The organism is Pseudomonas sp. FW305-3-2-15-E-TSA4 (assembly GCF_058787295.1).
Map to the genome: position 1 here is coordinate 111,747 of NZ_JBYSZP010000001.1, position 115,343 is coordinate 227,089.

General features: G+C 60.7%; 103 protein-coding genes (2 of these 103 cut by a window edge). 55 read left to right on the forward strand and 48 right to left on the reverse strand.

The window, feature by feature from the left end; genetic code table 11:
- On the reverse strand, positions 1 to 745 hold the 5' portion of the coding sequence (locus AC3WMV_RS00555) for a helix-turn-helix domain-containing protein (protein ID WP_103369612.1). Its footprint begins 131 nt before the window's first position; 745 of the gene's 876 nt are visible here — the first part of the coding sequence; the start codon lies at positions 743 to 745; the stop codon falls past the left edge of the window.
- A 254-nt stretch (positions 746 to 999) separates the two neighbouring features.
- On the opposite strand from AC3WMV_RS00555, the gene AC3WMV_RS00560 reads away from it, so the two are divergent.
- On the forward strand, positions 1,000 to 1,902 hold the full coding sequence (locus AC3WMV_RS00560; protein WP_027610905.1) for a DMT family transporter: 903 nt from the start codon (positions 1,000 to 1,002) through the stop codon (positions 1,900 to 1,902).
- 19 nt (positions 1,903 to 1,921) lie between these two features.
- Here the strand turns inward: AC3WMV_RS00560 and AC3WMV_RS00565 are convergent, their stop codons facing one another.
- The 4 genes from AC3WMV_RS00565 to AC3WMV_RS00580 form a co-directional block, all read right to left on the reverse strand.
- The gene (locus AC3WMV_RS00565; protein WP_103369613.1) at positions 1,922 to 2,431 is read right to left on the reverse strand and encodes a DUF2165 family protein; all 510 of its coding nucleotides are present in this window, start codon (positions 2,429 to 2,431) and stop codon (positions 1,922 to 1,924) included.
- A 148-nt stretch (positions 2,432 to 2,579) separates the two neighbouring features.
- A complete protein-coding gene (locus tag AC3WMV_RS00570) occupies positions 2,580 to 3,554 on the reverse strand; it encodes a 2-hydroxyacid dehydrogenase (RefSeq protein ID WP_103369614.1) in 975 nt (324 codons plus the stop codon).
- Between the two features lie 624 nt (positions 3,555 to 4,178).
- A complete protein-coding gene (locus tag AC3WMV_RS00575; RefSeq protein ID WP_103369103.1) occupies positions 4,179 to 4,553 on the reverse strand; it encodes a DUF6124 family protein in 375 nt (124 codons plus the stop codon).
- 382 nt (positions 4,554 to 4,935) lie between these two features.
- Positions 4,936 to 5,904: a LysR family transcriptional regulator gene (locus AC3WMV_RS00580; protein ID WP_027610909.1), complete on the reverse strand. Its 969-nt coding sequence runs from the start codon at positions 5,902 to 5,904 to the stop codon at positions 4,936 to 4,938.
- A 283-nt stretch (positions 5,905 to 6,187) separates the two neighbouring features.
- Between AC3WMV_RS00580 and AC3WMV_RS00585 the strand changes: the two genes are divergently transcribed.
- From AC3WMV_RS00585 to AC3WMV_RS00600, 4 genes are all read left to right on the forward strand, one after another.
- Positions 6,188 to 7,687: an efflux transporter outer membrane subunit gene (locus AC3WMV_RS00585; RefSeq protein WP_103369102.1), complete on the forward strand. Its 1,500-nt coding sequence runs from the start codon at positions 6,188 to 6,190 to the stop codon at positions 7,685 to 7,687.
- 236 nt (positions 7,688 to 7,923) lie between these two features.
- Positions 7,924 to 10,116 carry an FUSC family protein gene (locus AC3WMV_RS00590; RefSeq protein ID WP_103369101.1) on the forward strand — a complete coding sequence of 731 codons (2,193 nt, stop codon included), beginning with the start codon at positions 7,924 to 7,926 and terminating at the stop codon, positions 10,114 to 10,116.
- Positions 10,106 to 10,306 carry a DUF1656 domain-containing protein gene (locus tag AC3WMV_RS00595; RefSeq protein WP_003221811.1) on the forward strand — a complete coding sequence of 67 codons (201 nt, stop codon included), beginning with the start codon at positions 10,106 to 10,108 and terminating at the stop codon, positions 10,304 to 10,306. Before AC3WMV_RS00590 ends, AC3WMV_RS00595 begins: the two co-directional genes overlap by 11 nt.
- A 10-nt stretch (positions 10,307 to 10,316) precedes the next feature.
- Positions 10,317 to 11,183 carry an efflux RND transporter periplasmic adaptor subunit gene (locus AC3WMV_RS00600; RefSeq protein WP_096795164.1) on the forward strand — a complete coding sequence of 289 codons (867 nt, stop codon included), beginning with the start codon at positions 10,317 to 10,319 and terminating at the stop codon, positions 11,181 to 11,183.
- Positions 11,184 to 11,312: 129 nt separating this feature from the next.
- Here AC3WMV_RS00600 and AC3WMV_RS00605 read toward each other — a convergent pair whose 3' ends face one another.
- On the reverse strand, positions 11,313 to 11,711 hold the full coding sequence (locus tag AC3WMV_RS00605) for a DUF4440 domain-containing protein (RefSeq protein ID WP_103369100.1): 399 nt from the start codon (positions 11,709 to 11,711) through the stop codon (positions 11,313 to 11,315).
- A complete protein-coding gene (locus AC3WMV_RS00610) occupies positions 11,708 to 13,078 on the reverse strand; it encodes an MFS transporter (RefSeq protein ID WP_103369099.1) in 1,371 nt (456 codons plus the stop codon). The genes AC3WMV_RS00605 and AC3WMV_RS00610 overlap by 4 nt, the downstream gene beginning before the upstream one ends.
- Positions 13,079 to 13,187: 109 nt before the next feature.
- Here AC3WMV_RS00610 and AC3WMV_RS00615 point away from each other — a divergent pair, with 109 nt between their 5' ends.
- Positions 13,188 to 14,069, forward strand: a complete 882-nt coding sequence (locus AC3WMV_RS00615; protein ID WP_103369098.1) for a LysR family transcriptional regulator — start codon at positions 13,188 to 13,190, stop codon at positions 14,067 to 14,069.
- Between the two features lie 41 nt (positions 14,070 to 14,110).
- Here AC3WMV_RS00615 and AC3WMV_RS00620 read toward each other — a convergent pair whose 3' ends face one another.
- Positions 14,111 to 14,935: an SDR family oxidoreductase gene (locus tag AC3WMV_RS00620; protein WP_103369097.1), complete on the reverse strand. Its 825-nt coding sequence runs from the start codon at positions 14,933 to 14,935 to the stop codon at positions 14,111 to 14,113.
- 36 nt (positions 14,936 to 14,971) lie between these two features.
- The gene (locus tag AC3WMV_RS00625) at positions 14,972 to 15,436 is read right to left on the reverse strand and encodes a multidrug transporter (protein WP_098967290.1); all 465 of its coding nucleotides are present in this window, start codon (positions 15,434 to 15,436) and stop codon (positions 14,972 to 14,974) included.
- Between the two features lie 178 nt (positions 15,437 to 15,614).
- Between AC3WMV_RS00625 and AC3WMV_RS00630 the strand changes: the two genes are divergently transcribed.
- Complete coding sequence (locus AC3WMV_RS00630) at positions 15,615 to 18,467, forward strand: RHS repeat domain-containing protein (RefSeq protein ID WP_103369096.1); 2,853 nt, start codon at positions 15,615 to 15,617, stop codon at positions 18,465 to 18,467.
- A gap of 74 nt (positions 18,468 to 18,541) precedes the next feature.
- Here the strand turns inward: AC3WMV_RS00630 and AC3WMV_RS00635 are convergent, their stop codons facing one another.
- The 13 genes from AC3WMV_RS00635 to yaaA form a co-directional block, all read right to left on the reverse strand.
- Entirely contained in the window at positions 18,542 to 19,993 is a 1,452-nt protein-coding gene (locus tag AC3WMV_RS00635; protein WP_103369095.1) for a mannose-1-phosphate guanylyltransferase/mannose-6-phosphate isomerase, read from the reverse strand.
- A 155-nt stretch (positions 19,994 to 20,148) separates the two neighbouring features.
- Positions 20,149 to 20,805: an alginate O-acetyltransferase AlgF gene (locus tag AC3WMV_RS00640; RefSeq protein ID WP_007969549.1), complete on the reverse strand. Its 657-nt coding sequence runs from the start codon at positions 20,803 to 20,805 to the stop codon at positions 20,149 to 20,151.
- A 15-nt stretch (positions 20,806 to 20,820) separates the two neighbouring features.
- A complete protein-coding gene (locus tag AC3WMV_RS00645) occupies positions 20,821 to 21,993 on the reverse strand; it encodes an alginate O-acetyltransferase (RefSeq protein ID WP_103369094.1) in 1,173 nt (390 codons plus the stop codon).
- A gap of 10 nt (positions 21,994 to 22,003) precedes the next feature.
- Positions 22,004 to 23,569 carry an MBOAT family O-acyltransferase gene (locus AC3WMV_RS00650; RefSeq protein ID WP_027610921.1) on the reverse strand — a complete coding sequence of 522 codons (1,566 nt, stop codon included), beginning with the start codon at positions 23,567 to 23,569 and terminating at the stop codon, positions 22,004 to 22,006.
- A 321-nt stretch (positions 23,570 to 23,890) separates the two neighbouring features.
- Positions 23,891 to 25,003, reverse strand: coding sequence for a mannuronate-specific alginate lyase (locus AC3WMV_RS00655; RefSeq protein WP_103369093.1), 1,113 nt, complete (start codon positions 25,001 to 25,003; stop codon positions 23,891 to 23,893).
- Positions 25,004 to 25,011: 8 nt separating this feature from the next.
- A complete protein-coding gene (locus AC3WMV_RS00660) occupies positions 25,012 to 26,472 on the reverse strand; it encodes an alginate O-acetyltransferase (RefSeq protein WP_103369092.1) in 1,461 nt (486 codons plus the stop codon).
- A gap of 10 nt (positions 26,473 to 26,482) precedes the next feature.
- On the reverse strand, positions 26,483 to 28,054 hold the full coding sequence (gene algG / locus AC3WMV_RS00665) for a mannuronan 5-epimerase AlgG (protein ID WP_103369104.1): 1,572 nt from the start codon (positions 28,052 to 28,054) through the stop codon (positions 26,483 to 26,485).
- A gap of 26 nt (positions 28,055 to 28,080) precedes the next feature.
- Entirely contained in the window at positions 28,081 to 29,562 is a 1,482-nt protein-coding gene (locus AC3WMV_RS00670) for an alginate export family protein (protein ID WP_103369091.1), read from the reverse strand.
- Positions 29,559 to 31,061 carry an alginate biosynthesis TPR repeat lipoprotein AlgK gene (gene algK / locus AC3WMV_RS00675; protein WP_178085265.1) on the reverse strand — a complete coding sequence of 501 codons (1,503 nt, stop codon included), beginning with the start codon at positions 31,059 to 31,061 and terminating at the stop codon, positions 29,559 to 29,561. Before algK ends, AC3WMV_RS00670 begins: the two co-directional genes overlap by 4 nt.
- Before the next feature lie 15 nt (positions 31,062 to 31,076).
- Positions 31,077 to 32,246 (reverse strand): alginate biosynthesis protein Alg44, encoded by a 1,170-nt coding sequence (locus AC3WMV_RS00680; RefSeq protein ID WP_103369089.1) that lies wholly within the window; start codon positions 32,244 to 32,246, stop codon positions 31,077 to 31,079.
- A gap of 35 nt (positions 32,247 to 32,281) precedes the next feature.
- Complete coding sequence (gene alg8, locus AC3WMV_RS00685; RefSeq protein ID WP_219738132.1) at positions 32,282 to 33,763, reverse strand: glycosyltransferase family 2 protein; 1,482 nt, start codon at positions 33,761 to 33,763, stop codon at positions 32,282 to 32,284.
- A gap of 106 nt (positions 33,764 to 33,869) precedes the next feature.
- Positions 33,870 to 35,186 (reverse strand): nucleotide sugar dehydrogenase, encoded by a 1,317-nt coding sequence (locus AC3WMV_RS00690; RefSeq protein WP_047601441.1) that lies wholly within the window; start codon positions 35,184 to 35,186, stop codon positions 33,870 to 33,872.
- An 811-nt stretch (positions 35,187 to 35,997) separates the two neighbouring features.
- Positions 35,998 to 36,777 (reverse strand): peroxide stress protein YaaA, encoded by a 780-nt coding sequence (yaaA, locus tag AC3WMV_RS00695; RefSeq protein WP_103369088.1) that lies wholly within the window; start codon positions 36,775 to 36,777, stop codon positions 35,998 to 36,000.
- Positions 36,778 to 37,150: 373 nt separating this feature from the next.
- Between yaaA and AC3WMV_RS00700 the strand changes: the two genes are divergently transcribed.
- The 6 genes from AC3WMV_RS00700 (at position 37,151) to AC3WMV_RS00725 (ending at position 42,384) form a co-directional block, all read left to right on the forward strand.
- Positions 37,151 to 38,227, forward strand: a complete 1,077-nt coding sequence (locus AC3WMV_RS00700; protein ID WP_409077742.1) for a polysaccharide deacetylase family protein — start codon at positions 37,151 to 37,153, stop codon at positions 38,225 to 38,227.
- Between the two features lie 337 nt (positions 38,228 to 38,564).
- On the forward strand, positions 38,565 to 39,959 hold the full coding sequence (locus AC3WMV_RS00705) for a PhoH family protein (protein ID WP_027610931.1): 1,395 nt from the start codon (positions 38,565 to 38,567) through the stop codon (positions 39,957 to 39,959).
- 238 nt (positions 39,960 to 40,197) lie between these two features.
- Positions 40,198 to 40,671, forward strand: a complete 474-nt coding sequence (moaC, locus tag AC3WMV_RS00710) for a cyclic pyranopterin monophosphate synthase MoaC (protein WP_095138249.1) — start codon at positions 40,198 to 40,200, stop codon at positions 40,669 to 40,671.
- A complete protein-coding gene (gene moaD, locus AC3WMV_RS00715) occupies positions 40,668 to 40,910 on the forward strand; it encodes a molybdopterin converting factor subunit 1 (protein WP_096795177.1) in 243 nt (80 codons plus the stop codon). The genes moaC and moaD overlap by 4 nt, the downstream gene beginning before the upstream one ends.
- Before the next feature lie 3 nt (positions 40,911 to 40,913).
- Entirely contained in the window at positions 40,914 to 41,366 is a 453-nt protein-coding gene (moaE, locus tag AC3WMV_RS00720; RefSeq protein ID WP_103369086.1) for a molybdopterin synthase catalytic subunit MoaE, read from the forward strand.
- A 241-nt stretch (positions 41,367 to 41,607) separates the two neighbouring features.
- Entirely contained in the window at positions 41,608 to 42,384 is a 777-nt protein-coding gene (locus tag AC3WMV_RS00725; RefSeq protein ID WP_103369085.1) for an ABC transporter substrate-binding protein, read from the forward strand.
- Positions 42,385 to 42,489: 105 nt separating this feature from the next.
- On the opposite strand, the gene AC3WMV_RS00730 is transcribed toward AC3WMV_RS00725, so the two are convergent.
- From AC3WMV_RS00730 to AC3WMV_RS00750, 5 genes are all read right to left on the reverse strand, one after another.
- Positions 42,490 to 43,116 (reverse strand): helix-turn-helix transcriptional regulator, encoded by a 627-nt coding sequence (locus AC3WMV_RS00730; protein WP_103369084.1) that lies wholly within the window; start codon positions 43,114 to 43,116, stop codon positions 42,490 to 42,492.
- A 92-nt stretch (positions 43,117 to 43,208) separates the two neighbouring features.
- Entirely contained in the window at positions 43,209 to 44,336 is a 1,128-nt protein-coding gene (locus AC3WMV_RS00735) for an NAD(P)/FAD-dependent oxidoreductase (protein ID WP_103369083.1), read from the reverse strand.
- Between the two features lie 152 nt (positions 44,337 to 44,488).
- Entirely contained in the window at positions 44,489 to 45,433 is a 945-nt protein-coding gene (locus AC3WMV_RS00740) for an ornithine cyclodeaminase family protein (RefSeq protein ID WP_103369082.1), read from the reverse strand.
- Positions 45,434 to 45,570: 137 nt separating this feature from the next.
- Positions 45,571 to 47,043, reverse strand: coding sequence for an ATP-dependent RNA helicase RhlB (gene rhlB, locus AC3WMV_RS00745; RefSeq protein ID WP_103369081.1), 1,473 nt, complete (start codon positions 47,041 to 47,043; stop codon positions 45,571 to 45,573).
- A 96-nt stretch (positions 47,044 to 47,139) separates the two neighbouring features.
- The gene (locus tag AC3WMV_RS00750; RefSeq protein WP_103369080.1) at positions 47,140 to 47,796 is read right to left on the reverse strand and encodes an alpha/beta hydrolase; all 657 of its coding nucleotides are present in this window, start codon (positions 47,794 to 47,796) and stop codon (positions 47,140 to 47,142) included.
- Positions 47,797 to 48,264: 468 nt separating this feature from the next.
- Here AC3WMV_RS00750 and AC3WMV_RS00755 point away from each other — a divergent pair, with 468 nt between their 5' ends.
- The 9 genes from AC3WMV_RS00755 to AC3WMV_RS00795 all read left to right on the forward strand — a co-directional run bounded on the left by AC3WMV_RS00755 (position 48,265) and on the right by AC3WMV_RS00795 (position 56,537).
- Complete coding sequence (locus AC3WMV_RS00755) at positions 48,265 to 49,296, forward strand: amino acid ABC transporter substrate-binding protein (protein ID WP_007965188.1); 1,032 nt, start codon at positions 48,265 to 48,267, stop codon at positions 49,294 to 49,296.
- A gap of 65 nt (positions 49,297 to 49,361) precedes the next feature.
- A complete protein-coding gene (locus AC3WMV_RS00760; protein WP_027610940.1) occupies positions 49,362 to 50,543 on the forward strand; it encodes an amino acid ABC transporter permease in 1,182 nt (393 codons plus the stop codon).
- Positions 50,544 to 50,553: 10 nt separating this feature from the next.
- Positions 50,554 to 51,651, forward strand: coding sequence for an amino acid ABC transporter permease (locus tag AC3WMV_RS00765; RefSeq protein ID WP_007965184.1), 1,098 nt, complete (start codon positions 50,554 to 50,556; stop codon positions 51,649 to 51,651).
- Between the two features lie 13 nt (positions 51,652 to 51,664).
- Positions 51,665 to 52,429 carry an amino acid ABC transporter ATP-binding protein gene (locus AC3WMV_RS00770; RefSeq protein WP_003221897.1) on the forward strand — a complete coding sequence of 255 codons (765 nt, stop codon included), beginning with the start codon at positions 51,665 to 51,667 and terminating at the stop codon, positions 52,427 to 52,429.
- 136 nt (positions 52,430 to 52,565) lie between these two features.
- Positions 52,566 to 53,225, forward strand: a complete 660-nt coding sequence (locus tag AC3WMV_RS00775; RefSeq protein WP_047601498.1) for a FadR/GntR family transcriptional regulator — start codon at positions 52,566 to 52,568, stop codon at positions 53,223 to 53,225.
- Entirely contained in the window at positions 53,215 to 54,501 is a 1,287-nt protein-coding gene (locus tag AC3WMV_RS00780; RefSeq protein ID WP_103369079.1) for a CynX/NimT family MFS transporter, read from the forward strand. Before AC3WMV_RS00775 ends, AC3WMV_RS00780 begins: the two co-directional genes overlap by 11 nt.
- Before the next feature lie 203 nt (positions 54,502 to 54,704).
- Positions 54,705 to 55,175, forward strand: coding sequence for a nuclear transport factor 2 family protein (locus AC3WMV_RS00785; protein ID WP_027610944.1), 471 nt, complete (start codon positions 54,705 to 54,707; stop codon positions 55,173 to 55,175).
- Positions 55,176 to 55,214: 39 nt separating this feature from the next.
- Positions 55,215 to 55,517 (forward strand): GIY-YIG nuclease family protein, encoded by a 303-nt coding sequence (locus AC3WMV_RS00790; protein WP_097086337.1) that lies wholly within the window; start codon positions 55,215 to 55,217, stop codon positions 55,515 to 55,517.
- 84 nt (positions 55,518 to 55,601) lie between these two features.
- Entirely contained in the window at positions 55,602 to 56,537 is a 936-nt protein-coding gene (locus AC3WMV_RS00795) for a glutathione S-transferase family protein (protein WP_103369078.1), read from the forward strand.
- 117 nt (positions 56,538 to 56,654) lie between these two features.
- Here the strand turns inward: AC3WMV_RS00795 and AC3WMV_RS00800 are convergent, their stop codons facing one another.
- Positions 56,655 to 57,005, reverse strand: a complete 351-nt coding sequence (locus AC3WMV_RS00800) for a glutaredoxin family protein (RefSeq protein ID WP_103369077.1) — start codon at positions 57,003 to 57,005, stop codon at positions 56,655 to 56,657.
- Positions 57,005 to 58,009, reverse strand: a complete 1,005-nt coding sequence (gene yejK / locus AC3WMV_RS00805; protein WP_027610948.1) for a nucleoid-associated protein YejK — start codon at positions 58,007 to 58,009, stop codon at positions 57,005 to 57,007. Before yejK ends, AC3WMV_RS00800 begins: the two co-directional genes overlap by 1 nt.
- A gap of 395 nt (positions 58,010 to 58,404) precedes the next feature.
- Between yejK and AC3WMV_RS00810 the strand changes: the two genes are divergently transcribed.
- Complete coding sequence (locus AC3WMV_RS00810; RefSeq protein WP_003221909.1) at positions 58,405 to 58,686, forward strand: HU family DNA-binding protein; 282 nt, start codon at positions 58,405 to 58,407, stop codon at positions 58,684 to 58,686.
- A 191-nt stretch (positions 58,687 to 58,877) separates the two neighbouring features.
- On the opposite strand, the gene rlmF is transcribed toward AC3WMV_RS00810, so the two are convergent.
- The 5 genes from rlmF to AC3WMV_RS00835 form a co-directional block, all read right to left on the reverse strand.
- The gene (gene rlmF, locus AC3WMV_RS00815) at positions 58,878 to 59,897 is read right to left on the reverse strand and encodes a 23S rRNA (adenine(1618)-N(6))-methyltransferase RlmF (protein ID WP_096795189.1); all 1,020 of its coding nucleotides are present in this window, start codon (positions 59,895 to 59,897) and stop codon (positions 58,878 to 58,880) included.
- 233 nt (positions 59,898 to 60,130) lie between these two features.
- Positions 60,131 to 62,977, reverse strand: coding sequence for a valine--tRNA ligase (locus AC3WMV_RS00820; protein WP_103369076.1), 2,847 nt, complete (start codon positions 62,975 to 62,977; stop codon positions 60,131 to 60,133).
- A gap of 249 nt (positions 62,978 to 63,226) precedes the next feature.
- Positions 63,227 to 63,628 (reverse strand): DNA polymerase III subunit chi, encoded by a 402-nt coding sequence (locus AC3WMV_RS00825; protein ID WP_103369730.1) that lies wholly within the window; start codon positions 63,626 to 63,628, stop codon positions 63,227 to 63,229.
- 8 nt (positions 63,629 to 63,636) lie between these two features.
- Entirely contained in the window at positions 63,637 to 64,065 is a 429-nt protein-coding gene (locus AC3WMV_RS00830; protein ID WP_103369731.1) for a DNA polymerase III subunit chi, read from the reverse strand.
- 60 nt (positions 64,066 to 64,125) lie between these two features.
- Positions 64,126 to 65,616: a leucyl aminopeptidase gene (locus AC3WMV_RS00835; protein ID WP_027610952.1), complete on the reverse strand. Its 1,491-nt coding sequence runs from the start codon at positions 65,614 to 65,616 to the stop codon at positions 64,126 to 64,128.
- 308 nt (positions 65,617 to 65,924) lie between these two features.
- On the opposite strand from AC3WMV_RS00835, the gene lptF reads away from it, so the two are divergent.
- From lptF to pdxJ, 8 genes are all read left to right on the forward strand, one after another.
- Complete coding sequence (gene lptF / locus AC3WMV_RS00840) at positions 65,925 to 67,046, forward strand: LPS export ABC transporter permease LptF (protein WP_103369732.1); 1,122 nt, start codon at positions 65,925 to 65,927, stop codon at positions 67,044 to 67,046.
- On the forward strand, positions 67,039 to 68,100 hold the full coding sequence (gene lptG, locus AC3WMV_RS00845) for an LPS export ABC transporter permease LptG (RefSeq protein WP_103369733.1): 1,062 nt from the start codon (positions 67,039 to 67,041) through the stop codon (positions 68,098 to 68,100). The genes lptF and lptG overlap by 8 nt, the downstream gene beginning before the upstream one ends.
- Before the next feature lie 172 nt (positions 68,101 to 68,272).
- Complete coding sequence (lepA, locus tag AC3WMV_RS00850; RefSeq protein ID WP_003221926.1) at positions 68,273 to 70,069, forward strand: translation elongation factor 4; 1,797 nt, start codon at positions 68,273 to 68,275, stop codon at positions 70,067 to 70,069.
- A gap of 9 nt (positions 70,070 to 70,078) precedes the next feature.
- Complete coding sequence (lepB, locus tag AC3WMV_RS00855) at positions 70,079 to 70,933, forward strand: signal peptidase I (RefSeq protein WP_025112167.1); 855 nt, start codon at positions 70,079 to 70,081, stop codon at positions 70,931 to 70,933.
- A gap of 183 nt (positions 70,934 to 71,116) precedes the next feature.
- Positions 71,117 to 71,806 carry a ribonuclease III gene (gene rnc, locus AC3WMV_RS00860; RefSeq protein ID WP_024011703.1) on the forward strand — a complete coding sequence of 230 codons (690 nt, stop codon included), beginning with the start codon at positions 71,117 to 71,119 and terminating at the stop codon, positions 71,804 to 71,806.
- Positions 71,799 to 72,701 (forward strand): GTPase Era, encoded by a 903-nt coding sequence (gene era / locus AC3WMV_RS00865; protein ID WP_003221935.1) that lies wholly within the window; start codon positions 71,799 to 71,801, stop codon positions 72,699 to 72,701. The genes rnc and era overlap by 8 nt, the downstream gene beginning before the upstream one ends.
- Positions 72,702 to 72,869: 168 nt before the next feature.
- Positions 72,870 to 73,559, forward strand: a complete 690-nt coding sequence (gene recO, locus AC3WMV_RS00870) for a DNA repair protein RecO (RefSeq protein ID WP_097086352.1) — start codon at positions 72,870 to 72,872, stop codon at positions 73,557 to 73,559.
- A gap of 39 nt (positions 73,560 to 73,598) precedes the next feature.
- A complete protein-coding gene (gene pdxJ / locus AC3WMV_RS00875) occupies positions 73,599 to 74,342 on the forward strand; it encodes a pyridoxine 5'-phosphate synthase (RefSeq protein WP_085654695.1) in 744 nt (247 codons plus the stop codon).
- Between the two features lie 125 nt (positions 74,343 to 74,467).
- On the opposite strand, the gene mltF is transcribed toward pdxJ, so the two are convergent.
- A complete protein-coding gene (gene mltF, locus AC3WMV_RS00880; RefSeq protein ID WP_097086355.1) occupies positions 74,468 to 75,928 on the reverse strand; it encodes a membrane-bound lytic murein transglycosylase MltF in 1,461 nt (486 codons plus the stop codon).
- Positions 75,929 to 76,213: 285 nt separating this feature from the next.
- Here mltF and purL point away from each other — a divergent pair, with 285 nt between their 5' ends.
- The 5 genes from purL (at position 76,214) to AC3WMV_RS00905 (ending at position 83,222) form a co-directional block, all read left to right on the forward strand.
- A complete protein-coding gene (gene purL / locus AC3WMV_RS00885) occupies positions 76,214 to 80,110 on the forward strand; it encodes a phosphoribosylformylglycinamidine synthase (protein ID WP_103369734.1) in 3,897 nt (1,298 codons plus the stop codon).
- Between the two features lie 5 nt (positions 80,111 to 80,115).
- Entirely contained in the window at positions 80,116 to 80,427 is a 312-nt protein-coding gene (locus AC3WMV_RS00890) for a YqfO family protein (RefSeq protein ID WP_103369735.1), read from the forward strand.
- 1,091 nt (positions 80,428 to 81,518) lie between these two features.
- The gene (locus AC3WMV_RS00895; protein ID WP_492561382.1) at positions 81,519 to 81,881 is read left to right on the forward strand and encodes a DUF6124 family protein; all 363 of its coding nucleotides are present in this window, start codon (positions 81,519 to 81,521) and stop codon (positions 81,879 to 81,881) included.
- 272 nt (positions 81,882 to 82,153) lie between these two features.
- A complete protein-coding gene (locus AC3WMV_RS00900) occupies positions 82,154 to 82,792 on the forward strand; it encodes a DUF6036 family nucleotidyltransferase (protein WP_178085279.1) in 639 nt (212 codons plus the stop codon).
- Positions 82,776 to 83,222 (forward strand): hypothetical protein, encoded by a 447-nt coding sequence (locus AC3WMV_RS00905; RefSeq protein ID WP_007967820.1) that lies wholly within the window; start codon positions 82,776 to 82,778, stop codon positions 83,220 to 83,222. Before AC3WMV_RS00900 ends, AC3WMV_RS00905 begins: the two co-directional genes overlap by 17 nt.
- Positions 83,223 to 83,276: 54 nt before the next feature.
- Here AC3WMV_RS00905 and nagE read toward each other — a convergent pair whose 3' ends face one another.
- The 7 genes from nagE to AC3WMV_RS00940 form a co-directional block, all read right to left on the reverse strand.
- Positions 83,277 to 84,992: an N-acetylglucosamine-specific PTS transporter subunit IIBC gene (gene nagE, locus AC3WMV_RS00910; RefSeq protein ID WP_103369808.1), complete on the reverse strand. Its 1,716-nt coding sequence runs from the start codon at positions 84,990 to 84,992 to the stop codon at positions 83,277 to 83,279.
- 35 nt (positions 84,993 to 85,027) lie between these two features.
- Complete coding sequence (ptsP, locus tag AC3WMV_RS00915; protein WP_103369809.1) at positions 85,028 to 87,541, reverse strand: phosphoenolpyruvate--protein phosphotransferase; 2,514 nt, start codon at positions 87,539 to 87,541, stop codon at positions 85,028 to 85,030.
- Between the two features lie 34 nt (positions 87,542 to 87,575).
- Positions 87,576 to 88,598, reverse strand: a complete 1,023-nt coding sequence (locus AC3WMV_RS00920; protein ID WP_103369810.1) for an SIS domain-containing protein — start codon at positions 88,596 to 88,598, stop codon at positions 87,576 to 87,578.
- A complete protein-coding gene (nagA, locus tag AC3WMV_RS00925) occupies positions 88,579 to 89,685 on the reverse strand; it encodes an N-acetylglucosamine-6-phosphate deacetylase (RefSeq protein ID WP_095138282.1) in 1,107 nt (368 codons plus the stop codon). Before nagA ends, AC3WMV_RS00920 begins: the two co-directional genes overlap by 20 nt.
- Before the next feature lie 30 nt (positions 89,686 to 89,715).
- Positions 89,716 to 90,447 (reverse strand): GntR family transcriptional regulator, encoded by a 732-nt coding sequence (locus AC3WMV_RS00930; RefSeq protein WP_027610964.1) that lies wholly within the window; start codon positions 90,445 to 90,447, stop codon positions 89,716 to 89,718.
- Between the two features lie 283 nt (positions 90,448 to 90,730).
- The gene (locus tag AC3WMV_RS00935; RefSeq protein ID WP_027610965.1) at positions 90,731 to 91,246 is read right to left on the reverse strand and encodes a L,D-transpeptidase family protein; all 516 of its coding nucleotides are present in this window, start codon (positions 91,244 to 91,246) and stop codon (positions 90,731 to 90,733) included.
- 49 nt (positions 91,247 to 91,295) lie between these two features.
- Positions 91,296 to 91,847 carry an NUDIX hydrolase gene (locus AC3WMV_RS00940; RefSeq protein WP_027610966.1) on the reverse strand — a complete coding sequence of 184 codons (552 nt, stop codon included), beginning with the start codon at positions 91,845 to 91,847 and terminating at the stop codon, positions 91,296 to 91,298.
- Between the two features lie 146 nt (positions 91,848 to 91,993).
- Here AC3WMV_RS00940 and AC3WMV_RS00945 point away from each other — a divergent pair, with 146 nt between their 5' ends.
- The 5 genes from AC3WMV_RS00945 to purT all read left to right on the forward strand — a co-directional run bounded on the left by AC3WMV_RS00945 (position 91,994) and on the right by purT (position 95,296).
- Positions 91,994 to 92,593 (forward strand): CoA pyrophosphatase, encoded by a 600-nt coding sequence (locus tag AC3WMV_RS00945; RefSeq protein WP_003221960.1) that lies wholly within the window; start codon positions 91,994 to 91,996, stop codon positions 92,591 to 92,593.
- Positions 92,594 to 92,655: 62 nt separating this feature from the next.
- Positions 92,656 to 93,180, forward strand: coding sequence for a gamma carbonic anhydrase family protein (locus AC3WMV_RS00950; RefSeq protein ID WP_042606912.1), 525 nt, complete (start codon positions 92,656 to 92,658; stop codon positions 93,178 to 93,180).
- The gene (locus AC3WMV_RS00955; RefSeq protein WP_081730186.1) at positions 93,177 to 93,392 is read left to right on the forward strand and encodes a DUF1289 domain-containing protein; all 216 of its coding nucleotides are present in this window, start codon (positions 93,177 to 93,179) and stop codon (positions 93,390 to 93,392) included. The genes AC3WMV_RS00950 and AC3WMV_RS00955 overlap by 4 nt, the downstream gene beginning before the upstream one ends.
- A gap of 155 nt (positions 93,393 to 93,547) precedes the next feature.
- Positions 93,548 to 94,015 (forward strand): VUT family protein, encoded by a 468-nt coding sequence (locus AC3WMV_RS00960; RefSeq protein WP_096795203.1) that lies wholly within the window; start codon positions 93,548 to 93,550, stop codon positions 94,013 to 94,015.
- A 99-nt stretch (positions 94,016 to 94,114) separates the two neighbouring features.
- Positions 94,115 to 95,296 carry a formate-dependent phosphoribosylglycinamide formyltransferase gene (gene purT / locus AC3WMV_RS00965; protein WP_097086368.1) on the forward strand — a complete coding sequence of 394 codons (1,182 nt, stop codon included), beginning with the start codon at positions 94,115 to 94,117 and terminating at the stop codon, positions 95,294 to 95,296.
- Positions 95,297 to 95,413: 117 nt separating this feature from the next.
- On the opposite strand, the gene AC3WMV_RS00970 is transcribed toward purT, so the two are convergent.
- The 3 genes from AC3WMV_RS00970 to AC3WMV_RS00980 all read right to left on the reverse strand — a co-directional run bounded on the left by AC3WMV_RS00970 (position 95,414) and on the right by AC3WMV_RS00980 (position 99,100).
- The gene (locus AC3WMV_RS00970; protein WP_103368458.1) at positions 95,414 to 96,730 is read right to left on the reverse strand and encodes an MFS transporter; all 1,317 of its coding nucleotides are present in this window, start codon (positions 96,728 to 96,730) and stop codon (positions 95,414 to 95,416) included.
- A gap of 303 nt (positions 96,731 to 97,033) precedes the next feature.
- A complete protein-coding gene (locus AC3WMV_RS00975; RefSeq protein WP_103368457.1) occupies positions 97,034 to 98,275 on the reverse strand; it encodes a CNNM domain-containing protein in 1,242 nt (413 codons plus the stop codon).
- Between the two features lie 12 nt (positions 98,276 to 98,287).
- Positions 98,288 to 99,100 (reverse strand): cytochrome C assembly family protein, encoded by an 813-nt coding sequence (locus AC3WMV_RS00980; RefSeq protein ID WP_027610969.1) that lies wholly within the window; start codon positions 99,098 to 99,100, stop codon positions 98,288 to 98,290.
- 195 nt (positions 99,101 to 99,295) lie between these two features.
- Here AC3WMV_RS00980 and ffh point away from each other — a divergent pair, with 195 nt between their 5' ends.
- The 6 genes from ffh to AC3WMV_RS01010 all read left to right on the forward strand — a co-directional run bounded on the left by ffh (position 99,296) and on the right by AC3WMV_RS01010 (position 103,384).
- Positions 99,296 to 100,672 carry a signal recognition particle protein gene (ffh, locus tag AC3WMV_RS00985; RefSeq protein ID WP_007967791.1) on the forward strand — a complete coding sequence of 459 codons (1,377 nt, stop codon included), beginning with the start codon at positions 99,296 to 99,298 and terminating at the stop codon, positions 100,670 to 100,672.
- Between the two features lie 261 nt (positions 100,673 to 100,933).
- Positions 100,934 to 101,185 (forward strand): 30S ribosomal protein S16, encoded by a 252-nt coding sequence (gene rpsP / locus AC3WMV_RS00990; RefSeq protein WP_003185073.1) that lies wholly within the window; start codon positions 100,934 to 100,936, stop codon positions 101,183 to 101,185.
- Between the two features lie 5 nt (positions 101,186 to 101,190).
- Positions 101,191 to 101,727, forward strand: coding sequence for a ribosome maturation factor RimM (rimM, locus tag AC3WMV_RS00995; protein WP_047292745.1), 537 nt, complete (start codon positions 101,191 to 101,193; stop codon positions 101,725 to 101,727).
- A 3-nt stretch (positions 101,728 to 101,730) separates the two neighbouring features.
- The gene (gene trmD, locus AC3WMV_RS01000) at positions 101,731 to 102,483 is read left to right on the forward strand and encodes a tRNA (guanosine(37)-N1)-methyltransferase TrmD (protein WP_003221981.1); all 753 of its coding nucleotides are present in this window, start codon (positions 101,731 to 101,733) and stop codon (positions 102,481 to 102,483) included.
- A gap of 45 nt (positions 102,484 to 102,528) precedes the next feature.
- Positions 102,529 to 102,879, forward strand: coding sequence for a 50S ribosomal protein L19 (rplS, locus tag AC3WMV_RS01005; RefSeq protein WP_003175895.1), 351 nt, complete (start codon positions 102,529 to 102,531; stop codon positions 102,877 to 102,879).
- 91 nt (positions 102,880 to 102,970) lie between these two features.
- Positions 102,971 to 103,384: an acyl-CoA thioesterase gene (locus tag AC3WMV_RS01010; RefSeq protein ID WP_103368456.1), complete on the forward strand. Its 414-nt coding sequence runs from the start codon at positions 102,971 to 102,973 to the stop codon at positions 103,382 to 103,384.
- 107 nt (positions 103,385 to 103,491) lie between these two features.
- On the opposite strand, the gene AC3WMV_RS01015 is transcribed toward AC3WMV_RS01010, so the two are convergent.
- Positions 103,492 to 105,300: a cation:proton antiporter gene (locus AC3WMV_RS01015; RefSeq protein WP_103368455.1), complete on the reverse strand. Its 1,809-nt coding sequence runs from the start codon at positions 105,298 to 105,300 to the stop codon at positions 103,492 to 103,494.
- A gap of 108 nt (positions 105,301 to 105,408) precedes the next feature.
- On the opposite strand from AC3WMV_RS01015, the gene xerD reads away from it, so the two are divergent.
- From xerD to AC3WMV_RS01050, 7 genes are all read left to right on the forward strand, one after another.
- Entirely contained in the window at positions 105,409 to 106,305 is an 897-nt protein-coding gene (gene xerD, locus AC3WMV_RS01020) for a site-specific tyrosine recombinase XerD (RefSeq protein WP_007967784.1), read from the forward strand.
- Positions 106,306 to 106,558: 253 nt separating this feature from the next.
- Positions 106,559 to 107,290 (forward strand): bifunctional protein-disulfide isomerase/oxidoreductase DsbC, encoded by a 732-nt coding sequence (dsbC, locus tag AC3WMV_RS01025; RefSeq protein ID WP_007967782.1) that lies wholly within the window; start codon positions 106,559 to 106,561, stop codon positions 107,288 to 107,290.
- 131 nt (positions 107,291 to 107,421) lie between these two features.
- Complete coding sequence (locus tag AC3WMV_RS01030) at positions 107,422 to 108,726, forward strand: homoserine dehydrogenase (protein ID WP_007908972.1); 1,305 nt, start codon at positions 107,422 to 107,424, stop codon at positions 108,724 to 108,726.
- 66 nt (positions 108,727 to 108,792) lie between these two features.
- Positions 108,793 to 110,202, forward strand: coding sequence for a threonine synthase (gene thrC, locus AC3WMV_RS01035; protein WP_027610971.1), 1,410 nt, complete (start codon positions 108,793 to 108,795; stop codon positions 110,200 to 110,202).
- A gap of 119 nt (positions 110,203 to 110,321) precedes the next feature.
- The gene (locus AC3WMV_RS01040) at positions 110,322 to 111,686 is read left to right on the forward strand and encodes a transporter substrate-binding domain-containing protein (protein ID WP_103368453.1); all 1,365 of its coding nucleotides are present in this window, start codon (positions 110,322 to 110,324) and stop codon (positions 111,684 to 111,686) included.
- A gap of 116 nt (positions 111,687 to 111,802) precedes the next feature.
- A complete protein-coding gene (locus tag AC3WMV_RS01045) occupies positions 111,803 to 112,210 on the forward strand; it encodes a response regulator (protein ID WP_103368452.1) in 408 nt (135 codons plus the stop codon).
- A gap of 162 nt (positions 112,211 to 112,372) precedes the next feature.
- Positions 112,373 to 112,654 (forward strand): DUF3509 domain-containing protein, encoded by a 282-nt coding sequence (locus tag AC3WMV_RS01050; protein WP_027610974.1) that lies wholly within the window; start codon positions 112,373 to 112,375, stop codon positions 112,652 to 112,654.
- Positions 112,655 to 112,828: 174 nt separating this feature from the next.
- On the opposite strand, the gene AC3WMV_RS01055 is transcribed toward AC3WMV_RS01050, so the two are convergent.
- Complete coding sequence (locus AC3WMV_RS01055) at positions 112,829 to 113,788, reverse strand: TIGR02285 family protein (RefSeq protein WP_027610975.1); 960 nt, start codon at positions 113,786 to 113,788, stop codon at positions 112,829 to 112,831.
- Positions 113,736 to 114,935, reverse strand: a complete 1,200-nt coding sequence (locus AC3WMV_RS01060; protein ID WP_027610976.1) for a CaiB/BaiF CoA transferase family protein — start codon at positions 114,933 to 114,935, stop codon at positions 113,736 to 113,738. Before AC3WMV_RS01060 ends, AC3WMV_RS01055 begins: the two co-directional genes overlap by 53 nt.
- A gap of 146 nt (positions 114,936 to 115,081) precedes the next feature.
- On the opposite strand from AC3WMV_RS01060, the gene AC3WMV_RS01065 reads away from it, so the two are divergent.
- On the forward strand, positions 115,082 to 115,343 hold the 5' end (the start) of the coding sequence (locus AC3WMV_RS01065) for a YaeQ family protein (RefSeq protein ID WP_003222001.1). 281 nt of this gene lie beyond the right edge of the window; only the first 262 of its 543 coding nucleotides appear in the window; its start codon is at positions 115,082 to 115,084; its stop codon lies off the right edge, out of view.

A 115,343-nucleotide genomic window follows, 5' to 3' on the forward strand; every position in this document is an offset into this window, starting at 1 on the left:
GCAACAATTCCCGTGCCCGGTTCAAGCGCCGCGCCAGCACGTACTGATGCGGCGGCAGGCCGAAGCTCACGCGAAACATCCGCGAAAAGTGATATTCCGACAGCGCACACAATCCGGCCAGTTGCCCGAGGCTGATCGGCTCGGCCAACTGATTGTCGATGAACTCGACCAGTTGCCGCCGCTGATGGGGCGCCAGTCCGCCCTTGAGGCGCACACCCTGCCGGGCGCCGACCTGGCTGAGCAGGGTATGGCTGATCAATTCATGCGCAATGCTGCTGGTCAGCAGGCGTTCGGCCGGTTCGTCCCAATTCAGTGTCAGTAACTGACGAAAGCGTCGGGCCTGCTGCGGATCTTCCAGAAAGGTCTGCTCGCGCAACTGCATCTCTCGCGGCTCGCGATCCAGCAGCGTGACGCAACCCAGGGCAAATTGTTCGGCGCTGAAATACAGATGAGCGAGACGCAGATCGCCGTTGATCACCCAGCCCGATTGGTGATCGGCGGGCAGGATGCACAACTTGTCCGGTCCGCCCTTGCGCCCCGGTTGGCCACGGCGAAAGGTGCCCGTGCCCCCGGCGATGTAGCAGGAAAGCGTGTGGTGGCTCGGCGTTTCGTATTCCTGGGCATCGTGGTGGTTGGTCCACAGGGCCGCAGACAAGCCGTCACCGAGATCGGCGCTGTGCAACAGGCGTGCATTCGGCGAGCGGTTGAGGGCTTGGAAGACTTGCAGGGTATCGATAGCGGCCATATTCGGTTCTCTCCAACGCCTTGCATCCTACTCCGTAGCTTTCGCGCTGCCAGCCTGTCGAGCGACAAAAGCGCAAGAATCTGCAAGCGCCCCGATCGTTGCTGTCGCACCCTGAACCTCCATACAACACAACCCTGTGGCGAGGGCGCTTGCTCCCGCCGGGCTGCGCAGCGGACCCATCAGTGAGTGCTGCGCACTCAAGCGCGAGCAAGCTCGCTTGCCACAGAGTGCCCGGTGTTCTCAGGAGTTTCGTCATGAACCTTTCGCTGTATCTGCTGACCGTGCTGATCTGGGGCACCACCTGGATTGCCCTGAAATGGCAACTGGGCGTGGTGGCGATTCCGGTGTCGATCGTTTATCGCTTCGGTCTCGCCGCGCTGGTGCTGTTCGTGCTGTTGCTGCTCAGTCGGCGGCTGCAACCGATGAATCGGCGCGGACATCTGATCTGTGTGGCGCAGGGGCTGTGCCTGTTCTGCGTCAACTTCATGTGCTTTCTGACCGCCAGCCAGTGGATTCCCAGCGGGCTGGTGGCGGTGGTGTTTTCCACGGCCACTTTGTGGAATGCGCTCAATGCACGCGTATTCTTCGGTCAGCGCATCGCGCGCAATGTTTTGATGGGCGGGGCGCTCGGCCTGTTCGGTCTGGGAATGCTGTTCTGGCCGGAACTGGCCGGCCATCACGCCAGCCCCGAAACGTTGCTTGGTCTTGGCCTGGCGCTGTGTGGCACCTTGTGTTTTTCGGCGGGCAATATGTTGTCGAGTCTGCAGCAGAAGGCAGGCTTGAAACCCTTGACCACCAATGCCTGGGGCATGGCCTACGGGGCGGCGATGTTGTCGGTGTGGTGTCTGGTCAATGGCATTGCGTTCGACATGGAGTGGTCGCCACGTTACGTCGGGGCGTTACTGTATCTGGTGATCCCCGGTTCGGTGATCGGCTTCACCGCGTACCTGACGCTGGTCGGACGTATGGGGCCGGAGCGTGCGGCGTATTGCACCGTGCTGTTCCCGGTGGTGGCACTGAACGTGTCAGCGTTTGCTGAAGGTTATCAGTGGACGGCACCGGCGTTGCTCGGGCTGGTGTTGGTGATGCTGGGTAATGTCTTGGTGTTTCGTAAGCCGAAAACGCTGGTGGCGCCGGTGCAGGGGAAGTTGGTATGAAACAAACGATCACTGAACATCAGCGCTCGACTTTCAAGGTGATGTAAATCATCACCGGAAATATGAAGTCAATGATATGCCGGGCCCAGTCCTTGGCATTCCATGATTGTGAGGTGTCCATGTCAAACCATTCCACACCCACGGTTTGCAGGCACACGTAATAAATGAAAATTGCCGTCAGTATGCCCATGATCGAGAACTTTTTTGCCTCGTGGAATACCTCTGCAGGCGCATTGATGTGCCGATAGAGTTGATAGGTGCCTATCAGGCATAACGTCGTATACGTTACTTCCAGCGTGATGATGAACCAGTAGATCCGGTGATGAATCATCGGTGAATCGATGGCTCGGTACTTTATGGACTCATTGGCGGTGGTAGTGTCCATGCTCAGGATATGAGCCACGTACGTGTAGTTCGAATCATAGTCGGTAAAGTTGTGAATCATCACCAATACACCAAAGAAGCTGATGTAAGCCATCAATATAACTTTGCTGTAGCGAATAACTTTATCGGTTGTCAGGTTGTTCACGGGATTAGCTCTCCATAGCAGTGGTCGATCATTCGATTGCCAGGCAGAGCTTATAATGCTGTTGTTAAGTTGGCTTTGTTGTTCAATTTCAAGTTGTGTAGGGCGGCAACTAACGGGCAAGTGCGGTTCTGCACTTGCCCGTCATTTTTTATCCGCGCCAGACTTGCGGATTGACCAGGTCCTGCGGGCGTTCGCCGAGCAGCGCGCTGCGCAGATTGGCCAGTGCACGATTGGCCATGGCTTCGCGCGTTTCATTCGTGGCGGAGCCGATGTGCGGCAATGTCACAGCATTTTTCAACTGGAACAGCGGCGACTCGGCCAGCGGTTCTTTCTCGTAGACGTCCAGTCCTGCGCCACGGATGCGATTGTTTTGCAGGGCTTCGATCAGCGCCGGCTCGTCGACCACCGGGCCACGGGAGATGTTGACCAGAATCGCCCCCGGCTTCATCAACGCCAATTCGCGATGGCTGATCAGGTGGCGGGTCTTGTCGCTGAGCGGCACCACCAGGCAGACGAATTCGGCTTCGGCCAGCAGTTGGTCAAGGCTGCGGAATTGCGCGCCGAGTTGCTGTTCCAGTTCGGTCTTGCGGCTGTTGCCGCTGTAGATAATCGGCATGTTGAAGCCGAAATGGCCACGGCGGGCGACGGCGGCGCCGATATTGCCCATGCCGACGATGCCCAGGGTTTTGCCGTGGACGTCACAGCCGAACAACGGTGCGCCGACGCTGGCCTGCCATTGGCCGGCCTTGGTCCAGGCGTCGAGTTCGGCGACGCGGCGGGCGCTGCTCATGATCAGGGCGAAGGCGAGGTCGGCGGTGCTTTCGGTGAGTACGTCGGGGGTGTTGGTGAGCATGATCCCGCGTTCATTGAAGTAGTCGAGGTCGTAGTTGTCGTAGCCGACGGAGACGCTGGAGACTACTTCGAGTTTTGTGGCGGTTTCGAGTTGGGCTTTGCCGAGTTTGCGGCCGACGCCGATCAGGCCGTGGGCGTGGGGGAGGGCTTCGTTGAATTGGGCGTTGATGTCGCCGTTCTTCGGGTTGGGGACGATGACGTCGAACTCTTGCTGCAGGCGTTCGATCATGGGTGGGGTGATGCGGCTGAAGGCCAGGACTGTTTTTTTCATCGCTATGGGCTCGGCTTCTGGGCTTTATTGCCAAGCAAGCTAACATTTCTGTTTTGGGTTGTCTTGGCGGCCTCTGGGCCGACCATGCTTTGGGTTGATGGGGGACATATCCGTTGCTTCGGGTGCTGCTGCTGGCGGTTTCGCTCTTACAGCGACTCCCTTTGGCAAACGCCCCAAAGGAAGCAAAGGTCTTGGCCCCTGCGTTCGGCCCTCGCTTAGGCTCGGGTTCCTTCGTTGCGGGGTTCATCCGGGGGCATCGCCTCCGGTTTGCTTCGCTGCACCTCCTCTCGATGTATGCGGCTTCGCCGCATGGCGCTGCGCGCCTACCCCCGGATAAACCCCTCCACTCAGCCTGCCGATGGGGCCGGCACGGCAAGATCAAGAGCTTTCGGCGAGCTGACACTCGGCCATTGAGTGGTGAAGAGCATGCGGTCTGTCTGGACTGCTTTGCTTTTCCGTAGGAGTGAGCTTGCTCGCGAAGGCGGCCTACGAGCCGACCAGTCTCCAACTGAACACACCCATTTCAACTGTGGGAGCGAGCCTGCTCGCGAAAGCGGTGTGTCAGGCACCAAAAATATTGAATGGGCTGACGCTTTCGCGAGCAGGCTCGCTCCCACAGGGGGATTAGTTGTGTGTTGGAGACTGCGAGATTTCGTGGTTATCCAGCACCCGATTCACCGCCAGCTCGGCCAGCATGATGATTTGCTGGATCGCCAGTATCGTCTTTCGCTGCGGGCTTTCGACATAGGCCGCAATGTCGCTGGTCATGATGCTTGCCGAGGCCAGTGATTCGCAGGCGTGAACCAGCAGGCTTTCGTTGTCCATGTCGGGGACGACCTGGAACATGCTGCTGGGTTTGTGGAATCTCACAGCGGCGGCGGAAGGTTTCAGGTAATGGTCGAGTGCACGCTCGGCGGCGTCGTGGAGCTTTTTTGAATCGAGGGATTCGTAGGGGGAGGTGCTTTCGGCTTGGGGCGGATTGGGTGTGGGTTTGATCATGGTGGAACTCCATTCGGGATGTGGAGTTCGCCACGTACTGCGACCAAGCAATAGGGTGGCGAACCGTACGCAGGTTGGTCGACCAGGGAATGGAAACCCGGCAGGGCCAAGGCCCTCCCACGCACAGCTCGCCATTAAGCAAGCTTAAAAAGTGCGCCATTCTAAACCCGGACGACCAAGTCCGGTCGTTGATTCGTCAACGACCCCCTGAGCCTATCCACCCCACTTCCGAGCCACAACCGTCAAAACCTGTCGGAAAACTCCCTTCAAATCACCGCTTTTGTAGGAGCTGCCGTAGGCTGCGATCTTTTGATTTTTAAACATCAAGGGCAAAAGATCGCAGCCTGCGGCAGCTCCTACAGTGAACACCGTGTGTTGAAAATCAGTTGGCGACGCGGGCTCCGGCGAGGCTCCCACTCAACTCATACGCCGCCAGTTCCGCCTGATGCGCCGCCAATATCTCCGGCAGTGACCCGCGCAAATACTCGACCCAAGTCTTGATCTTCGCATCCAGGTATTGCCGCGACGGGTAGATCGCGTACAGGTTGAGTTCCTGCGAGCGGTAGTTGGGCATCATCCGCACCAGCGTGCCGTTGCGCAGGCCTTCGATGGCGGCGTAGACCGGCAGGACGCCGACGCCCATGCCGCTGATGATCGCGGCTTTCATCGCGTCGGCGGAGTTCACCAGGAACGGCGAGCTGTTGATGGTGACCATTTCCTGGCCGTCCGGGCCGTTGAAGGCCCACTTTTCCAGGGGGATCACCGGGCTGACGAGGCGCAGGCAGGCGTGGTTCAGCAGGTCTGCGGGCTTTTGTGCGCAGCCGTTGGCTTTCACGTAGGCCGGGGAGGCGCAGACGATGCTGTAGGTGATGCCCAGGCGTTGCGAGACGAAGCCCGAGTCCGGCAGTTCGCTGGCGAGCACGATGGACACGTCGTAGCCCTCGTCGAGCAGGTCCGGCACGCGGTTGGCCATGGTCAGGTCGAAGGTCACGTCCGGGTGGGTCTTGCGGTAGCGGGCGATGGCGTCGATCACGAAGTGCTGGCCGATGCCGGTCATGGTGTGCACTTTCAACTGGCCGGCGGGGCGGGCGTGGGCCTGGCTGGCCTCGGCTTCGGCTTCTTCGACATAGGCCAGGATCTGTTCGCAGCGCAGCAGGTAGCGCTTGCCGGCCTCGGTCAGGGCGATGCGCCGGGTCGTGCGATTGAGCAGGCGGGTTTGCAGGTGGGCTTCCAGGTTGGAGACCGCGCGCGAGACGTTGGCCGTGGTGGTGTCGAGTTGCACGGCGGCGGCGGTGAAGCTGCCGGCTTCGGCCACACAACTGAAGGCGCGCATGTTTTGCAATGTGTCCATGGGGTGCTCTCAAGGGAGATGGCAAATTGTGACACGAAGTTTCAGGGGCTGAGACCCCCGACCAACGGATTATCTCGTTAACGGTAACAAAGATTCACAGGAATCCCAGCTTATCGCCACCAAGGCGCCCACCTAGAATTGCGCCGCTCCCTGTAGGAGCTGCCGCAGGCTGCGATCTTTTGATTTTGTTTTAAGGGAATCAAGATCAAAAGATCGGAGCCTTCGGCAGCTCCTACAGAAGGGAACACGCCCCGCCTTACCCCTCTTTCAGGAATTCGCAGCTGTGCCGCGTCGCATCATCAGAGCGCTTTTGCCGCTCAGTGTTCTGGCTTTTACCCTGGGTCTCAGCGGCTGCATCTCAACGCAAGGAATTGCCCCGCATAGCACGGCATTGGAAGCCGACGCACTGGCCACTGACGACGCCATCGCCCACGCCGCCCGTGACGCACACTGGCCCACCGCACAGTGGTGGCAAGCCTACGGCGACCCGCAACTCAATCACTGGATCGACCTCGCCGTGCAGGGCAGCCCGAGCATGGCCATGGCCGCTGCACGAGTGCGTCAGGCCAAGGCGCTGGCCGGTGTCGCCGAGGCCGCCGAGTCGTTGCAGATCAATGGCGAGTCGACGCTCAAGCGCCACAACTGGCCGACCGACCAGTTCTACGGCCCGGGCGAGCTGGCCAACACCACCACCTGGGACAACAACGCCGCGCTGGGTTTCAGCTACGCCCTCGACCTCTGGGGCCGGGAAAGCAATGCCAGCGAACGTACGGTGGATCTGGCGCACATGAGCGCCGCCGAAGCGCGGCTGGCGCAGCTGGAATTGCAGAACAACATCGTGCGCGCCTACATCGAGCTGTCGCTGCATTACGCCCAGCGCGACATCGTCGCCGCGACCCTCAAGCAGCAACAGCAGATTCTCGATCTGGCGCAGAAGCGTCTGGACGGCGGCATCGGCACGCACTTTGAAGTCAGTCAGGCGGAAACGCCGTTGCCGGAGACCCATCGGCAACTGGATGCGCTGGACGAAGAAATCGCCCTGAGCCGTAACCAGATCGCCGCGCTGGCGGGCAAAGGCCCGGGCGCCGGGGCGCAGTTGCAGCGGCCGACGCTGGCCCTGGGTGCTGCGTTGAAACTGCCATCGGCATTGCCCGCCGAGTTGCTCGGTCAGCGCCCGGACGTGGTCGCCAGTCGCTGGCAAGTGGCGGCGCAGGCACGCGGCATCGATGTCGCGCATGCCGGGTTTTATCCCAACGTCGATCTGGTCGGCAGCCTCGGCTACATGGCTACCGGCGGTGGGGCGCTGGAGTTTTTGACTGGCAAGAAACTCAACTACAACGTCGGCCCGGCGATCTCCTTGCCGATCTTCGACGGTGGGCGTTTGCGCAGCGAATTGGGCGAAGCGTCCGCCGGGTATGACATTGCCGTGGCGCATTACAACCAGACGCTGGTCAATGCGCTGAAGAACATTTCCGACCAGTTGATCCGCCGCGAGTCGATGGACAAGCAGCAAGCCTTCGCCGCCGAGTCGGTGGCTACTGCGCAGAAGACCTACGACATCGCGATGATCGCTTATCAGCGTGGCCTCACCGATTACCTCAACGTGCTCAATGCGCAGACCCTGCTGTTCAAGCAGCAGCAAGTGCAGCAGCAGGTGCAGGCGGCGCGCTTGAGTGCGCATGCCGAGTTGGTGACGGCGCTGGGTGGCGGCCTCGGGGCTGGCAATGATGTGCCCACAGCCGAGCAAACCCAGGCCCCGAAAACCCCGACCCTTTTGCGGTGAATACACGATCTCTTTGGCAATTTAATACCTGTGGTGAGGGGATTTATCCCCGATGGGCTGCGAAGCAGACCCAAGACGAGCGTGTGCAATCTGACTGTGAGAACTCAATTGCCTTGTTTAGGGTTGCTGTGCAACCCGTCGGGGATAAATCCCCTCACCACAGAGTTTGTGTTCACCACAAAAATTGATGTTTGCCACAGATAACTCTTCAGTCCTCAATCATTGAGCAAGACCAAATGACTCCCTTGCCCGCACCTCTACGCTGGCTCTACTCCCTGGAATGGCGCCGGGGTTTGTTTGACTGGGCGCGCAGCGATGGCGTGACCTGGGTCTACATCTTCAAGGTATTGCTCGCCGCGTTCCTCACGCTGTGGCTGGCGATGCGCCTGGAGTTGCCGCAACCGCGCACGGCGATGATCACCGTGTTCATCGTCATGCAGCCGCAGAGCGGCCAGGTGTTCGCCAAGAGTTTCTATCGTTTCCTTGGCACCCTGGCCGGGTCAGCGATGATGGTCACGCTGATCGCGCTGTTCGCGCAAAACACTGAGTTGTTCCTCGGTTCGCTGGCGATTTGGGTCGGCATCTGCTCGGCCGGTGCGGCGCGTTGCCGTAACTTCCGCGCCTACGGTTTTGTCCTCGCCGGCTACACCGCCGCGATGGTCGGCCTGCCGGCGCTGGCGCATCCGGACGGTGCGTTCATGGCCGCCGTCTGGCGGGTGCTGGAGATCTCGCTGGGGATTCTTTGCTCGACAGTGGTCAGCGCCGCAATCCTGCCGCAAACCGCCAGCGCAGCAATGCGCAACGCCTTGTATCAGCGCTTCGGCGTGTTCGCGTTGTTCGTCACCGATGGCCTGCGCGGACGCAGCAAAGCCGACGCCTTCGAGACCAACAACGTGCGTTTCATCGCCGAAGCCGTGGGGCTGGAAGGGTTGCGCAGCGTCACCGTATTCGAAGACCCGCACATGCGTCGGCGCAACGGTCGCCTCAGCCGTTTGAACAGCGAGTTCATGGGCATTACCACGCGCTTCAACGCGCTGCATCAGTTGCTCGAACGCTTGCGTGTGAATGACGAAGAACACGTGGTGGCCGCGATCAGGCCGGGCCTGCAGGATCTGGCGGAAGTACTCGACGGCTTCAGTGGCCGCGCCTTGACCAGCCCGGACGCGGCACGTTTGGCGACGGCATTGGCCACGTACAAGGAAGGCCTGCCGACGCGCGTGCGAACCTTGCGCGGCATTTTCCAGGAAACCGGTCCGAGTGAAGCCGAACAACTGGATTTCCACACTGCATACGAGCTGCTCTATCGCTTCGTCGATGACTTGCACAGTTATGCACAGACCCACGCCTCGCTGGCCGATCACCGCCACGAACGCGAGCGCTGGGACGAACCGTTCACCCCGCAAACCAACTGGTGGGCCGCTGCGGCTTCGGGGATTCGCGCCTCGTTCATCCTGATTGTGCTCGGTAGTTACTGGGTCGCCACCGCGTGGCCGAGCGGCGCGACCATGACCCTGATTGCTGCCGCGACCGTGGGCCTGTCTGCCGCCACGCCCAACCCCAAACGCATGGCTTTTCAAATGGCCTGCGGGACTTTTCTCGGGGCGCTGATCGGCTTCGTCGAGATGTTTTTCATCTTCCCGTGGATCGACGGATTTCCGCTGCTGTGTGTGATGCTCGCGCCAGTCATCGTGCTCGGCTCGTTCCTCGCTTCGCGGCCGAAATATGCCGGGATCGGCCTGGGTCTGTTGATCTTCTTCAGCACCGGTTCGGTGCCGGACAACCTGACCATTTACAACCCTTACACCTTCATCAACGACTACATCGCCATGGTCATGGGCATGCTGGTCTGCGCTGCTGCTGGCGCAATCATTCTGCCGCCCAACAGCCGCTGGTTGTGGAAGCGCCTGGAGCAGGATCTGCGTGGCCAGGTGGTGTACGCGATCAGCGGCAAACTCAAGGGCCTGGCGTCGAGTTTCGAGAGTCGTACCCGTGACCTGCTGCACCAGGCTTATGGCCTGGCGGCAGGTCAGCCGACGGTGCAGAAGAACCTGCTGCGCTGGATGTTCGTGGTACTCGAAGTCGGCCACGCGATCATCGAATTGCGCAAGGAACAGGCGATCCTCCCGGTGCATCCGGCGTATGCCGAATCGCAGCCGTGGCGTCAGGCGATCCGCGTCATGGGCCGGGCGCTGGTGCGACTGTTTCTGCAACCGAACCCGAGCAATCTGGAGCGCGCACTGGTGGCGGTCGATCACGCGATCAGTCGGGTCGCCGCGACCGACGAGCCGTTTGCGCCGCACTTCGACACGTCCGCGTTACGCCGGGTGAAGAGCTATCTGCACTTCATCCGCACCTCGTTGCTCGACCCGCAATCACCACTCGCTGCCTATGCCGTCGCCAAGCCCGAAGGACTTGCCCATGCCTCGTGAAATCGCCTTCCACGGCGTGTACATGCCGACCATGACCCTGATGTTTTTTGTCGCTGCGGCGCTGGCCTGGGCCTTGGACCGGTTCCTCTCGGGGTTCGACCTGTACCGCTTTTTCTGGCACCCGGCGCTTTTGCGTCTGAGTCTGTTTACCTGTCTGTTCGGCGCCATGGCGCTGACTGTCTACCGTTGAGAACGTTCTGATGAAAAAGTTTTTCAGCCTGCTTGCGACCCTGCTGGTGCTGGCCCTGGCACTGTGGATCGGCCGGACCCTGTGGGAGCACTACATGAACACCCCGTGGACCCGCGACGGCCGAGTGCGGGCGGACATCATCAACGTCGCGGCCGACGTCACCGGGGAAGTGGTCGACGTGCCGGTGCGCGACAACCAATTGGTGAAGAAGGGCGATTTGCTGATGCAGATCGATCCCGAGCACTACCGCATCGCGGTCAAGCAGGCGCAGTCGCTGGTCGCTTCGCGCAAGTCGACCTGGGAGATGCGCAAGGTCAACGCGCATCGCCGTGCCGACCTCGACAACCTGGTGATCTCCAAGGAAAACCGCGACGACGCCAGCAACATCGCCGACGCCGCGCTCGCCGATTACCAACACGCACAAGCGCAACTGGAAGCCGCCGAACTCAACCTCAAACGCACTGAAGTGCGCGCGGCGGTGGACGGCTACGTGACCAACCTCAACGTGCATCGCGGTGACTACGCGCGCATCGGCGAAGCGAAAATGGCCGTGGTCGACATGAACTCGTTCTGGGTCTACGGCTTCTTCGAAGAGACCAAACTGCCGCACGTGCGCGTAGGCGACAAGGCCGACATGCAACTGATGAGCGGCGAAGTGTTGAAGGGCCACGTGGAGAGCATTTCCCGCGGCATCTACGACCGCGACAACCCGGAAAGCCGCGAGTTGATCGCCGATGTGAACCCGACGTTCAACTGGGTGCGTCTGGCGCAGCGGGTGCCGGTGCGCATTCACATCGACGAAGTGCCGGAGGGTGTGTTGTTGGCGGCGGGGATAACTTGCACGGTGGTGGTGAAGCAAGAGCCTGTGGATAACTGACAGACCACGCCGACTGAATCGCGAGCAGGCTCACTCCTACACTGGATCTCTGCCACACCGAAGATCCCTTGTAGGAGTGAGCCTGCTCGCGATAAGGACAACCCGGTCTTTCAGACCAAAACCGAGTAATCATTCAGCGCAGAACGTCTCCTGCAAATGCCGCCACAGCACCCGCCCGGCCTCGGTCTTTTCAAACACCACCGTCGACCGGCGATCGGTGCGCAACCCGCTCGCATCGCTCTGCTGCTCGCGATAACTCAGCGTCGCGCCATGCGCATGCAGCGCAATCCCGCGCAACTCACTGAGCTCGATCCTGAACCCGGGCTTCTTCCCGCCCGCCGCGTGAAACAGCGCATGCAAGGCTTCGATATCCAGCGCCCGGCCCAGCGGCGTGACCATGGAAAAATCCGCCGAGAACCGGCTCAGCAAGCGCTCCATTTCGGCTGAATCCTGCTCCACGGCAAACCAGCGTTCGATCACCAGGTGGGCCTGGATCACTTCATCAAAATATTCGTTGTAGTCAGTCATGTGGATTTTTCCTGAAGGGAAGGTGGGCTCAGCAGGGCGAGCACTGTGGAGGCGTCGAAACGCAGCACGGCGACCATTGGCAGCAGTGTGAGCAAGGCCGCCGCGACAAAGCAGTATTTGAATCCGTGGCCGCCCAGTGCGCCCAACAGCGAACTGAGCAGCGCGGCGCCAAGACAGAAACCGAGCTGGCGATTGATGTTCCACAGAGCGCTGGAGTGACCCATTTTTTCCGGCGCGATGCCGACAAACGCCAGGCTCTGCGCGGTGACGCTGCACAGGCTGCCGCCCAGTCCCATCAAGGCATAGGCAATGATCAGCGGCGCGGGGGCGGGCTGTTCGATGCGCATCAGCAGGACAATCCCCAGGCACTGCAAAAGCATCCCGGCGATCAGCAACGGTTTGGGGCCGATGCGGTTGAAACTGCGTTTGCCGAGCATGATCGCCATACCCGATGCGGCCGCCCAGGACAGCATCAGCGCACCGGTCTGCGCTGCACCGAAACCGAGGTCGTGCAGGTACAACACGGCAATCATGTTGGTGCCGGTAAACACCCCGGGCACAAACAGGTAGATCAGCATTGCCAAACGCAGTGACGGACTCTTTAGCAGTTGCAGGTCGAGCACCGCGTCGGGTTTGTGCCAGCCATCACGCAGGTACAGCCATAAGGTCAGGACGCCGAGCAGCAGAACTCCGCCGGCGAGGTGTCGGGTAGCGGCGGCGCTCGCCAGGCTCACGGCAATCAACAACAGTGTCAGGGCTGCCACCGCCAGCAGCAGGCCGCGCAGATCCAGTGTCGGGCGTTCCGTGCCGGGTTGATCCGCTTGCAACCACAGCAGACCCAGGCCGAAAGCGAGCAGCGCCAGCGGCATGTTCAGGTAGAAAATCCAGCGCCACGACAACGCCTCGACGATCAGGCCGCCCGCCGCTGGCGACAGGGCTGGCACCATCAGCGCGACCATCAGCACCACGCCGGTCAGGTGCGCGCGTTGTGTCGATGGATACTGCCGATAAGCCAAGGCCTGACCGATCGGCAGCAACAACCCGCCACCGAGGCCTTGCAGCAGGCGCCAGACAATCAGGCTTTCAATCGACCCGGCCTGGGCCACCAGACCGGAAGCGATACCGAACAGCAGCAACGAGCCCAGAATCAGCCGCCGTTCGCCCAGCCGCGCCGCCAGCCACACGCTCAGCGGAATGATCAGTGTCAGCCCGAGCATGTAGGCGTTGGTGATCCACGCCAATTGCGTCACCGAGGCCTGTAATTCCCGGGCGATGTCCGGGTAGGCGATGCTCGCGGCGAACATGTTCAGCAGGTCGAGGGCGAACCCGAATAGATACACCAGCGCAACTTTCGAGCGATAGGCCATGGCAGCTTCCCTGTAATGAGACGTGCAGGGTAGGGCGCTTCGGACGTTAGGAAAACGCTGGTTTGCCTGCTAGTTTGTCAAAATAATTTTGACAGGGAGCGCGCTGGATATGGTCAGCCTGGACCGTTTTGACACTTTCAAAGCCGTGGTCGAGGCCGGGTCGTTGACGGCGGCTGCTGAGACGCTGGGCCAGACCCGCGCGGTGGTGAGCTTCAATCTCAAGCGACTGGAAGAAGAACTGGGCGTCACCTTGCTCACGCGCAACACCCGGCAACTGGCCCTGACCGATGCCGGCGAGCGCTTCTATCGGCGCTGCCTGCGCACCCTCGACGAAGCGCGACTGGCTATCGAGGAGGCGCGCTCCGAGCATTCGCAACTCAAGGGCACGTTGCGCATCACCACCACCGTGGAGTTTGCCCTGGCCCAAGTGGTGCCGGCGCTGGAGGTGTTTCGCAAGCAACAGCCGCAACTGAACATTCACTTGTCGACATCCTCGGCCCACGCCGATCTGATCTCCGAACGCTTCGATATGGCGATTCGTCTGGGGCGCATGCACGACTCCAATCTGCGCGCGGTGCAGTTGTCGAGGTTCGAAGTGTTTGCGGTGGCGGCGCCGCAACTGGTCGAGCGCTTCGCGCCGGTTGCCACGCTGGCGACGCTGGAGTCGATGCCGACGCTGGGCCATGGCCGAGTTCCGGAAATGACCGTGACCGACCCGGCCGGCAGCGAGCATGTCTACCAGCCAAAACCGGGGACCACCGCCATCGTCGCCGACAACTCGGCGACGCTCAGGGCGTTTGCGCTGACCGGCCAAGGCGTGGCGATTTTGCCGCAGTGGCTGATTCAGGAGGATCTGCAGGCGGGGAGATTGGTGCGGTTGCTGGCCGATTACCGGTTTGCTCAGCAGGGGGTGTATGCGCTGTACCCGGATACCCGGCATTTGCCGCTGAAGGTGCGGGCGTTCATTGATTTCATGAAGGGCTGGGGCTGAAGATCTCGGTTGACTGTGCCCGCGATGGGGTCAACTCGGTCTCAGAGCTGGCCGCGCAACCCGAACCGCTTCATCAACGTCGACTCCAGCAACCCTTTGGGCAATAACGTCGCCAGCAACGGCAACGCGCGGCTGCCATTACCAATGCGGATCAAGCGTGGCGGCGTGCTCTGCTGCACAGCCTTGAGCAACTCAGCCGCAAACTCACTGGCCGGGGTCGGCTTGTCCTGCGAGGCCTTGGCCCGCGCACGAATCCCCTCACGCAACGGAAACCACGGTGATTGCTCGTTGATCAGTTGCTCCGCTTCATGCCCGGCATTCTTGGCGAAGCTCGACTGAATCGCTCCCGGCTGCACCTCCATCACGCGGATACCGAACGGCGCCAGCTCCATGCGCAGCGCATCGCTCAGCGCATGCACCGCGGCTTTCGAGGCGCAGTAGGCGCCGGCGAACGGCGTGACCAGAACCCCTGAGACACTGCCGATATTCACCACCAGCCCCTTGGCCCGGCGCAGTACCGGGAACAGCGCACGAGTCACCCCGACAATCGAGAACACATTGGTTTCGAACTGGCGCTGCATGGCCGGCACGCCGCCGTCGAGCAGCGGCCCCATCGCGCCATAACCGGCGTTGTTGATCAGCACGTCGAGGCCGCCGTGTTGCTGGTTGATGCGCTCAGCGAGTTGTTCCAGCGCCACGCCGTCATTGACGTCCAGTGCGATTGCGCTGAACCCGGCAGCGGCGAGGGCCGCGACGTCTTCAGCCTTGCGCGCGCTGGCCCAGACCTCATAACCGGCGGCTTTGAACGTGTCAGCGAGGGCGCGGCCAATGCCGCTGGAGCAACCGGTAATCAACGCAACGGGCATGGCGCATTCCTTGTGCAAAAAATGGGAGGAGGGGGATCAGTCGGAGAAACTGCCCTGCAAGCGCTCGGCACGAAACTCCAGGGTTTGTGGGCGATAACCGGGGCGCAGCGGTGGCATCGGCAGGCAGTCTTCCCAGTCGCCGCCGGCCTGCAGTTCGCCGGGGCCGCGATAGCGCGGGGCGGTGTATTGGTTGTCGGCCAGATTGACCGTGTCGCCCGGCGCGTAAGCTGCGATGCGCCAGCGCAGTTCAGTCAGCGGCACGTCGTTGCCGTTTTTCATTTTCAATTGCAGCGGCCGATCCGCCGGGCATTGCTCCGGTGCATAGCTGATGCGCATCTCAAGGCGCGCCAGTTGCTTGAGCTCGCGGTTGTCCAGCCACACCACCCACATGGCCACCAGGCCCAGACCGACAGCCGCGGCCACGGAGACCGGCACAGCCTTGGCGGGATAGCGCAGCAGCAGAATCAACCAGGTGATGATCAGCAGGATGCCGATGAACATGAGGGAAGGCTCCTTGGTTCGTGAGTACCATCCTACCGGAGGGCCGGCGCAATGGACATTCGCGCGTATTCCGAATGTACCGTCAGTCGGTACTGTAATTTCTGACAGTTGAAAATCGCAAAGCGCGGATGCTCTGATGCCCTGAAGCATGGATAACGCTAGTGCCGGGAGCAAGCTGATGAACAAACATGGCAAAACACCGACGCTTTCAGTAAGCGACCCGCGGGGACTGCAGGTTCGGACGGTTGGTTATTGGCGTGCCGACGACCTTTGCCCAGCTCAAACCCGCGTCAATCGCACGGTACGTGACGCTGCCGGAAGGGTTGTGGAACAGTGGGATCCGCGCCTGTGGGCACTGCAAACGACCGAGCCGCTGACGCCAGCGAATCTGCGCACCCTTTATTCGTTGATCGGGCAAACGCTGCGCTCCGACAGCGTCGATGCCGGTACGCAGCTGGCGTTGTACGGGCTGGGTGCCGAGACGCTGTACGACTGGGACAGTCGAGAAACCTGGCGCGAGGTGCAACACGACCCGTTGCTGCGTCCGATTGCCGTGTTCGAAGAGGGCGCATCCGAGCCTAGGCGGTGCGTCGAACGTCTCAATTACGGTCAGCCCGGCGCGGGTGATCCCTCCCGGAATCAGCTGGGCCAGTTGATTCGGCACGATGATCCGGCGGGTAGTGTGTGCTCGCAAAGCTTTGCAATCAGTGGGCAATGCATTGAAAGCACGCGGCACTTCACCCTCGACCCCAGCGTCCCCGATTGGCCGCAAAACGTTGATGACCGCCAGCGCTTGCTGGAGCCTGGTGACGGTGCAACGACCCGCTGGCGCTTCGGGCCGCTGGGGCAGGTACTCGAACAAGTCGATGCACGTGATAATCGACAGGACCGCGAGTTGACGCTGGACGGTCAGTTGCGTGCCTGCCATCTGCAATTGCGGCACCAGACCAAAGCGCAAACGCTGGTGAGCGACATTCGTTACAACGCTGATGGGCAAGTCACTCAGGAACTGGCGGGCAATGGTGTGCTGACGACGCTGACCTATCAGCCCGAGGACGGTCTTCTGCTAACCCGCCATGCGAGGAAAGCCGGGGGCGAGGTATTGCAACATCTGATCTACGACTATGACCCGATGGGCAACTTGCTGAGCATCGAGGACAAGGCACTGCCGATCCGGTATTTCGCCAACCAGCGTATCGATCCTGTCAGTCGTTTCGACTACGACAGCTTCTACCAGTTGCATGTGGCCACCGGTTGGGAAGCAGGTGCTGCTACTCAAGGTCCGGCGTCCATCGGACGTGACGATCCGGCAGCAGTGAGCAATTATCGACAGACCTTCGACTACGATGAATCCGGCAATCTGCTGCTGCTGACGCATGTTGGCGCGCGCAATGGCCGCGAGCTCAAAGCTGCGCGATCAAGTAATCGCTGTTTGCCTTACCGTAATGGCGTGCCACCGACGGAAGAGGAGATTGCCGCGGCGTTCGATCCCCGTGGCAATTTGCGAGCGCTGTACGCGGGGAGTTCATTGACGTGGAATCTGCGTAATCAGCTGCAATCGGTCACGCCGGTCGAACGTGCCAGCGGCCCCAATGACCGTGAACACTATTGCTACGACGGTGCCGGTCAACGTGTGCGCAAGATTCGCTCGTTACAGACGAATGCCCGCGGCGTCACGGCCCAGGTGCGCTATTTGCCTGGGCTGGAGCTACGTACCGACACGGCCACCGGTGAACAACTGCAAGTGATTTTCGTCGAGGGCCACATCAGCCGTGTACACGTGCTGCACTGGGAAAGTGCTCCGCCCACCGGTTCCAATGACCATTATCGGTACACGCTGACGGATCATCTCGGATCGACCTGCCTGGAACTGGGCGAGGATGCCCGGCTCATCAGTCAAGAAACTTTCTTCCCGTTCGGTGAAACGGCGTGGAGCAAGGACACCGAGGCCAGTTACAAAACCCTGCGTTATTCGGGCAAGGAGCGCGATGCCACAGGTCTCTATTATTATGGCTATCGCTATTACATGCCGTGGTTGCAGCGCTGGTTGAATCCTGACCCGAAAGGCTTTATCGACGGGCCGAACCTGTATCAGATGGTGGGTAACTCGCCCATGAACCATGTCGACACTGATGGGGGCGGGAAGACCGCCACATCTGAGTTGGCTGACAGTGTGCAAAAGCAGCAGGCATTAATGAGCACGATGACCTCGGCGGCAGCGGACGTCAGAAACTCATTGCTCAACCACACTCAGGCGCGACACCGGTTTCAGGCCCTGGTCAGGCGCGTCGGAACGCAACTGGCCAGCAGTATGTTCAGCGCAGGCGCTCAAGCCGCAGGTGGCACGATTGGCACTGCAATGGGCACCGTGTTCGGACCGGTAGCCGGTTCGCTTGGGGGCAAGATTGGCACGAAGGTCGCCGATAAGTTGGCGGGTGCAGCCATCGACAAGGTGGTGGACACCTATCAGTTGAACCGACCTATCCATTTCAAGGGCAGCGAATTGAATCCCAAGGCTCTGGTTGAAAGCGTCGAGCCGAAAAAGAAGCTGAGTCTTGCCACAGTGAAACTGCAATTGGCAGCGCATGATCCGCGCACAGCCGACGGTCGATCACGCTTGACCCAAATGGCGCGCGCCAAGGTCGAGGGCAAAGTGATCGAGGCAGTCTCTGAAAAACTGGGACCAGAAACTCGGGGGCTGTTCCAGACGGGGCGGGAATTCATCCATGCAGCGCAGGGACTGAATGCTGAGGCGTTAAGCAACACTTATGAACATCTTTCGGCAAACATCGACATGGTCGAGTTCAGGACGCAGGCCATCCTTACCGAGCTGGCAACCACCGGCAGCGCGGATCCGGAGCTTTTCGAAGCGGTCTCCGACTTGTCGATGCAAACGTCCAGTACGCTGCAGAGCCTGCGGCGGACCCAGGACTTTATCGGACTGCTCGCACCGGCTCCCTACGCGGGAAGGCAGCAATCGCTGGGGGGACATTCCCGGCCGAGGCTGACTCGACAACATTCGTTGAGTTGAAAAAAAGCCCCCGCCCAACCCACTGCGGATAGGGGACGCAGCGGGCTGGACGGGGGCTTCTCATTGCCGGGTGATCACTGCGCGATGGTTTTCACCGACACGCCACGTTCGATCGGGGTGGAGCGGCCGTAGATATCTTCGAAGCGCTCGATATCGTCTTCACCGAGATAGCTGCCCGATTGCACTTCGATGATTTCCAGCGGGATCTTGCCCGGGTTGCGCAGGCGGTGCACCGAGGCGATCGGGATGTAGGTCGACTGGTTTTCGCAGAGCAGGAACACGTTGTCATCGCAGGTCACTTCGGCGGTGCCGCTGACCACGATCCAGTGCTCGGCGCGGTGGTGGTGCATCTGCAGCGACAGGCACGCGCCCGGCTTCACCGAGATGTGCTTGACCTGGAAGCGGCCGCCCATGTCCACCGAGTCGTAGGAACCCCACGGACGGTAGACCTCGCAGTGGTTCTGGGTTTCGCTGCGGCCCTGCTCGTTGAGGGTGTTGACCATCTGCTTGACGCCCTGAACCTTGTCCTTGTGGGCGATCATCATCGCGTCCTTGGTTTCGACCACGACGATGTTTTCCAGGCCGATCACCGACACCAGTTTGCCGTTGCCGTGGATCATGCAGTTCTTGCTGTCCTGGATCACTACGTCGCCCTTGCTGACGTTGCCGTTGGCGTCCTTCTCGTTGACTTCCCACAGCGACGACCAGCAACCGACATCGCTCCAGCCAGCGGACAGCGGCACCACGCAGGCGCGTTGGGTTTTTTCCATCACCGAGTAGTCGATGGAGTTGTCCGGGCAGCAGGCGAAGGTGGCTTCATCCAGGGTGACAGTGTCGGCGTCCTGCTGGCTGCGCTCGAGGGTCAGCAGGCAGGTGTCGTAGATGTCCGGATCGTGCTTTTTCAGCTCTTCGAGGAAGCGGCTGGCGCGGAACAGGAACATGCCGCTGTTCCAGTAGTAGCCGCCGGATTCGACGTATTCGGTGGCGCGCTTGACGTCGGGTTTTTCGACGAAGTGCGAGACGCGGCTGACGCCTTCCGGCAGCAGCGAATCGCCGGTGGACTTGATGTAGCCGTAACCGGTTTCCGGTTTGGTCGCCGGCACGCCGAACAGCACCATTTCGCCGTTTTCAGCGGCGACGGTGGCCAGGGCGAGGGCGCGTTGCAGGGCTTTCTGGTCTTCCAGCACGTGGTCGGCCGGCAGCACCAGCATCAGTTCGTCACGGCCTTCGTTGACCAGCATCATCGCGGTCAGCGCTACCGCTGGCGCAGTGTTGCGGCCGAACGGCTCCATGAGGATGCGCTGGCATTCAAGGTTACGGGTGGCCAACTGCTCGTTGACGATGAAGCGGTGATCCTTGTTGCAGACCACGATCGGCGTGTCCATGCCTTCGAACACCAGGCGCTCCAGAGTTTGCTGGAACAGCGTGTGTTCACCGGTCAGGGCCAGGAATTGTTTAGGGAATTGCTTACGCGAAAGCGGCCAAAGACGTGAACCGCTACCACCTGACAAGATCACCGGAATCATATTGTTTACTCCATAAAAATCGATTGGTTAGAGGCCCTGTGGGAGCGAGCCTGCTCGCGAAAGCGGTACATCAGTCGACATTGATGTTGGATGTCGGACCGTATTCGCGAGCAGGCTCGCTCCCACAGGGTTACTGCGTCAGTTCATGAAATTGGTTAGCGAGTCGACACCGGGCGTTTCACCCAGACTGGCGACAGGCTGCTGCCGGAACCGGTGACGTACAGCACCGCTGCTTCACCGCGCTCAAGGGCGACCGGTTTCACGTCGCCGACTTTCTTGTCGCCTTCGTACAGCGCCAGGCTGACTTTCACCGGGTTGATTTCACGTTCGCCACGGCCCTTGGCCGCCACGTTCGGCACCACGTCGGTCTTGCCGTCGGCGGTCTTCAGGGTCAGCGGCTTGTCGCTGAGGTTCTGCACGCGCACCAGGGATTTCTGCTTGTTCTTGAACGGTGGTTCTTCGATCAGTTGCGGCGCGCCGGACGCGTTGTTGACCAGGGTGTAGTAGTGGTCACCGGCGAGTTTGACCGGCAGGGTCTGGCTGCCGACCTTGGCGCTGTAGTCACCGCCCGGCATGAAGCTGAAGTCGCTGCTGGCCAGTGGCGCAACGTCGCTCAGGTTGGTGCTGCCGACGGTGGCGCTGACTTCGGCGTTGCTGGCGTTGTAGACGCGCACGAAGGTCGAGCCTTTCGGCGCGGTCGGGCCGTACAGCGCGGCGTCGCCACCGGCAAAGGCCTGGACCGACAGCACGCTGAGGCCTGCAACCAGTGCGAAGCGTTTGGCGAGACGACGAGGAGTAGTTGTGAAAGTCATGGTGTTACCTCTCTTTCAGTTTTGCGCCCGATCGGGCGTCTCGGATTTAGTGTTGATGGCTACGTTTTGTTGGCGAGCACCGGCTTGTTTGAGCTCTGCGACCCACTGTGGGTCGGCGTCGCCGATTTCGTTGTTCACAGGCAGATATCGTTCAGGAAACTCCCAGATCAGCACCTGTGGCGGGCTGTTCTTGAAGTCATCGCTTTTCAGGTAGCTGAGCATCGGCAGGATCGGGCCGTGGCCGTCTTCGGCGTAATTGACCACGTCACTGTGCAGCGCTTGTTTCAGCGCACCGACGAAGTTCCAGTTGGGGTTGGCGCTGTAGCTGGTACCGATCAGCGCGACCGGTACTTCGCTGCTGGCGAACAGCGCGTCGTCACCGGCAGGCTGCTCGGCGGCAACGGTGTTGCGCTTTTGCAGCGGCTCTTGTGCCGGCATCAGGTTTTCAAACAGCGGATCCAGTGGCAGGAACAGACGCAGGTCGCCCTTGTGCGTGACCTTCTCCGCTGGCGTGGTGACAAAGCGCTGTGGCTCGCCGCTGAGCGGGAACTTGTCGGCGATGGTTTTCGCCAGGGTGTTGGCGGCGATTTCAGCGCCTTCCGGGGTCCAGTGGGTGTCGGTGCGCAAGAACACTTGCTGACCGTTCTGCTTGGCCTGTTGCAGCGGGCCGAGCAGGTCCGGGGCGAGGATCTTGTCTGCGGCGACACGGGCGTGGAAGTCCTGATAGAGGTTGGCGTGGATGCTCGCCGGTTTCACTTCACCCAGGTGTTCCGGGTACAGACGCACCTTGGCCGGCACGATGGCCATCACCAGTTTCACGCCTTTCTCTTTCAGGGTCTGGCGCACGCCTTCGACCAGCGCGTAGTTGCCTTGCAGGTTCAGTTCTTCGTTGACGATCGGGTTGAATTCCTCGTCGCTGTATAGCCACTGATCGCGACCGAGCACTACGCCTGGACGACCTTCGTTGAACAGTTTGAAATCCAGCGCCGCCCAGAGGTTGGTGCCCAGACGCTTGATCGGAAACTGATCGTCGTAGTGGGTTTCCACGGCTTTGGTCCAGCGACCGTTAAGCACGGTCGCATCGGCGTTGGTGCTGAAGCCGAAGAAGCTGCGCACCGACCACAGACCGAGCACCAGCAGGGTCACCAGAAACAGCGCGATGTAGAAGATGCGTAATGAGCGGGTCATGTCAGATCCCTCAGAACTGGAAGTAAAGGAACGGCGAGAAGCTTTGCGCCGAGAGTTTGAGAATCGAGGCGATGAACAGCAGCAGGATCAGCCCGCGCATCACGTAACGTGACCAGTCCGCCGTCCAGTAGGCCGGTTGCACCTGCGCCTCGACGCCGACGGTGTAGCCAGGCTCGTGGATGCTCGCCGGGTTTTCGCCAGGCGCGGCTTTGATCATGCCCGGGGTCGCGGTGGCAGGGCCGTTGGCCTCGACGTTGACTTCAGGTTTGCTCTTCACCGGAGGCTGGTTGGTGTACAGATCACGCAGGCCGAAGAACGCCAGGGTTGCGTACGCCACCACCAGGGTCGCCACTTGCAGACCGGTGAGGCTGGCGCGGTTGAGTTCCGACAGCGACCAGTCGCTGAAGCTGAACATCGCGCCGTACATGCGCCCGGCGACGTGCAGGTTTTCGGCACGGAAGATCACCCAGCCCATCACCACCAGCAGGAAGGTCAGCGCCCAGCGGATCGGGTTCAGGCTGCGCGGCGAGGTGTTGATGCCGAGCATTTTTTCGATCGCCAGCCACATGCCGTGCCAGGCGCCCCAGACGATGTAAGTGATGTTCGCGCCGTGCCACAGACCACCGAGGAGCATGGTCAGGAACAGGTTGCGATAGGTCATCAGCGTGCCTTTACGGTTACCGCCGAGGGTGATGTACAGGTAGTCACGCAGCCAGGTCGACAGGCTGATGTGCCAGCGGCGCCAGAACTCGGTGATCGACTGGCTGATGTACGGCTGCTTGAAGTTTTCCATGAAGCGGAAACCCATCATCAGGCCCAGACCAATGGCCATGTCGCTGTAGCCGGAGAAGTCGAAATACAGCTGCGCGGTGTACGCCAGCGCACCAAGCCAGGCATCCCCGGTGGTCGGGTTTTGCAGGGCGAAGCAGTGGTCCGCCACCACCGCGAGGGTGTCGGCGATGAAGACCTTCTTGATGAAACCCTGCATGAACCGCGTGCAGCCCTCGGAGAACTTGTCGAGGGTGTGGGTGCGGTTGTTGAACTGGTCGGCGAGGTCGCGAAAACGCAGGACCGGGCCGGCAATCAGGTGCGGGAAGATCGCCACGAACGCCGCGAAGTCGATCAGGTTGCGGGTGGCCGGGGTGTCGCCGCGATACACGTCGATGATGTAGCTGATCGACTCGAAGATGTAGAACGAGATACCGATCGGCAGCAGCACGTGGGTCAGGATGAACGGCTCCAGACCGAACGAGGTCATGATCGCGTTGATGCTGTCCACGCCGAAGTTGGCGTATTTGAAGTAGCCGAGGATGCACAGGTCGACCGCCACGCCGAGCAGCAGCCAGCGCTGTGCCGGTTTGCTGCGCACGCCGGCGGCACCGACTTTCAGGCCGATCCAGTAGTTCCACAGGGTGACGCCGGCGAACAATGCCAGGAAGTCCACCCGCCACCACGCGTAGAACACGTAGCTGGCGATCAGCAGCAACAGGTTGCGATAGCGTTGCCCGCTCAAGTAGTACAAGCCGAGAAAGATCGGCAAGAACAGAAACAGGAACACGTTGGATGAAAATACCATCCCGATCTCTCCATGTTTGAACCAACAGTCAAGGGCCAAAGCCCCCCCAACCCCCCGTGCTATTGGAGGGGTGATGCGTGTTTCTTTCAGGGTTGCGGAGGGACTTGAAATCTCTCCCTCACCCCCCGCCCTCTCCCGGAGGGAGAGGGAGCCTGATCTCTGGCGCTGCCAATATCGAGATCGACTCGGTATTTCTGTGCAGCCTGATCTCGATTGTTTTTCAACACCTGAGATCGACTCGATGTATCAGGTCGGCGGATTTCTCAAAAACACCTCGGTCAGTCCCCTCTCCCTCCGGGAGAGGGTTAGGGTGAGGGGCTTTTAGCCCTTCTCGTGAGAGGGGTCGTAGACCTTGGTCAGGTCGCCACCCAAGCGGAAGGTCTTGAACGGCTGCATGCCGTGCTTTTTCTCGATCACATCCGCCGGGCAGGTGTAGAGGGTGCAGAACGGTTCGAGCCAGGCGAATTTCATGTCCTCTTTCAGGTCGGTCATGTCCTGTTTTTTGCCGTTCTTTTCCTCGAACGCATCCGGGTCTTTCACCCCGGCCAGCACCCGGTCACCCAGACGCTTGAGCGCGCTGTTGTTTTCCTGACGCAGATCGACACCGTTGACCTGGGCGAAACTGGCGATCATCGCCAGTGGCGGCAGGGCGTAGTTGTGATAGGCGAGGGCGCGTTGCTGGCGCTTCAGTTCGTTAGGCAGGAAGCCGTCGGCATCGACTTGATTGACCCCGACCTTGTATTCCTTCACTGCCCAATCAAACAGGTCGCGACGGTTGGTGGCGACGGCGGTAGCCATCACCGACCACGCGGCCCAGTACGAGTGGTTGTTGGTTTTTTCCAGCGGCAGGTTGTCCCAGTCGCTGACCACCTGATCGGCCATCTTGCTGAACCACGCCTCGATCTGCTGCGCTTCTTGCTGATGCGTGGCCAGCGGATGCGAGTCGGAGAACTTCAGGCGAATGTACGACGAGGCCATGCTGCCCAGCGCCCATTTGCGCATCGACTTGCCGGTGTGGTTGAAGTCTTTCGACATCAGCGCATCGGCCTTGGCCCACGCGGTCAGCCAGTTCAGCGTGCAGTCGAGCTGCTCCGGACGACCGTCGCGCATGAACTGCATCACCCGTTTGGCGGTGCCGCGCTCCAGGGTGGTGATGTCCTTGGTGGTGTCGCGGAAGGCTTTTTCCGACTGCACGTTCAGCGTCGCGCGAGCCTTGTCCGAGCCTTCGTACTTACTGCGAAATTGCAGCGGCCCGGTGTACGGCGCCGGCATCGCGTCGCAGCCTTCGCTCTTGTCGCCGCTCTTGAATTTATCCACAGGCGCGAAATAGCCCTGCGGCGGACGCAGTGGTGCGGCGGCCTGAGTGGCCCCGGCGAACATCGCCAGGGTCAGCAGGGATGGCGCAAGCAAGTGTTTGATCGTTCGATTTCGCATAGCAGACCTCATTGCCCGAGCTGAGCGGTTTGTGACCCAGCGCCCGGGAATACGTTGCGTTTGCAGATTTTCGCTTCGACTTTTTGCGGCGCGGTACCCGCTTCCGGGCCTTGGACTTCGACTGCCAGCAGATTTTGCGAGGCCCAGTCTTCGTCCGTGCGCAACTCAAAGGCGAAACGACCGTCGGTGTCGGAGGTTTCCGGTTTCTCGATCTTGATGTCCTCGTGGCGACCGTTCATGTACCAGAGGGTGGCTTGCAGGGTTTTCACCGAGGTGTCGGCGAAGCGGATGTCGACCTGATGACTGCTGTTCTGCAGGTTCAGGTTCTTGCTGTTGACCAGCAGTTCCTGTTTGCCGCCAGGCTTGAGCGTTGTACTGGCGGACATTTGTGCGTCTTTGCCTTCGCAGCCGTTGTCGAGCAGCGACATCATCTGGCGGTAGATGGTCTCCTGATCGAGGCGGTACAGCGGCGAGAATTCCCAGATCAGAATCTTCGGCGGGGTCTTCTGGAATTCGTCGCTACCCAGGTACTGCAGCATCGAACCTTCGAGACCACCGCCGGGGAAGGCGACGTTGAGAATGTCGGCGCCAATGGCTTCTTCGAGGAAGCCGGCGAAGTTGTAGTTCTTGCCGCTGTGCGAGGTGCCCACGAGGGTGATTTGCGGGTTGCCGGAATCACCGAACAGGTCGCCGTCACCGGCCTCGCCTTTCGGCTCGGTGGTGAACTGGTCCATGTACTGGATCGCGTAACTGGTGCCGCACAGTTGCCCGGCCATGTTGTGCAGGGTGCCGGTCTTGCCCATGCGCCCGGTGCGCTTGGTTTCGAATTCACGCTTGGGAATGTCGGCGAAGGCCGGGATCTGCTTGACCTTCTCGGCGACGATTTTCGCTGTGCGCTGGGCACCGTATGGGGTCCAGTGCTGGTCGCCGCGGAAGTAGAAATCGTGGGCGGGCAGGGTGTCCGGCAGCGATTCGTTGGTCAGCGGCGACAGGTCCGGTACCACGTAACCCATCTGCGCGAAACGGCCGAGCATGGTCTTGTAGTTGCCCAGCGCTTTCTCGTAATCGAACGCGGCTTTTTCCTGCGGATTGAGCTTGTTGCGGTTCACCAGGCCACGGGTCGGCTGATAGACGATCACCAGTTCGACGCCTTTGGCCTTGAACGCATCGTGCAGCTGTTGCAGGCGTTTGTAGCCGGCCGGAGTGGTGTTGAACTCGGTGCGCAAATCTTCCTGGGTACGGAACAGCCAGTCGCCCTGCGCCTGCACCAGGGTGGTGAAGTTCTGCTGGTAGCGCGTGGTGTAGTTCTTCGCGTCATGGGCGGCCGGGCACAGGTTGCAGCACGGTTCGGCGCTGAATTTTGGCGGGGTGGCGCCCGCCGTGTCATCGGCGCGGGCAGCATTGCTGGCCGCCAGAATGCCCACGGTCAGGGCCGACAGGCTGAGTAATTTGATCAAGTGTGGGTGCATAAAATTATCCTCAGTCCTGCAATTCGGTCTGGCGTTCGACAGGGTCGATCAGCACGGCTTTCTGCTGGCGCACCAGCAGGTCGAGAATTTCATCCTGGCGCTCGCCAAGGATGCCGTTGAAGCTGATGCCGCTGGATTTGGTCGGCGCCAGCATCGATACGCGATACAGCTCGACGCTCAACGGCGAGTCGATGGCCATCGGGCCGCTGCCGTTGGCCGCCAGTTCACCGCCGACCACGATCAGCGACACCTGGGCGTCGAACGGGTCGAGCTTGATGTCACGGTCGGTGTCGGTCAGGTCCTTGATGTGGCCGTAGACGCCGGTCAGCCCGTTGGCCATGGCGACGTTTTCGTAGAGGCGGATGTTCACGCTGTTACGAATGCGGATGCCGTGGCGCTTGTTGCTGATGACCTTGTTGCCCCACAGCAGGTTGTCGGCGGACTCGTAGAGGGTGATGCCGTCGGTGTGGTTCTTGTAGATCTCGTTGTAGGCAATGATGTTGTTGACGCTGTTACGGTCGATCACCAGGCCCGAGAGGTGGTTGTCGTAGCTCTTGTTGTTGAAGATGAAGCTGTCGTTCACTTCACGGGAAATGATGATGCCGTGCTTCTTCTTCGTACCGTGGACGGTGTTCTCGGCAATGATCAGACCGTGGGAACGGTCGTGCGGGTCGATGCCGTAGACGATGTTGTCCTTGTAAGTGTTGCCCTTGACCACGAAGTCGCGGGTCTCGTAGCAGTAGAAGCCGTACCACATGTCGGAGAACTCGGAGCCGACGATCCAGCCGGTCGGCTCGGGACGCTTGAGCACCTTGGCCATGTTCGGCGTGTACTGGGAAATACTCACCCCGTACGACTTACTGTTGGCGTAGCCGAAACTGGCCATCTTGCTGTTGACGATGTAGGTCTCGGTGCCGCCCCAGGCCAGCAGGAACGGACGGAATTCCTTCGGCGAACGGAAGGTCGCCGGGCCGTTGTCCTTCTCGCGCCAGCCGGTGACTTTGGTGTCACGCACGAACAGCTGACCGTCGTTGACCAGGAACGAACCGGCCTCTTGCGACAGGCGCAACTCCTGGGTCTGACCGTCGATTTCGAGGATGCCTTTACGGCCGACCACAATCGGCAGCTTCGCCAGGTACACGCCCGGCGCGGTTTCGCTGAAGTACTGCTTGGGCAGCTTCTGCGCCAGATCCTTGAGGTTCAGGTAACCGTCGTCGACGAAGATCGCCTGCGGGATGCCGTGCTGACGCACCACCCACTCGGCCATCTTGTTGTCGCCGCCGATGAAGTCCTTCAGCGCGTCTTCCTGCATCATCCGGCGCACGCTGATCTTGCCCGGTTTGCTGCGATTGATCTTCGCGGCAGCGGCTTCGGCGGTGAAGCCGGAGAGGTCGGGCAGTTTCGGCTTGGCCAGTTCCAGCGCCTCGGTCGGCGCGCTGCTGACGGTGTAGGTCTTGGCTTGTTGCAGCTCTTTGGCGGTGGTCACAGGCTTGGCCGGTTCCACCGTGGCGAACGCGCCAGCGGAGGCCAGCAGCATGGCGCCGGCCAACAGGCTGAGCGAGCCTTTCCTTGCATGGTGCATGTCGGGCACTCCCTTGGCGGTTTGCATCAGAAGCGCCAGATCACGTCGATGAACGCGCGGTGCATGTACGAATCGACCTGGCTGCCATAGGCATCACCCGGCTTGAACACGCCGCCACGGAAACGCACCAGCGCCGACGGTTCGTCGATCGACTGGCTCAACGCCGCCGGCAACAGGCCTTGCTTGAAGTACTTGGTCACCACCAGATCCATTTCCTGGCCCAGGTCCTTGTTGCCATCCTGCAGCGGCAGCGAGGTGCTGGAGAGGATCGCGCCAGTGACGTCGTCGGTGTTGTTTTCCACGGCGTTGATGCCGTTGCTGCCCACCGGCTTATTGCCGTCCACGCGCCAGAACTTGTGGTAGATCAGGCTGGCGTCGTACTGGTCGTTGAGCATCCACGAACCGAACAGGGTGGCAGTCTGCATGTTGTTCATTTCGCCACGGAACGCTTCGCCGAAACGGTGCACGCGCGAGCGGGTACCGGTGTAGTTGGAGCGGTTGCTTTCCAGACCGTTCTGCTGGTAATCGGCGCTGGCGCGAGCGTAGGCCGCACCGACCTGCCACTGCGGATCGAGGCGCAGGCGCACGCCCAGGTCGGTGGCCCAGCCGTTGATGTCATCACTGCGCTTGGCTTGGGCCGGACGGCTGCCATCGGCGTTCAGCGGGTTGACCGAATCGAGGTCGCCGCTCATGCCAGTGATGCTGCCCCAGTAGTTGACGGTGTTGGTGTTGCGCCAGTTGTAGGCGTCGCTGTCGGCGGTCAGACCGAGCCAGCTGATGTCGCCGTTCTGGGTTTTGTCGAGGGTGTCGCGGGGCACGCCCGGTTCGGCGTAATCGAGCTTGCCGTTGTCGTGGGTGTGATGACCGCGAATGCCGACCCAGTTACCCGGGGTCCACTGATAGGCGGCATCGGCGTAGGCGTGCAGGCGATCCTTGTCTTTCGGCGCGAGCTCTTTGAGGTCAGTGCGGTATTCGCTGAAGCGTTCGGCGACACCGACGTTGGCGCGCAACAGGGTGGTGTCGAAGGTCCAGTTCAGCGCTTCGATGTTGGTGTCGCGCCATTGGCCGTCGTCATTGCGCAGGCGCTGGCGACCGAGCTTGAGCATCTCGCCGGGGTACGGCGTCAGGCCGCTGTAGCCGACCCAGAACTCGCGCATCGCCAGATAGTTTTTCTTGGTTTTGCGGTCGCTGTTGTCGGTGGTTTGCTCACCGTCGGACTGCTGCAGGGTGTCGGTCTCGATGATGTCGGTCGAGGTCACAGCCTGACCCATGGCGTAGGCACTCCACGCGCCGCTTTCGCCGTAGACCCACGGACGCAGGTCGAGGCCCACACCGTTGACGTCACCGCCGCTGGCGGTGCCGAGGTCGCGGTCGTCTTCGGACTGGCCGGTGATTTTTACTTCCAGACCGAAGTTCTTGGTTTCAGTGATCGCGGCCAGTGTCGGGCAAGACCAGATCAGCGCGAACGTGAGGCCAATGCCGGCCTTCACAAAGGGATTCAACTTCATAGGGATTCCTCGCCGTCTTCTTCTTGCAGGGCGTGCAGTTGCAGCGTGTTCTGGTTCAGGGCGCCACGGCTGGCCTGTTCCTGTTGCAGCAGGCGCTGGGCTTCGGCCAGACGCTCGGGCGGCAATTGCGCGGCCAGGGTGGTCGCCAGTTCATCGGCTTGCGGGGTGTTCTGCGCCTTGGCCAATTGGCTGAATACGTAGGCGTTGAGCGGGTCGGGCTTGGTGCCCTTGCCTTGGGAAAACAGTTGGGCAATGGCGAAATCGGCGCTGTTCTGGCCGTTGCGCGCGGCGGTCAGCAGGTGGTCGAGAGCCTTCTGCGGATAGACCTTGCCCAGGTAACCACGGCGATAGATCTGGCCGAGGTAGTAGTCGGCGGCGACTTCGCGGCCGACGGCTTTCTGGAAGTGTTCTTCGGCGACTTTCACGTCGGCCGGCACCAGTTTGCCTTCGTAGTAGAGCTTGCCCAGCAACAGTTCGGCGCGCGGCTGGTCGGCGGCGCGGCCGTTGTCCAGGTACTTCATCATCTGATCGACGTCGCCCAGTTCCGGGAAGTCGTAGAGCAGCTGGGCGAGGGTCACCCACGATGCCGGGTAGCCCGGGGCGATCGGTTCGAGCAGCGACTGCGCGGTCTTCTCGTCGGTCTTGCCGAGGGTCGAATCAGCCAGCACGCGGGCCACCGAATCGACGCGCTGCGCGCTGACCGTGCCACGGCTGTAACCGGCCTGCATCTGCTTGAGCAGCTCGGCCTGTTGCTCCGGCTGGGCCCGTTTCTGATAGACCGTGGCCAGTTCGACGTAACAGATGTCGGTGGTGTTGAGCGCGGCCTTGCAGATCTTTTCCACGTCATCCAGATGCTGGTCGTAAGTGCCTTGGGTGCGATACAGCAGCACCTGCGCCAGACCGGCTTCGGGGTAGCCGGATTTGCGCCACTGATCGATCTGCTGCTGCGCGTTGATGTTCGGGAAGCTGTGCGGGAATTGCAGGTACAGCATCGCCAGCGGGATCAACGTGTTGCCTTCGCCATTGGCGGCGGCTTTTTTCAGCAGGCTTTCGGCTTCGTGGTGCTCGGCTTCGGTTGACCCGGGCTTGGCTACCAGCAGGCGACCGAGACGGGCCTGGGCCCGTGGCGAAACATCGGCGGCGGCGCGGTAGGTCGCTTCGGCCTGTTTGATCTGCTCGGGGTCGCGGCTGTCGACCTGGATATCGGCGAGGCCGACTTGCGCCTCGCTGTAACCCAGATCCGCCAATGCGCGGTAGTTCTGCGCGGCGGTGGCAGTGTCGCCACGCTTGAGCGCTTCGTTGGCCAGGCGTTGGTCGGGCAGGCCGGCGCAACCGGCGAGACTTACCGCCAATGCCAGCGAGCACACCATCAAACCCATGTGGGAGCGAGCCTGCTCGCGAAGCAGTCGACTCGGTACTTCAGACAAACCGCGCTGATCCTTTCGCGAGCAGGCTCGCTCCCACAGGTTCGGCGGTGTGTTCAAGATAGGAGTAGTCACAGGCATGTCCTCGACTTAAAGACCGGCAGCCATGGCTTTGTCGATCAGCCAGTTCAGGTTCGGACCACGATCGCTGTTCACTTCCACCGGGCGCCCGGCGAAGCTGCTGTCCAGTGGTTCGTCCGGCTGGATCTGCACGCGGATGTCGGAGGACAGGTCGGCGCTTTTCAGGCTGGTGCTGCTGACGATCTTGCCGGTGCGGGTCTGGTCTTCGCCGGCGATCTGGAAGCTCACTCGCGTACCCGGACGCACGTCGCCGAACTGGCGATAGGAGAAGCGTGCATCGACGGTGGCCTGGGTGTTGCGCGGCACCAGGGTGAAGATCACGTCGCCCTTGCTCGCGTACTGACCGTCAGCCACCAGTTGCTGGGCCACGGTGCAATCGCAAGGCGAGGTGAGGGTGCCGGTCATCTGCTTGCCGAACAGTTCTTCAACCTTGGCCGGTTGCAACTGGTCTTCGTCCAGATGGCCCTTGAGCACGTCGAGCATGCTGGTGCTGAAGGTCGCCAGCGGCGCGCCTTTGGCGGCGACGCCGTCGGACTTGACCAGGCTCTGCACCGTGCCGTCACGCGGCATGGTGATGTTCATCCCCGGCACGCTGACCAGACCTGCTTGCGCATGGCTGACGAAGTACATGCCGTACACCGACTTGAAGACGAAACCGAACGCGACGAGACCGATGGCGAAAATGCCGGCGCTGAAAGTCACGGCTTTCAGACGCCCGAACGGGGTCATGCCGCTGCCGCCGTCCTTGACCTTGCGCGCCTTGGTGAAGTTGTCGCGCTGCAGGGTCGCCAGCACTTCACCCATGCTGACGATGTCGCCGGCCAGGTGCGAAGTGATCAGGTGGCGCAGGGTGGAAATATCCTGCGGTTCCAGGTTCTGGAACTGGCAACCGGCGCGGCCGCTCTGGCGATCGTAGGAGCGCACTTGAAGTTCGACGTCCATGGCCAGACCGAGGTTGTCGATGACGAATTGCAGACGTGCCTTGTACACCTCGCCGATGGTCAGCGGCAGTTGCCCGGCGTTGAACGCCAGACCACCGGCGGACAGGTCAAGGACCCGCGCTTCGACCGGCGTTCGGTCCGGACCGAAGAAACGCAGTTTGGCCGGGATTTTCACTCGGGCGTGCTGACGCTGGGCTTCGGATTCATGCACTACGTTGGCGTTGACGGCGGTATTCATGGGGGCGATTTCCTTGTTAATTCAATAGGGGCAGGTCAGACCATCATCAGCAGCACGGCGACGAAAATGCTGCCGGCGGAGAAGGTCATGGTCCGAGACGACCAGGTGTTGAACCAACGTTGAAAGCTGGCGAGATCACGGGTCAGGGAAGTGGGTTGGCGCGTCCAGGATTGCTGGTCGAGGCGGAAGAACACGTAGATCTTCACCAGCGCACCGACGATCTGGTTGTAATACAGAATCACGGGATAGGCCGGGCCGATCCGGTGACCGGAGCACGACAGCAGCAGGGTCAGAATCAGGCGGGTGATACCGATCCACAGCAGGTAGGCGAGGATGAACGCGCCGCCGTACTTGAAGCTGGCGATGATCGCCACGGTCAGCCCCAGCAACGACGTCCACATCGATACGCGCTGATCGAACAGCACCACCGAGGTGAAGGCGCCGAGGCGTTTCACACCCAGGCCCAGCGCTCGCGAGTTCTGGCGCAGGTTGTTGCCATACCAGCGGAACATCAGTTTGCGGCTGGCCTTGATGAAGCTCTTTTCCGGCGGATGCTCAACGGTGTTGATCGCGGCGTCCGGCACGTAAAAGGTGTCGTAACCCAGGCGCATCAGGCTGAACCAGCTCGACTTGTCGTCGCCGGTCAGAAACTTGAAACGGCCCAGGCGCCAGTGTTGCAGCGAGTCGCTTTCGACGTCAGCGATGAATTCCGGATCGGTCACCACGGTGGCACGAAACACCGACATGCGTCCGGTCATGGTCAGCACGCGCTTGGACAGGGCCATCGAGCACATGTTGATGTGGCGCTGGGCGAAACGCAGCTTGTGCCATTCGCTCATGATGTAGCCGCCGCGCACTTCGCAGAACTCGTTGGTGGTCAGGCCGCCGACATTGCCGAACAGCTGGAACCACGGCACGGTCTTGCGCACGGTGCCTTCGCCGAGCACGGTGTCGCCGTCGATCACGGCCACCACGGCGCGGTCGTCCGGCAGGTGACGGGAGATCGCGCGGAAACCGTAGGCCAGGCCATCGCGCTTGCCGGTGCCGGGAATGCGCACGAAGTCGAGCTTCACGCGGTCTGGCGGATTCATCCGCGCCCACAGCGCCTTGACCAGCAGCTCATCGGACATTTCGACGATCGAGCAGACCACGGTGGTCGGCAGTTCGCAGTCGATGGCTTCGCGGATCACCGAGCTGTAGACCTGCGCGGTGGTCAGCGCGTCGATACGGAAACTGGTGACCATCAGAAACACATGCGACGGGTCCGCCGCCTTACCCAGCTTGCGCACTTTGCGGCGCAGGTGCGGGTAAACGATGTAGAGAAAAATCATGCCGCGCACAAAGTGCGTTGCACCCATCGAGTAGCGCCAGATACCCACGGCGCCAATCAGGAAAATAAAGTCCTTCGACTCGGAGTCGAACGTGGACGTGGGCAGCATCAAGGCCAGGCCCAACAACAAACTGAGGTAAAACAGCCAACCGGCGGCCTGAAGTAGGCCGTGCTTTAGCCTGTGCATAATCTGCATCCGTCTCTATCTCGGGCGAGCCTGTCGGGTGGCCCGATGGGGTTAAGGCAGGCGAAGAACCGGCCGAGGGTTCAAATCCCCCGGCCGGAAGGCTGACTTACCAGCAGATACCTTCGGTGCGAGTACCCGGGTTGGTGGCTTTGGCCATGAAGCCGACCAGGTCGATGACCTGTTTGCCTTGCGGCGCTTCCTGGGCCAGCGCGCGGAACTTCTCGTCGCGGTTGCCGAGGATGATCACGTCGGAGTTGTCGATCACCGAATCGAAGTCCGAGTTGAGCAGGGACGACACGTGCGGGATCTTCGACTCGATGTAGTCCTTGTTCGCGCCGTGAACACGGGCGTACTCGACGTTGCTGTCGTAGATGCTCAGGTCGTAGCCCTTGCCGATCAGCATTTCGGCCAGTTCCACCAGCGGACTTTCGCGCAGGTCATCGGTACCGGCCTTGAAGCTCAGACCGAGCAGGGCGACTTTGCGTTTGTCGTGGCTTTCAACGATGTCGAAGGCGTTCTGCACTTGCGATTCGTTACTGCGCATCAGCGAGTTGAGCAACGGCGCTTCGACGTCCAGCGAACCTGCACGGTAGGTCAGGGCGCGCACGTCTTTGGGCAGGCACGAACCACCGAAGGCGAAGCCCGGGCGCATGTAGTACTGGGACAGGTTGAGGGTCTTGTCCTGGCAGACCACGTCCATCACTTCACGACCATCGACGCCAACCGCTTTGGCGATGTTGCCGATCTCGTTGGCGAAGGTGACCTTGGTTGCGTGCCAGACGTTGCAGGTGTACTTGATCATCTCGGCGACCGCGATGTCCTTGCGGATGATCGGCGCGTCGAGTTCTTCGTACAGCGATTGCAGAACGTCGCCCGAGGCCTTGTCGAACTCGCCGATGACGGTCATCGGTGGCAGGTCGTAGTCCTTGATCGCGGTGGATTCACGCAGGAATTCCGGGTTGACCGCGACGCCGAAATCGACACCGGCCTTCTTGCCCGAGCAGTCTTCGAGGATCGGGATCACCACGTTGGCGACGGTGCCCGGCAGCACGGTGCTGCGTACCACGATGGTGTGGCGGGTGGTTTTTTCGCGCAGTACGAAACCGATCTCGCGGCACACCGCCTCGATGTAGTTCAGTTCCAGGTCGCCGTTCTTCTTACTCGGCGTACCGACGCAGATCATCGACAGGTCGGTGTCACGAATCGCCTCGGCGAAGTTGGTCGTACCGCGCAGACGACCGGTCTCGATACCCTGAGCCAGAAGTTCGCCCAGACCCGGTTCCACAATCGGCGACTTGCCGGCGTTGATCATGTCGATCTTGTCTTTGGCAACATCGACGCCAACCACGTCATGGCCCCGTGCAGACAGGCAACCGGCACACACTGCGCCAACGTAACCCAAACCAAATATGCTGATGCGCATCGCAATTACCTCTGTGTTTTATCAAGCCATTAGATGGCCGGAGTTAATGGTGTTCAGCGGTCATAGTGCACTCGAAAGTGCGGCATACAGGCGCCACAATGCCGTGTGCAGGCATACTAAGTTCCGAGTGTCTAAATAAGTGCACTCAAGATGTGCGCAACTAGGCCTTAGTTGTTATGACTTGCCCTGTTATGCAGCGGATCTTCTTGCTGGAAGACTCTTGTGCATGTGTTCAGTCCACCTGATGTCGGACGAAAGGCCCGTAGATCAAGCGGTTGGGTGCTCAGGCGAGCACAATTACAGGGGCGCAGCCTTGGCCTTGTAGAGGATGTTTATGGTGCGTATCACCTATCCATCGTTAGTTGATCAGATGAGTGAACCATCTAGGCAAGTTGCTGTGACAACTTGGTTACATGGTTCTCCGCTCTGCGTAAGTTATCTCGTACAAACTCGGCGAGAATCGTTACCGGTGGTATGAGCTATGCATTTGGACATAGTTCCTACCCGCTCATCGCGAAATCTGAAATTTTTTGAAATATTGCCAAAGATGGCACTGGTCTCAATTTGATAGCACTTTCGATTTGGGCCTTTGTTAATCGGTGCGTAATCGAGCTAGATAGTTTTGTGCCACTACCGTAAAAAAATTTACGTGCCACTACTGAAAAAAAGTGCGGCTGTCGAGTGAAACTAAAATTAGAATTGGGCAGGACGATTTTATGGCGCCAATAAAACGGCGAAATGTTGCGAGGGATTTTTGACGTCGTGCGAGCTGCACGACTCTTTATAGAAAGAGTCGTGCAATGGGCATGCTTTATTCCGGGGCGTGGTCGCGCAGAAACACCAGATTGTCCGGTTTCGATTGCTCGGCGCTGTAGCGATAACCCTGCACATCGAACTGCTTGAGCAGGGCAGGATCGTTGATTTTTTCCTGAATCACGAAACGGCTCATCAGGCCGCGGGCCTTCTTCGCGTAGAAGCTGATGATCTTGTACTGGCCGTTCTTCAGGTCCTTGAAATCGGTGTTGATGATCCGGGCGTTCAGGGCGCTGCGTTTGACCGCCGAAAAGTACTCGTTGGAGGCCAGGTTCAGCAGCACATCGTCGCCCTGATCGGCCAGCGCTTCGTTGAGCCATTTGCTGATGCGCGTACCCCAGAACGCGTACAGGTCCTTGCCACGGGCGTTGGCCAGTTTGGTGCCCATTTCCAGACGATACGGCTGCATCAGGTCCAGCGGACGCAGCAGGCCATAGAGACCGGAGAGCATGCGCAAGTGCTTTTGCGCATAGTCGAACTGAGCTTCGCTGAACGATTGCGCGTCGAGGCCGGTGTACACGTCACCCTTGAACGCGAGCAGCGCCTGCTTGGCGTTTTCCGGGGTGAAGGCGGGCGTCCAGCTGCCGAAACGCGCGGCATTCAGGCCGCCGATCTTGTCGGACACGTGCATCAGTTCGCTGATCTGTGCCGGGCTCAGTTCGCGCAGCTGCTGGATCAGCTCCTGAGAGTGATCGAGGTATTGCGGCTGGGTAAAGCGCTGGGTCGCCGGCGGTGTTTCGTAATCGAGGGTCTTGGCGGGGGAAATCACCATCAGCATGAAGTCGTCTCCTTTAATCGTGGGGGCGATTCTAGGGGGTTGGCCGAGTGGACTCCAGCTATGAGGGTAATAGGTATCAGGAAGCTCGGGCTTTTGCGACGGCTGGTGGATTTTCCCCTCACCCCAGCGCTCTCCCGGAGGGAGAGGGAGCTGACCGTGTTGTTCTAGAGTCATACATCGACCTGAAATATCCAGTCGAACTCAGGTTTGAAAACATGAAGATCGGCTCCCTCTCCCTCCGGGAGAGGGCTGGGGTGAGGGCAGCGTCCTTGAAGCTTGCACATCAGCTATAGTGCCGCGCGGGTTTGGTTATGGAGACACCCCTTTGCGCATTGTTCTTTTATTCACCGCGTGGCTGTTGAGCTTCGGGGCCATGGCGGCGCCGGGCGATGTGGCGACGCTGGATCGCAGCACCTGGCCGGAGCAACTGAGCAGTCCGACGCTGTTCGACGTCGCCTCGCGCGCGGAAATCCTCATGTTCGCCCGTGGCCTGCTCGGCACCGAGGCGCTGGACGAGGCCGCGCTGGCCCAGCGCCTTGGGCTGCGCACGGTCAACGTCGACGCGATCAGCCGCCTGCGCCAGCGGCTCTGGGAACGTCTGTTGGCCAACTACAACTTCGCCCAGCAGAGCTGCGATCAGGATGCCTCGTTCTGCTTCCTCGTCGAAGACCTGCCGACCCTGCGCGAGCAGGCCGCCAAGTTCGTGGTCAGCGACGACAGCTATTACACCAAGTGGGCCGAGCCGAGCCGGTTGTTTCATCTGCAGTATCTGGACGAGCTGATGCGCAAGGCCGCGCTGTCACCGCAAACCAGCAGCGAAGTCGATCAATTCGGCGACTACGAGCGCAATGGTGACGAGATGCACGATCGACTGTTTCTGCTGAGCTTCGACAGCGCCGCCAATCTGCAGCCGGACAACACCGACTGGATTGCCGACTACCTGCGCAAATCCAATCTCAGCGGCACGTTCTTCCTGTTGGGCAAGGATGTGCAGGCGCGTCTGGCCGATCGCTCGGTGAGCAACCTGCAATCGGAGTTCTCGAAACAGTGTGTCGGCGTGCAGGGTTGGGAGTTCCGTTCCCACAGCTATTGGCAGGACTGGCAGGACTCGGTGCGCCGCAGCGCCGATCTGGTGAAGAACAAGTTGCCGGAAAACTATGCGCCGCTGTTCCGTCCGCCGGAGGGACAGCGCCGCAGTGATGCCGGCAGCTTCTTCCGCAATCAGGGCCTGCAAGTGGCGCTGTGGGACATCGACGCCCAGGACGGCGCCGGCAAGCTCAAGGGCGCGCAGAGTGCGCAGCGGGTGCTGACCCTGATGCTGCTGTGGCGTCACGGGGTGATCAATTTCAACATGAAACAGGATGCGGTGAAGACCGCGTTGCCGTGGCTGATCACGCAAACTGCGCAAAGCGGCATCGGCTTTGAAGACTGTCAGGACGGGTTTCGCTGATAAACGGAAAAAGCCCGGAAACATTGGGCTTGGGGCGATTTTTCTAGAGAATTCGATGCAGGCGGACTTCCGACTTTAGCGGGGTCTGGACGGTCCGCCAAGGGCTTTTCGTCACTCTGCAAAATAAACTTAAAAAAACCGTCAAAGTGCTTTTTTATGTCATGGGTTTTGGAGTATTACGAAGACAGACCGCCGAAACCTGCAACACAGGTGGCGTCTTCCAAGACTCCTTTTGTGTGCAGTTCATCCAGTCCCTCGTGGATGAATTCGGCAGTCACTTCGAGGCGCAGCACCGCCCAGGTATTGCGTCGAATGGCTCCCACAAAGGTGACCGAGTATGGATGATCACGGACGTAGCCCTTCTTCCAACCAGCCAATCCTTTATGTACTCGATACCAACGTATTGATTCACGATCCAAATGCCCTGCTGAATTTCGAAGAACACCACGTCGCGATCCCGATGACCGTGCTCGAAGAGCTGGACAAGCTCAAGAGCGGCCATCACAGCGTTGCTGCCGAATGCCGCCAGGCGATCCGGCTGATCGACAAGACCCTGGGCGATGCCTCCCCCGAGGACGTTGAACTGGGTGTGCCGATCCAGCGCGGCAAGGGCGGGCCAAAGGGCTTGCTGTCAATTCTGATGAGCAAACAGGCCGAGTCTAACCTGATTCTGCCCGAGCATCTGAACGACAACAAAATCATCAACCAGTTGATCGACCTGCACACCCGTGATCCGAAGAAGGCCGTGGTGCTGGTCACCAAAGACATCAACATGCGCCTCAAGGCGCGCGCCTGCGGGATCGATGCCGAGGACTACAGCACCGACCAGTTGGTCGATGACGTGTCCCTGCTGCCCAACGGCTACCACAACATGACCGGCTCCTTCTGGGACCGCGTGAGCAAGGTCGAAACCCGTCAGGATCACGGCCGCACCTGGCATCAGGTGCAGTTGATCGACAACCTGCCGGCGGTGCACATCAACGAGTTCATCATTGACGAACAAGGCTTTGTCGGCTGGATCAAGGAAATCCAGGAAGACAAGCTGCTGATCCTCGACCTGCATCAGGAACCGCTGCTGCATCAGGAAGCCTGGGGTCTCAAACCGCGCGATATCTACCAGAGCCTGGCGCTGTATGCGTTGCTGGATCCGGACATTCACCTGGTCAACCTGTCGGGTGCAGCGGGTTCCGGTAAAACCATTCTGGCGCTGGCTGCGGCGATCGAGCAGACCATGGTCAGCAAACGCTATCGCCGCATTATCGCGACCCGCAGCGTGCAGGGCCTGGACCAGGAAATCGGCTTCCTGCCCGGCACCGAAGCGGAAAAAATGGAGCCTTGGCTGGGCGCCATTACCGACAACCTCGAAGCCTTGCACATGGATGACGAAAACACCCATGGCAGCGTCGATTACATCCTCAGCAAAGTGCCGTTGCAGTTCAAATCGCTCAACTACATTCGCGGTCGCAGCTTCCAGCAGAGCCTGATCCTGATCGACGAATGCCAGAACCTCACGCCGCACCAGATGAAAACCATCATCACCCGGGCCGGCGCCGGTTCCAAAGTGGTGTGCCTGGGCAACCTGGCACAGATCGATACCCCTTACCTGTCCGCGACCAGCTCCGGGCTGACCTACCTGACCGAACGCTTCAAGGATTTCCCCAACGGGGTGCACATCACCCTGCAAGGGGTGCCACGTTCGATTCTGGCCGAATACGCCGAATCGCATTTGTAACTCTTCCAACAAAACCGGGTGGCTCAAAAGCCGCCCGGTTTTTTATTGATAAATGCATATCCCCTGTGGGAGCGAGCCTGCTCGCGAATGCGGTGTATCAGTCGACATCTATAGTGAATCTGAATCCGCTTTCGCGAGCAGGCTCGCTCCCACAGGGTGCAACGGTGAATTCATAATCAGTGATGCGGAAATTTGACCCACAGGTTTACAATCCCTGCTCCTGATCAGGAGTAATCCCGTGCTGACTCATCTCGATTCCCAAGGTCGCGCCAACATGGTCGACGTCACCGAAAAAGCCGTGACGTTCCGTGAGGCGACGGCCCAAGCGCTGGTGCGCATGCTCCCCGAAACCCTGCAGATGATCGTCAGCGGCGGCCATCCCAAGGGCGACGTGTTTGCCGTGGCGCGCATTGCCGGCATTCAGGCGGCGAAGAAAACCAGTGATCTGATCCCGCTGTGCCATCCGCTGATGCTCACCGGGGTCAAGGTTGAACTCAGCGCTGAAGGTGACGACAGTGTGCGCATCGTCGCCCGCTGCAAGCTGTCAGGGCAGACCGGCGTAGAGATGGAAGCACTGACCGCTGCCAGCGTCGCCGCACTGACCATCTATGACATGTGCAAAGCGGTGGACCGCGGCATGGTCATCGAAAGCGTGCGTCTGCTGGAGAAGGTTGGCGGCAAGAGCGGGCATTTTCAGGCGGAGCAGCCATGAAGCTGACGGTTAAATTCTTTGCCCGTTATCGTGAAGCACTGGGCGTGGACTCGGTGGAGGTCGAAGGCGATTTCGCCACGGTCGACGCTGTGCGTGCGCTGCTCGCGCAACGCCAGGGTGCCGAAGTGCTGAGCGAACAGAACCTGATGTGCGCACGCAACGAAGACCTGTGCCCGCTCGACGAGCCGGTGAGCGATGGCGACGAAGTGGCGTTTTTCCCCACCGTGACCGGAGGCTGAGGCATGGCGATTCGGGTGCAGTCCATGGCGTTCGATCCCGGCGCTGAAGTCAACGCGATGCACGCGGCGAATGTCGGTGTCGGCGCGGTGGTGAGCTTTGTCGGCTACGTGCGCGACTTCAATGACGGGCTGGATGTGGCCGGGATGTTCCTCGAACATTATCCGGGCATGACCGAAAAAGCCCTCGGCAAGATTGCCGTCGAGGCCGAGCAGCGCTGGCCGTTGCTGAAGCTGGAAGTGCTGCACCGCATCGGCGCGCTGGAGCCTGGCGAGCCGATCGTGTTTGTCGGTGCGGCCAGTGCCCATCGCCAGGCGGCGTTCGACGCCTGCGCCTTTGTCATGGACTACCTGAAAACCCGCGCGCCGTTCTGGAAGAAAGAGAACACCAGTGACGGCCCGCGCTGGGTCGAGGGGCGTGACAGTGATCATGCCGCTGCGGATCGCTGGAAGAAGTAAAACCCGCGTCGTCCTCAAGTCAGTCATCGCGAGCAGGCTCACTCCTACAGTTGGAATGCGTTCCCCTGTAGGAGTGAGCCTGCTCGCGATGGCGTCATTCGCCACACAAAAATATCCTGACTGCCTGCCCGATTGACGGCTTGTACGTAAAAGTCCAGTATGGATTTACAAGTACAAAAAAACCCTTTCAGCTCTTTTCTTCTGTCTTGCCAAACCAACAACAACCCGCGAGAGAACGAACATGAAGAAACTCCCCCTGATCACCGGTCTGGCCCTGAGCCTGTTGGCGTGCACCAGCTCGTTTGCCGCCGAGAAAACCTTGCGCATCGGCATCGAGGCCGCTTATCCACCGTTCGCTTCGAAAACCGACAAGGGTGAAATCGTCGGTTTCGACTACGACATCGGCAACGCCCTGTGCGCGCAGATGAAGGTCAAGTGTGTGTGGATCGAGGGTGAGTTCGATGGTCTGATCCCTTCGCTGAAAGTGAAGAAAATCGACATGGCGCTGTCGTCGATGACCATCAACGAAGACCGCAAGAAGTCGGTGGATTTCACCCACAAGTACTATTTCACGTCGTCGCGACTGGTGATGAAGGAAGGCGCCACGGTCGATGACCAGTACGCCAGCCTCAAGGGCAAGACCGTCGGCGTGCAGCGCGCCACCACCACCGATCGTTATGCTACCGAGGTGTTCGAACCGAAGGGCATCAACGTCAAGCGCTACGGCAATAACGAAGAAATCTACATGGACCTGGCGGCCGGGCGGCTCGATGCGATTTTCGCCGACACCATCCCGCTGAACGATTTCCTGTCGATGCCACGCGGCAAGGGCTATGCGTTTGTCGGGCCGGAGCTGAAGGATCCGAAGTACGTGGGCGAGGGCGCGGGGATTGCGGTGCGCAAGGGCAATACCGAGCTGGTCAGTGAGTTGAACACGGCCATCGACGGGATTCGGGCGAGTGGCGAGTATCAGAAGATTTCCCAGAAGTATTTCAAGTCCGACATCTACGGCGACTGATAGTCCGCCTTCGGGAGCAAGCCCCCTCCCACAGGGGAACGCATTCAAATGTGGGAGGGGGCTTGCTCCCGAAAGGGACGGATCAGGCAATACAGCTTATGGATCCTAGCCCTTCAATTCCTTCAAATGCTTGTACACCGTCGCCCGCCCCATGTTCAGCACATTGGCCACATAGTTCGAGGCGCTCTTGCCCTTGAACGCGCCTTCAGCGTGCAGCGCCAGCACCAGTTCGCGCTTGTGATCGCGGGTCAGCAGATTCAGGCTCAGCTGCCGCTCGCGCAGCCAGGCGTGGAGGAAGGTGTTGATGCGTTCCTGCCAGTCATCGCGAAACAGTGAATCCGGCTGCGGGATCAGTTTGCTCGGCGACAGGAACAGATCCAGCGCGGCCTTGGCATTCTCGAACAGCGAAATATTCAGGTTGATGCACAGCACCGCCAGTGGCCGCTCTTCACCGTCGCGCAGCACGGTGCTCAGGCTGCGGATTTTCTGGCCGTCCCAATTGAGCTTTTCGTACGGGCCGATGTTGCGCTCGCTGACCTCCTCGCTGAGCATGTCTTCAAGCGATGAATCGTCGCCGATCTCGCGCTTGGACAGGTTGTTGGCGATGTAGTCGACCTTCTGCGTGCGCAGGTCGTGCAGCACCACCTCGGCGTGGGGAAAGAACAGCGTGGCGATGGCGTCGGCGATGGCACGGAAGTTATCCAGTGCCGGATCGATTTCGGGGGCGGTCATGATTGTGGAGCTCCAGGCGGCGTCAGCGCCCCCGTGCACGGGGGCGCTGCGAGTGTGCCGCAATCCGTTGGGCGCGTCATCCGCAGGGGCCATCAGCGCAGTCGTGAAGGGGAGAGCATGGCGCTGCTCAGGCCGAACTGCCGCAATGACTCAGGCAACGGCTGATCACGCACCAATGCCGCGCTGGCCTGGCCCATGGCCGGTGAAGTCTGAATACCGTAACCGCCCTGGGCCGCGACCCAGAACAGCCCCGGCACCTGCGGATCGAAACCGCTGAGCAGATCACCGTCGGCAACGAAGCTGCGCAGTCCGGCCCAGATGCGGGTCGGGCGGCGAATGGTCAGGGTCGTAGCCTCTTCGATCTGATAGATGCCCATGGCGATGTCCAGCTCTTCCGGTTGCACGTCATGCGGTTCGACCGGATCGGCGTTGGCCGGCGAGCCGAGGAACATCCCGGCGTCGGGCTTCATGTAGAACGATTCGTCGAGGCTGACCAGCATCGGCCAGTGATGAATGTCCACGCCCTCGGGGCCGGCGAAAATGAACGCTGCGCGGCGCTTGGGTTGCAGGCCCAGCGCCTGGGCGCCAGCCAGCGCGCCGATCTGGTCAGCCCAGGCGCCGGCGGCGTTGATGATGACCGGCGCGCTGAAGGTCTGACCGTTGGTTTGCACCTGCCAGAGGCCAGCGGCGTCGCGCGTCAGGCCCAGCACTTCGCAATCGGTATGTACTTGGCCGTTGTTGCGGCGGATACCGCGCAGGTAGCCTTGATGCAAAGCGTCGGTGTCGATGTCGCTGGCGGTGGGGTCGTAGATCGCGCCGTGGACTTTTTCCCGACGCAGGATCGGCAGACGGGCGCAGGCTTCGTCGGCGCTGAGCAGCTGCATCTCTGGCACTGTGGCTTTGGCGCTGAGGTACTGGTTGTGCAGTTCGGCGGCGTCACCGCTGAAATCCACGGTCATTTCGCCGCGCGGCGTCAGCAATGAATGCTCGCAGAAGCCGCTTGGCGGCTGGTCGAAAAACTCACGGCTGGCCAGCGTCAGCGCACGCACCTGCGGCGTACCGTAGGCGGCGGTGTACAGCGCGGCGGAACGTCCGGTGGAGTGGTAGGCCGGGTGCGATTCACGTTCGAGCACGATCACTTTGGCGTGGGGCGACAGCCAGAAACCGGTGGAAGCGCCGGCAATCCCGCCGCCGATGATGATGAAATCTGCCTGGCTCATGAAAGGTCTCCGGTGTTTACGCAATATCAAGGCGTTCACTAGTCCACTGTGGGAGCGAGCCTGCTCGCGAAAGCGGTGTATCAGTCGACATCTTCGGTGAATGTCAGACCGCATTCGCGAGCAAGCCCGCTCCCACAATGGGATGTGTGGTGTCAGTTATTTAATTGATAAACCGCATTCGCCAGCGCAATGTCTTCCAGGCCCAGGCCAATTGAACGGAAAAATACGTGACGGTCGTAACCGGGGCGCGGCACTTTCTCACTGAGCAGGTCGGCAAGGTCGCCGATGATCGAATCCTTGCTCCAGCCATGCTGCTCGGTCGCGATCAACATCTCACCGGCCGAGCCCGGCGTGGTCAGACGATAGTCACAGAACACCTGCATGTCGCCCAGGCTCTGTGGCGGCAGCTCATGGGCGCGTGGTGCGTTGGTGCTGATCGAGGTGATCAGCGCCGGTTTGCTCAAGCTGGCCGGGTCGATGACCGGGCCGGCGGACGAGGTGCAGAGCATGATCACGTCCGCGTCCGTGAAGGCGACATCGCGGCTGTCGGCAATCTTCACCCCCGGGTAGATCTCTTTCAGCAGCGCCCGGGTTTCAGCGTCTTCAGACAGACTCGGCGAATACACGCTGATGCTCTGCCAGTCACGCAGACCTTTCACGTAATGCAGATGCGCCTGAGCAACCTTGCCGCTGCCGATGATTGCCAGTCGTTGGGCCTTCAGCGGGGCGAGGGTATCGACTGCAACGGCGGTGGTCGCTGCAGTGCGTGCGGTGGTCAGCTCGCCGGCATCGCAAAGCAGCAGCGGTTGGCCGGTTTTCATCGACATTAATAGGGTCCACGCTGTCACCAGTGGCCCTTGCTCGCGGACGATGTACGGCGAGGTCTTGACCCCGTACACGCCGTCCTCGGCCAGCACCCCCAGATAATTGATGAAGTCGCCGGCGCCCTGCGGAAACTCCACCAACTGCTGCGCCGGTTGCACGGCGTGGCCGGCGGCGAGGTCGCGAAACAGTTTGCGCAGGATCTGCGGCACGTCGATGCGCGCCAGCAGCTCGCGGGCCTGGGTATGGTCGATCACGTAGGGTGTACTGGTCATGTCAGGCTCCACGGTCTGGATGTAAACTAATTTGTCCATTATGGACTTTTAGTTGTCTACCGCAAGCGCCTGTTGAAAACGCCGGGCAAAAAAAAGCGCAGTCCGTTGCCGGCTGCGCTTTTTGCGTTACGGGTCGTTTACTGCGGCTGCGGACGCTTGCGCTCAACAGCGCGCAACAGGTGCGTCGGCGGTGTTTCACAGCTGATCTTGCGACCGAGCTTTTCTTCGATCGACGGCAACTGGTAGGAGTCGTCCTCACCGGCGAAGCTGATCGACACGCCGTCAGCGCCTGCGCGACCGGTGCGGCCGATGCGGTGCACGTAGTCGTCCGGGACTTCCGGCAGGGTGAAGTTGATCACGTGGCTGATGCCGTCGATGTGGATGCCGCGACCGGCGACATCGGTGGCCACCAGCACGCGGATCTTGCCTTCGCGGAAGCCTTCAAGGGTCTTGATGCGCTTGTGCTGCGGCACGTCGCCGGACAGTTGCGCGGCGTTGATGCCGTCGCGCACCAGGCGCTCTTCGATGCGGCGCACTTCGTCCTTGCGGTTGGCGAAGACGATCACGCGCTCCCAGCCGTTATCGTTGACCAGGTTGTAGAGCAGTTTGTATTTGTCAGCCGCGGCCACGGCATAGATGTGCTGCTCGACGTTTTCGTTGGCCACGTTGGTGACTTCGATTTCGACGATTGCCGGATCGGTGGTCCATTGCTTGGCCAGGTTCATCACGTCTTCGGTGAAGGTCGCGGAGAACAGCAGGGTCTGACGCTCGGACTTCGGCGGGGTCTGGCGAATGATCTGCCGCACTTGCGGGATGAAGCCCATGTCGAGCATGCGGTCGGCTTCGTCCAGCACCATCACTTCGACCATGTCCAGATGCACGTCGCCGCGCTGGTTGAAGTCGAGCAGACGGCCCGGGGTGGCGACAAGGATGTCGCAGTGACGAGCTTCGAGGTGCTTGAGCTGCTTGTCGAAGTCCATGCCGCCAACGAACGTCATGACGTTGAGGCCGGTGTACTTGGTCAGGTCGGCAGCATCCTTGGCGATCTGCACCACCAGCTCACGGGTCGGCGCGATGATCAGCGCACGGGGTTCACCCATGTAGCGTTCTTTCGGCGGTGGCGTCTGCAACAACTGAGTGATGATCGAGATCAGGAACGCGGCGGTCTTGCCGGTGCCGGTCTGCGCACGGCCGATGGCATCTTTGCCGGCGAGGGTGAAACCCAGCACCTGCGCCTGGATCGGCGTGCAGTACGGGAAGCCCAGGTCCTGGATGGCGTGCATCAGTTCCGGAGCGAGCTTGAAATCGTGAAAGCGGGTTTTGCCTTCCTGAGGTTCGACGACGAAATCTTCGAGCTTCCAGGGAATGACCGGTGCCTTAGGCTTCGGTTCGCGGCGCGGCCGGGGTGGTTTCGGCGCTTCGGCGCGGACCGGTTCGGTGGCGCCGGCAGGTTGCGGCTCGGGCTGGGGTGTCGCTACCGGAGCCGGACGTTCAGCCTTGGGCGCATCGCTGCGAGGGCCGGGGGCGTGCGACGGCGCACTGGGGACTGGCGCGAGCTGCTCAGCCTCGCTTTTACCGAACATTTTCTTGAGTGCTTTGAGCACGGTCATCTCATCAATTGGTTAAGGAATGTACGCCGGCCAGTGTAATGCAAGAAACGGGCGCGGCGTAGTGGGATGATCAAAGGGGCGATGCAGCTGAAACGATCAACGCAGGCGTTCAGCCAGCCAGACGCCGATGTCGCGAATTTCTTCGGGTAACACTTCGTGCTCCATTGGGTATTCCTGCCATGTCACGGTGACACCATGCTTCACCAAATGCTCATAGGCGCTGCGCCCCATCGAGTTCTGCACCACGCCGTCGAACTGGCCGTGCAGGCATAGCGCGGGAATACGCTGCTGACTGGCTGAAAGCTCCATCTCGTCAGTGAAGGTCGGGGCATAGGTGGAGAGGGCAAGTACGCCACCCAACGGGCCTTGCCACTTTATATAAGCGGTGTGCAGAACGACGGCGCCCCCTTGGGAAAACCCGGCGAGAAAAATCCGCGAAGCGTCTATTCCGCTGGCGCGCTCCTTTTCGATCAATTCAATGATGCGATCCGCCGACGCTTCCAACTGCTCACGGTCAATCGACCGCGCCGGGCTCATGGCCTTTATGTCGTACCAGCTCGGCATCTCGTAACCACCATTGATGGTGACGGGCTGGGTTGGCGCTTGCGGCAATACAAAGCGGGTAGTCAGCAGGCTTTCCTGCAGCGCTTCGGCGACCGGCAAGAAGTCATAGCGGTCCGCGCCGAGGCCGTGCAGCCAGATTACGCAGGCGTCTGCAGGCTTTACGGGTTGAAGAATCAGGGGCTCGGTCATGGCTGCTCCAAAAATGTGCGGGCGCTCTCAATAAGTGCGTGATTGAGGTGCGCGTCCGGTCGATCCGTTAAGAAGATGTCGCAAGGCTACAAGTTTTGCTATTGACCTGTCGCGCAATCGCTTCAGCAAGCGGTGTGGTACGGGCTTTGCTATGGAGGATTCTGTACGAAGCGTCCTACGCCTTGCGGTAACACTATCAGTGTACGTCTTGCGACGGGATTGCAAAGAATCCGGTGATGGATGTTCGCCAATGGCCGCTACGGGCAAAGCGAACGTGAAAGGGCTACAGCCCGTTCGGCCGATTGGTGAGAAGTGAGTTGTCCATGATGTGGATTTTCTCCTACTAGACTCATAGCGAAGGTCTTACGTCGGTTGACCCCAAAAAAAGCCAACACGGGTCAACAACGCCTCAAAAGGGTGCGACTGGACTCAAGCTCCGACACAACAAGAGCAAAACTGGAGGTTTGAATGAAGATGTTGAAATCCACTCTGGCGGTCGTGACTGCAGCAGCAGTACTCGGCGTCAGCGGGTTCGCTCAGGCGGGTGCAACCCTGGATGCCGTGCAGAAGAAAGGTTTCGTGCAGTGTGGCGTGAGCGACGGTCTGCCGGGTTTCTCGGTGCCGGACGCTTCGGGCAAGATCCTCGGGATCGACGCTGACGTCTGCCGCGCTGTGGCCGCTGCCGTATTCGGCGACGCCAACAAGGTCAAGTTCAGCCAGTTGAACGCCAAGGAGCGCTTCACCGCGCTGCAGTCCGGCGAAATCGACCTGCTCTCGCGCAACACCACCATGACCAGCTCGCGTGACGCCGGCATGGGCCTGAAATTCCCGGGCTTCATCACTTACTACGACGGCGTGGGCTTCCTGGCCAACAACAAGCTGGGCGTGAAAAGTGCCAAGGAACTGGACGGTGCAACCATCTGCATCCAGGCCGGTACCACCACCGAACTGAACGTGTCCGACTACTTCCGCGCCAACGGCCTGAAGTACACCCCGATCACTTTCGATACCTCCGATGAAAGCGCCAAGTCGCTGGAATCCGGTCGTTGCGACGTGCTGACCTCCGACAAGTCGCAGCTGTACGCACAGCGCAGCAAACTGGCTTCGCCAAAAGACTACGTGGTGCTGCCGGAAACCATCTCCAAAGAACCACTGGGCCCGGTCGTGCGTAACGGTGACGACGAGTGGCTGGCGATCGTTCGCTGGGTTGGCTACGCGCTGCTGAACACTGAAGAAGCCGGCGTGACGTCGAAAAACGTGTTGGAAGAAGCCAAATCCACCAAGAACCCGGACGTCGCTCGTCTGCTGGGTGCTGACGGTGAATACGGCAAGGACCTGAAACTGCCGAAGGACTGGGTTGTGAAAATCGTTTCGCAGGTCGGTAACTACGGTGAAATCTTCGAGAAAAACCTCGGCAAGAGCACTCCGCTGGAAATCGACCGTGGCCTGAACGCGCTGTGGACCAACGGCGGCATTCAGTACGCACCACCAGTGCGCTAATGGTTCTATCACCCGGCGGGCCAACCGCCGGGTGATGTTCTGTTCCATTTCTTCCGGGGCACTTCATGCAAAATTCAATCGGCGCACCAAAGCAGAGGCTCAGCCTCAGCGATCCGCGAGTGCGTGCGTGGCTGTTTCAGATCATCACCGTCGTGGCGGTGGTCGCCATGGGCTGGTATCTGTTCGATAACACCCAGACCAACCTGCAGCACCGGGGCATCACTTCCGGTTTCAGCTTTCTGGAGCGCAGTGCCGGGTTCGGCATCGCTCAGCACCTGATCTCCTACACCGAAGCGGACAGTTACGCTCGGGTGTTCGTGATCGGCCTGCTCAACACCCTGTTGGTGACCTTCATCGGCGTGATCCTGGCGACCCTGCTGGGCTTCATCATCGGTGTGGCGCGGCTGTCGCCGAACTGGATCATCAGCAAACTGGCGACCGTGTACGTGGAAGTGTTCCGCAACATTCCGCCGCTGCTGCAGATCCTGTTCTGGTACTTCGCGGTATTCCTGACCATGCCGGGACCGCGCAACAGCCACAACTTCGGCGACACTTTCTTCGTCAGCAGCCGGGGCCTGAACATGCCGGCCGCGCAAATGGCTGACGGCTTCTGGGCGTTCTTCATCAGCGTGGTGCTGGCCATCGTCGCCATCGTGCTGATGTGCCGCTGGGCCAACAAGCGTTTCGAAGACACCGGCGTACCGTTTCACAAGTTCTGGACCGGTCTGGCGATCCTGCTGGTGATCCCGACCTTGTGCGCGCTGATCTTCGGTGCCCCCCTGCACTGGGAAATGCCGCAACTCAAGGGTTTCAACTTCGTCGGCGGCTGGGTGTTGATCCCGGAACTGCTGGCGCTGACCCTCGCCCTGACCGTGTACACCGCAGCGTTTATCGCCGAGATCGTCCGTTCCGGGATCAAGTCGGTCAGCCATGGCCAGACCGAAGCGGCGCGTTCGCTCGGCCTGCGCAACGGCCCGACCCTGCGCAAGGTGATCATTCCGCAAGCCCTGCGGGTGATCATTCCGCCGCTGACCAGCCAATACCTGAACCTGGCGAAGAACTCGTCGCTGGCCGCCGGTATCGGTTATCCGGAAATGGTTTCGCTGTTCGCCGGCACCGTGCTCAACCAGACCGGTCAGGCCATCGAAGTCATTGCCATCACCATGAGCGTGTACCTGGCGATCAGTATCAGCATTTCCCTGCTGATGAACTGGTACAACAAGCGCATTGCGCTGATCGAGCGGTGAGGAAACGCGCATGACAACCCATACTTTCAAACCCGACATGCCACCGCCGGCCAAGGTCTTCGGCCCGATGGCATGGATACGCGCGAACATGTTTTCCAGCTGGCTCAACACCCTGCTGACCCTGTTTGCGTTTTACCTGATCTACCTGGTGGTACCACCGATCCTCAGCTGGGCGATTCTCGATGCCAACTGGGTCGGCACCACCCGCGCCGATTGCACCAAGGACGGCGCCTGCTGGGTGTTCATTCAGCAGCGTTTCGGCCAGTTCATGTACGGCTACTACCCGACCGGCCTGCGCTGGCGCGTCGACCTGACCGTGTGGCTGGCGGTGATCGGTGTGGCGCCGCTGTTCATCTCGCGCTTCCCGCGTAAAGCGGTGTACGGTCTGAGCTTCCTGGTGATCTACCCGATTGTCGCCTGGTGCCTGCTGCACGGTGGCGTGTTCGGCCTCGACGCCGTGGCGACCAGCCAGTGGGGCGGTCTGATGCTGACCCTGGTCATCGCCACCGTGGGTATCGCCGGCGCCTTGCCGCTGGGGATCATTCTGGCGCTGGGCCGGCGCTCGAACATGCCGGCGATTCGTGTGGTCTGCGTGACCTTCATCGAGTTCTGGCGCGGCGTGCCGTTGATCACGGTGCTGTTCATGTCCTCGGTGATGCTGCCGCTGTTCCTGCCCGAAGGCATGAACTTCGACAAGCTGCTGCGGGCGCTGATCGGGGTGATCCTGTTCCAGTCGGCCTACGTTGCCGAAGTGGTGCGCGGCGGTCTGCAAGCGATCCCCAAAGGTCAGTACGAAGCGGCAGCGGCGATGGGCCTCGGTTATTGGCGCGCCATGGGCCTGGTGATTCTGCCGCAAGCCTTGAAGCTGGTGATTCCGGGCATCGTCAACACGTTTATTGCGCTGTTCAAGGACACCAGCCTGGTGATCATCATCGGCCTGTTCGACCTGCTCAACAGCGTCAAGCAAGCCGCTGCCGACCCGAAATGGCTGGGCATGGCCACCGAAGGCTACGTGTTCGCCGCCCTGGTGTTCTGGATTTTCTGTTTTGGTATGTCGCGCTATTCCATGCATCTGGAACGCAAGCTCGACACTGGCCACAAGCGTTAGGAGTTCTCTGTAAATGAGCGAAGCAATCAAAAAGCCTGTCGGCCCTGAAGGCATTATCCAGATGCAGGGCGTGAACAAGTGGTACGGCCAGTTCCACGTGCTGAAAGACATCAACCTCAACGTCAAACAGGGCGAGCGCATCGTCCTGTGCGGCCCGTCGGGTTCCGGCAAATCGACCACCATCCGCTGCCTCAACCGTCTGGAAGAGCACCAGCAGGGCCGCATCGTCGTCGATGGCGTGGAGCTGACCAACGACCTCAAGCAGATCGAAGCGATCCGCCGCGAAGTCGGCATGGTGTTCCAGCACTTCAACCTGTTCCCGCACCTGACCATCCTGCAGAACTGCACGCTGGCGCCGATGTGGGTGCGCAAGATGCCCAAGCGCAAGGCCGAAGAAATCGCCATGCATTATCTGGAGCGCGTACGCATTCCGGAGCAGGCGCATAAATTCCCGGGGCAACTGTCCGGCGGTCAGCAACAGCGTGTGGCGATCGCTCGTGCGCTGTGCATGAAACCGAAAATCATGCTGTTCGACGAACCGACTTCAGCGCTCGACCCGGAGATGGTGAAGGAAGTACTCGACACCATGATCGGCCTCGCCGAAGACGGCATGACCATGCTTTGCGTGACTCACGAAATGGGTTTTGCCCGCACCGTGGCCAACCGCGTGATCTTCATGGACAAGGGCGAAATCGTCGAACAGGCGGCGCCGAACGACTTCTTCGACAACCCGCAGAATGACCGCACCAAGCTGTTCCTGAGCCAGATCCTGCATTGATCGAAATCAGCCAGTGAAATAAACCCGGACCTGTTCCGGGTTTTTTTTTGCCCGCGATTTGCCCCTTGTGCCGATTCGGCTGCCTGACTACCATGTCAGGAAATTCATCCTATGATTGGATGAAAGGGCGAATTCAATGACAGACATCTCACCTTTGATCAAACGATCCCTGGTCGATCAGGCTCTGGATCAGTTGCGTCAGCGCATCAGCGATGGCGTGTGGCAGGTCGGCGAACGGCTGCCGACCGAGCCTGAGTTGTGCGCCGAACTGGGCATCAGCCGCAACACGGTGCGCGAAGCCATGCGCGTGCTGGCGTTTTCCGGGTTGATCGAAATCCGGCAGGGCGACGGCAGTTATCTGCGCGCAGTGGTCGATCCGATGGACACGCTCAAGGCGTTGTCCCGTTGCTCGCTGGAGCAGGCGCGCGAGACCCGGCACATCCTCGAAGTTGAGGCGATTGGCCTGGCCGCGCTGCGCCGCACCGATGAAGACCTGCTCGCACTGCGCGAAGCGCTCGGCACCAGCGGCAGCCACTACCACGGCGATCTCGACACTTACATTGCCTGCGATCTGGTGTTCCACCGCCGTCTGGTGGACGCCGCGCACAACCCCACCCTCAGCGAGTTGTATCGCTATTTCTCCAGCATCGTCGGCGCGCAATTGCGCCAGACGCTGAACATCGTCCCGCGCCGTCAGGAAGTGTTCGACCTGCACATCGAGTTGCTCGATGCCGTCGAACAACGCGACCCGGAACGGGCCAAAGCCATATCGAGGCAGTTGATCAATGAACCTTGAAAGCGAGAAAAACTTTTCAACCCCCAAGCGCACGGCGGATCTCGAAGAGCTGCTGATCGACGCCGAGGCTGACGACGAACAAGTGCAGCAAAGCCATCCGCTGGTGCGCCGGCCGTGGCTGTTGCTGCTGGGGCTGATTCTGGTGGCGCTGAACCTGCGCCCGGCGCTGTCGAGCATGGCGCCGCTGCTCAGCGAAGTGTCGAAAAGCCTTGGTCTGTCTGCGGCTCAGGCCGGTTTGCTGACCACGTTGCCGGTGCTGTGCCTGGGCCTGTTCGCACCGCTGGCGCCGATACTGGCGCGGCGTTTCGGCGCTGAACGGGTGGTGCTGGGGATTCTGCTGACCTTGGCCGCCGGCATCATTGTGCGCAGCAACTTCGGTGAGATCGGGCTGTTTGCAGGTAGCGTGCTTGGCGGTGCGAGCATCGGCATTATCGGCGTGCTGCTGCCGGGCATCGTCAAACGCGACTTCGCCAGACACGCAGGAACCATGACCGGCGTGTACACCATGGCCCTGTGCCTGGGCGCGGCAATGGCCGCGGGTTCCACCGTGCCGTTGAGCGAACACTTCGACCACAGCTGGGCACTGGGCCTGGGCTTCTGGGTAATCCCGGCGCTGGTGGCGGCGTTGTTCTGGCTGCCGCAGGTTGGGCAGAAACACGGCGCGCACAACGTCGCCTATCGGGTGAAAGGTCTGCTGCGCGATCCGCTGGCGTGGCAAGTGACCTTGTACATGGGCCTGCAATCGTCGCTGGCGTACATCGTGTTCGGCTGGTTGCCGTCGATCCTGATCGGTCGTGGCCTGACTCCGACCCAGGCCGGCCTGGTGCTGTCCGGTTCGGTGATCATCCAGCTCGCCAGTTCGCTGGCTGCGCCGTGGCTGGCGACCCGGGGCAAGGATCAGCGCTTGGCGATCGTGGTGGTGATGGCGCTGACCCTCGGTGGTCTGTTCGGTTGCCTGTATGCGCCGATTGAAGGCCTGTGGGGCTGGGCGATTCTGTTGGGTTTGGGGCAGGGCGGTACGTTCAGCCTGGCGTTGACCTTGATCGTGTTGCGCTCGCGGGATTCGCATGTGGCGGCGAACCTGTCGAGCATGTCCCAGGGCTTCGGCTACACCCTGGCGTCGATGGGGCCGTTCGCGGTTGGCGTGGTGCATGACTGGACCGGCGGCTGGAATGCCGTGGGCTGGATCTTCGGCATCATTGGCACCGGTGCGATCATTGCTGGCCTTGGTGCCGGGCGGGCGCTGTACGTGCAAGTGCAAAGCGAAAAGATCTGACACGGTTCAACTTGTAGGAGTGAGCCTGCTCGCGATAACGGTGTGTCGGTCAACATTGCGCTGACTGATACACCGCTATCGCGAGCAGGCTCACTCCTACAGTGGTTCTGTGTGTTGCTGATATTCGGTGCACGAATGCCGATAGTGTTTCTGCGATTTGCAGCTTATCGTGCTGGCAATCTGTCCATTTCCGGAGTTTGCCCATGAGCGAAGCCCACGCCGCCCTGATCACCCGCTTCTACCAGGCCTTCCAGCGCCTCGACGCCGAGGCCATGGCCGCCTGCTATACCGACGATGTGGTGTTCAGCGATCCGGCCTTCGGTGAACTGCGCGGGCGCGATGCCGGCGACATGTGGCGCATGCTCACCACCCGCGCCAAGGACTTCTCCCTGACCTTCGACAATGTCCGCGCCGACGAGCGCAGCGGCGGCGCGCACTGGGTGGCGACTTACCTGTTCAGCCAGACCGGCAACGTGGTGATCAACGATATCCAGGCGCGCTTCGTCTTTCGCGACGGCAAGATCTGCGAACACCACGATCACTTCGACCTGTGGCGCTGGTCGCGGCAGGCGTTGGGCTTCAAAGGCCTGCTGCTCGGCTGGACTCCGCTGGTGCGCAACGCGGTCCGGGCGCAGGCGCTGAAAGGTCTGAAGGCATTTCAGGCTACTCGCTGATAAGATCGCGGCCTGTTTCCTACACATCCAGATCCCGAAGTGACCAGCCTCAGCGAAAAACCGGTTGAAGTCGTCGAGCCAGCGAGCAAGGCCTGGTTCGTCTACCTCGTGCGCGCGGCCAACGGTTCGCTGTACTGCGGGATCAGCGACGACCCGGTGCGCCGCTTCGCCAAGCATCAAAGCGGCAAGGGCGCACGCTTCTTCCTGTCCAGCCCGGCGATGGCGCTGGTCTACACCGAGCGTTGCCGCGACAAGAGCGACGCGCTGCGCCAGGAACGGCTGATCAAAAAGCTGCGCAAGAGCGCCAAGGAATGCCTGGTCGCGTCTTATCAATCTGACTGATCGGTTCCCATCAGGCAGATCTGTAGGCTGCTAATCAAATGCGCGCTAAGCTGCCGACTCACTTTCTGTGCGGCGGAGCCGAGCATGTCCGAGTTGATTCTGCATCATTACCCGACCTCTCCATTTGCTGAAAAGGCTCGTCTGCTGTTGGGCTTCAAAGGCTTGTCGTGGCGTTCGGTGCACATTTCGCCGGTGATGCCCAAGCCGGATCTGACTGCGCTCACTGGCGGCTACCGCAAGACCCCGGTGTTGCAGATCGGCGCCGACATCTATTGCGATACATCGTTGATTGCCCGTCGTCTGGAGCAGGAAAAAGCCCTGCCGGCGTTTTTCCCGGAAGGCCAGGAAATGACCAGCGCCAGCTTCGCCGCTTGGGCCGATTCGGTGGTGTTCCAGCATGCGGTCAGCCTGGTGTTCCAGCCAGAATCGGTGGCGGTGCGCTTCGGCAAGTTGCCGCCGGAAGCGATCAAGGCCTTTATCGCTGACCGTGCCGGGCTGTTCAGTGGCGGCAGCGCCACGCGGCTGTCGGCCGAACAGGCCAAGCACCAATGGCCAACGCTCATGGAGCGGCTTGAGCAGCAGTTGCAGCGCGAGCAGGGCGACTTCCTGTTCGGTGAGCCGTCGATTGCCGACTTCGCCCTGGCGCATCCACTGTGGTTCCTCAAGGCGACGCACGTCACTGCGCCGTTGGTCGATGAATATCCGGCCGTGACTGCCTGGCTGGGCCGTGTGCTGGGCTTTGGTCATGGTGCCGCGAGCGAAATGACTGCCGAGGAGGCGCTGGAAGTGGCGCGCAGTTCGACGCCGGCGGCGCTGCCGGATGAGCAGTTTGTCGATCCGAACGGTTTCAAGGCCGGGCAGCAAGTGGCGATTGCCGCAACAGACTACGGGGTGGATCCGGTGGTGGGTGAGTTGCTGTTTGCTGGCCGCGAAGAGCTGATCCTGCGCCGTGAAGACCCGCGTGGCGGCGTGGTGCATGGGCACTTCCCGCGCTTTGGTTTCCGCATCGAAGCTCGCTGATCTCGCAAGTCAGATACAAAACCTGTGGGAGCGGGCTTGCTCGCGAATGCGGTGAATCAGTCGCGATCATTATTGACTGGCACACCGCTTTCGCGAGCAAGCCCGCTCCCACAGTTGTTATTTCAGGGCGGCGAGGATCTCATCCGGGTCGAACCCGCGAATCAACGTGCCATTCACGTCGATCAGCGGAATCCCGCGCCCACCCAGCGCCTCATACGCCTTGCGCGCCTCGGCGTTCTTCTCGATATCAAATTCCCTGAAAGGAATCCCCTTGCTGTCGAGAAAGCGCCTGGTCTGCTTGCAGTAGCCGCACCAGTCGGTGGCATACAGCACGACATGGGCGTTGGCGCGAACCTGTTCAGAGACCATCTGCGACGGGTTGAACACCCGCTCGATCTTGCCCCAGTTCTGATAGATCACCACCACCAGCAGAACCAGCGCAACCTTCTTCAGCACATTGCCGAGCATCAGTTGCGGCGCTTGAGCTGATCGGTGAGCGAGGTTGGCAGGCCCTTGATGATCAGGGTGCCAGCCTCTTCGTCGTACTCGATCTTCGAACCCAGCAGGTGCGCTTCAAAGCTGATCGACAGGCCTTCGGCGCGGCCGGTGAAGCGGCGGAACTGGTTAAGGGTGCGTTTGTCCGCCGGAATCTCCGGCGACAGGCCATAGTCCTTGTTGCGGATGTGATCGTAGAAGGCTTTCGGCCGTTCTTCGTCGATCAGCTCCGACAGCTCTTCCAGGCCCATCGGCTCGCCGAGCTTGGCCTGACTGCTGGCGTAATCGACCAGGGTCTTGGTTTTTTCGCGGGCGGAGTCTTCCGGCAGGTCTTCGCTCTCGACGAAGTCGCTGAAGGCCTTGAGCAGCGTGCGTGTCTCGCCCGGGCCATCGACACCTTCCTGGCAGCCGATGAAGTCGCGGAAGTATTCCGAAACCTTCTTGCCGTTCTTGCCCTTGATGAACGAGATGTACTGCTTGGACTGCTTGTTGTTCTGCCACTCGGAGACGTTGATCCGCGCCGCCAGGTGCAGCTGGCCGAGGTCGAGGTGACGCGACGGCGTCACGTCCAGCTCATCGGTCACCGCCACGCCTTCGCTGTGGTGCAGCAGGGCAATCGCCAGGTAGTCGGTCATGCCTTGCTGATAGTGGGCGAACAGCACGTGGCCGCCGACCGACAGGTTCGACTCTTCCATCAACTTCTGCAGATGCTCGACCGCGACTTTGCTGAACGCGGCGAAGTCCTTGCCGCCTTCCATGTATTCCTTCAGCCAGCCGCTGAACGGGAACGCACCGGATTCCGGGTGGAACAGGCCCCAGGCTTTGCCCTGTTTGGCGTTGTAGCTCTCGTTGAGGTCGGCGAGCATGTTCTCGATGGCCGCGGACTCAGCCAGTTCAGAGTCACGGGCGTGCAGAACTGCGGGCGTGCCGTCGGGTTTTTTGTCGATCAGGTGGACGATGCAATGACGGATCGGCATGGGCTTCTCGGCTGGTGGAAGGGAGGAGGGCAGGCTCCCCCGAAAAAGCGCCCAGTGTACCGCAACCACTGGTTTTGGCGCGGGGTGAAGGGCAAATCCAGGGCGGGTGGGTGCCCTTATGCAGTTTTTTACCGATTTAGAGCAATAAACCTGACCAAATGGGTAGCTAGAGGCGGATATTTCCCCGTCTCTGTGCTAGTTTTGCCCGGTCTTACGCGAAGTCACTGCGTTAAGCGTGCAATCAGCATTTGTCAGGTCGAACCAAACCCTGATTTCGGCATCTATAACCCGACTCGTCGTGGTTATCGCCGAGGGTGCCAGATCCAGAAGATCGGGCTCGATGGCTGACACTGCACTCTGCAATCCATATGAATTTGATAGGGAAGGAACACTACATGGCTCTTACTAAAGACCAACTGATCGCCGACATCGCTGAAGCTATCGACGCGCCGAAAACCACCGCGCGTAACGCTCTGGACCAACTGGGCCAAATCGTTGCCGATCAGCTGGAAAACGGCGGCGAAATCACCTTGCCAGGTATCGGCAAGCTGAAAGTGACCGAGCGTCCTGCCCGCACTGGCCGTAACCCTTCGACTGGCGCTGCCATCGAAATCCCTGCCAAGAAAGTGATCAAGCTGGTTGTGGCCAAAGGCCTTACCGACGCTGTGAACAAGTAAGACGCAGCGATAAAAAAACCGTGCACCGGAGCGATCCGGGCACGGTTTTTTTGTGCCTGCGATTTGGCGGCGCCACGCAATCCAATGTGGGAGCGAGCCTGCTCGCGAAAGCGCTGTGTCAGTCAATAATGAAGTTAACTGACACGCCGCCTTCGCGAGCAGGCTCGCTCCCACAGGTGATCAGCAGTGTCTCAGCGCGTCCAGCGCTCGCGCCGCCAGATCTGCTGCTCGGATTTGGTCTGGAAGGTCCACGCCACGAAGCGGCTCTGTTTCTGCCCTTGCGACATCTCCACCACCTGGCTTTCCAGCACGCCGGCCTTTTTCAGGGCGGTTTCGATGGCGGGCAGGTTCGAGGCTTTCGACACCAGCGTGCTGAACCACAGCACCTTGTGCTGGAAGTTCGCGCTCTCGGCGATCAGTTGGGTCACGAAACGCGCTTCACCGCCCTCACACCACAGTTCGGCGGACTGACCACCGAAGTTCAGTACTGGCAGCTTGCGTTTCGGATCGGCCTTGCCCAGTGCGCGCCATTTGCGCTCGCTGCCCTTGGTCGCTTCCTCCATCGAAGCGTGGAACGGCGGGTTGCACATGGTCAGGTCAAAGCGCTCGCCCGGCTCCAGCAGACCAATCAGGATGTGCTTGCGGTTTTCCTGCTGGCGCAGCTTGATGACCTTGTTCAGGTCGTTCGACTGGACGATGGCTCGGGCGGCGGCCACGGCCGTCGGGTCGATTTCCGAACCGAGGAAGTGCCAGCGGTATTCGCTGTTACCAATCAGCGGATAAACGCAGTTGGCGCCCATGCCGATGTCCAGCACGTTGACGATCGCACCGCGCGGAACCTTGCCGTCGTTCATGCTGGCCAGCAGGTCGGCGAGGAAATGCACGTAATCGGCACGGCCCGGGACCGGTGGGCACAGATAGTCCGCCGGGATGTCCCAATGCTCGATGCCATAGAACGCCTTGAGCAGCGCCCGGTTGAACACGCGCACCGCGTCGGGGCTGGCGAAGTCGATGCTTTCCTTGCCGTACGGGTTGGTGATCACGAATTTCGCCAGTTCCGGCGTGGTCTTGATCAGTGCCGGGAAATCGTAGCGACCCTGGTGGCGATTGCGCGGGTGCAGGCTGGCCTTTTCACGCGGCTCGACGGCTTTGGCCGGGGTCGCGGCATCAGGCTTCTTGCGCGCAGGTTTGGGTGTGCGGGGGGCGTTCATGGGTGTGATCGATTCGGGTATGGCTGAAAGTGGCGGGTATTGTCCCACATCTAAAGGCAACACCGTTCAAACTGTGGGAGCGGGCTTGCTCGTGAAGGCGGTTACACATCCGGCAGATTTGTCGACTGACACACCGCATTCGCGAGCAAGCCCGCTCCCACAGGGTATTTGTAGCGATTCTTGAATAAAAAAGGGAGGCCGTTGCGGGCCTCCCTTGTTCATTGCGGCTTGCCTTACAGGCTGGAAATCCGCGCGTGCTGCTCGGCCAGCTTGCCCAGGGCCTGTTCAGCCTCGGCCAGTTTGGCGCGTTCCTTCTCGATGACTTCGGCCGGGGCCTTGTCCACGAAACCGGCGTTCGACAGCTTGCCGCCAACCCGCTGGACTTCGCCCTGCAGACGCAGGATCTCCTTGTCCAGACGTGCCAGCTCGGCGCCCTTGTCGATCAGGCCGGCCATCGGCACCAGCACTTCCATCTCGCCCACCAGTGCGGTGGCGGACAGCGGCGCTTCTTCGCCAGCAGCGAGTACCGTGATCGACTCGAGACGCGCCAGCTTCTTCAGCAGCGCTTCGTTTTCGGTCAGGCGACGCTGATCTTCAGCGCTGACGTTCTTCAGGTAGATCGGCAGCGGTTTGCCCGGGCCGATGTTCATTTCGCCACGGATGTTACGTGTGCCGAGCATCAGACCCTTGAGCCATTCGATGTCGTCTTCGGCGGCCGGATCGATGCGCGCCTCGTTGGCCACCGGCCAGGGTTGCAGCATGATCGTCTTGCCCTGAATACCGGCCAGCGGCGCGATGCGCTGCCAGATTTCTTCAGTGATGAACGGCATGAACGGGTGCGCCAGACGCAGCGCCACTTCCAGTACGCGCACCAGGGTGCGACGGGTGCCGCGCTGACGCTCGACCGGAGCGTTTTCGTCCCACAGCACTGGCTTGGACAGTTCCAGGTACCAGTCGCAGTACTGGTTCCAGATGAACTCGTACAGCGCTTGCGCGGCGAGGTCGAAACGGAACTGATCCAGTTGACGGGTCACTTCGGCTTCGGTGCGCTGCAGTTGCGAGATGATCCAGCGATCCGCCAGCGACAGCTCGTAGGCTTCGCCGTTCTGGCCGCAGTCTTCGCCCTTGTCCAGAACGTAACGCGCGGCGTTCCAGATCTTGTTGCAGAAGTTGCGATAGCCTTCGACGCGGCCCATGTCGAACTTGATGTCGCGACCGGTGGACGCCAGCGAGCAGAAGGTGAAGCGCAGGGCGTCGGTGCCGTAGCTGGCGATGCCGTCGGCGAACTCGTCGCGGGTCTGCTTCTCGATCTTCTTCGCCAGTTTCGGCTGCATCATGCCGGAGGTGCGTTTCTGCACCAGGGCTTCCAGCTCGATACCGTCGATGATGTCCAGCGGGTCCAGGACGTTGCCCTTGGACTTGGACATCTTCTGGCCCTGGCCATCACGCACCAGACCGTGCACGTAAACGGTCTTGAACGGTACTTGCGGGGTGCCGTCCTCGTTCTTGATCAGGTGCATCGTCAGCATGATCATCCGGGCAACCCAGAAGAAAATGATGTCGAAACCGGTGACCAGCACGTCGGTGGAGTGGAATTTTTTCAGGAACTCGGTCTTTTCCGGCCAGCCGAGGGTGGAGAACGTCCACAGGCCCGAGCTGAACCAGGTGTCGAGCACGTCGTTGTCCTGTTGCAGCGCAACGTCCGGGCCGAGGTTGTGCTTGGCACGCACTTCGGCTTCGTCGCGACCGACGTAGACCTTGCCCGACTCGTCGTACCAGGCCGGAATCCGGTGGCCCCACCACAGTTGACGGCTGATGCACCAGTCCTGGATGTCGCGCATCCACGAGAAGTACATGTTTTCGTATTGCTTCGGCACGAACTGGATGCGGCCGTCTTCAACGGCAGCAATCGCAGGCTCGGCCAGAGGCTTGGTCGACACGTACCACTGGTCAGTCAGCCACGGCTCGATCACGGTACCGGAACGGTCGCCTTTCGGCACTTTCAGGTTGTGATCGTCGACGCTGACCAGCAGGCCGGCGGCGTCGAACGCAGCGACGATCTGCTTGCGCGCTTCGAAACGCTCGAGACCGGCGTACTCGGCCGGGATCTTGCCGTCGATGCTGTCGTTCAGCGTGCCGTCGAGGTTGAACACCTGGGCTGCGGGCAGCACGTTGGCGTTCTTGTCGAAGATGTTCAGCAGCGGCAGGTTGTGGCGCTTGCCGACTTCGTAGTCGTTGAAGTCGTGGGCCGGGGTGATTTTCACGCAACCGGTGCCGAATTCAGGATCGCAGTAATCGTCGGCGATGATCGGGATGCGGCGGCCAACCAGTGGCAGCTCGACAAATTTGCCGATCAGGGCTTTGTAGCGCTCATCGTTCGGGTTAACCGCGACGGCAGAGTCGCCGAGCATGGTTTCCGGACGGGTAGTCGCGACGATCAGGAAATCGTTGCCTTCAGCGGTTTTCGCGCCGTCAGCCAGCGGGTACTTGAGGTTCCACAGGAAACCTTTCTCGTCGTGGTTTTCCACTTCGAGGTCGGAAATCGCCGTGTGCAACTTGGTGTCCCAGTTGACCAGACGCTTGCCGCGGTAGATCAGGCCGTCTTCGTGCAGGCGTACGAAGGCTTCTTTAACCGCTTCCGAGAGACCGTCGTCCATGGTGAAGCGCTCGCGGCTCCAGTCCACGGACGAGCCGAGGCGGCGGATCTGACGGCTGATGTTGCCGCCGGACTGATCCTTCCACTCCCAGACTTTCTCGAGGAATTTCTCGCGACCCAGGTCATGACGGTTCTGGCCGGTGGCTTCCAGTTGACGCTCCACCAGCATCTGCGTGGCGATACCGGCGTGGTCGGTGCCCGGCTGCCACAGGGTGTTGCGACCCTGCATGCGGCGGAAACGGATCAGGGCGTCCATGATCGCGTTGTTGAAACCGTGACCCATGTGCAGGCTGCCGGTGACGTTTGGCGGCGGGATCATGATGGTGTAGGAATCGCCCGCGCCTTGCGGTGCGAAATAGTTCTCGGACTCCCAGGTGTTGTACCAGGAAGTTTCAATGGCGTGCGGCTGGTAGGTCTTATCCATGCGCGGCGGGACCCTATTGGCATTTATTCAGGAAAAGCCGGGAAGTATAGCGGGGCATGGGGCCGAGGGCGAGCGGGGGGAGGCTGGGCGGACACGAATGTTGGGGGGAGCCTTGTGGTGAGGGGATTTATCCCCGATGGGCCGCGCAGCAGCCCTAATATTTCAATCACGCTGCGTATTTGCAGGGTTCACGACTGCTGCGCAGCCGATCGGGGATAAATCCCCTCGCCACAAGGAGATCCATCCGGGTTATTCGTACTGGCTGAGGAGCCGTTCCATCCGCGCCTCGAGGCGGCGTTTGATTTCGGTTTCGATGTGCGGCGCGAAGTCGTCGATCACGTCCTGCATGATCAATTGCGCGGCGGCGCGCAGTTCGCTGTCCAGGTGCAGCAAGGCGTCCGGGCCTTTATCCACAGGTGCTGCCGGTTTGGCAGCAGGCGCCGGGGCCGGAGCCGGAGCTTGGTGCGGTTCGATGGCGGACGGCGTGGCGTCGACGGCCTCGAACAACATTGGAATCTGTTCCTGTTCACCATCCTCGACCGTGTCGGTCAGCAGTGGCGGTTGCAGGTTGTCATCGCCGAGCAATTGGCGGATCGATTCAAGATCGTCCAGCAGGTGTGCAGGCTTTTGCAGCGGTTTTGGAGTGTCCATCGGCGTACTCAGAGTCGCTGTAAACGGTGGTCTTGCAGAGGATAGCCCTGTTCGCGGTAGAAACGGAAACTCTCCCGTGCCGCCGCGCGGATCGTCGGATCTTCCACCACCACTTCCGCCACGCGGGCGAATTTACTGGCGAAGGCTGGGACTTTCAGGTCGAGGTTGACCAGCAGATCCTGATGCTCGCCGCAGTCAGCGCCCGTTCCCAGCACGATCAAACCGTCCGGTTCGCTCTCGGCAGGGCCGTGCGGCACGAAGGTTTCGCCCTTGAACACCCACAGACGCGCATCAAGATCATCACGCTGAGCAGCATCGCTGCAATGCAGGTAGATGCGATGGCCCATGCGCCAGGCTTTCTCGGTGAGCTTGCAGGCAAAGTCCAGACGAGCCGAAGGATCGGCGCTGGGCAGGATGTAGAAGTCGACTTTGGTCATTGCGGTTCCTGAGCCTTGAACGGCGTCACCGTAGAGTGACGCCGCCCAGGTTCATCGGTTTCAGGCTTTGGCGCGGTCCAGCAGGTATTGGGTCAGCAGCGGAACCGGACGGCCAGTGGCGCCCTTGTCCTTGCCGCCGCTGGTCCATGCGGTGCCCGCGATGTCCAGGTGCGCCCAGTTGAGGTTCTTGGTGAAGCGCGACAGGAAGCACGCGGCGGTGATGGTGCCGGCCTTCGGCCCGCCAATGTTGGCGATGTCGGCGAACGGGCTGTCCAGTTGCTCCTGGTATTCGTCGAACAGCGGCAGTTGCCAGGCGCGGTCGTCAGCGGCTTTGCCGGCGCTGAGCAGTTGTTCGATCAGTTCGTCGTTATTGCCCAGCAGGCCGGAAGTGTGGGCGCCGAGTGCGACCACGCAGGCACCGGTCAGGGTGGCGATGTCGATCACTGCTTGCGGCTTGAAGCGCTCGGAGTAGGTCAGGGCGTCGCACAGCACCAGACGGCCTTCGGCGTCGGTGTTGAGGATTTCCACGGTCTGGCCGCTCATGGTGGTGACGATGTCGCCCGGACGCGAAGCATTGCCGCTCGGCATGTTTTCGGCGCAGGCGAGGATGCACACCAGGTTGATCGGCAGCTTCAGTTCGAGCACCGCACGCAGGGTACCGAACACGGAGGCCGCGCCACCCATGTCGTACTTCATTTCGTCCATGCCGGCGCCCGGCTTGAGGCTGATGCCGCCGGTGTCGAAGGTGATGCCTTTGCCGACCAGCGCGTAAGGCTTCTCGGACTTCTTGCCACCGTTGTATTGCATGACGATCAGGCGCGGCGGCTGGGCGCTGCCCTGGCCGACGGCGTAGAACGAGCCCATGCCCAGGGATTTGATCTTCTTCTCGTCGAGGACTTCGACTTTCAGATCCTTGAACTCTTTGCCGAGGTTCTTCGCTTGCTCGCCGAGGAAGGTCGGGTGGCAGATGTTTGGCGGCAGGTTGCCCAGATTACGGGTGAAGGCCATGCCGTTGGCGATCGCGGTGGCATGGTTCACGGCGCGCTGCACTTCAGCCTGAGCAGCCTTGATGGTCAGCAGGGTGATTTTTTTCAGGGCGCGCGGTTCGGCTTTCTGGCTTTTGAACTGGTCGAAGGTGTATTCGCCGTCCACCAGGGTTTCCGCCAGCAGACGGGTCTTGCCGTAGCTGTCGCGGTTCTTGACGATGATTTCATCCAGCGCCAGCACGGCATCGCTGCCACCCAGACCTTTCAGGGTGTTGAGGATGCCAGCCACGATTTTACGGAACGGACGGTCGCCCAGTTCTTCATCCTTGCCCACGCCGACCAGCAGCACGCGCTCGGCTTTCAGGTTCGGCAGGCTATGCAGCAGCAGGCTCTGACCGACCTTGCCGGCCAGATCGCCACGCTTGAGCACGGCGCTGATCGCGCCACCGCTCAGCTCGTCGACCTGTCTGGCGGCGACGCCGAGTTTGCGGCCTTCGCCGACGGCAACCACCAGGGTGGCGGTTTTCAACGTTTCTGGGCTAACGCTTTTTACAACCAGTTCCATGTCCGGATCCCTGAATGAATGGTCAACACACAGGCGTTCGACGGTGTCCGCAGTCGCCTGCTTATAGATAGAAGAGGCGCAGGTCTGTGCCTGCGACGAAGGCGGCAGTTTGAACCTCGCTCACCGCGCCTGACAACCCTCGGTTGTGCGATCTTCAACGGAATCTACGCTTGGGTGAGTGTGCGCAGTGACAGGCGCCCTCAATCACAGGATAATGCCGCATCTTTTTTCGACGGCTCTGCCTTGCGGGTCGCTCGAAACGTTTGCTTGTTTGGCCGCCTTAGCCTGACAACCCTGGAGTGTCTGGTTTGATCGTCTTCCGTTATCTGTCCCGTGAAGTGATGTTGACCCTGAGCGCCGTCAGCGCCGTGCTGCTGGTCATCATCATGAGCGGTCGCTTCATCAAATACCTTGCCCAGGCCGCTGCGGGCCAACTCGATCCGGGATCGCTGTTCCTGATCATGGGTTACCGTCTGCCGGGTTTCATGCAACTGATCCTGCCGTTGGGTCTGTTTCTCGGGATCCTGCTGGCTTACGGCCGGTTGTACCTCGAAAGCGAAATGACCGTGCTCTCGGCCACCGGCATGAGTCAGCAGCGTCTGCTGCGCATGACCCTGTTCCCGGCGACGCTGGTGGCACTGGTGGTGGCGTGGCTGAGTCTGAGTCTGGCCCCGCAGGGCGCCAACCAGTTCCAGCTGCTGCTGAACAAGCAGGACGCCCTGACCGAATTCGATACCCTCGAACCTGGCCGTTTCCAGGCGTTGCGTGACGGCACTCGGGTGACCTACACCGAAAGCCTGACCGACGATCGCGTCAACCTCGGTGGCGTGTTCATCTCGCAGAAAAACCTCGGCTCCGATCAGAAGGACCGCGGGATTTCCGTGCTGGTGGCCGAAAAAGGCCGCCAGGAAGTTCACTCGGACGGCAACCGCTATCTGATCCTGCACAACGGCTATCGCTATGACGGCAGCCCGGGTCAGGCCGATTACCGCGCGATCAAATACGACACCTACGGCGTATTGCTGCCAAAACCGGATGCCAGTGACGAAGTCACCGACCGTGACGCGATCCCGACTTCGACCCTGCTGGGCGCCGACGACGAGCGTTCCAGGGCCGAACTGCAATGGCGGATTTCCCTGCCGTTGCTGGTGTTCATCGTGACCCTGATGGCGGTGCCGCTGTCGCGGGTCAATCCGCGTCAGGGCCGTTTCCTGAAGCTGCTGCCGGCGATTCTTCTTTATATGGCTTACCTGACCATCCTGATTGCCGCCCGCGGCGCCCTCGAAAAAGGCAAGATTCCAGCGGCGCTGGGACTGTGGTGGGTGCACGGGATCTTCCTGGTCATCGGTCTCGGCCTGCTGTACTGGGAGCCGTTGCGCCTGAAGCTGGCCAGCCGTCGCAGCGCTGCGCTGGAGGTGGCCCGTGGTTAAACTCGACCGCTACATCGGCAGCAGCGTATTCGTGGCGATCATCGCCGTGCTGGCGATCATTCTGGGTCTGGCGACCCTGTTTGCCTTCATCGACGAGATGAGCGACGTCAGCGATACCTACACACTGGCTGACGTGCTGAGCTTCGTCATGCTCACCGCGCCGCGTCGCCTGTATGAAATGTTGCCGATGGCCGCGCTGATCGGCTGTCTGATCGGCCTCGGCAGTCTGGCCAGCAGCAGCGAACTGACGGTCATGCGTGCCGCGGGTGTGTCCATCGGGCGCATCGTCTGGGCCGTCATGAAGCCAATGCTGGTGCTGATGCTGGCTGGCGTGCTGATCGGCGAGTACGTGGCACCGGCCACCGAAAGCATGGCTCAGGCCAATCGCTCGCTGGCGCAAGGCAGCGGCGACGCGCAGAGCGCCAAGCACGGCATGTGGCACCGTCAGGGTGAGGAATTCATCCATATCAACGCCGTGCAACCCGACGGCCTGTTGTATGGCGTGACCCGCTATCACTTCGACAAAGAGCGCCACCTGCTCAGCTCCAGCTTCGCCAAGCGTGCGGAGTTCGACGGCAAGCGCTGGCTGCTGAGCGACGTGACCACCACGGTGTTCCACGAGCGCAGCACCGAAGTGGTGAACGCGCCGAGCGAGGAGTGGGACGTATCGCTGAGCCCGCAATTGCTCAACACGGTGGTGATGGCGCCTGAGTCGCTGTCGATTTCCGGTCTGTGGGGCTATATCCACTATCTGGCGGATCAAGGCCTGAGCAATGGCCGCTATTGGCTGGCATTTTGGGTCAAGGTGTTGCAGCCGCTGGTCACCGCCGCGCTGGTGCTGATGGCGATCTCCTTCATCTTCGGCCCGTTGCGCTCGGTCACCCTCGGTCAGCGAGTGTTCACCGGTGTGCTGGTGGGCTTCACCTTCCGCATCGTCCAGGATCTGCTCGGCCCGTCGAGCCTGGTGTTCGGCTTCTCGCCGCTGTTCGCGGTGCTGGTGCCGGCCACGGTCTGTGCGCTGGCGGGTGTGTGGTTGCTGCGACGGGCCGGTTGATGGCCGCGTTGTTGCCAACGCTTTAACCGCGAAAACGCCTCGGTCGACAGATCGGGGCGTTTTCGTATGCAATCGGGGTGACAGGCGAACGTGACGCTTGCGCCGTGTATCAGGTACAATTCCCGGCTATTTTTCGGCGGGCCAAGCCTGCAGCCTTTTTGAGTGTTGATCCGTGAGTGATTTGAGTCATATCCGCAATTTCTCCATCATCGCCCACATTGACCATGGCAAGTCGACGCTGGCTGACCGTTTCATCCAGATGTGCGGTGGCCTGGCCGAGCGTGAAATGGAAGCCCAGGTACTGGATTCCATGGATCTGGAGCGCGAACGCGGGATCACCATCAAGGCCCACAGCGTTACCCTCTATTACAAAGCCAAAGATGGCGTCACCTACCAGCTGAACTTCATTGACACCCCGGGTCACGTCGACTTCACCTACGAAGTCAGCCGTTCCCTGGCCGCGTGTGAAGGTGCGTTGCTGGTGGTCGATGCCGGTCAGGGTGTTGAAGCCCAGTCCGTGGCCAACTGCTACACCGCCATCGAGCAGGGCCTCGAGGTCATGCCGGTGCTGAACAAGATCGACCTGCCACAGGCCGAGCCGGACCGCGTCAAGGACGAGATCGAGAAGATCATCGGCATCGACGCCACCGACGCGGTCACCTGCAGCGCCAAGACCGGCCTGGGTGTCGACGAAGTGCTCGAGCGTCTGGTCGCGACCATTCCTGCGCCGACCGGCAACATCGAAGATCCGCTGCAAGCGCTGATCATCGACTCCTGGTTCGACAACTACCTGGGCGTTGTCTCCCTGGTGCGCGTGCGTCATGGCCGCGTGAAGAAGGGCGACAAGATCCTGGTGAAATCCACCGGCAAGATCCACCTGGTCGACAGCGTTGGTGTATTCAATCCGAAGCACACTGCTACCGCTGACCTCAAGGCTGGCGAAGTGGGCTTCATCATCGCCAGCATCAAGGACATTCACGGTGCACCGGTCGGTGACACCCTGACCCTGAGCTCGACCCCGGATGTGCCGGTTCTGCCCGGCTTCAAACGCATTCAGCCACAGGTTTACGCCGGTCTGTTCCCGGTCAGCTCCGACGACTTCGAGGACTTCCGCGAAGCGCTGCAGAAACTGACCCTGAACGACTCGTCGCTGCAGTACACCCCGGAAAGCTCCGACGCACTGGGCTTCGGCTTCCGTTGCGGGTTCCTCGGCATGCTGCACATGGAGATCATCCAGGAGCGCCTCGAGCGCGAATACGACCTGGACCTGATCACCACCGCGCCAACGGTAATTTTCGAGCTGGTACTGAAAACCGGTGAAACGATTTACGTCGACAACCCATCCAAGCTTCCGGATGTGTCGGCCATCGAAGACATGCGCGAGCCAATCGTGCGTGCCAACATTCTGGTTCCGCAGGAGCACCTGGGCAACGTCATCACCCTGTGCATCGAGAAACGCGGCGTACAGGTCGACATGCTGTTCCTCGGCAATCAGGTCCAGGTGACCTACGACCTGCCGATGAACGAAGTGGTCCTGGACTTCTTCGACCGTCTCAAATCCACCAGCCGTGGCTATGCTTCGCTGGATTACCATTTCGATCGTTACCAATCGGCTAATCTGGTGAAACTGGACGTGCTGATCAACGGTGACAAGGTCGACGCCCTGGCGTTGATCGTGCACCGTGACAATTCGCACTTCAAAGGTCGCCAGTTGACCGAGAAGATGAAAGAACTGATTCCTCGTCAGATGTTCGACGTGGCGATCCAGGCGGCCATTGGCGGTCAGATCGTTGCCCGGACAACCGTCAAGGCACTCAGAAAGAACGTATTGGCCAAATGCTACGGCGGTGACGTAAGCCGTAAGAAAAAGCTGCTTGAAAAGCAAAAGGCCGGTAAGAAACGCATGAAGCAGGTCGGCAACGTGGAAATTCCACAAGAAGCCTTCCTTGCCGTGCTCAGGTTGGAATAGTCAGGTCCTATGTCACTAAATTTCCCGCTGTTGCTGGTCATCGCCGTGTTCGTCTGCGGCCTGTTGGCGTTGCTCGATCTGCTGTTCCTGGCGCCGCGTCGGCGTGCTGCCATTGCCTCTTATCAAGGCAGTGTCAGCCAGCCCGAGCCCGTGGTGGTCGAGAAGCTGAACAAAGAGCCGTTGCTGGTTGAATACGGCAAGTCGTTCTTTCCGGTGCTGTTCATCGTGCTGGTGCTGCGTTCGTTCCTGGTGGAACCGTTCCAGATTCCATCCGGCTCGATGAAACCGACCCTGGACGTCGGCGACTTCATTCTGGTGAACAAGTTTTCTTACGGGATCCGCCTGCCGGTGATCGACAAGAAAATCATCGAAGTCGGTGATCCGCAGCGTGGCGATGTGATGGTGTTCCGCTACCCGAGCGACCCGAACGTCAACTACATCAAGCGTGTAGTCGGTCTGCCGGGCGATACGGTGCGTTACACCGCCGACAAGCGTCTGTTGGTCAATGGCGAGTCGATTGCCGAGCAACTGGTCGGCTCCGAGCCGGGCACGCTGGGCAGCGCGGAACTCTACAAGGAAAAACTCGGCGCTGCCGAGCACCTGATCCGCAAGGAAATGAGCCGCTACCGCGCTACGCCGGACCATACCTGGACCGTGCCGGCCGGGCACTACTTCATGATGGGCGACAACCGCGACAACTCCAACGACAGTCGCTACTGGGATGACCCGAACATTCCCAAGGATCTGCTGGGCATGGTTCCCGACCAGAATATCGTCGGCAAAGCCTTCGCTGTCTGGATGAGCTGGCCGGAACCGAAACTCAGCCACCTGCCGAATTTCTCGCGGGTTGGCCTGATCAAGTAATCAATCACGGCGCTGTTGACCACAGCGCCGAATGCATTTCTGGAGTCGACACAAATCGGCACCAGGGCATGAAGCCACGATATTCAGGACGTCATTTTTGAACACAGCGTTAATTGTCCCAGGCCTGCGCCGTACCCCGGCGATGGCAGTGGAATCCAGCCACGAACTCAGCGTGGGTAAACCGTGAGCGTTTCTCTAAGCCGTCTCGAGCGCCAGCTCGGTTACACCTTCAAGGATCAGGAGCTGATGCTGCTGGCCCTCACGCACCGCAGCTTTGCCGGGCGTAACAACGAACGCCTGGAATTCCTCGGCGATGCCATCCTCAACTTCGTCGCTGGCGAGGCGCTGTTCGATCGCTTCCCGCTGGCCCGCGAAGGCCAGTTGTCGCGTTTGCGCGCACGTTTGGTGAAGGGTGAGACACTGGCGGTGCTGGCCCGTGGTTTCGACTTGGGCGACTACCTGCGTCTGGGATCGGGCGAACTGAAAAGCGGTGGCTTCCGTCGCGAATCGATTCTGGCCGATGCCCTCGAAGCGCTGATCGGCGCGATCTACCTCGACGCCGGTATGGACGTCGCTCGCGAGCGCGTACTGGCCTGGCTGGCCGGTGAGTTCGAAGGCCTGACGCTGGTCGACACCAACAAGGATCCCAAGACCCGACTGCAGGAACACCTGCAATCGCGCGGTTGCGAACTGCCACGCTACGAAGTGGTGGATATCCAGGGTGAGCCGCACTGCCGTACCTTCTTCGTCGAGTGCGAAGTGGTCTTATTGAATGAAAAAAGCCGAGGTCAGGGTGTGAGCCGTCGTATTGCCGAACAGGTAGCGGCCGCCGCAGCACTGATTGCCTTGGGCGTGGAGAATGGCAATGACTGATACAAACGCAACTCGCTGTGGCTACGTTGCCATCGTCGGCCGTCCCAACGTCGGCAAGTCGACGTTGCTCAACCACATCCTCGGCCAGAAGCTCGCGATCACCTCGCGCAAGCCGCAGACCACCCGTCACAACATGCTCGGGATCAAGACCGAGGGTGACGTGCAGGCGATCTACGTCGACACCCCCGGCATGCACAAGGGGGGCGAAAAGGCCCTGAACCGCTACATGAACAAAACCGCTTCGGCAGCATTGAAAGACGTCGACGTGGTGATCTTCGTGGTCGATCGCACCAAGTGGACCGAAGAAGACCAGATGGTCCTGGAGCGCGTGCAGTACGTGACCGGCCCGCTGATCGTCGCATTGAACAAGACCGACCGCATCGAAGACAAGGCCGAGCTGATGCCGCACCTGTCGTGGTTGCAGGAACAGCTGCCGAACGCACAGATCATCCCGATTTCCGCGCAGCACGGGCACAACCTCGACGCGCTGGAAAAGGTCATCGCCGATCACCTGCCGGAGAACGATCACTTCTTCCCGGAAGACCAGATCACCGACCGCAGCAGCCGTTTCCTCGCCGCTGAACTGGTGCGCGAGAAAATCATGCGCCAGATGGGCGCCGAGCTGCCGTACCAGATCACCGTCGAGATCGAAGAGTTCAAGCAGCAGGGCAAGACCCTGCATATCCACGCGCTGATCCTCGTCGAGCGTGACGGCCAGAAGAAAATCATCATTGGCGACAAAGGCGAGCGCATCAAGCGCATCGGCACCGAGGCGCGCAAGGACATGGAGCTGCTGTTCGACTCCAAGATCATGCTCAACCTGTGGGTCAAGGTGAAGGGCGGCTGGTCCGACGACGAGCGTGCACTGCGTTCGCTGGGTTACGGCGACCTGTAATCACCGTTCCAGAGAACACCGATACCCACTGTGGGAGCGAGCCTGCTCGCGAAGGGATGTAACATTCAGCATTGATGTTGACTGTCACTCCGCTTTCGCGAGCAGGCTCGCTCCCACATTTGGTTTTTGGGTGGTGTGTAAAAACTGCGTTTCTTCATCGAGAACTCCATGTCGCAAACCCCACCTCCCGTCCAGCTCGCCTACGTCCTGCATTCGCGCGCCTACCGCGAAACCAGCGCGCTGGTCGACTTCCTCACGCCACAAGGGCGGCTGCGGGCGGTGTTGCGCAGTGCGCGGGGCAAGGCCGGGACACTGGCGCGACCGTTCGTGCCGCTGGAAGTCGAGTTTCGTGGCAAGGGTGAACTGAAGAATGTCGGGCGCATGGAAAGTGCCGGCAACGCGACCTGGATGGTCGGCGAGGCGCTGTTCAGCGGCCTCTATCTCAATGAGCTGCTGATCCGCCTGCTACCCGCTGAAGACCCGCACCCGGCGGTGTTCGATCACTACGCTGCCACACTGTTGGCGCTGGCCGAAGGTCGCCCGCTGGAGCCGTTGTTGCGCTCGTTCGAATGGCGTCTGTTGGACGATCTCGGTTACGGCTTCTCCCTGAATACCGATATCCACAGCGAACCGGTCGCGCCGGACGGTCTCTATCGTCTGCAAGTGGATGCCGGACTTGAACGGGTGTTTCTGTTGCAGCCGGGCCTGTTCAACGGCACCGAACTGCTGGCCATGGCCGAAGCCGACTGGACCGCTCCCGGCGCACTGTCAGCGGCCAAGCGCCTGATGCGTCAGGCACTGGCCGTGCACTTGGGCGGTCGCCCCCTCGTCAGCCGCGAGCTATTTCGAAAGCCCTGATATGCTGTGCGCCGAATCTTTCCCTTCAGGAGCGCATCCGTGACCACCAGCAATCGCATTCTTCTTGGCGTGAACATCGACCACGTCGCCACCCTGCGTCAGGCCCGTGGCACACGCTACCCGGATCCGGTCAAGGCAGCGCTGGACGCGGAAGAGGCGGGCGCCGACGGCATCACCGTGCACCTGCGTGAAGACCGCCGGCACATTCAGGAGCGCGACGTGCTGCTGCTCAAGGATGTGCTGCAGACCCGCATGAATTTCGAAATGGGCGTCACCGAAGAAATGATGGCGTTCGCCGAACGCATCCGTCCGGCGCACATTTGCCTCGTCCCGGAAACCCGTCAGGAACTGACCACTGAAGGCGGTCTGGATGTAGCGGGGCAGGAAGAACGCATCAGGGCAGCGGTCGAGCGCCTGTCGAAGATCGGCAGCGAGGTGTCGCTGTTCATCGATGCTGACGAGCGCCAGATCGCTGCGTCGAAGCGCGTCGGTGCGCCGGCCATCGAACTGCACACCGGGCGTTACGCCGATGCCGAAACCCCGACTGAAGTTGCTGAAGAATTGAAGCGTGTGGCCGACGGCGTAGCGTTTGGTTTGGCGCAGGGCCTGATCGTCAATGCCGGGCATGGCCTGCATTATCACAACGTCGAAGCCGTGGCGGCGATCAAAGGCATCAACGAATTGAACATCGGCCATGCGCTGGTGGCGCATGCGTTGTTCGTCGGGTTCAAGTCTGCAGTGTCCGAGATGAAAACGCTGATCTTGGCTGCCGCCAAGCACTAAGCCTCGACACAAAACCCGTGGGAGCGAGCCTGCTCGCGAAAGCGGTAAATCAGTCAACCATGATGTCGACTGACACGACGCCTTCGCGAGCAGGCTCGCTCCCACATTTGTTTTTGGGGCGGTGGTTAGAGCGGGGCAGGCTCTTGAGCCGGTTTTGACTTGTCGATACCGGGCACATGCAGATTGCCCTCGGCCACCTGATCGCCTTCAAGCTGCGGCTGGGTCACCCAGGTCAGGATGTCGTAATAGCGACGGATGTTCGCCACGAAATGCACCGGCTCGCCGCCCCGGGCGTAGCCGTAGCGGGTCTTGCTGTACCACTGCTTCTGCGACAGGCGCGGCAGCATCTTCTTCACGTCCAGCCACTTGTCCGGGTTCAGGCCTTCGCGGGACGCCAGTTTGCGTGCGTCATCGAGGTGACCGCTGCCGACGTTGTACGCCGCCAGCGCAAACCAGGTGCGGTCCGGCTCCTGAATCGATTCGTCGAGCTGATCCTTCATGTAGGCCAGGTACTTGGCGCCGCCCATGATGCTTTGCTTGGGATCGAGACGGTTCGACACGCCCATCGCCTGAGCGGTGTTCTGGGTCAGCATCATCAAACCGCGCACGCCGGTTTTCGAAGTGACTGCCGGTTGCCACAGCGATTCCTGATAACCGATGGCCGCCAGCAGGCGCCAGTCGACTTTCTCTTTCTTGGCGTAGGTTTTGAAGTGCTGTTCGTATTTGGGCAGGCGCTGCTGCAAGTGCTGGGCGAAGGTAGTGGCGCCCATGTAGCCGAGGACATCGACGTGGCCGTAATAGCGGTCTTTCAGGCGCTGCAGGGTGCCGTTCTTCTGCACCTTGTCGAGGTAGGCGTTGATCTCGTTGAGCAGGCTGTTGTCTTCGCCGGCGGCCACCGCCCAGCTCTGGCTGCGCGCATCGCCGAGGTCGAAGGCCACGCGGATGTTGGTGAAGTACACCTGGTTCATCGCCACTTCATTGGAATCGACCAGCGTCAGGTCGATCTGGCCTTCATCGACCATGCGCAACAGGTCGACCACTTCAACGGCGTCGGATTCTTCGTATTCGATGCCCGGAAATTTCTTTTTCAGCTCCGCCAGTTGTTCGGCGTGGGTGCTGCCCTTGAGCACCATGATCTTCTTGCCGACCAGATCGCCTGGGTCGGTAGGGCGAGACTGGCCGTTGCGGTAGATGATCTGCGGGGTGACTTCGAGGTAGGAGTGGGAAAACCGCACCTGCTTCTTGCGATCCTCGCTGCTGACCAGACCTGCCGCCGCCAGCACCGGGCCGTTCGGCTTGCCAATCTGGTTGAACAGGTCATCGAGGTTGTCGGCGGTCTCGATCTTCAGTTCAACCCCCAAATCGTCGGCGAAGCGCTTCACCAGCTCGTATTCGAAGCCGGTTTCACCGCTGCGATCCTGAAAGTAGGTGGCGGGGCTGTTACGGGTAATCACCCGCAGCACACCATCCTCCTTTACGCGCTCGAGTGTGTTGGGTTTATCAACACAGCCACCGAGCATCAGGAAGAGTCCGGTTGCGATCAGCCATTTGGCGTACCGCGGACGCAAAGCCGTTGGGAAAAACATCTGCGCAGTATACGCAAACGGCTGCGGGCGCCATATCTCGACAGTGAGCGGCTTGTCTGCTAGAGATCACAAAACCGCACGAAACCCCGCAGGAATAGGGCTGAACGGCATTTTGTGACAGAAAAAATAAGCGCTGCTCGCACACCCTTGAAATTTGACTTCAAAGGCAGAAACACAGATTGATATCCGAGTGCAACCGTGCGTAGCGTTTCGGGTGATGTTGAGGGCGGTTTAGGCTAGAATGCACGGCCTCAAAGCACACCCCTTCCCGAGGCTGTCCCGAAGATGTTGATCCTGCGCGGCGCTCCTGCCCTTTCTGCCTTTCGCCACAGCAAACTCCTTGAGCAACTGAGCCAGAAGGTTCCAGCTGTCAGTGGCCTGTATGCTGAATTCGCTCACTTCGCCGAAGTCACCGGCGTCCTGACCGGCGACGAACAGCAGGTGCTTGCGCGCCTTCTGAAGTACGGCCCAAGCGTTCCGGTACAAGAGCCGACCGGCCGTCTGTTTCTGGTGTTGCCGCGTTTCGGCACCATCTCGCCATGGTCGAGCAAGGCCAGCGACATCGCCCGCAACTGCGGCCTGAGCAAGATCCAGCGCCTGGAGCGCGGTATCGCGTTCTACGTCGCCGGCCAGTTCAGCGATACCGAAGCCCAGCAAATCGCCGACGTGCTGCATGACCGCATGACCCAGATCGTTCTGGGCAATCTGGAACAGGCCGCCGGTCTGTTCAGCCACGCCGAGCCGAAGCCGCTGACCGCGATCGACATTCTTGGTGGCGGCCGCGCCGCGCTGGAAAAGGCCAACACCGAGCTGGGCCTGGCCCTGGCCGAAGACGAGATCGATTATCTGGTCAACGCCTTCAACGGTCTCAAGCGCAACCCGCACGACATCGAACTGATGATGTTCGCCCAGGCCAACTCCGAGCACTGCCGCCACAAGATCTTCAACGCCAGTTGGGATATTGACGGCGAAAGCCAGGAAAAAAGCCTGTTCGGCATGATCAAGAACACCTATCAGATGCACAACGAAGGCGTGCTGTCCGCTTATAAGGACAACGCTTCGGTGATCGTCGGAAACGTCGCCGGCCGCTTCTTCCCGGATCCGGAAACCCGCCAGTACGGCGCGGTGCAGGAGCCGGTGCACATCCTGATGAAGGTCGAAACCCACAACCACCCGACCGCGATCGCCCCGTTCCCGGGTGCCTCCACCGGTTCCGGTGGCGAGATCCGCGACGAAGGTGCAACCGGTCGTGGCGCCAAGCCAAAGGCCGGCCTGACCGGTTTCACCGTGTCCAACCTGCAGATCCCGGGCTTCGAACAGCCGTGGGAAGTGCCGTACGGCAAGCCTGAGCGCATCGTTACCGCGCTGGACATCATGATCGAAGGCCCGCTGGGCGGCGCCGCGTTCAACAACGAATTCGGTCGTCCGGCCCTGACTGGCTACTTCCGTACCTTCGAACAGTCGATCTCTACTCCGCACGGTGATGAGGTTCGTGGTTACCACAAGCCGATCATGCTCGCGGGCGGCATGGGCAACATCCGCGAAGAACACGTCAAGAAAGGCGAGATTCTGGTCGGCTCCAAGCTGATCGTGCTTGGCGGCCCGGCAATGCTGATCGGTCTGGGCGGCGGTGCTGCGTCCTCGATGGCCACCGGCACCAGCTCGGCGGATCTCGACTTCGCTTCCGTACAGCGTGAAAACCCTGAGATGGAGCGTCGCTGCCAGGAAGTCATCGACCGTTGCTGGCAACTGGGCGACAAGAACCCGATCAGCTTCATCCACGACGTGGGTGCGGGCGGTCTGTCCAACGCCTTCCCGGAACTGGTCAACGACGGCGACCGTGGTGGCCGTTTCGAACTGCGCAACATTCCAAATGACGAGCCGGGCATGGCCCCGCACGAAATCTGGTCCAACGAATCTCAGGAACGTTACGTTCTGGCGGTCGGCCCGGCCGACTTCGAGCGCTTCAAGGCGATCTGCGAACGTGAGCGCTGCCCGTTCGCCGTGGTCGGCGAAGCCACTGCCGAGCCGCAACTGACCGTGACGGACAGCCACTTCGGCAACAACCCGGTGGACATGCCACTGGAAGTGTTGCTGGGCAAGGCCCCGCGCATGCACCGTTCGGTGGTTCGCGAAGCCGAGCTGGGCGACGATTTCGATCCGTCGAACCTCGACATCAGCGAATCCATCGAGCGCGTCCTGCATCACCCGGCCGTGGCGAGCAAAAGCTTCCTGATCACCATCGGCGACCGCACCATCACCGGCCTCGTGGCCCGTGACCAGATGGTCGGCCCATGGCAGGTCCCGGTGGCCGACGTGGCCGTCACCGCCACCAGTTTCGACGTCTACACCGGTGAAGCGATGGCGATGGGCGAGCGGACTCCGCTGGCGTTGCTGGACGCTCCGGCGTCGGGCCGCATGGCCATCGGCGAAACCCTGACCAACATTGCCGCCTCGCGCATCAACAAGATCTCCGACATCAAACTGTCGGCGAACTGGATGTCCGCCGCCGGCCACCCGGGCGAAGACGCGCGTCTGTACGACACCGTGAAAGCGGTCGGCATGGAACTGTGCCCTGAGCTGGGCATCACCATTCCGGTGGGCAAGGACTCCATGTCCATGGCCACCCGCTGGAACGACAACGGCGAAGAAAAAACCGTGACCTCGCCGATGTCGCTGATCGTGACCGGTTTCGCCCCAGTGGCTGACATCCGTCAGACCCTGACTCCGGAACTGCGCATGGACAAGGGCACCACCGACCTGATCCTGATCGACCTCGGTCGCGGTCAGAACCGTATGGGTGCTTCGATCCTTGCCCAGGTGCACGGCAAGCTCGGCAAGCACGCGCCGGACGTCGATGACGCCGAGGACCTGAAGGCCTTCTTCGCAGTGATCCAGGGCCTCAACGCCGACGGTCACCTGCTGGCTTACCACGACCGTTCCGACGGTGGTCTGCTGACCTCCGTGGTGGAAATGGCTTTTGCCGGCCACTGCGGTCTGAGCCTGAACCTGGACAGCGTTGCCGAAAACTCGGCAGAAATCGCTGCGATCCTGTTCAACGAAGAACTGGGGGCGGTGATTCAGGTTCGTCAGGACGCCACGCCAGACATCCTCGCGCAGTTCAGCGCGGCCGGTCTGGGTGACTGCGTGTCGGTGATCGGTCAGCCGATCAACAATGGCCAGATCAACATCACCTTCAACGGTGACACGGTGTTCGAAGGTCAGCGTCGTCTGCTGCAACGTCAGTGGGCCGAGACCAGCTACCAGATCCAGCGTCTGCGTGACAACGCCGACTGCGCCGAGCAAGAATTCGACGCGCTGCTGGAAGAAGACAACCCGGGCCTGAGCGTCAAGCTGAGCTTCGACGTCAACCAAGACATCGCAGCGCCTTACATCAAGAAAGGCATCCGCCCACAGGTTGCCGTGCTGCGTGAGCAGGGCGTCAACGGTCAGGTGGAAATGGCGGCAGCGTTCGACCGCGCCGGTTTCAACGCGATCGACGTGCACATGAGCGACATTCTCGCTGGCCGCGTCGACCTGAACGAGTTCAAAGGTCTGGTGGCCTGCGGTGGTTTCTCCTACGGCGACGTCCTCGGCGCCGGTGAAGGCTGGGCCAAGTCGGCGCTGTTCAACAGCCGTGCCCGCGATGCGTTCCAGGGCTTCTTCGAGCGTAACGACAGTTTCACCCTCGGTGTGTGCAACGGTTGCCAGATGATGTCCAACCTGCACGAGCTGATCCCGGGCAGCGAGTTCTGGCCGCATTTCGTGCGCAACCGCTCCGAGCAGTTCGAAGCGCGCGTGGCGATGGTGCAGATCCAGGAGTCGAACTCGATCTTCCTGCAGGGCATGGCCGGTTCGCGTATGCCGATCGCCATCGCGCACGGTGAAGGCCATGCCGAGTTCTCCAGCGAAGAAGCCCTGCTGGAAGCCGATCTGTCCGGTTGCGTGGCGATGCGTTTCGTCGATAACCATGGCAAGGTCACCGAAGCCTACCCGGCCAACCCGAACGGTTCGCCGCGCGGGATTACCGGTCTCACCAGCCGCGACGGTCGTGTGACGATCATGATGCCGCACCCGGAGCGGGTGTTCCGCGCGGTGCAGAACTCGTGGCGTTCGGAGGACTGGACCGAGGATGCTCCTTGGATGCGCATGTTCCGTAATGCTCGCGTCTGGGTGAACTAAGCGTCGTGTACAAGCTCGGATTTTTTGTTCCTGACAGTCATGTCGAGGTGGTCAAGGACGCTATATTCGCTGCCGGTGGTGGGCGGATCGGGGACTATGACCACTGTGCTTGGCAGGTGCTTGGGTCTGGTCAGTTTCGGCCTTTGGACGGCAGTCAGCCGTTCATTGGTGAGGCGGGGCAGGTTGAGCGGGTTGAGGAGTGGAAGGTTGAGCTTGTGGTTTGTGAGGCGTTGATTGGTGATGTGGTGGCTGCTCTCAAGTTGAGCCACCCTTACGAGACGCCGGCTTATGAGGTGTGGCGGCTGGAGGATTTCTGATCTTTCTGCCGCTGGAACGGGAAGCCCGCAGATGAGTGATTGTCTGCGGGTTTTTTGTTGCCTGCGATTTGCTTTTCTGTAGGAGTGAGCCTGCTCGCGATGGCGCCCTGACAGGCGACCATGCTCTGGCTGACTGTGTGAATATCCGTTGCTTCGGGTGCAGCGGCTGGCGGTTTCGCCCTTACGGCGAGTCACTTTTTACAAACGCCTAAAAAGTAACCCAAAACGCTTGCTCCTGCGTTCGGCCCGCTCGCTGGGGCTCGGGATCCCTTCGCTGCGGGATTGATCCGGGCGCAGCGCCTCCGGTTTGCTTCGCTGCACCTCCTCTCGCTGTGTTTGGCTGCGCCAAACGGTCGCTGCGCTCCCACCCCCGGATCAATCCCTCCACTCAGCCTTCCGACGTCGCCCGTGGATCAAGATCAAGAGCGACAGCCGAGCTTGCGCTCATCCTGGAGTGGGGCGGCTTCGCCGCATGGGGTGTGCGCTTGCTAAATTGTAGGAGCCAGCCTGCTGGCGATGGCGGCCTGACAGCCGACCGATCTCTACCTGAATACACCGGGTTCAAACTGTGGGAGCGGGCTTGCTCGCGAAGGCATCCTGATAGCTCACTGATCCATTGCAGATGCCCACAACCCCTGTGGGAGCCTGGCTTGCCAGCGATGGCGGCCTGACAGCCGACCAATCTCTACCTGAATACACCGGGTTGAAATTGTGGGAGCCAGCCTGCTGGCGATGGGGTCAGTCTGGTCACCAAGGGCATTGGTCCTGTTTAAATCTGTGTCAAATAACCAGAACCTTCCCACAAGGTTTTCAGGTTGTCCCTCGGACGCCCGGTCTCTAGGCTTTGTCTGTCGCTGCCAATTCAGCGACCGGGCGTGAGATCCCCGGAATGCTTGCAACTAGCGCCAGCACCACGATAATTGGCGCCAGCTCAATCTGCTGCCTGCTTTATGGCGGCTGTGTGCGGGCAGACTTCGGTCTGGCCGGTTGCCTGCTCCGGTGGATCTCACCCTGCACATAGCTGCCACCTCTTCGCCGCGTGAGATCCGGCGAACGATGGCATCTTCACACGCCATAGCAGGAGTTGAATTTTGGACAAACTGATCCCCGACCCACCCCACAAAGCCACACCCCCACCCGCCGATGCCATCCGGGTTGAAGACCTGACGAAAGACCGTGAAGCCATCAAGCGCGCTGTCGATTTCTACTTCACCCCGCAGCCCGCTCAGGCGCATCAGCCCAGCACAGTGTTCCTGGTCAATCCAAGCATCGACACCGAAACCTTGCTGGCCCACGCCTACGAATCGTTGGGCTGCGCCAGTGCCATGGCCAGCAACTTCGCCAGCGAACTCAGCGGCCTGCAACGCAGCACCGCACTGGCGATCCAGCAAATCGTCATGCTCGCCGAACTGGCGGTAAACCGGGCGCTGGATCGGGTCGATCCACAAACCTGACGAGCGCCCATCGTTCATCGCCAGCAGGCTGGCTCCCACATTTGAAATGCTTCACTGTGGAAGTGAGCTTGCTCGCGAAAGCATTTTTCTAGCTGTCGGAATACTTCCTGTACCTCATCAATTAGTAGATTTTTCCTACCAGATGTTCAGGTTGTCCCTCGGAAGCAGCCTCTCTACCTTGGGTTGTCTCTGGCAAACAGCGAACTTGGCAATAGACCGAAAACGGGATGTTGCTCTTTCACTGAGCCGTCGCTATGACTCTGAGGTTTAAAATGGAATTGCTTCCCGTCGTTACGCCCCGTATCAACACGAACACCGCGTTGGGGCGGGCGCTGGTATCGATGTTCAAGTCAGTCGAGACGGAACTGATTCAAGAGAACGCTGCGCCGGGGGCGGTCAAGATCATCGTGTTTGGAGGATGCGCGGTTCACCTCTACACCAATCACCGCATATCGTTGGACGTCGACGCGGAAATCTATGAGGCTTGTATTCCGGCAGGATTCGACCTGCGTACGCTGCTTGCCGAGGTGCCGGAGCCGTTTGTCGATGAGCGTTCTGCGCGAAAGATGGAGTTGAACTACGACTTGCAATACAACACTAGCTTTGGCCCGATCCACGAAGATTATTGGTCTCGAAGTATTCCCCTGCCAGAGTTTTCGCGGGTGTCCCCTCTCCGTGTACATATTGCTGCACCCGTCGACATAGCCATTACAAAACTGGGCAGGGCTACCGATCACGATATCGCCGACATCAATGCCCTTCTCAGGTTTGGATTCATACTGACCAGCGAGCTCCGGCGTCTGGCATTGCAGGCCATTGATGTATATGTTGGCAACAAAGAGCCACCAACTTCGGTTCTGACTAACATATTGCAAGACTATCTGGAGAAGGGAGATGACGAAGGTGAATGACGCGCACGTCCTCTCATCCGCGTTGGATACTCTCGTCAGGAGCCCGCTCAATCAGGCCGATGACGTCGCGCTGGTGAACGCTGCGAAAGAAGTGTGGTACTCGAATTCTAGTGTTGAAAGCGAGGTTAAGGCGTTTCTGAAAAATCACAGTGACGATATAGAACGCCGTCGCGCGGCTTACCTGTTGGAGCGGTTTACGCGCTTCTCTTGTGTGTCTGATAGTCGCGTGCTGGAAACGCTGCATGCGTTGCAGCTTTTCGCGCACTCGACGCCAAAGCAGGATGTTGCACCTCCAAAGATGGTTTCGTTACGCAATCGCAAGGATCAATTAGCCGTCTCTTGGGGGTTAGCAGAAAGCCTTGGATTGAAGGTTCAAACGCTGATGCCATTCCAGACTCGCCATTACCAGGCAGAACAGCATTTACCCTGAGCTGAACGTGTCAGCGATAAAAAAAACCGGCCTGAGCCGGTTTTTTTGTGTTGACTAAACCTTGACGCTGACCTCACTCCGATTAACCAACGCCTCAATCGCTCCACTCAAACTCGCCGCTTTCTCGCCAATCAACAAATGCCAGACCCCACCCTCCAGCGGGCTGACACCCTGGCAACCCAGCTCTTTCAACTGAGCCTCGGACAACGCTTTACCATCGACCAGTTGCAGGCGAATGCGGGTCAGGGCGATGCAGTCCAGCTGCAGCACATTCTCGCTACCGCCCAACGCCGTCAGCCATTGTTGGGCTTCCGGTGCAGCGACCATTGCAGCTTTCGGTTCCTCGACCACCACCGCAGGCGCAGCCACCAACGCACGCCCCAGCGCCGGCATGGCGAGGCGGATTTCGTCGGCGATGCTGTCGGCCAATGGCCCGACCACCACCTGCAAGCTGCCGCCCTTGCCCGGGCGTACCACGGCCATCGCACCCAGTGCCTTCAAGTCAGCGTCGGAAGCCTTGTTGCGATCAACCATTTCCAGACGCAGACGAGTCGTGCAGGCGCCCACGGTAAGCAGATTCTCGGCACCGCCCAAGGCCTTGATGTACGCAGCGGCACGTTCGTTTTCCGTAAGCACCGACTTCTCGGTGGCGGCCACGTCCTCACGCCCCGGCGTCTTCAGATTGAAGCGGCGGATACAGAAATCAAACACCGCGTAATACACCACGGCGTACGCCAGCCCGACCGGAATCACCAGCCAGCCATTGGTCGAGCGCCCCCAACCGAGCACCATGTCGATGAAGCCGCCGGAGAAGGTAAAACCGAGGTGGATGTTCAGCGCATTGGTGATCGCCATCGACAGGCCGGTCAGCAGCGCATGCAGCAGATACAACAACGGCGCCAAAAACATGAAGGCGAATTCGATGGGCTCGGTTACCCCGGTCAAAAACGAGGTCAGCGCCATCGACAGGAAGATCCCGCCCATGACCTTACGGCGCTCCGGCAACGCGTTGCGGTACATTGCCAGGCACGCGGCGGGCAGGCCGAAGATCATCATCGGGAACATGCCGGTCATGAACTGGCCGCCCTTTGGATCGCCGGCGAAGTAGCGTGACAGGTCGCCGGTGACCAGTGCGCCGGTGGTCGGGTCGGTGAAGTTGCCGAACACGAACCACGCCATGTTGTTGAGGATGTGGTGCAGGCCGGTGACGATGAGCAAGCGGTTGAACACGCCAAACACGAACGCACCGATGCTGCCGCTTTCCATCATCAAGGCGCCGAAGCTGTTGATGCCGTGCTGGATCGGCGGCCAGATGTAGCCGAACACCACGCCCAGCGCGACGGCGGCGAAACCGGTGACGATCGGCACGAAGCGCCGGCCGCCGAAGAATGCCAGGTACTCCGGCAGCTTGATGTCCTTGAAGCGGTTGTACAGCGCGCCGGCCATCAGGCCGCTGACAATCCCGGCGAGCATGCCCATGTTGATGCTCGGGTCGAGCACCTTGAGCGTGGAGATCATCACCAGGTAACCGATCACTCCGGCCAGGCCTGCGGTGCCGTTGTTGTCCTTGGCAAACCCGACAGCGATGCCGATGGCGAAGATCATCGCCAGGTTGGCGAAGATCACCTGGCCGGCATCGTGAATGATCGCGATGTTCAGCAGGTCGGTGTCACCCAGACGCAGCAGCAGGCCGGCAATCGGCAGGATCGCGATCGGCAGCATCAGCGCGCGGCCGAGGCGTTGCAGGCCTTCGATGAAGAGTTGGTACATGGTGGTTCTCCCTGCTCTTTATAGAGAGCTTGTTGTTAGTGCAGAGGCCAATGCTGGTGGCAGGCGTGACGTACCGCAGCGGCGCTGTTGAGTTTCAACAGGTCGCGGCTGAGGCGTTGGCATTCGGCTTCGTGCAACTGGCGCACGCGATCCTTGATTTCACCGATTTGCACCGGGCTCACCGACAGCTCGGTCACGCCGAGGCCGATCAGCACCGGTGTCGCCAGCGGATCGGAGGCGAGGGCACCGCACACGCCGACCCAGCGTTTGTGCACCGCCGCGCCTGCGCAGGTCATGGCGATCAGCCGCAGCAGTGCCGGATGCAGGGCGTCGACGCGGGCGGCCAAACCTGCGTGGTCGCGGTCCATGGCCAAGGTGTATTGCGACAGGTCGTTGGTGCCGATCGACAGGAAGTCGGCGTGCTCGGCCAGTTGTTCGGCCTGCAATGCAGCGGCCGGGACTTCGATCATCACGCCGATTTCCGGGCGCTGAGTCACACCCAGTTCGATGCACAGCGCATCGACCCGTTGGCGGATGTGCAGCAGTTCGTCGACTTCGGTGACCATCGGCAACAGGATCCGGCAACGGCGCAGCGGGCTGACTTGCAGCAGTGCGCGCAATTGCTGATCGAGGATTTCCGGACGGGCCTGGGCCAGACGAATGCCGCGCAGGCCGAGTACCGGATTGGCTTCGGCGGGCAGCGGCAGGTAGTCGAGTTGCTTGTCGCCGCCGACATCGATGGTGCGGATGATCACCGAGTGCTCACCCATGGCATCGAGCACGGCTTGATAGGCGGCGCGCTGCTCTTCGATGTCCGGCGCGGTCTGCCGGTCGACGAACAGAAATTCGGTGCGTAGCAGGCCGACGCCATCGGCGCCGTTGGCAAAGGCGTCTGCCGCTTCATGGCTGGAGGCGACATTGGCGACCACTTCGATGGCCACGCCATTGCGGGTTTCAGCGGGCAGATGCGCCTTGGCCTGTTGTGCATCGCGGCGTTGCTGACGGTCGATTTGCGCCTGTTGTACTTCGGCCAGGCGTTCGGTGTTCGGCGTCAGTTCGAGGCGGCCGCCATCGGCATCCAGCACCACCGACTGACCCTGTGCTTGATCGAGTAATGCGGCGCCCAGTGCAACCAAGCACGGCAGACCTTTGCCGCGCGCCAGAATCGCCACGTGCGAAGTCGCGCCGCCCTCGGCCATGCACAACCCGGCGACACCTTGCGCGCTGAGTTGCAGCAGATCCGACGGCGTCAATTCATGCGCAGCGACAATGGAGCCGGCCGGCACGTCGTAATGCCAGGCTTCACCGAGCAGGGCGCGCAGCACCCGTTGCTTGAGATCGCGCAGGTCGTTGGCGCGTTCGGCCAGCAGCGCACTGCCGGTGTGTTGCAGCACTTCGCACTGCACATCGATCGACTGGCTCCAGGCGTGAGTCGCCGCCGTGCCTTGCTCGATGGATTGTTGCGCAGCGTCAAGCAAAGCCGGGTCTTCGAGCAGGGCCAGATGCGCGGCGAAGATTGCTTCTTCGTCGCTGTTCCTGTGCTTTTTCGCTTGGGCGAGGGTGGCGTTGATTTCGCCGCGAACCTGATTCAGCGCGGCTTCAAGTTTCTGCAGTTGCTCAAGCGGAGCATGATTGCCCGCATCTGCCGGCAGGCTGATCGCGTTCAGGCGAAACAGCGGCCCGCCGACCAGTCCTGGTGCGGCGCACACACCTTGCAGCACGCCAGTCTCGGCCGGACGCTTGCTCGGTGCGGCGTTGACCGGTGCAGCGGCGTGATGATCATCCGGCAGGGCGGTCGCCAACGCATTCAGCAATGCTTGCAGTGCAGCTTCGGCGTCCGGCCCCTGACAGCTGACGTGCACCTCATCCTGCTCGCCGATGGCCAGTCCCATCAGGCCGATCAGGCTGTTGCACGGCGCCGATTTGCCGGCGAAGTGCAGCTGCGACTGGCTCTTGAAACCTTGTGCGGTCTGGCGAATCAGCGCGGCGGGGCGCGCATGCAAGCCGCCGCGATGCGCCACCAGCACCTGACCCTGAACCTCTGGCCCGCCAACCGCTTCGGCAGTCGCCGCAGAGCTGTTGCGTGCAATGATGTGCAGCAGCGGCTCGCCGACCTTCACCGCTCTGAGCGTGATCGGGCGCACCTGGAAATCCTGGCTGTTGGTCAGGATCAACAGGCTGACCAGGCTTTTGCACTGCTGGCCGACCTTGTCCAGGTCATAGCGCAACAACGGCTGGCCGTTGCTGACCCGCGTGCCTTCCTTGACCAGCATCGAGAAGCCTTGGCCGTTCAGTTCAACGGTGTCCAGGCCCAGATGCAGGAGGATTTCCGCGCCGTTGTCGGCGCGCACAGTCAGGGCGTGGCCGGTGCGGGCGACGTGGATGATCTCTCCTGCGCAGGGCGAATACAGGGTGTCATTCAGCGGGTCGATGGCGATGCCGTCACCCATCGCGCCGCTGGCGAACACCGCGTCCGGGACTTTGGCGAGCGTGAGCACCGGGCCGCTGAGCGGGGCGCTGAGGGTCAGCTCTTTATTGTTGTTGTGCATGGCTCGGTCTCATCAGGTGTGCAGTCATTCGGACTTAGTGCGTACGGGTGACTTTGCTCAGGTGGCGCGGCTGGTCCGGGTCCATGCCGCGGGCCACGGCGAGACCTGCGGCCATCACGTAGAAACTCTGGATCGCCAGAATCGGATCGAGGGCCGGGTGCTCGGCGCGGCTCAGGGTCAGGTCGCGTTCGAGGATGTCGTCCGGCGCGGCCAGCAGCACGCGAGCGCCGCGTTGACGCATCTCTGCCGCAAGACTGATCAGACCGGCCTGTTCGGCACCGCGTGGAGCGAACACCAGCAGCGGGTAGTGTTCGTCGATCAGCGCCATCGGGCCGTGACGGACTTCGGCGCTGCTGAAGGCTTCGGCCTGGATCGCCGAGGTTTCCTTGAATTTCAGCGCGGCTTCCTGAGCGATGGCGAAACCGGCACCACGGCCGATGACCATCAGCCGTTCGCAATCTCGCAAGGCATCGATGGCCGCGCTCCAGTCCTGCTGCGCCGCGTCGCGCAGGCCTTCGGGCAGTGCGTTGTGCGCTTCCAGCAGTTCGTTGTCTTCTTTCCAGTGCGCGATCAGGCGGGCGCTGGCGCTCAGGGTGGCGATAAAACTCTTGGTCGCGGCGACGCTGCTTTCGATACCGGCGAGCAACGGCAGGCTGAATTCACATGCGGCTTCCAAAGGCGAGTCGGCAGCGTTGACCATCGACACACTGAGGGCGCCACGCTTGCGCAACAGTCGCAGACTGTTGACCAGATCCGGACTTTGCCCCGACTGCGAGAACGCGAACGCCACCTGACCACTGACCTTCAGCGGCGCCTGCTGCATGGTCACCACCGACATCGGCAGCGACGCCACCGGCACCCCCAGTTGCTGCATGGTCAGGTAGGCGAAGTAGCTCGCCGCGTGGTCGGAGCTGCCGCGCGCAACGGTCATCGCCACTTGCGGCGGCTGACGGCGCAGGCGCCCGGCGATCTCGACCATCTGCGGGTCGAGCTGTTGCAATTGGGCTTGCACGGCCTCGAACGAGGACAGCGCCTCTTCAAGCATTTTTGAAGTCAATGTCTTCTCCTTCGACCATGACGGCGGTCAGTGTTAGTGAGCGATCCAGCCGCACGCAGTCGGCCCAGGCACCCGGTTGCAGGCGCCCGCGTTCAGTGATGCCGAGGTAGTCGGCGGGAAATTGCGACAGACGCTGCGAGGCCTCGGCGATCGGCAATCCGATCTTCACCAGGTTGCGCAGGGCTTGATCCATGGTCAGGGTGCTGCCGGCCAACGTGCCGTCGGGCAGGCGCACGCCGCCCAGGCATTTGGTCACGGTGTGGCTGCCGAGCTTGTATTCACCGTCGGGCATGCCGGCGGCGGCGGTCGAATCGGTGACGCAATACAGGCATGGGATCGAACGCAGGGCCACGCGGATCGCACCGGGATGCACGTGCAGCAAGTCCGGGATCAGTTCGGCGAATTTGGCGTGGGCCAGCGCGGCGCCGACGATCCCCGGCTCGCGGTGATGCAGCGGGCTCATGGCGTTGTACAAATGGGTGAAGCTGGTCGCGCCGGCATCGAGGGCGGCGACGCCTTCCTCGTAGCTGCCGAGGGTGTGGCCGATCTGCATGCGGATGCCGCGGCTGCTCAGTTCACGAATCAACCCGTCGTGACCGGCGATTTCCGGGGCGATGGTGATCACCCGGATCGGCGCCAGCGCGAGGTATTCCTCGACCTCGGCCATCAACGCGGTGTGGGCGAAATTCGGTTGCGCGCCGAGTTTGCCGGGGTTGATGTACGGACCTTCGAGATGCACACCGAGTACCCGGGCGGCACCTTGCGGACGCTGTTCGCAGAATTCGCCGACCTCTTTCAGCACGCTGGAGATCTCGGCGCTCGGCGCGGTCATGGTGGTGGCCAGCAGCGAAGTGGTGCCGAAGCGCACGTGGGTTTTGGTGATGGTCTCAAAGGCACTGGCGCCTTCCATGATGTCTTTGCCGCCACCGCCGTGGACGTGCAGGTCGATGAAACCCGGCAGCAGGTAGGGCAGATCATTGTCGGCGGGATCGCAGGGCACGCCTTCGATCGACACGACTTTGCCGTGTTCGTGGATCAGCCGGCCGCGAACCCAGCCGCTGGCGGTGAGGATGTTGTCTTCGGACATTTCGGTTCTCTCGTTTGGCCTGGCTGCTGATCAGCGGCGAAGCTCTGCAACAAAGTCGTAGTAGTCGTTGCGGCAATAGGTGTCGGTGACTTCGATCGGCGTGTTGTCTTCGAGGTAGCCGACCCGGGTCATCAGCAGCATGGCGGTGCCGGGGGCGATGCCAACCAGCGCGGCGAACTCGTCCGAGGCGTTGATCGCCTGGATGTGCTGCAGGGCGCGGACGATCGGTTTGCCGATGCCGTCGAGGTATTCGTAGAGTGAATCGCCGACCAGGTGCGGCTTGGGCATGATCGAGGCGGGCAGGGTGCTCATCTCGATGGCCATCACCGTGTCGTCGGCCTTGCGCAGGCGTTTCATGCGCGCGACCTTGTCGTTCGGCGACAGGCTCAGGCGGATCAGTTCTTCGTGAGTCGGCAGGGTGATTTCGCGCTCCAGCCACTGCGAGCTGGGGACAAAGCCCTTGAGGCGAAGCATTTCGCTGAAGCCCGAGAGGCGTGACAGCGGTTGTTCCAGACGGGGTGTGATGAACGTGCCGGAACCTTGCAGGCGGCGGATCAGACCTTGATCGAGCAGCACTTCCAGCGCTTTGCGTGCGGTGACCCGGGAGATACCCAGTTGCTCGCTGAGGTTGCGTTCGGAGGGCATCGCCTGCTCGGCCTTCCACTGCCCGGAATGGATCGCCGATTCCAGATTGCGCGCCAGCTGCAGGTACAGCGGCGTCGGCTGGGAGTCATCTGGGCGTAGGGCCTGGAGGTCGTTCATGTAGGTCATTTCCGACGCGAGTATAGGATTGTTGTGGCTCGCTTGTGGGGCGGAAATTAATACCACTTGAATACCATGTCAACGCGTCGAATCGGCCTGTAGGCCAATGAAATGGCGGGTTTTAGGGGATGTGGTTTTAAGTGGTATTAGTGGTGGGCTTTAAAAAGCAAAAGATCGCAGCCTGCGGCAGCTCCTACAGTGGGAAGTGGTATCAACCCTGTAGGAGCTGCCGCAGGCTGCGATCTTTTGATTTATTTTTTTGTGGGTGACCGGTGGTCGCTGATTAAGGGCGAATCTCGATCATCGTACCGTCCGGCACCAGACCCCAGACTTCGCGCATGTCCATGTTGCGCATGGCGATGCAGCCGTCGGTCCAGTCCAGGGTGTGGAACAGGTCTTCCGGGGTTTCTTCCGAATCCGGGGTGCCGTGGATCATGATCATCCCGCCAGGCTCGACGCCTTCGCGGCGGGCGCGGGCCGAGTCGCTGATGTTCGGGTAGGAGATGTGCATCGCCAGGTTGAATTTTTCACTGACCTTGCGCCAGTCGATCCAATAGAAACCTTCGGGCGTGCGTTTGTCGCCTTCAATCAGTTTCGGACCTTTTTTCGCGCCCTTGCCCAAGGAGATTCGATAGGTCTTGATCGGCTTGCCGTCGGCGATCAATTGCAGTTGATGAGCCGATTTGAGCACCAGGATTTTTTCGATCATCGGGGTATTCGACGGCGTCACGGTGGTCACGAATGACGCTTGAGACACGGTGACGAACGACAGGCAAAACAGGGCAAGCAACCAGCGCATTGAAACGATTCCCCAGGGAGTGACGCAGATATTTTATTTATAGAAGCTTTTAGGTGATGGCAGGCTGCGTCAACGGCGGAATCGATTCGGAGCGAACCGGGTAGCTTTCGGCGCGGCGATCAGCGAAGAAGCATTCTAAGGTACGCCCCACGGTGCGGAAAGCCAGCTCGTCCCACGGGATGTCGGCTTCGTCGAATAGTTGTACTTCGAGGCTTTCGGGCCCGGCAGCAAAGTCCAGATCGGCCAGTTCGGCACGGAAGAACACGTGTACCTGGCTGATGTGCGGCACGTCGATCAGCGTGTAGATGCTCAGATTACGCACTCGGGCGCAGGCTTCCTCGGCGGTTTCGCGGATCGCGGCCTGCTCGATGGTTTCACCGTTTTCCATGAAACCGGCAGGCAGCGTCCAATAACCGAGGCGTGGCTCGATGGCGCGGCGGCAGAGCAGCACTTTACTGCCCCAGGTCGCGACGCAACCGGCGACGATATTGGGGTTTTGATAGTGAATGGTCTGACAGCTGTCACAGACAAATCGCAGCCGCGAATCGCCTTCGGGAATGCGCTGGGTCACCGGGTTGCCGCACTGGCTGCAAAATTTCATGCTGGGGTTCCTGAATGCTGCGCCTATCTTGGCGTGCAGCGGTGCCGGTCGGCAAGTTGTCGTTTCGCGACATGGCCCGGCGAGGGGCTTGGGCGGCTGCAATGATTGGTGCATGATGCAGGGTAAGGCACAGATCGAGAACACTCATGCTGGACGAGCTACTGCATAGGGTAAGCAACCACACACCGCGCACGCTGGAGACCGATAAACGTTTCCCCGAGGCCGCTGTTCTGGTGCCGATCACCCGCAGTGACGAACCCGAGCTGGTGCTGACCCTGCGCGCCAGCGGCCTCTCGACCCATGGCGGCGAGGTGGCCTTTCCCGGCGGTCGCCGCGACCCGGAAGACCCCGACCTGATCTTCACCGCTCTGCGCGAAGCTGAGGAAGAAATCGGCCTGCCACCGGGGCTGGTCGAGGTCATCGGCCCGCTCAGCCCGCTGATCTCCCTGCACGGCATCAAGGTCACGCCGTATGTCGGGGTGATCCCGGACTTCGTCGAATACCAGGCCAACGATGCCGAGATCGCCGCAGTATTCAATGTGCCGCTGGAGTTCTTCCGCAAAGACCCGCGCGAACACACGCACCGTATCGATTACCAGGGCCGTAGTTGGTATGTGCCGAGTTATCGCTACGGCGAATTCAAGATCTGGGGTTTGACCGCTATCATGATTGTCGAACTGATCAATCTGCTCTATGACGAACAGATCAGCCTGCATCACCCGCCCAAAAGTTTTATTAATACCTGAAGCATCAACACCTGAAGCCATCGCTCGAATGGCCCGTCATCGTGAGCCCTGAGGAAAACAAGATGAAATACCGCCTGGGCGACGCCCGCGTCGAAACCCATCCACAGAGCTGGGTCGCGCCCAATGCCGTGCTGGTGGGCAAGGTCAGACTGGAGGAGGGCGCCAACGTCTGGTTCAACGCCGTATTGCGCGGCGACAACGAACTGATCCTGATCGGCAAGAACAGCAACGTCCAGGACGGCACGGTGATGCATACCGACATGGGCTATCCGCTGACCATCGGCACCGGCGTGACCATCGGTCACAACGCCATGCTGCATGGCTGCACCGTCGGCGACTACAGCCTGATCGGCATCAACGCGGTGATCCTCAACGGGGCGAAAATCGGCAAGAACTGCATCATCGGCGCCAATTCGCTGATCGGCGAAGGCAAGGAGATCCCCGATGGCTCGCTGGTCATGGGCTCGCCGGGCAAGGTCGTGCGTGAGCTGACCGAGCCGCAGAAGAAGATGCTCGAAGCCAGCGCCGCGCACTATGTGCATAACTCGCAGCGCTATGCGCGTGATCTGGTCGAGCAGGAAGAATGAGTACTCCCGAAAGACCGGTTGCCTCGCCGTGTGTGAATATCTGCGCACTGGATGACGACGATATTTGTACCGGTTGCCAGCGTACGGTCGCTGAGATCACCCGCTGGGGGCGGATGACCAATGACGAGCGGCGGGTGGTGCTGGGGTTGTGTCATGAGCGGGCGAAGGCGAGCGGGTTGGTGTGGATGGTTCCCGGAAAATCAGGCGCCTGACAGCCCGCCTTCGCGAGCAAGCCCGCTCCCACATTTGAAATGCATTCCCCTGTGGGAGCGGGCTTGCTCGCGAAGAGGCCAGAACAGTCGCCACTTCTTATTGGCCCGACTCCAAGCCTGAAGTAACCTGTGCGCCAATTTCCCAGGTCGCCGCCATGATTTTCCTCATCGCCTACATCAGCAGCGTCGTGCTGATCAACTTCGCTTTTTCCACCGCGCCACACCTGGACATCATCTGGTCGGCCTGGGGCGGGTTGGTATTCGTGTTGCGCGACATGGTGCAAACCCGTTTCGGTCACGGTGCGCTCGTGGCGATGCTGGCGGCGCTGGTGTTGTCCTACGTCACTTCCGATCCGTCCATCGCCCTGGCCAGCGCCACGGCGTTCGCGGTGTCGGAAATCATCGACTGGCTGGTGTTCAGCGTCACCAAACGGCCGTTGCGCGACCGCCTGTGGATCAGCTCGGCGCTGAGCATTCCGCTCGATACCTTCATCTTTTTCGGCATGATCGACCAGATGACGCCACCGGTGATCATCACTGCACTGGTCTCGAAGTTCGCTGGCGTCACTGCCGTCTGGCTGATCATGGCCTGGCGCGAGCGCAAACAGGCTGTCGCCAGCTGAGCCAAACCCTGCGGTTCATGTAAAATGCCGCGCTTTCTCCCCATGGAAAGCGCGTCTGGCGTTGCTTTCCTCGATGATCCGCTTCTTTGAGGACCTGAGATGACCCGTATCGGAACTCCATTGTCGCCGACCGCGACCCGCGTATTGCTGTGTGGCTGTGGTGAGTTGGGCAAGGAAGTGGTGATCGAGCTGCAACGCCTGGGCGTTGAAGTGATTGCCGTCGACCGTTACGCCAACGCGCCGGCGATGCAGGTGGCGCACCGCAGCCACGTGATCAACATGCTCGACGGCGCCGCGCTGCGTGCAGTCATCGAAGCCGAGAAGCCGCACTTCATCGTGCCGGAAATCGAAGCCATCGCCACCGCCACGCTGGTCGAGCTGGAAGCCGAAGGCTTCACCGTGATTCCGACCGCCCGCGCCGCGCAATTGACCATGAACCGCGAAGGCATCCGCCGCCTGGCCGCTGAAGAGCTGGACCTGCCAACCTCGCCGTACCACTTTGCCGACACCTTCGAGGACTACAGCAAAGCCGTTCAGGACCTGGGCTTCCCGTGCGTGGTCAAGCCAGTCATGAGCTCGTCGGGTAAAGGCCAGAGCCTGCTGCGCAGCGCCGATGATGTGCAGAGGGCCTGGGATTACGCGCAAGAGGGCGGTCGCGCCGGCAAAGGTCGGGTGATCATCGAAGGCTTCATCGATTTCGACTACGAAATCACCCTGCTGACCGTGCGCCACATCGGCGGCACCACGTTCTGCGCACCGGTCGGTCACCGTCAGGAGAAGGGCGACTATCAGGAATCCTGGCAGCCGCAAGCCATGAGCCCGATTGCTCTGGCTGAGTCCGAGCGCGTGGCCAAGGCTGTGACCGAGGCTTTGGGTGGTCGCGGTCTGTTCGGCGTCGAACTGTTCATCAAGGGCGATCAGGTGTGGTTCAGCGAAGTTTCGCCGCGTCCGCATGACACCGGTCTGGTGACCCTGATTTCTCAGGATCTGTCGCAGTTCGCCCTGCACGCCCGCGCCATTCTCGGTCTGCCGGTGCCGCTGATCCGTCAGTTCGGCCCATCCGCTTCGGCAGTGATTCTGGTGGAAGGGCAGTCGACCCAGACCGCGTTCGCCAACCTGGGCGCAGCGCTGAGCGAGCCGGATACGGCGTTACGTCTGTTCGGCAAGCCTGAAGTCAATGGTCAGCGCCGGATGGGCGTGGCGTTGGCGCGGGATGAGTCGATTGAGGCGGCGCGTGCCAAGGCGACCCGGGCTGCTCAGGCTGTTGTTGTAGAGCTGTAAACCGAGGCGCGGCATTCGCGAGCAAGCTCGCTCCCACAGGTTCGGCGGTGTTCACAATTTTGTGTACTGCACGGGCATTGTGGGAGCGAGCTTGCTCGCGAAGCTTTTGATCTTCTGTCAGGCAACCTGATTCAGATCGTTATTCCTCGTTTCCTTAAGGCACAGCACAGCAATCAGGCTGAGCACCGCTGCCGCCGACACATACCCGCCGACATAACTCAAACCACCCATCGCCACCAGTTTCTGCGCAAAGAACGGAGCCGCCGAGGCGCCGACGATCCCGCCGAGGTTGTAAGCGGCCGATGCGCCGGTATAGCGCACGTGGGTCGGAAACAGTTCCGGCAGCAGCGCGCCCATCGGGGCAAACGTCACACCCATCAGGAACAGCTCGATGCACAGGAACAGCGCCACGCCCCAGGTCGAGCCCTGTGTCAGCAACGGCTCCATCAGGAAACCGGACAGAATCGCCAGAACGCCGCCAACGACCAGCACCGGTTTGCGCCCGTAACGGTCGCTGGCCCAGGCGGACAACGGCGTTGCCGCGGCCATGAACAGCACGGCAAAACACAGCAGTCCAAGAAACGTCTCACGGCTGTAGCCGAGGGTGGACACGCCGTAGCTCAGGGAAAACACCGTTGAGATATAAAACAGCGCATAGCACACCACCATCGACGCTGCGCCGAGCAGGGTGGGCGCCCAGTACTGGCTGAACAGCTCGACCAGCGGCACCTTCACTCGCTCCTGACGGGCGATGGCGTTGGCAAATACCGGCGTTTCGTGAAGTTTCAGACGTACATACAGGCCAACCATCACCAGTGCCGCGCTGAGCAGAAATGGAATCCGCCAGCCCCAGCTGCGGAACTGCTCGTCATTGAGGGTCATGGCCAAGGTCAGGAACAGGCCATTGGCCGCGAGAAAACCGATCGACGGGCCAAGCTGCGGGAACATGCCGAACCACGCCCGTTTGCCCTTGGGCGCATTCTCCGTCGCCAATAGCGCCGCGCCACCCCATTCGCCACCCAATCCCAAACCCTGACCGAAACGCAGCACGCACAAGAGAATAGGGGCCCAGGCGCCAATGCTGTCGTAACCCGGCAGCACGCCAATCAGCGTGGTGCACACGCCCATCAGGAGTAGCGAGGCGACCAGTGTCGATTTGCGCCCGATGCGGTCACCGAAATGGCCGAACAGCGCCGAACCCAGCGGCCGTGCGAGGAAGGCGATGCCGAAGGTGAGAAACGCCGAAAGCATCTGCGCGGTGCCGGACGTCTGCGGAAAGAACACCGGCCCGATAACCAGCGCGGCGGCCGTGGCGTAAACGTAGAAGTCGTAGAACTCGATGGCGGTGCCGATGAAACTCGCTGTCGCCACGCGGGTGGCGGAGTTGGTCGGCTGGGCAGGCGCGGTGGCGCTGTAAGCGGTACTGGTCGTCATGCGGTGATCCCTGACAGTCATGAGCTCCGTTGGAGCGAATTATTATGGTTGAACACCCAGGGATGTGGGATGAGACGCGAGCGCTGTTTCGAGTAGGAACAGTCGTCGGGGTAGTGCGGAAAATTACCGAAACCGTTGGCGTGCGGGGTAAGCACAGGGCTCGGCGGCGCTTGGGTAAGCGGCTCGATTATAGGAAGGGGGCTAACGAATGAACAAGAGCAAAGATCGCAGCCTTCGGCAGCTCCTACAGAGGAACGCATTCCAAAATGCAGGAGCTGCCGAAGGCTGCGATCTTTTGATCTTTTATCTGGCCGGCACCAAAGCAGCCACCGCGCTCGTATGCCAGATCAGCACCTTGCTCACCCGGTTGTCCTCGGTCTCGAGAATCTCCAGCCGATAGCGCCCGATCTTCAGACACACCGCGCTGTCCGGAATGGTCTCCAGCGCTTCGGTCACCAGACCATTGAGGGTTTTTGGCCCGTCGCTCGGCAAATGCCAGCCGAGGCATTTGTTCAACTCGCGGATCGACGCGGTACCATCGATCACCATGCGCCCGTCGGGCTGCGGATGGATGTGCGGGTTGTCGAGGCTGTGCTCGCTTTCGAATTCGCCGACGATTTCTTCGAGAATGTCTTCCAGAGTGACGATGCCCAGCACTTCGCCGTACTCGTCCACCACCATGCCCAAGCGGCGTTGCTGCTTGTGGAAGTTCAGCAATTGCAGTTGCAGCGGGGTGCTTTCCGGAACGAAGTACGGCTCGTAGCTGGCGGCCAGCAGCGCTTCGCGGGTCAGCTGGCCATCGTTGAGCAGATGGCGGATCTGCCGGGTGTTGAGCACCGCTTCGACCTGATTGATGTCGCTGTGGAACACCGGCAGGCGCGTGCGTTTGTTGTGGCGCAGTTGTTCGATGATCTCTTCGATCGAGTCGTCGAGGTTGATGCCGTCGACATCGCTGCGTGGCACCAGAATGTCGTTGACCGTGATGTTGTCCAGCGCATGGATGCCTGAGACCGGGTGGGTGCGAGACGGGTGTTCCGGATCGTTATCAGGGTCGGCAGGTTCTTCGTCTTCGCTTTGCTGCACCACCTGGGGTTTGCGCGCGAAGGGACGCAGCAGCAAACCGCTGATGCGACTCAGCAGCCAAGCCAGCGGGTAAAGGATTTTCAGCGGAACCGCCAGCAGGGTATTACCGAACGACAGCACCGCATCCGGGTAGCGCTGGGCCACGCTGCGCGGAAAGTAGTCGGCAAACACCAGCAACACGGCACCGGCGCCGAGGCAGGCGGCCCACGGGCCGTTTTCTTCGCAAAGGAAGATTGCCAGCAGTGTGGCAATGACCACCGCGAGGGCGCGGCACAGGGTGTTGCACAGGATCAGACTTTCGAGCGGGAAGCTCAGCTTCGCCAGCGGTTTATCGCTGGCGCGCGAGGCGGTGCGTTGCGCGAGCAAGTGCTGCTGCGCGATTTCGACGGCGGTAAACAGCCCCGACCATAAAATCAGCAGGACAAATACCGCAAGCATCGGCCCTATGGGCAAACCGTCCATTTATGCCGCCCGTCAGATGTGCAGGATGTATTCACGAACCAGTTTGCTGCCGAAATACGCCAACATCAGCAGGCAGAAACCGGCGAGGGTCCAGCGAATCGCCTTGTGGCCACGCCAGCCGAGGCGATTACGGCCCCACAACAGCACGCTGAACACGATCCAGGCCAGGCACGCCAGCAGGGTCTTGTGCACCAGATGCTGGGCGAACAGGTTCTCGACGAACAGCCAGCCGGAGATCAGCGACAGCGACAGCAGCGTCCAGCCAGCCCAGAGGAAGCCGAACAACAGGCTTTCCATGGTTTGCAGCGGCGGGAAGTTCTTGATCAGGCCAGACGGGTGCTTGTGCTTGAGCTGGTGATCCTGCACCAGCAGCAACAAAGCCTGGAACACCGCGATGGTGAACATGCCGTAGGCGAGGATCGACAGCAGGATGTGGGCGAGGATGCCCGGTTCTTCGTCGATGATCTGCACCGTGCCGGCCGGGGCGAACTGCGCCAGCAACACCGTGGCCGCGCCGAGTGGGAACAGCAGCACCAGCAGGTTTTCCACCGGGATCCGCGAGCAGGCCAGTAGCGTCAGGGCGATGACAGCCGCGGCGATCAGGCTGGCGGCGCTGAAGAAGTCCAGGCCCAGGCCGATCGGCGTCAGCAGGTGAGTGAGCAGGCTGGCGCTGTGGGCGAGCACGGCGAGGATGCCGAGCGTAACCAGCAGGCGCTTGTTCGCCTTGGCGCCGGAGGCCAGGCGGGTGCCCTGATAAAGGGTCGCAGCGGCATAAAGAAGCGCGGCGGCGATGGTAGTCAGCAAACTGGGTGACAAGGGGAGCATAAATCCTGTTAGGCAGGCCCGAAAGGCGCTGAGTTTGGCATAGAACCGCCACACCACGAAAGTGCGAGGTGTCCGCCCGACGCAGTCTTCGCTATAATCCGCGACCTGCCCACGCCGCAGGCTCGCCGAGCACATGTTGAATCCGGTCTGGGCCGCCATTATCCCGGTCTACACAGGGCCTGAAAGGATCGCGCAATGTTTGAAAACTTAACCGACCGTCTCTCGCAGACGCTGCGCCATGTCACCGGCAAGGCGAAGCTGACTGAAGACAATATCAAAGACACCCTGCGCGAAGTGCGCATGGCGTTGCTCGAAGCCGACGTCGCCCTGCCGGTGGTCAAGGACTTCGTCAATTCGGTCAAGGAGCGCGCTGTCGGCACCGAGGTGTCGCGCAGCCTGACGCCGGGCCAGGCCTTCGTGAAGATCGTCCAGGCCGAACTCGAAAGCCTGATGGGCGCGGCCAACGAAGACTTGAACCTGAGCGCCGTGCCGCCCGCCGTCATTCTGATGGCCGGTCTGCAGGGTGCCGGTAAAACCACCACCGCCGGCAAACTCGCGCGCTTCCTTAAAGAACGCAAGAAGAAGTCGGTGATGGTGGTGTCGGCGGACATCTACCGTCCGGCTGCGATCAAACAGCTGGAAACCCTGGCCAACGACATCGGCGTGACGTTCTTCCCGTCCGATCTGAGCCAGAAGCCGGTCGACATCGCCAACGCGGCTATTAAAGAAGCAAAACTGAAATTCATCGACGTGGTCATCGTCGACACCGCCGGTCGTCTGCACATCGACGAAGAGATGATGGGCGAGATCAAGGCGCTGCACGCCGCGATCAACCCGGTGGAAACCCTGTTCGTGGTCGACGCCATGACCGGTCAGGACGCCGCCAACACGGCCAAGGCCTTCGGTGATGCGCTGCCGCTGACCGGTGTGATCCTGACCAAGGTCGACGGCGATGCCCGTGGCGGTGCCGCGCTGTCGGTGCGCGCAATCACCGGCAAGCCGATCAAGTTCATCGGTATGGGCGAGAAGAGCGAAGCGCTCGATCCGTTCCACCCTGAGCGTATCGCTTCGCGGATCCTGGGCATGGGCGACGTGCTCAGCCTGATCGAACAGGCTGAAGCGACCCTCGACAAGGACAAGGCCGACAAACTGGCCAAGAAGCTGAAGAAGGGCAAGGGCTTCGACCTCGAAGACTTCCGCGATCAGCTGCAACAGATGAAGAACATGGGCGGCCTCGGCGGCCTCATGGACAAGCTGCCGAGCATCGGCGGCGTCAACCTGTCGCAAATGGGTAATGCCCAGAACGCGGCAGAGAAGCAGTTCAAGCAGATGGAAGCCATCATCAACTCCATGACCCCGGCCGAGCGCCGCGACCCTGAGTTGATCAGCGGTTCGCGCAAACGCCGGATCGCCATGGGTTCCGGCACCCAGGTGCAGGACATCGGTCGCTTGATCAAGCAGCACAAGCAGATGCAGAAGATGATGAAGAAATTCACCGCCAAAGGCGGAATGGCGAAAATGATGCGCGGCATGGGCGGTATGTTGCCCGGCGGCGGCATGCCGAAAATGTGATTCAGGACACCAAGACTTCGCCGGTCGTCGCACCGGCGCAGACCCTGCAAGGACGCAGGATCAACAGCAAACCCGCACTCGGCGGGAGCTGACTGGCCGTTTTCATCGACGGCTCTATATGCAAATCCGCACGGCATGCCATAGGCGCCGGAAAAAGTCATTTGCAAAAGTCCGGATATTCCTTAGAATATGCGGCCTTTCGGGCACCCATGCCCGCTGTGCATTTAGATTTGCAGCACCGACTACAGGAACGATGTTCACATGCTAACAATCCGTCTTGCCCTTGGCGGCTCCAAAAAGCGCCCGTTTTACCACCTGACCGTAACCGACTCGCGTAACCCGCGTGACGGCTCCCACAAAGAACAGGTTGGCTTCTTCAACCCTGTTGCCCGTGGTCAGGAAATCCGTCTGTCCGTGAACCAAGAGCGCGTAGCCTACTGGCTGAGCGTTGGTGCACAGCCATCTGAGCGTGTTGCTCAGTTGCTGAAGGAATCTGCCAAGGCTGCAGCCTGAGCAGTATGAGCGCGACGCCAGAAAAAGCTGATGACCTGATCGTTGTCGGCAAGATTTTTTCGGTTCACGGCGTTCGCGGCGAGGTGAAGGTCTTTTCCTTTACCGATCCGATTGAAAACCTGTTGGACTACCGCAACTGGACGCTTCGGCGCGAAGGCGTGGTGAAACAGGTCGAGCTGGTCAGCGGCCGATCCACTCAAAAGGATCTGGTTGCCAAGCTCAAAGGCCTCGACGATCGCGATGAAGCCCGTCTTCTGAGCGGTTACGAGATTTGCATCTCGCGAAGCCTTTTGCCCAACCTGACAGGCGACGAGTACTACTGGTACCAGTTGCAGGGTCTGAGCGTCATCAACCAGGACGAGCAATTGTTCGGCAAGGTTGATCACCTGTTGGAGACCGGCGCGAACGATGTATTGGTGGTCAAGCCCTGCGCGGGCAGCCTGGATGATCGTGAGCGGTTGTTGCCCTATACAGAGCAATGCGTGCTGACAATCGATCTGGATGCAGGCGTGATGAGGGTGGAATGGGACGCGGACTTCTAAGCAATGGCCAGCCTGCGCGTAGACGTCATAACGTTGTTCCCCGAGATGTTCTCGGCCATCAGTGAGTACGGTATTACCAGTCGTGCGGTCAAACAGGGGCTGTTGCAGCTGACCTGTTGGAATCCGCGGGATTACACGACGGATCGGCATCACACTGTGGACGATCGCCCGTTTGGCGGTGGTCCGGGCATGGTGATGAAGATCAAGCCCCTGGAAGATGCTCTGGTTCAGGCCAAGGCAGCAGCCGGGGAGGCGGCGAAGGTGATTTACCTGTCCCCCCAAGGCCGTCAACTGACTCAGTCGGCGGTACGCGAGTTGGCAAAATCGGATGCATTGATCCTGATTGCCGGCCGCTATGAAGGCATTGACGAGCGCTTTATTGAGGCTCATGTCGATGAAGAGTGGTCGATTGGTGACTATGTACTGTCTGGCGGCGAGCTGCCGGCCATGGTCATGATCGATGCGGTTACACGACTGCTGCCCGGAGCTTTAGGGCATGCGGATTCCGCTGAGGAAGATTCCTTTACGGATGGTCTGCTGGATTGCCCGCACTACACCCGACCTGAGGTGTATGCGGATCAGCGTGTTCCCGACGTGTTGCTAAGTGGCAATCACGCGCATATCCGGCGTTGGCGTTTACAGCAGTCCCTTGGTAGGACCTATGAACGACGCGCCGATCTTCTGGAAAGCCGCTCGCTTTCTGGAGAAGAGAAGAAGCTGCTCGAGGAATACATCCGCGAGCGGGACGATAGTTAACAACGTATCGATGGTAGATCAGTTGATTTACCTTAGGAGCACAGCATGACCAACAAAATCATCCTTGCACTCGAAGCAGAGCAGATGACCAAAGAAATCCCTACCTTTGCCCCAGGCGACACCATTGTCGTTCAGGTGAAAGTGAAGGAAGGCGATCGTTCCCGTCTGCAAGCGTTCGAAGGCGTTGTCATCGCCAAGCGTAACCGCGGCGTGAACAGTGCGTTCACCGTTCGTAAAATCTCCAACGGTGTTGGCGTAGAACGTACTTTCCAGACCTACTCCCCGCAGATCGACAGCATGGCTGTTAAACGTCGCGGTGACGTACGTAAAGCCAAGCTGTACTACCTGCGCGACCTGTCGGGTAAAGCAGCTCGCATCAAGGAAAAACTGGCTTAAGTCCAGCTTCCGATGCAGAAAAAAGCAGCCTACGGGCTGCTTTTTTGTTGCCTGTAATTTATCCACAGCATTTTTGTTTCAGGCCAGAACCATGACCACCCGCGACCAGGAAATCCAGCGCCGTACCGAACTCTCGGTAACCCGCGTGACCAAAGCCGTCTTCCCGCCGACCACCAACCACCACAACACCCTGTTCGGCGGCACCGCGCTGGCATGGATGGACGAAGTGTCGTTCATCACCGCCACCCGCTTCTGCCGCCTGCCGCTGGTGACTGTTTCAACCGACCGCATCGACTTCAACCACGCGATCCCGACCGGCTCCATCGTCGAACTGGTCGGTAAAGTGATCAAGGTCGGCAATACCAGCCTCAAGGTCGAGGTGGAAGTGTTTGTCGAGAGCATGAGTTGCGATGGCCGCGAGAAGGCGATTCATGGGCAGTTCAGCTTTGTCGCTATTGATGATGACAAGCGGCCGGTGCCGGTGCTGCCTGGGTTTGCAGCCTGATCTGAAACCGAGTCGCGCCATTCGCGAGCAGGCTCGCTCCCACAGGCTTTGTGTCGGACACAATTTCCGATCACTGTGGGAGCGAGCCTGCTCGCGAAGGCGTCAGCTCAGGCACCGCTGCTTTCAGGCTGAATCAACGCCAACAACGTCCACCCGGATCCCGGTTTCAAAACGGTCTCCGGCGTCACCACATGCACCCAGCCGCTGTCATCGCGCATGAACAGCAGCGTCGCCCGATTGCCATGCAATGCCTGGTAATCCTCCCAACCGAACCCGTCCGTCAGCGTCGTGCTGTAGACCTCGGCGCCGTTGCTGATCAGGCTGGCCAGCTTGGCGTAGGTCAGCGCCTCGCTCCCCAGCTGATTGCCGCGATGTTCCAGGCTTGCCCGATGCTTGTCACTGCGACGACTTTCCTGACCACTGGCCAGACCAAACAGGCGTTGATGACCAAAGTCGTGTCGAAAACGCATCGCCGCCAGGGTGTTCAGTTCGCCCGACGGCGATAGCGCCAGCAGATGCCCCAGCCCCACCAGATCAAGATGCGCATCGGCATGCTGTGAAGCCGGGTTGCCAAAGTACGTCGGCAAACCCTCCATGCGCGCCGCACGAATGTTTTCCCAACTCGAATCGGTCAGTAGCACCCGGCTGCCCAGCTGCTGCAGCGACTTGCCCAGCAGGCGCGCCGGGCCGTTGGCGCCGACGATCAGGAAGCCGCTCGGCGCCGGTTCAGCGACGTTCAGCAAGCGTGCCAGTGGCCGAGCGGTTGCACTTTGCAGCACCACGGTGCCGATGATCACCGCGAAAGTCAGCGGCACCAGCAGCAGCGCACCTTCGTGCCCGGCTTGATCCAGACGAATCGCGAAAATTGCCGACACCGCCGCGGCCACGATCCCGCGCGGGGCGATCCAGCACAGCAGGGCGCGTTCACGCCAGCTCAGGCTAGAGCCGGCAGTGCTCAACAGCACGTTCAGCGGGCGCGCGATCAGTTGAATCACCAGCAGCAGAATCAGCACCAGCGGCCCGAGGCCGATCAGGGCATGCAGGTCCAGCCGCGCCGCCAGCAGAATGAACAACCCGGAAATCAGCAGCACGCTGAGGTTTTCCTTGAAGTGCAGGATGTGCCGCACATCCACGCCCTTCATGTTCGCCAGCCACATGCCCATCAGCGTCACCGCCAGCAGGCCGGACTCGTGCATCACCTGATTGGATGCAATGAAGATCCCCAACACCGCCGCCAGCGAGGCGAGGTTATGCAGGTACTCGGGCAACCACTGGCGCCGGATGATGGTGCCCAGCACCCAGCCGCCGACCACCCCGAATACGCTGCCGCAGACAATCACCCCGCCGAAGGTCAACAGGCTCTGTTCGAGGCCGTTGCCCTCGGAGCGGGCGATGATGAAGCTGTAGACCACCACCGCGAGCAGGGCGCCGATCGGGTCGATGACGATGCCTTCCCAGCGCAGGATGTTGGCGATCGAGGCTTTCGGCCGCACCACCCGCAGCATCGGCACGATCACCGTCGGGCCGGTCACCAGCGTCAGGCTGCCGAACAGGATCGCCAGCAGCCAGTCGAAGCCGAGCAAGAAGTGCGTCGCGACGGCGATGACCACCCAGGTGACGAGCGCACCGAGAGTCACCAGCCGATGCACGACACTGCCGATCTCGCGCCATTCCGACAGGTGCAGGGTCAGACTGCCCTCAAACAGGATCAACGCTACCGCCAGCGACACCAGCGGCATCAGCAGCGGGCCGAACATTTCCTGCGGGTCGAGCCAGCCCAGCACCGGCCCGGCGAGAATCCCGGTCAGCAACAGAAACAGAATCGCCGGCAGCTTCAGGCGCCACGCCAGCCACTGGCAACCCAACGCAGCGACGCCGATCCCGCCAAATGCCAAGAGAATTTGCTGCTCGTTCATTGAAGCTCCCTGTTCCTTGAAATTGCGGGCTATGAAAGACTAGCGGCCATTCCTACAGTTCACTCTACATTTGCGCACGGCCCCGGAGGTTGTGTGTCTTGAGCGCCCATGCCTGCCATCGACCATCCACTGATTGACCAATTCCTCGACGCCCTGTGGCTGGAAAAAGGCCTGTCCGATAACACTCGCGGCGCCTACCGCAGCGATCTGGCGCTGTTCAACGGCTGGCTACAGGAGAAAAACCTCGAGCTGATCAATGCCGGTCGCGAGTTGATCCTCGATCACCTGTCCTGGCGTCTGGAGCAGAACTACAAACCGCGCTCCACCGCCAGATTTCTCTCCGGTGTGCGTGGCTTTTATCGCTATCTGCTGCGGGAAAAGCTGATTACGGTCGATCCGACCTTGCGCGTCGACATGCCGCAACTCGGTCGGCCTTTGCCCAAGTCGCTGTCGGAAGCCGACGTCGAGGCGCTGCTCAAGGCGCCGGATCTGAGCGAAGCCATCGGCCAGCGTGACCGCGCCATGCTTGAGGTGTTGTATGCCTGTGGTCTGCGGGTGACCGAACTGGTCAGTCTGACGCTGGAGCAGGTCAACCTGCGTCAGGGCGTGTTGCGGGTGATGGGCAAGGGCAGCAAGGAGCGGCTGGTGCCGATGGGCGAGGAGGCGATTGTCTGGGTCGAACGCTACATGCGCGATGGCCGCAGCGAGCTGCTCGGCGGGCGCCCCAGCGATGTGCTGTTTCCCAGCCAGCGCGGCGAGCAGATGACCCGCCAGACTTTCTGGCACCGGATCAAGCATTGGGCCAAAGTCGCCGGGATCGGCAAATCGCTGTCGCCGCACACCTTGCGCCATGCGTTTGCCACGCACCTGCTCAACCACGGCGCCGATCTGCGGGTGGTGCAGATGCTGCTGGGGCACAGTGACCTTTCCACTACGCAAATCTACACCCACGTCGCCCGCGCGCGGTTGCAAGATCTGCACGCCAAACACCACCCAAGAGGCTGATGAAAAACCTGTGGGAGCGGGCTTGCTCGCGAAGAGGCCGTCACAGACTAGATGTTTGTCGCCTGCCAAGACGCCTTCGCGAGCAAGCCCGCTCCCACAGGGTTTGCGTCGCCCACAATCTCTGGCGACAGGCGCATTCGGCCATGCGAGCCTTATGTGGTAGGCTTTGCCGGTTTGCACGATGGACGGTTATGACCCGGTGTTCCGGCACGGGCGTTCTGACCGTTTCATTTGTCCGCCTTCAGGAGTTCTCATGCGTCTGACCCAGATTTTCGCCGCCGCCGCCATTGCGTTGGTCAGCACCTTTGCCGTCGCCGATGACGCGGCCGACAAAGCCATTCGTCAAAGCCTGGAAAAACTCGAACTCGAGGTTCCGGTAGAAAGCATCAGCGCCAGCCCGTTGCCGGGCATGTATGAAGTCAAGCTCAAGGGCAGCCGCGTGCTGTACGCCAGCGCCGACGGCCAGTACATCGTTCAGGGCTACCTGTTCCAGCTCAAGGACGGCAAACCGGTCAACCTGACCGAGAAGACCGAACGCCTGGGCATCTCCAAACTGATCAATGCCATTCCAGTGGCCGAAACCGTGGTGTATCCGGCGGTGGGCGAAACCAAATCGCACATCACCGTGTTCACCGACACCACCTGCCCGTACTGCCACAAGCTGCACGCCGAAGTGCCTGAGCTGAACAAGCGCGGCATCGAAGTGCGTTACGTGGCGTTCCCGCGTCAGGGCCTCGGCTCGCCGGGTGACGAGCAACTGCAAGCCGTGTGGTGCTCGACCGACAAGAAAGCAGCCATGGACAAAATGGTCGATGGCAAGGAAATCAAGGCCGCCAAGTGCGCGAACCCGGTTTCCAAACAGTTCGCTTTGGGTCAGTCGATTGGCGTGAACGGCACACCGGCCATCGTTTTGGCTGACGGACAAGTCATTCCGGGCTACCAGCCGGCGCCACAAGTCGCCAAACTGGCGCTGGGCGCCAAGTAATTCGCATCGTCACGGTCCGCCGTTGACGATCATGGTCCGGCAGCAACATCGCCGGGCCATTAATAGAGAGCCGCGAACACGCGGTTGTTTTCCGGCCGACCTTGCGTCGGCCGTTTCATGGGGAGTTCACAGTGAATCCGGTCAAAGTAGGCATCTGTGGGTTAGGGACCGTCGGTGGCGGTACCTTCAACGTACTTCAGCGCAACGCCGAGGAAATTGCTCGTCGTGCCGGGCGTGGGATCGAAGTGGCACAAATTGCCATGCGCACGCCAAAGCCTCAGTTCCAGACGACCGGTATTGCGATTACCAACGATGTCTTCGAAGTGGCCACGAACCCTGAGATCGACATCGTCATAGAGCTGATGGGCGGCTACACCGTTGCCCGCGAGCTGGTACTCAAGGCCATCGAGAATGGCAAGCATGTGGTCACCGCGAACAAGGCACTGATTGCCGTTCACGGTAATGAAATTTTCGCCAAGGCACGCGAGAAAGGCGTGATCGTGGCGTTCGAAGCGGCTGTGGCCGGTGGCATTCCGGTGATCAAGGCGATCCGTGAAGGCCTGTCCGCCAACCGCATCAACTGGGTCGCCGGGATCATCAACGGCACCGGTAACTTCATCCTCACCGAAATGCGCGAGAAGGGGCGCACCTTCGAAGACGTGCTGGCCGAAGCGCAAGCGCTGGGCTACGCCGAAGCCGATCCGACCTTCGACGTCGAAGGCATCGACGCCGCGCACAAACTGACGATTCTGGCTTCCATCGCGTTCGGCATTCCGCTGCAATTCGACAAGGCCTACACCGAAGGCATCACCAAGCTGACCACCGCCGACGTGAATTACGCCGAAGCGCTGGGCTACCGCATCAAGCACCTCGGTGTGGCGCGCAGCACCGCTGCCGGTATCGAGCTGCGCGTACACCCGACGCTGATCCCGGCCGATCGCCTGATCGCCAACGTCAACGGCGTGATGAACGCCGTGATGGTCAACGGTGACGCTGCCGGTTCGACGCTGTTCTACGGCGCCGGTGCCGGCATGGAGCCGACCGCTTCGTCGGTGATCGCCGACCTGGTGGACGTGGTTCGCGCCATGACGTCCGATCCGGAAAACCGCGTGCCGCACCTGGCCTTCCAGCCGGACTCGCTGTCGGCGCATCCGATCCTGCCGATCGAAGCCTGCGAAAGTGCCTACTACCTGCGCATCCAGGCCAAGGACCATCCGGGCGTACTGGCTCAGGTGGCGAGCATCCTCTCGGAGCGCGGCATCAACATCGAGTCGATCATGCAGAAGGAAGTCGAGGAACACGACGGTCTGGTGCCGATGATCTTGCTGACCCACCGCGTGGTCGAGCAGCGTATCAACGATGCAATCGCCGCCCTCGAAGCCCTGGCCGGCGTGAATGGTCCGGTTGTGCGGATCCGCGTCGAGCACCTGAACTAAGTCGTTGTCCTGCAATGGCCCCGTGAAAGGGGCCACTGTTGTGCACACTCTCCATTGGAGTCAGTCATGCGTTACATCAGTACCCGCGGCCAGGCACCGGCCCTGAATTTCGAAGACGTCCTGCTGGCCGGTCTGGCCACCGACGGCGGTCTGTACGTCCCGGAAAACCTGCCACGTTTCACCCAGGAAGAAATCGCTTCCTGGGCCGGCCTGCCGTATCACGAGCTGGCTTTCCGGGTCATGCGCCCGTTTGTCACCGGCAGCATCCCGGACGCCGATTTCAAAAAGATCCTCGAAGAAACCTACGGTGTGTTCTCGCACAGCGCTGTTGCGCCGCTGCGTCAGCTCAACGGCAACGAATGGGTGCTCGAGCTGTTCCACGGCCCGACCCTGGCGTTCAAGGATTTCGCCCTGCAACTGCTCGGTCGTCTGCTCGATTACGTGCTGGAAAAGCGCGGCGAGCGCGTGGTCATCGTCGGTGCCACCTCGGGTGACACCGGTTCGGCCGCCATCGAAGGCTGCAAGCACTGCGAAAACGTCGACATCTTCATCCTGCACCCGCACAACCGTGTGTCCGAAGTGCAGCGTCGGCAGATGACGACGATTGTCGGCGAGAACATCCACAACATCGCCATCGAAGGCAACTTCGATGACTGCCAGGAAATGGTCAAGAACAGCTTCGCCGACCAGAGCTTCCTGAAGGGCACGCGCCTGGTAGCGGTGAACTCGATCAACTGGGCGCGGATCATGGCCCAGATCGTCTACTACTTCCACGCAGCCCTGCAGTTGGGCGGCCCGGCGCGTTCGGTGGCGTTCTCGGTACCGACCGGCAACTTCGGCGACATCTTCGCCGGTTACCTGGCGCGCAACATGGGCCTGCCGATCAACCAGTTGATCGTCGCGACCAACCGCAACGACATCCTGCACCGCTTCATGAGCGGCAACCAGTACGTCAAGGAAACCTTGCACGCCACGCTGTCGCCGTCGATGGACATCATGGTTTCGTCGAACTTCGAACGCCTGCTGTTCGACCTGCACGGTCGCAACGGCGCGGCGATTGCCGGGCTGATGGATTCGTTCAAGCAGGGCGGTGGTTTCAGCGTCGAGCAAGAGCGCTGGACCGAAGCCCGCAAGCTGTTCGACTCGCTGGCCGTGGACGATGCGCAAACCTGCGAAACCATCGCTGAAGTCTACGCGCAGTGCGGCGAAGTGCTGGATCCGCACACCGCCATCGGCGTCAAGGCCGCGCGCGAATGCCGCCGCAGCCTGGACATCCCGATGGTGATCCTGGGCACCGCACATCCGGTGAAATTCCCGGATGCCGTGGAGAAAGCGGGTGTAGGAAAAGCTCTCGAACTGCCTGCACATCTTTCTGATTTGTTTGAGCGAAACGAGCGCTGCACCGTTCTGCCAAACGAGCTGAAAGCCGTACAGGCCTTTGTCAGCCAGCACGGCAACCGCGGCAAGCCGCTGTAAGCCGAAAAAGCTGTCACATTTTGAAGCCCGTCTCCTGACGGGCTTTTTTGTTTCTGCTGCCACACTGCTCGGGTTTTCGCCCATGAAGGACGGGTGAGTCGATCACGAAGGAAGTGGCAATGCTGTTTGAAAGAGGATGGAAACACGCCCTGAAGCGGGTTTTTCTGTTGTGCCTGTTAGTTGGCTGGCGCGTGGGCGTTGCGGCGCATCTGGCGCATGATGAAGAGCAGTTGAACATCGGCACCGTTGTGCTGAGTGAAGCCGAGCGGCAATGGGTTCGCGATAACCCGACGGTGATCGTGGCGGCGGAGCAGTACCCGTTGTACCTGTTTCTGGATGAGCATGGTCATTGGAGCGGCTTGAACAACGACGTGCTCAAACGCATCAGTGCCATGACCGGGCTGCAATTCGTTTACCGGGAGTCGTTTTCCACCGCGCAGATGCTCGAGCGCCTGGAAACCGGTGCCGCAGACATGAGCACGACCCTGGCGATGAATGATGAGCGCCGTTTGAGTCTGGATTTCAGTCATGCCTTTGGCGGTGCCGGCTGGGTATTTGTCGGCCGCGCCGGCGAGCCTGGAGTGCAATCGCTGGAGCAGTTGGCCAAACGGGTGCTGGTGTTGCCGGGTCGGCATGCGCTGGAGGGGGTGATCCGACGCGATTATCCGTCCATCGAATTACGTTCGGTGAAAACCTATGCCGAGGCACGGGCGCTGGTCGAAAGCGGTGAGGCCTATGCCACCATCGAAAACGAAATCGGTGCGCAGCTCTATCCCTCAGGCTTGCTGAAGGTTGGCGAATTGCTGGAGGGAAAATGGGAGGCGGATCTTCTGGCCGTGCGCAAGGGTCAGCCGCAATTGCTGAGCATCCTGAACAAGGCGCTTGAAGCGTTCCCGGCTTCCGAACTGCGGGCCATTCGCCTGAACTGGCTGGGCGGCATCGGGCCGAAACCAGCTGCTGCGGGCTGGCAACACTGGTCGCGTTTGGGCTACTGGGGTGTGTTTGTGGTGGGGGCTTTTTGTGGGTTGTCGCTGTTATGGCATCGGCGAATGGCGGCGCTGATCAAACAGCATCGAGACGTGCAAAGCCAACTCGGTGATCAATTGGTCTTCCAGCGCGCGCTGATAGACGCCATGCCTGACCCGGTGTTCGTTCGCGACCTGGAAGGGCGTCTGATCCTCTGTAACAAAAGCTACGAAGAGGCGTTGTCGATCCGCTTTGAGCAGGTGCAGGGGTGTCGCTTGATCGACGTCGATGCCCTGCCGCGTGCCACCGCCGGCATGCTGCATGAGGAGTTCATGATTCAGCTGAGAACCCGCCGAACCCGCTTCAGCAGACGTCGCCTGCAATTCAAGCAGGGTAATCGCGACATCTATCAATGGACGGTACCGTTTTACTGTGCCAGTGGGGAGTTGCGAGGCCTGCTCGGCGGGTGGACGGATATCACCCGGCGTGATGCGGCAACGACGGGACATCCGCATTGATATAGGGAAATTTCCTATATCACGCGCTTCCTTTTCCGATGGGGGACTGAAGGAGGCTGCCCTAAAGTGGGCAGCAACTGCGGACGAGTCCGCGATTGCCGTTTCAGAGGTCGTCCATGCGCTCGCTCAAAGTACTGATTCTCGAACCCGATCCTTATCGAATGATGGCGTTGCACCAGATGCTCAATGCGGTCGGTATCTACGACGTGCTGACAGCGCCGTCGCTGGCGTCCGCAAAGTGCTCGCTGGAGCGCCGCACCCGGGTCGACATAGCGATTTGCGATCCGCAACTGCGCGGCGGAGAGGGCCTGGCGCTGATCCGTCATCTGGTGGCCGGGCGGGAAGCGCGGGCGCTTATCCTGCTGGGGCGTGTGGCACCCGGCCTGCCGAGTGATCTCGAAAGCCTGCTGCACCAGCAGGAGCTGAAACTCCTGGGGCGTTTGCAAACGCCGGTCTCGGCGGTGCTGATGCGCGGGCTGCTGGACAGCTACCTGCAAGCGGCAGCCCATCCGGCGGGGGCTTGAGCCGATGGTTATGTTTCTGTCATCTTCACCGTGCATGCTCTGACAGACCGCTAACTGCTCCGGGAGCAGCGCGGTATTCAGAACTTTCTTCTCGGGCCGGTGGTCATTTATTGTGAACACGCCCCAGGCACAATGTTTTCGGACTATTGAGTGGAGATCGAGATGGAAAGTATCAGTCTATTGCTCGGTGAGGCTCTGAGCCCGTATCAGGTGACGTTGACTCCGTGTGGCGCCCATGGCGAATGCCTGGTGACGCTGAAGAACAGCAACGGCGCCCTCGTGGTGGAGCGCGAATTCAATCAGGCGCAGTTGAGCGACAAACGCCTGCTGACCGATGTGGTCGACGGTTTGCACCGTGACGTCCTGATCGCTGAAGGGCGGCTGGAGCCCTGTGTGATTGCGGCCTTGCGCAATGCGGCGCTGGATAAGCGTGCGGCCCTGTAAAGATGAAATATTTTTTGTGGGAACCTTCCTGCATCCCCGTCAGTCAGACCCCATAACAGCAGGATCAAGCATTGTGCTCCGGTGCTTGTCGCTTGCTGCTACGGGTCTTTAAGCAGACCGCGTTTAACCCCGAGTTGTCTCCCCACTGCTCGGGGTTTCTTTTTGCCCGCAGGTTTACTGCGTGGCCTGTTGCTCGAAAAAAATCCGCGCCTGTTGCAGGTAATCCGTGCGCATTTCAGGGTCCAGCCAGTCGGCATACGACTGGTTCAGTTGCTCGTGGGGCAGGGTACGCAGCAGTTGGTTGATCTCACTGATCGCCTGACGGCCCTGAGGAGTATCGGAACACCCGACAAAGCCAGACAGATACTTGCCGGTGCCGCGAATCGGAAAGAACACCAGTTCGTCTTCGGCAATTTGCGCCTGCTGCGCCTGATAGCGGATCTCCGGCCAGTAACCCAGCACCACTTGCAGACGCCCCAGGCGCTGCATCGCCAGCAGGCTGCTCAGGGCGTCGTTGCCATAATGCGGCGTCAACGCACCGCCGGGAGCCTGCTTGAGCAGACTGTCGAGATACTCTCCGTAACTGCGTTCCGCGACAACTCCGACCTTGATCTCGCCATTGGCCAGAAATGCCGGCAGATCGACTTCACCGTCGATCAGGTACGGCGCCAGTACGTCGCGATCTTTCTGACGCACCACCAGACCATTACTGACGGCGCGAAACGCCGGGATAGAGAAAGTGATCCATTGCGTGCGCTCCTTGCTCCAGATCAGCGAGGGGTCGCAGGTGAAGGACGGCTCGTGCAGCATCTGCATGCCGCGGGCGCGATTGACCCGCATCAGCGTGTGTTCGTATTGCGGCATGCCGGCGATCAGCATCGGCATCAGTTGGTCGATGACGCCCTGGCCCTTTTTCGGGCCTTCGAAGATGGTCAGCGGCGGCAGGTCGCGCAACAGCCAGACCAGCGTGGGCTTCGCTTGCGCCCAGGCGGGCAGGGCGAGCAGAAACAACAGGCCGAACAGCCGCCACGTCCACCAGTGGTGGGCGCGGTTGGCGTCCGATGTCTGCCGATGTTTCAGCTTAGATAGCTCCGTCTGCGCGCAACCGGGCGATCTGCTGTTCGTCGTAGCCAAGATCGTGCAGCACCTGCGCATTGTGTTCACCGAGCTGCGGCCCGACCCATTCGGAAGTACCCGGTGTCTCGGAGAGTTTCGGCACGATGCCCGGCATCTTGAAAGGCTTGCCGTCCGGCAGCTTCGCCTGCAGGAACATTTCCCGGGCGAGGTACTGCGGATCGCTGAACATGTCCTCGGCACTGAAGATCCGGCTGGCCGGTACTTCTGCCTGATTGAGCAGGTCGAGCACGCTTTGCAGCGGCAGCGAATTGACCCAGCGGTCGATCACGCCATACAACTCGTCGCGGCGACTGTCGCGCCCGTCGTTGCTCGCCAGTGTCGGGTCGTTGGCCAGATCCTCGCGGCCGATGATCAGCATGAAGCGCTTGAAGATCGCGTCACCATTGGCGCCGATCTGCACATGCTTGCCGTCGGCGCTGGTGTGGATCGATGACGGCGTGATGCCCGGCATGATGTTGCCGGTGCGCTCGCGGATGAAGCCGAACACGTCGAACTCCGGCACCATGCTTTCCATCATGGCGAAAATCGCCTCGTACAACGCGACATCGACCACCTGGCCGAGACCGCCGTTGACCTCGCGATGACGCAGCGCCATCAGCGCGCCGATGACGCCCCACAACGCGGCAATCGAGTCACCGATGGAGATCCCGGTGCGCACCGGTGGCCGGTCTTCGAAGCCGGTGATGTAGCGCAAACCGCCCATGGACTCGCCGACCGCGCCGAAGCCCGGTTGATCCTTCATCGGCCCGGTCTGGCCGAAACCGGACAGACGCACCATCACCAGCTTCGGGTTCAGCGCATGCAGGGTTTCCCAGCTCAGCCCGAGTTTTTCCAGCACGCCGGGGCGAAAGTTCTCGATCAGGATGTCGGCTTCGCCCAGCAGTTTTTTCAGGATCGCCAGGCCGTCGGGGTGCTTGAGGTTCAGGGTCAGCGACTTCTTGTTGCGCGCCTGGACGAACCACCACAGCGAGGTGCCTTCATACAATTTGCGCCACTTGCGCAGCGGATCACCGCCGTCGGGCGATTCGATCTTGATCACTTCGGCGCCGAACTCGCCGCAGATGCGCGAGGCGAACGGCCCGGCAATCAACGTACCCAATTCAATGACTTTCACACCGCTGAGCGGTTTGTTGGCGAACGGCATACTGAATCCTGTAGGACAAGGCTGAGCGGATACAGCGTTTTAACATAGCCGGCTGTCAGACGCCGCAGGTTGATCGCCATCAATTCGATGATTGCCTACGGCATCGGTTAGACTTGCCGACTTTCCTCGTATCAAGAAGCCCGTTCATGGCCCAGCCGTCTACCACTTACAAATTCGAACTGAACCTCACTGACCTCGACCGCAGCGTCTACGAGAGCGTCAAGCAGACCATCGCCCGTCACCCTTCGGAAACCGAAGAGCGCATGACCGTGCGGCTGCTGGCTTACGCGCTCTGGTACAACGAACTGCTTTCGTTCGGTCGTGGTCTGTCGGACGTGGATGAACCTGCGCTGTGGGAAAAAAGCCTGGATGACCGCGTTCTGCACTGGATCGAAGTCGGTCAGCCAG

Coding starts and splice junctions, on each gene's coding strand:
- AC3WMV_RS00560 (WP_027610905.1), top strand. CDS start 1,000: ATGAACCTTTCGCTGTATCTGCTGACCGTGCTGATCTGGGGCACCACC.
- AC3WMV_RS00570 (WP_103369614.1), bottom strand. CDS start 3,554: ATGAAAAAAACAGTCCTGGCCTTCAGCCGCATCACCCCACCCATGATC.
- AC3WMV_RS00575 (WP_103369103.1), bottom strand. CDS start 4,553: ATGATCAAACCCACACCCAATCCGCCCCAAGCCGAAAGCACCTCCCCC.
- AC3WMV_RS00580 (WP_027610909.1), bottom strand. CDS start 5,904: ATGGACACATTGCAAAACATGCGCGCCTTCAGTTGTGTGGCCGAAGCC.
- AC3WMV_RS00590 (WP_103369101.1), top strand. CDS start 7,924: ATGACTCCCTTGCCCGCACCTCTACGCTGGCTCTACTCCCTGGAATGG.
- AC3WMV_RS00595 (WP_003221811.1), top strand. CDS start 10,106: ATGCCTCGTGAAATCGCCTTCCACGGCGTGTACATGCCGACCATGACC.
- AC3WMV_RS00600 (WP_096795164.1), top strand. CDS start 10,317: ATGAAAAAGTTTTTCAGCCTGCTTGCGACCCTGCTGGTGCTGGCCCTG.
- AC3WMV_RS00605 (WP_103369100.1), bottom strand. CDS start 11,711: ATGACTGACTACAACGAATATTTTGATGAAGTGATCCAGGCCCACCTG.
- AC3WMV_RS00610 (WP_103369099.1), bottom strand. CDS start 13,078: ATGGCCTATCGCTCGAAAGTTGCGCTGGTGTATCTATTCGGGTTCGCC.
- AC3WMV_RS00615 (WP_103369098.1), top strand. CDS start 13,188: ATGGTCAGCCTGGACCGTTTTGACACTTTCAAAGCCGTGGTCGAGGCC.
- AC3WMV_RS00620 (WP_103369097.1), bottom strand. CDS start 14,935: ATGCCCGTTGCGTTGATTACCGGTTGCTCCAGCGGCATTGGCCGCGCC.
- AC3WMV_RS00625 (WP_098967290.1), bottom strand. CDS start 15,436: ATGTTCATCGGCATCCTGCTGATCATCACCTGGTTGATTCTGCTGCTG.
- AC3WMV_RS00630 (WP_103369096.1), top strand. CDS start 15,615: ATGAACAAACATGGCAAAACACCGACGCTTTCAGTAAGCGACCCGCGG.
- AC3WMV_RS00635 (WP_103369095.1), bottom strand. CDS start 19,993: ATGATTCCGGTGATCTTGTCAGGTGGTAGCGGTTCACGTCTTTGGCCG.
- AC3WMV_RS00640 (WP_007969549.1), bottom strand. CDS start 20,805: ATGACTTTCACAACTACTCCTCGTCGTCTCGCCAAACGCTTCGCACTG.
- AC3WMV_RS00645 (WP_103369094.1), bottom strand. CDS start 21,993: ATGACCCGCTCATTACGCATCTTCTACATCGCGCTGTTTCTGGTGACC.
- AC3WMV_RS00650 (WP_027610921.1), bottom strand. CDS start 23,569: ATGGTATTTTCATCCAACGTGTTCCTGTTTCTGTTCTTGCCGATCTTT.
- AC3WMV_RS00655 (WP_103369093.1), bottom strand. CDS start 25,003: ATGCGAAATCGAACGATCAAACACTTGCTTGCGCCATCCCTGCTGACC.
- AC3WMV_RS00660 (WP_103369092.1), bottom strand. CDS start 26,472: ATGCACCCACACTTGATCAAATTACTCAGCCTGTCGGCCCTGACCGTG.
- algG (WP_103369104.1), bottom strand. CDS start 28,054: ATGCACCATGCAAGGAAAGGCTCGCTCAGCCTGTTGGCCGGCGCCATG.
- AC3WMV_RS00670 (WP_103369091.1), bottom strand. CDS start 29,562: ATGAAGTTGAATCCCTTTGTGAAGGCCGGCATTGGCCTCACGTTCGCG.
- AC3WMV_RS00680 (WP_103369089.1), bottom strand. CDS start 32,246: ATGAATACCGCCGTCAACGCCAACGTAGTGCATGAATCCGAAGCCCAG.
- alg8 (WP_219738132.1), bottom strand. CDS start 33,763: ATGCACAGGCTAAAGCACGGCCTACTTCAGGCCGCCGGTTGGCTGTTT.
- AC3WMV_RS00690 (WP_047601441.1), bottom strand. CDS start 35,186: ATGCGCATCAGCATATTTGGTTTGGGTTACGTTGGCGCAGTGTGTGCC.
- yaaA (WP_103369088.1), bottom strand. CDS start 36,777: ATGCTGATGGTGATTTCCCCCGCCAAGACCCTCGATTACGAAACACCG.
- AC3WMV_RS00700 (WP_409077742.1), top strand. CDS start 37,151: ATGGCGGCGCCGGGCGATGTGGCGACGCTGGATCGCAGCACCTGGCCG.
- AC3WMV_RS00705 (WP_027610931.1), top strand. CDS start 38,565: ATGGATGATCACGGACGTAGCCCTTCTTCCAACCAGCCAATCCTTTAT.
- moaD (WP_096795177.1), top strand. CDS start 40,668: ATGAAGCTGACGGTTAAATTCTTTGCCCGTTATCGTGAAGCACTGGGC.
- moaE (WP_103369086.1), top strand. CDS start 40,914: ATGGCGATTCGGGTGCAGTCCATGGCGTTCGATCCCGGCGCTGAAGTC.
- AC3WMV_RS00725 (WP_103369085.1), top strand. CDS start 41,608: ATGAAGAAACTCCCCCTGATCACCGGTCTGGCCCTGAGCCTGTTGGCG.
- AC3WMV_RS00730 (WP_103369084.1), bottom strand. CDS start 43,116: ATGACCGCCCCCGAAATCGATCCGGCACTGGATAACTTCCGTGCCATC.
- AC3WMV_RS00735 (WP_103369083.1), bottom strand. CDS start 44,336: ATGAGCCAGGCAGATTTCATCATCATCGGCGGCGGGATTGCCGGCGCT.
- AC3WMV_RS00740 (WP_103369082.1), bottom strand. CDS start 45,433: ATGACCAGTACACCCTACGTGATCGACCATACCCAGGCCCGCGAGCTG.
- rhlB (WP_103369081.1), bottom strand. CDS start 47,043: ATGACCGTGCTCAAAGCACTCAAGAAAATGTTCGGTAAAAGCGAGGCT.
- AC3WMV_RS00750 (WP_103369080.1), bottom strand. CDS start 47,796: ATGACCGAGCCCCTGATTCTTCAACCCGTAAAGCCTGCAGACGCCTGC.
- AC3WMV_RS00755 (WP_007965188.1), top strand. CDS start 48,265: ATGAAGATGTTGAAATCCACTCTGGCGGTCGTGACTGCAGCAGCAGTA.
- AC3WMV_RS00760 (WP_027610940.1), top strand. CDS start 49,362: ATGCAAAATTCAATCGGCGCACCAAAGCAGAGGCTCAGCCTCAGCGAT.
- AC3WMV_RS00765 (WP_007965184.1), top strand. CDS start 50,554: ATGACAACCCATACTTTCAAACCCGACATGCCACCGCCGGCCAAGGTC.
- AC3WMV_RS00770 (WP_003221897.1), top strand. CDS start 51,665: ATGAGCGAAGCAATCAAAAAGCCTGTCGGCCCTGAAGGCATTATCCAG.
- AC3WMV_RS00775 (WP_047601498.1), top strand. CDS start 52,566: ATGACAGACATCTCACCTTTGATCAAACGATCCCTGGTCGATCAGGCT.
- AC3WMV_RS00780 (WP_103369079.1), top strand. CDS start 53,215: ATGAACCTTGAAAGCGAGAAAAACTTTTCAACCCCCAAGCGCACGGCG.
- AC3WMV_RS00785 (WP_027610944.1), top strand. CDS start 54,705: ATGAGCGAAGCCCACGCCGCCCTGATCACCCGCTTCTACCAGGCCTTC.
- AC3WMV_RS00795 (WP_103369078.1), top strand. CDS start 55,602: ATGTCCGAGTTGATTCTGCATCATTACCCGACCTCTCCATTTGCTGAA.
- AC3WMV_RS00800 (WP_103369077.1), bottom strand. CDS start 57,005: ATGCTCGGCAATGTGCTGAAGAAGGTTGCGCTGGTTCTGCTGGTGGTG.
- yejK (WP_027610948.1), bottom strand. CDS start 58,009: ATGCCGATCCGTCATTGCATCGTCCACCTGATCGACAAAAAACCCGAC.
- AC3WMV_RS00810 (WP_003221909.1), top strand. CDS start 58,405: ATGGCTCTTACTAAAGACCAACTGATCGCCGACATCGCTGAAGCTATC.
- rlmF (WP_096795189.1), bottom strand. CDS start 59,897: ATGAACGCCCCCCGCACACCCAAACCTGCGCGCAAGAAGCCTGATGCC.
- AC3WMV_RS00820 (WP_103369076.1), bottom strand. CDS start 62,977: ATGGATAAGACCTACCAGCCGCACGCCATTGAAACTTCCTGGTACAAC.
- AC3WMV_RS00825 (WP_103369730.1), bottom strand. CDS start 63,628: ATGGACACTCCAAAACCGCTGCAAAAGCCTGCACACCTGCTGGACGAT.
- AC3WMV_RS00830 (WP_103369731.1), bottom strand. CDS start 64,065: ATGACCAAAGTCGACTTCTACATCCTGCCCAGCGCCGATCCTTCGGCT.
- AC3WMV_RS00835 (WP_027610952.1), bottom strand. CDS start 65,616: ATGGAACTGGTTGTAAAAAGCGTTAGCCCAGAAACGTTGAAAACCGCC.
- lepB (WP_025112167.1), top strand. CDS start 70,079: ATGTCACTAAATTTCCCGCTGTTGCTGGTCATCGCCGTGTTCGTCTGC.
- era (WP_003221935.1), top strand. CDS start 71,799: ATGACTGATACAAACGCAACTCGCTGTGGCTACGTTGCCATCGTCGGC.
- recO (WP_097086352.1), top strand. CDS start 72,870: ATGTCGCAAACCCCACCTCCCGTCCAGCTCGCCTACGTCCTGCATTCG.
- mltF (WP_097086355.1), bottom strand. CDS start 75,928: ATGTTTTTCCCAACGGCTTTGCGTCCGCGGTACGCCAAATGGCTGATC.
- purL (WP_103369734.1), top strand. CDS start 76,214: ATGTTGATCCTGCGCGGCGCTCCTGCCCTTTCTGCCTTTCGCCACAGC.
- AC3WMV_RS00900 (WP_178085279.1), top strand. CDS start 82,154: ATGGAATTGCTTCCCGTCGTTACGCCCCGTATCAACACGAACACCGCG.
- AC3WMV_RS00905 (WP_007967820.1), top strand. CDS start 82,776: ATGACGAAGGTGAATGACGCGCACGTCCTCTCATCCGCGTTGGATACT.
- nagE (WP_103369808.1), bottom strand. CDS start 84,992: ATGTACCAACTCTTCATCGAAGGCCTGCAACGCCTCGGCCGCGCGCTG.
- ptsP (WP_103369809.1), bottom strand. CDS start 87,541: ATGCACAACAACAATAAAGAGCTGACCCTCAGCGCCCCGCTCAGCGGC.
- nagA (WP_095138282.1), bottom strand. CDS start 89,685: ATGTCCGAAGACAACATCCTCACCGCCAGCGGCTGGGTTCGCGGCCGG.
- AC3WMV_RS00930 (WP_027610964.1), bottom strand. CDS start 90,447: ATGAACGACCTCCAGGCCCTACGCCCAGATGACTCCCAGCCGACGCCG.
- AC3WMV_RS00935 (WP_027610965.1), bottom strand. CDS start 91,246: ATGCGCTGGTTGCTTGCCCTGTTTTGCCTGTCGTTCGTCACCGTGTCT.
- AC3WMV_RS00940 (WP_027610966.1), bottom strand. CDS start 91,847: ATGAAATTTTGCAGCCAGTGCGGCAACCCGGTGACCCAGCGCATTCCC.
- AC3WMV_RS00945 (WP_003221960.1), top strand. CDS start 91,994: ATGCTGGACGAGCTACTGCATAGGGTAAGCAACCACACACCGCGCACG.
- AC3WMV_RS00950 (WP_042606912.1), top strand. CDS start 92,656: ATGAAATACCGCCTGGGCGACGCCCGCGTCGAAACCCATCCACAGAGC.
- AC3WMV_RS00955 (WP_081730186.1), top strand. CDS start 93,177: ATGAGTACTCCCGAAAGACCGGTTGCCTCGCCGTGTGTGAATATCTGC.
- AC3WMV_RS00960 (WP_096795203.1), top strand. CDS start 93,548: ATGATTTTCCTCATCGCCTACATCAGCAGCGTCGTGCTGATCAACTTC.
- purT (WP_097086368.1), top strand. CDS start 94,115: ATGACCCGTATCGGAACTCCATTGTCGCCGACCGCGACCCGCGTATTG.
- AC3WMV_RS00970 (WP_103368458.1), bottom strand. CDS start 96,730: ATGACGACCAGTACCGCTTACAGCGCCACCGCGCCTGCCCAGCCGACC.
- AC3WMV_RS00975 (WP_103368457.1), bottom strand. CDS start 98,275: ATGGACGGTTTGCCCATAGGGCCGATGCTTGCGGTATTTGTCCTGCTG.
- AC3WMV_RS00980 (WP_027610969.1), bottom strand. CDS start 99,100: ATGCTCCCCTTGTCACCCAGTTTGCTGACTACCATCGCCGCCGCGCTT.
- ffh (WP_007967791.1), top strand. CDS start 99,296: ATGTTTGAAAACTTAACCGACCGTCTCTCGCAGACGCTGCGCCATGTC.
- rpsP (WP_003185073.1), top strand. CDS start 100,934: ATGCTAACAATCCGTCTTGCCCTTGGCGGCTCCAAAAAGCGCCCGTTT.
- rimM (WP_047292745.1), top strand. CDS start 101,191: ATGAGCGCGACGCCAGAAAAAGCTGATGACCTGATCGTTGTCGGCAAG.
- trmD (WP_003221981.1), top strand. CDS start 101,731: ATGGCCAGCCTGCGCGTAGACGTCATAACGTTGTTCCCCGAGATGTTC.
- rplS (WP_003175895.1), top strand. CDS start 102,529: ATGACCAACAAAATCATCCTTGCACTCGAAGCAGAGCAGATGACCAAA.
- AC3WMV_RS01010 (WP_103368456.1), top strand. CDS start 102,971: ATGACCACCCGCGACCAGGAAATCCAGCGCCGTACCGAACTCTCGGTA.
- AC3WMV_RS01015 (WP_103368455.1), bottom strand. CDS start 105,300: ATGAACGAGCAGCAAATTCTCTTGGCATTTGGCGGGATCGGCGTCGCT.
- xerD (WP_007967784.1), top strand. CDS start 105,409: ATGCCTGCCATCGACCATCCACTGATTGACCAATTCCTCGACGCCCTG.
- dsbC (WP_007967782.1), top strand. CDS start 106,559: ATGCGTCTGACCCAGATTTTCGCCGCCGCCGCCATTGCGTTGGTCAGC.
- thrC (WP_027610971.1), top strand. CDS start 108,793: ATGCGTTACATCAGTACCCGCGGCCAGGCACCGGCCCTGAATTTCGAA.
- AC3WMV_RS01040 (WP_103368453.1), top strand. CDS start 110,322: ATGCTGTTTGAAAGAGGATGGAAACACGCCCTGAAGCGGGTTTTTCTG.
- AC3WMV_RS01045 (WP_103368452.1), top strand. CDS start 111,803: ATGCGCTCGCTCAAAGTACTGATTCTCGAACCCGATCCTTATCGAATG.
- AC3WMV_RS01050 (WP_027610974.1), top strand. CDS start 112,373: ATGGAAAGTATCAGTCTATTGCTCGGTGAGGCTCTGAGCCCGTATCAG.
- AC3WMV_RS01060 (WP_027610976.1), bottom strand. CDS start 114,935: ATGCCGTTCGCCAACAAACCGCTCAGCGGTGTGAAAGTCATTGAATTG.